This is a genomic window from Nostoc sp. UIC 10890 (genome assembly GCF_054786515.1).
Genome location: NZ_JBSGKF010000001.1, coordinates 2,895,758 through 3,011,100, shown reverse-complemented (window position 1 = coordinate 3,011,100; position 115,343 = coordinate 2,895,758). Strand labels below are relative to the sequence as shown.

Annotated in this window: 87 protein-coding genes, 1 tRNA gene and 3 pseudogenes (2 of these 91 running past the window's edge); 41 read left to right on the top strand and 50 right to left on the bottom strand. The window is 41.2% G+C overall.

The window, feature by feature from the left end; all coding sequences use genetic code 11:
• A protein-coding gene (locus tag ACWATR_RS11975) for a sensor histidine kinase (RefSeq protein WP_460332488.1) crosses the window boundary here: on the bottom strand, positions 1-991 show its 5' portion. It extends 734 nt beyond the left edge of the window; the window shows 991 of its 1,725 coding nt (coding positions 1-991); the start codon lies at positions 989-991; its stop codon lies beyond the left edge, outside the window.
• Positions 992-2,036: 1,045 nt separating this feature from the next.
• On the opposite strand from ACWATR_RS11975, the gene ACWATR_RS11970 reads away from it, so the two are divergent.
• Positions 2,037-2,474, top strand: a complete 438-nt coding sequence (locus ACWATR_RS11970) for a CAAD domain-containing protein (protein WP_460332486.1) — start codon at positions 2,037-2,039, stop codon at positions 2,472-2,474.
• A gap of 265 nt (positions 2,475-2,739) precedes the next feature.
• Here ACWATR_RS11970 and ACWATR_RS11965 read toward each other — a convergent pair whose 3' ends face one another.
• Together ACWATR_RS11965 and ACWATR_RS11960 are read right to left on the bottom strand one after the other, a co-directional pair.
• Positions 2,740-3,906, bottom strand: a complete 1,167-nt coding sequence (locus ACWATR_RS11965; RefSeq protein WP_460332484.1) for an S-layer homology domain-containing protein — start codon at positions 3,904-3,906, stop codon at positions 2,740-2,742.
• A 115-nt stretch (positions 3,907-4,021) separates the two neighbouring features.
• Positions 4,022-4,204 (bottom strand): annotated as a pseudogene (locus tag ACWATR_RS11960) (Uma2 family endonuclease); the annotation flags it as partial.
• A gap of 134 nt (positions 4,205-4,338) precedes the next feature.
• Here ACWATR_RS11960 and ACWATR_RS11955 point away from each other — a divergent pair.
• Positions 4,339-5,697, top strand: coding sequence for a sensor histidine kinase (locus ACWATR_RS11955; protein WP_460332483.1), 1,359 nt, complete (start codon positions 4,339-4,341; stop codon positions 5,695-5,697).
• A 123-nt stretch (positions 5,698-5,820) separates the two neighbouring features.
• Here ACWATR_RS11955 and ACWATR_RS11950 read toward each other — a convergent pair whose 3' ends face one another.
• On the bottom strand, positions 5,821-6,405 hold the full coding sequence (locus ACWATR_RS11950; RefSeq protein ID WP_460332481.1) for a hypothetical protein: 585 nt from the start codon (positions 6,403-6,405) through the stop codon (positions 5,821-5,823).
• A gap of 367 nt (positions 6,406-6,772) precedes the next feature.
• Positions 6,773-8,269: a glycosyl hydrolase family 57 gene (locus ACWATR_RS11945; protein WP_460332479.1), complete on the bottom strand. Its 1,497-nt coding sequence runs from the start codon at positions 8,267-8,269 to the stop codon at positions 6,773-6,775.
• Positions 8,270-8,705: 436 nt separating this feature from the next.
• On the opposite strand from ACWATR_RS11945, the gene ACWATR_RS11940 reads away from it, so the two are divergent.
• The gene (locus tag ACWATR_RS11940) at positions 8,706-9,944 is read left to right on the top strand and encodes a ScyD/ScyE family protein (RefSeq protein ID WP_460332477.1); all 1,239 of its coding nucleotides are present in this window, start codon (positions 8,706-8,708) and stop codon (positions 9,942-9,944) included.
• Between the two features lie 38 nt (positions 9,945-9,982).
• On the opposite strand, the gene ACWATR_RS11935 is transcribed toward ACWATR_RS11940, so the two are convergent.
• Positions 9,983-10,804: an SDR family NAD(P)-dependent oxidoreductase gene (locus ACWATR_RS11935; protein WP_460332475.1), complete on the bottom strand. Its 822-nt coding sequence runs from the start codon at positions 10,802-10,804 to the stop codon at positions 9,983-9,985.
• Positions 10,805-11,746: 942 nt separating this feature from the next.
• The gene (locus tag ACWATR_RS11930) at positions 11,747-13,450 is read right to left on the bottom strand and encodes an alpha/beta hydrolase (RefSeq protein WP_460332473.1); all 1,704 of its coding nucleotides are present in this window, start codon (positions 13,448-13,450) and stop codon (positions 11,747-11,749) included.
• A gap of 260 nt (positions 13,451-13,710) precedes the next feature.
• On the opposite strand from ACWATR_RS11930, the gene ACWATR_RS11925 reads away from it, so the two are divergent.
• Positions 13,711-13,905 (top strand): hypothetical protein, encoded by a 195-nt coding sequence (locus tag ACWATR_RS11925; RefSeq protein WP_084227351.1) that lies wholly within the window; start codon positions 13,711-13,713, stop codon positions 13,903-13,905.
• A gap of 12 nt (positions 13,906-13,917) precedes the next feature.
• Here the strand turns inward: ACWATR_RS11925 and ACWATR_RS11920 are convergent, their stop codons facing one another.
• The 4 genes from ACWATR_RS11920 to ACWATR_RS11905 all read right to left on the bottom strand — a co-directional run bounded on the left by ACWATR_RS11920 (position 13,918) and on the right by ACWATR_RS11905 (position 18,358).
• Positions 13,918-14,841: an ion channel gene (locus ACWATR_RS11920; protein WP_460332471.1), complete on the bottom strand. Its 924-nt coding sequence runs from the start codon at positions 14,839-14,841 to the stop codon at positions 13,918-13,920.
• A gap of 163 nt (positions 14,842-15,004) precedes the next feature.
• Complete coding sequence (locus ACWATR_RS11915; protein ID WP_460332469.1) at positions 15,005-15,907, bottom strand: YsnF/AvaK domain-containing protein; 903 nt, start codon at positions 15,905-15,907, stop codon at positions 15,005-15,007.
• 243 nt (positions 15,908-16,150) lie between these two features.
• Positions 16,151-17,008, bottom strand: a complete 858-nt coding sequence (locus ACWATR_RS11910) for a DUF2382 domain-containing protein (protein ID WP_460332467.1) — start codon at positions 17,006-17,008, stop codon at positions 16,151-16,153.
• Between the two features lie 507 nt (positions 17,009-17,515).
• Positions 17,516-18,358: a DUF2382 domain-containing protein gene (locus ACWATR_RS11905; protein ID WP_460332465.1), complete on the bottom strand. Its 843-nt coding sequence runs from the start codon at positions 18,356-18,358 to the stop codon at positions 17,516-17,518.
• Between the two features lie 376 nt (positions 18,359-18,734).
• On the opposite strand from ACWATR_RS11905, the gene ACWATR_RS11900 reads away from it, so the two are divergent.
• On the top strand, positions 18,735-19,469 hold the full coding sequence (locus ACWATR_RS11900) for a DUF1995 family protein (RefSeq protein WP_435026022.1): 735 nt from the start codon (positions 18,735-18,737) through the stop codon (positions 19,467-19,469).
• A 201-nt stretch (positions 19,470-19,670) separates the two neighbouring features.
• Here ACWATR_RS11900 and ACWATR_RS11895 read toward each other — a convergent pair whose 3' ends face one another.
• Positions 19,671-22,673 carry a zinc-dependent metalloprotease gene (locus ACWATR_RS11895; RefSeq protein ID WP_460332462.1) on the bottom strand — a complete coding sequence of 1,001 codons (3,003 nt, stop codon included), beginning with the start codon at positions 22,671-22,673 and terminating at the stop codon, positions 19,671-19,673.
• 545 nt (positions 22,674-23,218) lie between these two features.
• Between ACWATR_RS11895 and ACWATR_RS11890 the strand changes: the two genes are divergently transcribed.
• The 4 genes from ACWATR_RS11890 (at position 23,219) to ACWATR_RS11875 (ending at position 29,819) form a co-directional block, all read left to right on the top strand.
• Positions 23,219-24,988, top strand: a complete 1,770-nt coding sequence (locus tag ACWATR_RS11890) for a pentapeptide repeat-containing protein (protein WP_460332460.1) — start codon at positions 23,219-23,221, stop codon at positions 24,986-24,988.
• A gap of 464 nt (positions 24,989-25,452) precedes the next feature.
• A complete protein-coding gene (locus ACWATR_RS11885; RefSeq protein ID WP_460332458.1) occupies positions 25,453-26,523 on the top strand; it encodes an LOG family protein in 1,071 nt (356 codons plus the stop codon).
• Positions 26,524-26,993: 470 nt separating this feature from the next.
• Positions 26,994-28,316 carry a D-alanyl-D-alanine carboxypeptidase gene (locus tag ACWATR_RS11880; protein ID WP_460332456.1) on the top strand — a complete coding sequence of 441 codons (1,323 nt, stop codon included), beginning with the start codon at positions 26,994-26,996 and terminating at the stop codon, positions 28,314-28,316.
• A 288-nt stretch (positions 28,317-28,604) separates the two neighbouring features.
• Positions 28,605-29,819: an HhoA/HhoB/HtrA family serine endopeptidase gene (locus ACWATR_RS11875; protein ID WP_460332454.1), complete on the top strand. Its 1,215-nt coding sequence runs from the start codon at positions 28,605-28,607 to the stop codon at positions 29,817-29,819.
• Between the two features lie 163 nt (positions 29,820-29,982).
• Here ACWATR_RS11875 and ACWATR_RS11870 read toward each other — a convergent pair whose 3' ends face one another.
• The 8 genes and pseudogenes from ACWATR_RS11870 to ACWATR_RS11835 form a co-directional block, all read right to left on the bottom strand.
• Positions 29,983-30,204, bottom strand: coding sequence for a hypothetical protein (locus ACWATR_RS11870; RefSeq protein WP_460332452.1), 222 nt, complete (start codon positions 30,202-30,204; stop codon positions 29,983-29,985).
• Positions 30,205-30,233: 29 nt separating this feature from the next.
• Complete coding sequence (locus ACWATR_RS11865) at positions 30,234-31,136, bottom strand: MBL fold metallo-hydrolase (protein WP_460332450.1); 903 nt, start codon at positions 31,134-31,136, stop codon at positions 30,234-30,236.
• Between the two features lie 11 nt (positions 31,137-31,147).
• Complete coding sequence (panD, locus tag ACWATR_RS11860; protein ID WP_181932051.1) at positions 31,148-31,531, bottom strand: aspartate 1-decarboxylase; 384 nt, start codon at positions 31,529-31,531, stop codon at positions 31,148-31,150.
• Positions 31,532-31,644: 113 nt separating this feature from the next.
• Entirely contained in the window at positions 31,645-32,157 is a 513-nt protein-coding gene (locus ACWATR_RS11855; protein ID WP_460332448.1) for an inorganic diphosphatase, read from the bottom strand.
• Between the two features lie 384 nt (positions 32,158-32,541).
• The gene (locus ACWATR_RS11850; protein ID WP_460332446.1) at positions 32,542-32,727 is read right to left on the bottom strand and encodes a TLTLP motif-containing protein; all 186 of its coding nucleotides are present in this window, start codon (positions 32,725-32,727) and stop codon (positions 32,542-32,544) included.
• Between the two features lie 711 nt (positions 32,728-33,438).
• Complete coding sequence (locus tag ACWATR_RS11845; protein ID WP_460332444.1) at positions 33,439-33,675, bottom strand: hypothetical protein; 237 nt, start codon at positions 33,673-33,675, stop codon at positions 33,439-33,441.
• Between the two features lie 280 nt (positions 33,676-33,955).
• Positions 33,956-34,669 carry a hypothetical protein gene (locus tag ACWATR_RS11840; protein WP_460332442.1) on the bottom strand — a complete coding sequence of 238 codons (714 nt, stop codon included), beginning with the start codon at positions 34,667-34,669 and terminating at the stop codon, positions 33,956-33,958.
• Between the two features lie 720 nt (positions 34,670-35,389).
• Positions 35,390-36,358, bottom strand: a pseudogene (locus tag ACWATR_RS11835) (aldo/keto reductase).
• Positions 36,359-36,515: 157 nt separating this feature from the next.
• Between ACWATR_RS11835 and ACWATR_RS11830 the strand changes: the two are divergent.
• Positions 36,516-37,115, top strand: coding sequence for a DUF1802 family protein (locus ACWATR_RS11830; protein WP_460332440.1), 600 nt, complete (start codon positions 36,516-36,518; stop codon positions 37,113-37,115).
• 106 nt (positions 37,116-37,221) lie between these two features.
• Here ACWATR_RS11830 and ACWATR_RS11825 read toward each other — a convergent pair whose 3' ends face one another.
• A complete protein-coding gene (locus tag ACWATR_RS11825) occupies positions 37,222-37,950 on the bottom strand; it encodes a Bax inhibitor-1/YccA family protein (RefSeq protein ID WP_460332438.1) in 729 nt (242 codons plus the stop codon).
• An 804-nt stretch (positions 37,951-38,754) separates the two neighbouring features.
• Here ACWATR_RS11825 and ACWATR_RS11820 point away from each other — a divergent pair.
• A complete protein-coding gene (locus ACWATR_RS11820) occupies positions 38,755-39,540 on the top strand; it encodes an RNA polymerase sigma factor SigF (RefSeq protein WP_460332436.1) in 786 nt (261 codons plus the stop codon).
• A 67-nt stretch (positions 39,541-39,607) separates the two neighbouring features.
• On the opposite strand, the gene bchD is transcribed toward ACWATR_RS11820, so the two are convergent.
• Positions 39,608-41,641: a magnesium chelatase ATPase subunit D gene (bchD, locus tag ACWATR_RS11815; RefSeq protein ID WP_460332434.1), complete on the bottom strand. Its 2,034-nt coding sequence runs from the start codon at positions 41,639-41,641 to the stop codon at positions 39,608-39,610.
• Between the two features lie 91 nt (positions 41,642-41,732).
• Between bchD and ACWATR_RS11810 the strand changes: the two genes are divergently transcribed.
• The 3 genes and pseudogenes from ACWATR_RS11810 (at position 41,733) to rnc (ending at position 44,299) form a co-directional block, all read left to right on the top strand.
• Positions 41,733-42,320, top strand: coding sequence for a Uma2 family endonuclease (locus tag ACWATR_RS11810; RefSeq protein ID WP_460332432.1), 588 nt, complete (start codon positions 41,733-41,735; stop codon positions 42,318-42,320).
• 43 nt (positions 42,321-42,363) lie between these two features.
• Positions 42,364-42,972 (top strand): annotated as a pseudogene (locus ACWATR_RS11805) (hypothetical protein).
• Between the two features lie 139 nt (positions 42,973-43,111).
• Positions 43,112-44,299: a ribonuclease III gene (gene rnc / locus ACWATR_RS11800; protein WP_460332430.1), complete on the top strand. Its 1,188-nt coding sequence runs from the start codon at positions 43,112-43,114 to the stop codon at positions 44,297-44,299.
• 167 nt (positions 44,300-44,466) lie between these two features.
• On the opposite strand, the gene ftsH2 is transcribed toward rnc, so the two are convergent.
• The 8 genes from ftsH2 to ACWATR_RS11760 form a co-directional block, all read right to left on the bottom strand.
• Complete coding sequence (ftsH2, locus tag ACWATR_RS11795) at positions 44,467-46,353, bottom strand: ATP-dependent zinc metalloprotease FtsH2 (RefSeq protein WP_460332428.1); 1,887 nt, start codon at positions 46,351-46,353, stop codon at positions 44,467-44,469.
• A 404-nt stretch (positions 46,354-46,757) separates the two neighbouring features.
• On the bottom strand, positions 46,758-47,258 hold the full coding sequence (locus ACWATR_RS11790; protein ID WP_460332426.1) for a hypothetical protein: 501 nt from the start codon (positions 47,256-47,258) through the stop codon (positions 46,758-46,760).
• A gap of 223 nt (positions 47,259-47,481) precedes the next feature.
• Positions 47,482-48,927: a glutamate--tRNA ligase gene (gene gltX / locus ACWATR_RS11785; RefSeq protein WP_460332424.1), complete on the bottom strand. Its 1,446-nt coding sequence runs from the start codon at positions 48,925-48,927 to the stop codon at positions 47,482-47,484.
• 138 nt (positions 48,928-49,065) lie between these two features.
• A tRNA-Asp gene (locus tag ACWATR_RS11780) sits at positions 49,066-49,139 on the bottom strand.
• Between the two features lie 110 nt (positions 49,140-49,249).
• Complete coding sequence (locus ACWATR_RS11775) at positions 49,250-50,773, bottom strand: serine/threonine protein kinase (protein ID WP_460332422.1); 1,524 nt, start codon at positions 50,771-50,773, stop codon at positions 49,250-49,252.
• Positions 50,774-50,874: 101 nt separating this feature from the next.
• Positions 50,875-52,497 carry a serine/threonine protein kinase gene (locus tag ACWATR_RS11770; RefSeq protein ID WP_460332420.1) on the bottom strand — a complete coding sequence of 541 codons (1,623 nt, stop codon included), beginning with the start codon at positions 52,495-52,497 and terminating at the stop codon, positions 50,875-50,877.
• A 315-nt stretch (positions 52,498-52,812) separates the two neighbouring features.
• Positions 52,813-53,997 carry an esterase-like activity of phytase family protein gene (locus ACWATR_RS11765; RefSeq protein ID WP_460332418.1) on the bottom strand — a complete coding sequence of 395 codons (1,185 nt, stop codon included), beginning with the start codon at positions 53,995-53,997 and terminating at the stop codon, positions 52,813-52,815.
• A gap of 196 nt (positions 53,998-54,193) precedes the next feature.
• On the bottom strand, positions 54,194-55,654 hold the full coding sequence (locus tag ACWATR_RS11760; RefSeq protein WP_460332416.1) for a TM0106 family RecB-like putative nuclease: 1,461 nt from the start codon (positions 55,652-55,654) through the stop codon (positions 54,194-54,196).
• 232 nt (positions 55,655-55,886) lie between these two features.
• Between ACWATR_RS11760 and ACWATR_RS11755 the strand changes: the two genes are divergently transcribed.
• The 11 genes from ACWATR_RS11755 (at position 55,887) to ACWATR_RS11705 (ending at position 63,585) form a co-directional block, all read left to right on the top strand.
• Positions 55,887-56,345, top strand: a complete 459-nt coding sequence (locus ACWATR_RS11755) for an HIT family protein (RefSeq protein WP_460332414.1) — start codon at positions 55,887-55,889, stop codon at positions 56,343-56,345.
• A gap of 103 nt (positions 56,346-56,448) precedes the next feature.
• The gene (locus tag ACWATR_RS11750) at positions 56,449-57,642 is read left to right on the top strand and encodes an aminotransferase class V-fold PLP-dependent enzyme (RefSeq protein WP_460332412.1); all 1,194 of its coding nucleotides are present in this window, start codon (positions 56,449-56,451) and stop codon (positions 57,640-57,642) included.
• A 121-nt stretch (positions 57,643-57,763) separates the two neighbouring features.
• Positions 57,764-58,846, top strand: coding sequence for a glycosyl transferase (locus ACWATR_RS11745; RefSeq protein ID WP_460332410.1), 1,083 nt, complete (start codon positions 57,764-57,766; stop codon positions 58,844-58,846).
• Between the two features lie 27 nt (positions 58,847-58,873).
• Entirely contained in the window at positions 58,874-59,371 is a 498-nt protein-coding gene (locus tag ACWATR_RS11740; protein WP_460332408.1) for a hypothetical protein, read from the top strand.
• A complete protein-coding gene (locus tag ACWATR_RS11735) occupies positions 59,368-59,592 on the top strand; it encodes a hypothetical protein (protein ID WP_460332406.1) in 225 nt (74 codons plus the stop codon). The genes ACWATR_RS11740 and ACWATR_RS11735 overlap by 4 nt, the downstream gene beginning before the upstream one ends.
• A 43-nt stretch (positions 59,593-59,635) precedes the next feature.
• Positions 59,636-60,049 carry a secondary thiamine-phosphate synthase enzyme YjbQ gene (locus ACWATR_RS11730; protein WP_460332404.1) on the top strand — a complete coding sequence of 138 codons (414 nt, stop codon included), beginning with the start codon at positions 59,636-59,638 and terminating at the stop codon, positions 60,047-60,049.
• 285 nt (positions 60,050-60,334) lie between these two features.
• Complete coding sequence (locus ACWATR_RS11725; RefSeq protein WP_460332402.1) at positions 60,335-61,084, top strand: hypothetical protein; 750 nt, start codon at positions 60,335-60,337, stop codon at positions 61,082-61,084.
• A 33-nt stretch (positions 61,085-61,117) separates the two neighbouring features.
• Positions 61,118-61,906: a Nif3-like dinuclear metal center hexameric protein gene (locus tag ACWATR_RS11720; RefSeq protein ID WP_460332400.1), complete on the top strand. Its 789-nt coding sequence runs from the start codon at positions 61,118-61,120 to the stop codon at positions 61,904-61,906.
• Between the two features lie 294 nt (positions 61,907-62,200).
• Positions 62,201-62,437, top strand: coding sequence for a hypothetical protein (locus tag ACWATR_RS11715; protein ID WP_069069670.1), 237 nt, complete (start codon positions 62,201-62,203; stop codon positions 62,435-62,437).
• 457 nt (positions 62,438-62,894) lie between these two features.
• Positions 62,895-63,047, top strand: coding sequence for a hypothetical protein (locus tag ACWATR_RS11710; RefSeq protein WP_460332398.1), 153 nt, complete (start codon positions 62,895-62,897; stop codon positions 63,045-63,047).
• A gap of 226 nt (positions 63,048-63,273) precedes the next feature.
• Positions 63,274-63,585, top strand: coding sequence for a DUF6679 family protein (locus tag ACWATR_RS11705; protein ID WP_012408115.1), 312 nt, complete (start codon positions 63,274-63,276; stop codon positions 63,583-63,585).
• Positions 63,586-63,649: 64 nt separating this feature from the next.
• On the opposite strand, the gene ACWATR_RS11700 is transcribed toward ACWATR_RS11705, so the two are convergent.
• Entirely contained in the window at positions 63,650-65,320 is a 1,671-nt protein-coding gene (locus ACWATR_RS11700) for an MBL fold metallo-hydrolase (protein WP_460332395.1), read from the bottom strand.
• Positions 65,321-66,384: 1,064 nt separating this feature from the next.
• Between ACWATR_RS11700 and ACWATR_RS11695 the strand changes: the two genes are divergently transcribed.
• From ACWATR_RS11695 to ACWATR_RS11685, 3 genes are all read left to right on the top strand, one after another.
• Positions 66,385-67,896 carry a calcium-binding protein gene (locus tag ACWATR_RS11695; protein ID WP_460332393.1) on the top strand — a complete coding sequence of 504 codons (1,512 nt, stop codon included), beginning with the start codon at positions 66,385-66,387 and terminating at the stop codon, positions 67,894-67,896.
• An 842-nt stretch (positions 67,897-68,738) separates the two neighbouring features.
• On the top strand, positions 68,739-69,620 hold the full coding sequence (locus ACWATR_RS11690) for an Npun_R2479 family HD domain-containing metalloprotein (protein ID WP_181932025.1): 882 nt from the start codon (positions 68,739-68,741) through the stop codon (positions 69,618-69,620).
• Positions 69,621-69,769: 149 nt separating this feature from the next.
• On the top strand, positions 69,770-70,885 hold the full coding sequence (locus ACWATR_RS11685; RefSeq protein WP_435025396.1) for an ABC transporter permease: 1,116 nt from the start codon (positions 69,770-69,772) through the stop codon (positions 70,883-70,885).
• A gap of 200 nt (positions 70,886-71,085) precedes the next feature.
• Here ACWATR_RS11685 and ACWATR_RS11680 read toward each other — a convergent pair whose 3' ends face one another.
• The 3 genes from ACWATR_RS11680 to ACWATR_RS11670 form a co-directional block, all read right to left on the bottom strand.
• On the bottom strand, positions 71,086-71,823 hold the full coding sequence (locus ACWATR_RS11680) for a hypothetical protein (RefSeq protein ID WP_460332391.1): 738 nt from the start codon (positions 71,821-71,823) through the stop codon (positions 71,086-71,088).
• A 341-nt stretch (positions 71,824-72,164) separates the two neighbouring features.
• Complete coding sequence (locus ACWATR_RS11675) at positions 72,165-73,190, bottom strand: ABC transporter permease (RefSeq protein ID WP_460332389.1); 1,026 nt, start codon at positions 73,188-73,190, stop codon at positions 72,165-72,167.
• Positions 73,191-73,354: 164 nt separating this feature from the next.
• A complete protein-coding gene (locus tag ACWATR_RS11670; RefSeq protein ID WP_460332387.1) occupies positions 73,355-75,007 on the bottom strand; it encodes an ABC transporter substrate-binding protein in 1,653 nt (550 codons plus the stop codon).
• Positions 75,008-75,407: 400 nt separating this feature from the next.
• On the opposite strand from ACWATR_RS11670, the gene ACWATR_RS11665 reads away from it, so the two are divergent.
• The 6 genes from ACWATR_RS11665 (at position 75,408) to ACWATR_RS11640 (ending at position 80,508) form a co-directional block, all read left to right on the top strand.
• Positions 75,408-75,551 carry a hypothetical protein gene (locus ACWATR_RS11665; RefSeq protein ID WP_176727207.1) on the top strand — a complete coding sequence of 48 codons (144 nt, stop codon included), beginning with the start codon at positions 75,408-75,410 and terminating at the stop codon, positions 75,549-75,551.
• Positions 75,552-75,575: 24 nt separating this feature from the next.
• Complete coding sequence (locus ACWATR_RS11660) at positions 75,576-75,902, top strand: hypothetical protein (RefSeq protein WP_460332385.1); 327 nt, start codon at positions 75,576-75,578, stop codon at positions 75,900-75,902.
• Between the two features lie 491 nt (positions 75,903-76,393).
• On the top strand, positions 76,394-77,923 hold the full coding sequence (gene psbB, locus ACWATR_RS11655; RefSeq protein WP_460332383.1) for a photosystem II chlorophyll-binding protein CP47: 1,530 nt from the start codon (positions 76,394-76,396) through the stop codon (positions 77,921-77,923).
• 110 nt (positions 77,924-78,033) lie between these two features.
• Positions 78,034-78,141 carry a photosystem II reaction center protein T gene (locus tag ACWATR_RS11650; RefSeq protein ID WP_084227385.1) on the top strand — a complete coding sequence of 36 codons (108 nt, stop codon included), beginning with the start codon at positions 78,034-78,036 and terminating at the stop codon, positions 78,139-78,141.
• Between the two features lie 294 nt (positions 78,142-78,435).
• Entirely contained in the window at positions 78,436-79,563 is a 1,128-nt protein-coding gene (locus ACWATR_RS11645) for a 30S ribosomal protein S1 (protein WP_392479136.1), read from the top strand.
• 210 nt (positions 79,564-79,773) lie between these two features.
• The gene (locus ACWATR_RS11640) at positions 79,774-80,508 is read left to right on the top strand and encodes an HAD family hydrolase (protein WP_460332380.1); all 735 of its coding nucleotides are present in this window, start codon (positions 79,774-79,776) and stop codon (positions 80,506-80,508) included.
• Between the two features lie 883 nt (positions 80,509-81,391).
• Here the strand turns inward: ACWATR_RS11640 and ACWATR_RS11635 are convergent.
• The 5 genes from ACWATR_RS11635 to ACWATR_RS11615 all read right to left on the bottom strand — a co-directional run bounded on the left by ACWATR_RS11635 (position 81,392) and on the right by ACWATR_RS11615 (position 85,326).
• On the bottom strand, positions 81,392-81,994 hold the full coding sequence (locus ACWATR_RS11635; RefSeq protein WP_460332378.1) for a DUF4231 domain-containing protein: 603 nt from the start codon (positions 81,992-81,994) through the stop codon (positions 81,392-81,394).
• Positions 81,995-81,997: 3 nt separating this feature from the next.
• Positions 81,998-82,750, bottom strand: a complete 753-nt coding sequence (locus ACWATR_RS11630) for a hypothetical protein (RefSeq protein ID WP_460332376.1) — start codon at positions 82,748-82,750, stop codon at positions 81,998-82,000.
• A gap of 420 nt (positions 82,751-83,170) precedes the next feature.
• The gene (locus ACWATR_RS11625) at positions 83,171-84,274 is read right to left on the bottom strand and encodes an AI-2E family transporter (protein WP_460332374.1); all 1,104 of its coding nucleotides are present in this window, start codon (positions 84,272-84,274) and stop codon (positions 83,171-83,173) included.
• 178 nt (positions 84,275-84,452) lie between these two features.
• On the bottom strand, positions 84,453-84,887 hold the full coding sequence (locus ACWATR_RS11620) for an NUDIX hydrolase (protein WP_460332372.1): 435 nt from the start codon (positions 84,885-84,887) through the stop codon (positions 84,453-84,455).
• A 22-nt stretch (positions 84,888-84,909) separates the two neighbouring features.
• The gene (locus ACWATR_RS11615; protein ID WP_460332370.1) at positions 84,910-85,326 is read right to left on the bottom strand and encodes an OB-fold nucleic acid binding domain-containing protein; all 417 of its coding nucleotides are present in this window, start codon (positions 85,324-85,326) and stop codon (positions 84,910-84,912) included.
• 318 nt (positions 85,327-85,644) lie between these two features.
• Between ACWATR_RS11615 and folD the strand changes: the two genes are divergently transcribed.
• From folD to ACWATR_RS11600, 3 genes are all read left to right on the top strand, one after another.
• Positions 85,645-86,532: a bifunctional methylenetetrahydrofolate dehydrogenase/methenyltetrahydrofolate cyclohydrolase FolD gene (gene folD, locus ACWATR_RS11610; RefSeq protein WP_460332368.1), complete on the top strand. Its 888-nt coding sequence runs from the start codon at positions 85,645-85,647 to the stop codon at positions 86,530-86,532.
• 132 nt (positions 86,533-86,664) lie between these two features.
• A complete protein-coding gene (gene crtE / locus ACWATR_RS11605) occupies positions 86,665-87,597 on the top strand; it encodes a geranylgeranyl diphosphate synthase CrtE (RefSeq protein WP_460332366.1) in 933 nt (310 codons plus the stop codon).
• A gap of 299 nt (positions 87,598-87,896) precedes the next feature.
• Complete coding sequence (locus tag ACWATR_RS11600; protein ID WP_181932004.1) at positions 87,897-88,352, top strand: divergent PAP2 family protein; 456 nt, start codon at positions 87,897-87,899, stop codon at positions 88,350-88,352.
• Positions 88,353-88,431: 79 nt separating this feature from the next.
• Here ACWATR_RS11600 and ACWATR_RS11595 read toward each other — a convergent pair whose 3' ends face one another.
• From ACWATR_RS11595 to ACWATR_RS11575, 5 genes are all read right to left on the bottom strand, one after another.
• On the bottom strand, positions 88,432-89,133 hold the full coding sequence (locus ACWATR_RS11595; RefSeq protein WP_460332364.1) for a hypothetical protein: 702 nt from the start codon (positions 89,131-89,133) through the stop codon (positions 88,432-88,434).
• Between the two features lie 236 nt (positions 89,134-89,369).
• Positions 89,370-89,699, bottom strand: a complete 330-nt coding sequence (locus ACWATR_RS11590; RefSeq protein WP_069067862.1) for an MgPME-cyclase complex family protein — start codon at positions 89,697-89,699, stop codon at positions 89,370-89,372.
• Between the two features lie 63 nt (positions 89,700-89,762).
• Positions 89,763-90,482: a SnoaL-like polyketide cyclase gene (locus tag ACWATR_RS11585; RefSeq protein WP_460332362.1), complete on the bottom strand. Its 720-nt coding sequence runs from the start codon at positions 90,480-90,482 to the stop codon at positions 89,763-89,765.
• A 147-nt stretch (positions 90,483-90,629) separates the two neighbouring features.
• Positions 90,630-91,355 (bottom strand): pyridoxine 5'-phosphate synthase, encoded by a 726-nt coding sequence (locus tag ACWATR_RS11580; protein WP_460332360.1) that lies wholly within the window; start codon positions 91,353-91,355, stop codon positions 90,630-90,632.
• Positions 91,356-91,505: 150 nt separating this feature from the next.
• Entirely contained in the window at positions 91,506-91,748 is a 243-nt protein-coding gene (locus ACWATR_RS11575) for a hypothetical protein (RefSeq protein ID WP_460332358.1), read from the bottom strand.
• A gap of 181 nt (positions 91,749-91,929) precedes the next feature.
• Between ACWATR_RS11575 and ACWATR_RS11570 the strand changes: the two genes are divergently transcribed.
• The 3 genes from ACWATR_RS11570 (at position 91,930) to ACWATR_RS11560 (ending at position 100,304) form a co-directional block, all read left to right on the top strand.
• Positions 91,930-97,818 (top strand): trifunctional serine/threonine-protein kinase/ATP-binding protein/sensor histidine kinase, encoded by a 5,889-nt coding sequence (locus tag ACWATR_RS11570; protein WP_460332356.1) that lies wholly within the window; start codon positions 91,930-91,932, stop codon positions 97,816-97,818.
• A gap of 172 nt (positions 97,819-97,990) precedes the next feature.
• On the top strand, positions 97,991-99,913 hold the full coding sequence (locus ACWATR_RS11565) for a sensor histidine kinase (RefSeq protein ID WP_460332354.1): 1,923 nt from the start codon (positions 97,991-97,993) through the stop codon (positions 99,911-99,913).
• A gap of 220 nt (positions 99,914-100,133) precedes the next feature.
• Positions 100,134-100,304, top strand: coding sequence for a hypothetical protein (locus ACWATR_RS11560; RefSeq protein WP_460332352.1), 171 nt, complete (start codon positions 100,134-100,136; stop codon positions 100,302-100,304).
• 205 nt (positions 100,305-100,509) lie between these two features.
• Here ACWATR_RS11560 and ACWATR_RS11555 read toward each other — a convergent pair whose 3' ends face one another.
• From ACWATR_RS11555 to ACWATR_RS11530, 6 genes are all read right to left on the bottom strand, one after another.
• On the bottom strand, positions 100,510-102,993 hold the full coding sequence (locus ACWATR_RS11555) for a caspase, EACC1-associated type (RefSeq protein ID WP_460332350.1): 2,484 nt from the start codon (positions 102,991-102,993) through the stop codon (positions 100,510-100,512).
• 29 nt (positions 102,994-103,022) lie between these two features.
• Positions 103,023-103,400: a hypothetical protein gene (locus ACWATR_RS11550; RefSeq protein ID WP_069067845.1), complete on the bottom strand. Its 378-nt coding sequence runs from the start codon at positions 103,398-103,400 to the stop codon at positions 103,023-103,025.
• A 323-nt stretch (positions 103,401-103,723) separates the two neighbouring features.
• Complete coding sequence (ilvD, locus tag ACWATR_RS11545; RefSeq protein ID WP_460332348.1) at positions 103,724-105,409, bottom strand: dihydroxy-acid dehydratase; 1,686 nt, start codon at positions 105,407-105,409, stop codon at positions 103,724-103,726.
• Positions 105,410-105,682: 273 nt separating this feature from the next.
• Positions 105,683-107,392, bottom strand: coding sequence for a beta strand repeat-containing protein (locus ACWATR_RS11540; RefSeq protein ID WP_460332346.1), 1,710 nt, complete (start codon positions 107,390-107,392; stop codon positions 105,683-105,685).
• A gap of 472 nt (positions 107,393-107,864) precedes the next feature.
• Positions 107,865-110,501: a GAF domain-containing protein gene (locus ACWATR_RS11535; RefSeq protein ID WP_460332344.1), complete on the bottom strand. Its 2,637-nt coding sequence runs from the start codon at positions 110,499-110,501 to the stop codon at positions 107,865-107,867.
• Between the two features lie 851 nt (positions 110,502-111,352).
• The gene (locus ACWATR_RS11530; protein ID WP_460332342.1) at positions 111,353-114,475 is read right to left on the bottom strand and encodes an MFS transporter; all 3,123 of its coding nucleotides are present in this window, start codon (positions 114,473-114,475) and stop codon (positions 111,353-111,355) included.
• Positions 114,476-115,112: 637 nt separating this feature from the next.
• Between ACWATR_RS11530 and ACWATR_RS11525 the strand changes: the two genes are divergently transcribed.
• A protein-coding gene (locus ACWATR_RS11525) for a histidine kinase (RefSeq protein WP_460332340.1) crosses the window boundary here: on the top strand, positions 115,113-115,343 show its 5' portion. It continues 1,050 nt past the right edge of the window; the window shows 231 of its 1,281 coding nt (coding positions 1-231); the start codon lies at positions 115,113-115,115; its stop codon lies beyond the right edge, outside the window.

The following is a 115,343-nucleotide window of genomic DNA, read 5'->3' as shown; positions in this document are numbered from 1 at the left end:
CTAATTCTTTAGCTTGTTGTAGTTCTTTTGTTCGCTCAGATACCCGCTCAATCAGACGATTTAGAGATTTGGCGAGTAAGCCGATTTCATCTTCAGTGGTAACGGGCGCTCGCAAATCAAAATTATGTTTCCTTGCAACTTGTTCAGCTACTTGGGTGACAGTGATAACTGGTTCAGCGATCGCCCGACTGGTACGCCAAGCTACAATAGCTGCGATCGCTACCGAAACCAACATACTCGCGATCACGATGAATCGCTCAACGATTTTCGCCTGTTCAACAGCTTTTTGCCTTTCTTGCTCTTGATCTTCAGCAGTTTGCAGGATGTTAGTCAAGTTTTGCGAAAGTTGGTCTAGCCGCATGGCTGTTCCACCACGCATTATTGTTAATAACTGCGATCGGGCAGAGGAAATCTCCTCAGGCTGCACTTGCTGGGAGTCAATTTCCTGTAAGACAACCTCTATTTGGTCAACGTAAGCTTTTAAATTAGTCTGGTAATCCAGCAATAAGGTCTGTAAAGTCGAACTTGTTGCTGCTAGTCTTTTCGGTTTACTGTCAATAAATCCACCAATTTTTGACTCTAATTGCTTGGCTTTTTCAACATTCTTCAGAAAATCAGCTTTTTTACTTTGCAGTTGTTGTGAATTTTCTAATACAGCAACTAGGTTAGAGCTATGTAATTGCGCCCCGATGACTGCATCTTTATAATTACTCAGTAGTTGTCCTTGTTCATAGGCTTGATTGAATTGTCTGACTTCCCTTCCCCGGTAGTAGTTGGCGATCACCAACCCAGTCAGTGAGCCAAAAAAGCCAATTCCGATCGCTACAAAGTAACCATAGCCAATTTTTTGATGGATGCGCCAAGAACTAGCTTTGAGTTTCCCTCGTGAGGGAAATTCTATAGTTGGGAGTTCGTCTGTCGATGGTTCTTCGGCTGGCACTTTTTTGCTTTCTGAACTGCTGTCGATAGGGGTTGGCTTTTGAGTTGGCATTTCTCAAACCTCCTTGCCTTCCCACAAAAATCACCAAATTAGTCTAGCTTGTACAAACACTTCAATTTAATCATTAACATCTACATTATCTTCTTTTATCGCAAGAGCAAATCATTGCTTATTAGATAATTAGCATAACCTTATATTATATGAGTGCTTTTGATAGCAATGCTCCTAAGTAAACTTACGAAGGCGTACAGAATTCACTTTTGTCATCAGCAATGAATAGTTTTCTGCACTAATGACCCGCCAGAGAGCATCTTCTCTTTACCACAACACTTTCCTCAATATGCGGTTGATAGCAATTAGTTTTTGCCATCAGGTACGCCACTACTCTACCTTACTGCTTCCTTATAAAATTAATACAATCAGGAAAAAAACAAAAGGTTTGACATTTGTTGGGCATGGGTCATTGGGCATGGGGGATTATAAAAAAGGGTAAAGGGTAAAGGGTAAAGGGGAAGGGGTTTGTTTCTTTATCCTTTTCTCTTTAACCTTGTCCCTTTGTCCTCTTATCTCCTTCATCCCCCAGTATCGAGTCACGTCTATCATAAAATAAGTTAAAAGTCTAGTCTGTATGAACACACAAAAATTTTTATTACGTATTAATATCAATACGAATGGGTTAATTGACGAACGCGGTCTAAGATAGCTTTAATATCAGATAAAATCCGCTTCTAGGCTTATATAAATAAGAGGTGGACTGATTTTTGCATGATTTGTACTTAGATTTAGTACGATTATGAGCAAATGACACGGAATGGGATAATCACAACCTGAGGATTCCAGTTGATTTTAAAAAATAGACTCAGAAGGTTGATTATAATACATCTTGCTGCCTTCTGAATTCTATCCTCCTACTGACTGTCTACCTTGTAGTTGATGCAGTAGATATTACGGGGCAATTATGGTTATAGGACACTAAAACCCTTTTGTGACCTTCACCCAATTGTAATAATGCACTTGTGCATTACCTAATCAACAGCCTTTTGGTTGTAATTATCCAGATTAGAAAAACTCAACTGTCAAATTTATGGGAGTGAAAATGCCAGAACAAGAATTTACGGAAACCGCATCTAAAGAGACTACAGTGGCAGAGATCAACAACCAAACGGGAACCATCACCAAAATCCAGCCTCCCGCACAGTCTCAAGACGAATGGCTAAAATACGGTGAGCAAATTTCTAGCTTTTTAGCAACATTGCCAGAATATCTGGGAAGCTTCTTTAATCAATATAAGCAACCGCTGGTAACAGTTGGTTTAATTGTGGGATCAATTGTTGGGGTTAAAGTACTCTTGGCAATATTAGATGCTTTGAATGATATACCCTTGGTAGCACCTACTTTTGAGTTGATTGGTATTGGTTACTCTGCCTGGTTTGTTTACCGCTATTTACTCAAAGCCTCAACCAGGAAAGAGTTAACTACTGAAATCACCACTCTTAAATCACAAGTTGTCGGTAAAGAAATTCCAGAAGCTTAATATCTGATTATCGCTTCTCTACGAACGCGAGAGCATGTCGTAGATAGACGCTACCCATAGCTTGCTTCTGTATAGGAGTACGCTCTAATTTCAAATCACAGAAGTCTGATCGCCGGAAGTCGGCAATCAGACTTCTCGCAAAATTCCCTACAAGTTCATTAACAATTCGTAATTACGTTATAGATAAATTCTAAATCCCGATCAATAACGCTACGATCTTTATAAGTCAGGGACTCTAACCCTTAGTTTAATTACGAATTACGCATTATTGTTGAGACGAACCTCCGGCAGACAATTTACCATTTAGGTTCTGTTTTGGAGTCTGCAAAACTCCTGGAGATATTTTGGGCGATGCCTGCTGTGGGCTACGCCTACGCACAATATTTTGAGATGGAATTGCCTCCAACTTACCCTGTTTTACTAAGGCTTGATGAATCATCGCCGCCACTTCAGCTCGACTAGCCACTTTGTTGGGATCAAGGACTTGTGAATTTGGATAGTTAACTACTAGACCATTGGTTGTAGCAGCGGCTATTTTGCTATTAGCATAAGTTGGAATATCTTTAGCGTCTTTATAGACACTTAAAATCTTATTTGGGGAAGTGGGTGCTTGCAGATTTAATCCACTGGCAAGGGCAACTAAAACTTGCACTCGTGAAATATTTTGTTGTGGCTTGAAGGATTGTTTTGGGTAGCCTTTGAGAAATCCGGCACTGATGGCTTGGTCAATTGCTGGAGTTGCCCAAAATTTCGCTGGTACATCTTGAAATGCGATCGCAGTCTTAGACTGTTTTTGCTCAAAAGCTTTTTGCAATATAGCAGCAAATTCGGCGCGGTTTACAGGCTGATTTGGTCTAAAAGAATAATCAGGAAACCCCTTGAGAATACCACGGGAAGAAAGAACGTCTATAAAACGCCGACCCCAAAAGTCAGTCGGCACATCGTTAAATGCAATTGGCGGCGGAATGATTGATTTTTGTTTTGCCGGAGTTACTAAAGGCAATGCTGATGATACGATTGTCGATTCAACTTCTCTTGAAGAGGATGCAGGTGCTTGTGGGGATTGAGTTGGGATTACCTGAGTAGATGGCAACACTGCGCCAGAAGGAGTTGCGCTATTAGTTGGGAATGAAGGTGTCGTGGGTTCAACAACAGGCTCAGTTGGAGAATAGGGTAGAACGTTTTTCGGCACTGCATTTGGTTCTACCTTGGGAGTAGGAGAAGGCAATACTTGATTTGGTTGAACACTAGAAGACGGAGTGGAGGAAGGCGACAGCAGCCCGTTTAAGTCCAAGCTAGAATCCCTGCGGGACAATGACCAAAAAAGAATTGCTCCGATAGTGGTGAACGCAACCAGAATGGCTATAAACTCATCAAAGCCAAGGGCAGTTCTTTGGGATGACTCTGGTTCGGAAGGAGGTTTATTTGTCATCGTGATTACCCTGGTAGCAGTAAAATTTGTGTCTAAACAAATTAAGCCACAGATGACTGTTTTACACCAGCCTTTTTTAATTCGTAATTCGTAATTCGTAATTTCTAGTAAGATATCAGGCTTCTGGTTCAACGCCGAGCGATCGCAATTGGGCAGCTAGGCGATCGGCTCTTTCACGTTCTTGTTCTGCTCTTTCATCCCCACTCAACAGCAAATTACCTTGTAAATCCCACCAACGCAGCCAGGGTAATTCCACATTCTGATAAACTCCCTGCCATAAACCTAATTCAACACTCAATCACCTGAGAGAGATTTTCGCCTTCAAGACCACTAGTCTTACTAAATACCCAAACCAAAACCGGATTTTGAGGGTGGCAGAATGTAAAATATTAACTTATTGTTTACCTGTCTTTGAAAAAATCAGGGTGTCTAGTGCCAGAAGAATTCAGTTACCAAATCTCACCGCCATTTTTGTCTGAGGGTAGCGATCGCGATCTTGGTTTGGATTCAACCCTCCAAGAGCTACCAATGTATAACTTCACGGTGGAAATCAACCACACCGGTATGGAAGTGGCTAGTTTTTTGGAAAAATATCCCCTGTTACCAGGAGTAATTTTGGTAGAACAGGGACAATTCATTGGAATGATTTCCCGACGGCGACTGCTGGAATTTTTGATTCGCCCATTCGGACAAGAGTTATTTGTTCAGCAACCATTAGCCGTTCTCTACAGCTATGCGCGAACGCCGATGTTGCTGGTTGCAGATACAACATCGATTTTAACTACGATGCAACTTAGCTTAAAGCGATCGCCAGAATTATTAGCAGAACCAATTGTAGTACAAACCGAATCTGGTGCTTATAGATTGTTAGATGTCCAAGAACTGAATATTATTTCTTGGCAAATTAGAGGAATCGACAATCTAGTGCGATATGAACGTAGCCAAGCCCAATTGATTCAAAATGATAAAATGGCAAATCTGGGGCGTTTGGTTGACGGTGTAGCGCACGAAATTTTAGACCCAGTAGGTTTTATTTGGGGTAACATAACTTATGTTTCAACCTACAGCCAAGATTTACTCAAACTGATAGCAGCTTATGATCAAGAGTTACCATCAGTTTCTCCGGCAATTAATCAGATCAAAGAAGAAATTGAATTTGATTTTTTAGAACAAGATTTGTCGCGATCGCTTGCGAGTATCCGCACGGGAGCAGAAAGATTAAAGAAACTCGTAACCAGTCTACAAAACTTCTGTCATATCGATGAACTTTATCCTAAGCCAGTAGATTTACACGCCTGTATAGATAGTATTATTCTATTAATTAATAGCCGGATTCAAGGAGAAATTGAAATCGTCAAATACTACGGGCAATTACCGCCCGTGTATTGCTTTATGGGGCAGCTAAACCAGGTTTTGTTGAATATTTTAAGTGAAGTTGTTGATACTTTAATCAATGAAGCAGTACGACAGCAGTTGCATTTAGATGAGACAAAGACTGTTCAAAAACCCCGAATTGAGATTACCACAGAAGTTATTTCACAAGAAACAAGTGACCCAAATGCACCAGATTCTCGTTGGGTTTTAATTCGCATTGCTGACAATGGCTCTGGAATGTCTCAAGAATTACAACAGCAAATTATGGATTCTTTTTCTCTTGAAACAAAGAATGGCAAAAATACTAGTTTAGCAGTAAGTTATCGAATTATTACTGTGAGACATGGCGGTAAATTGAATTTTCATTCACAGACTGGTATCGGTACAAAATTTGAAATATTGTTACCTCTGGTGTAAGAAGTTATATTGAGAAAAATGACTCACATATAACAATTTTTTGAAAAAAACAATTGCTCAAATACTGATTATGAAATCAGCATGACAGCGTGTTGAAGTTATTCTTTTATAAGTTTAAAATACTTAGATAGTATTTAAGGTTTCCCACTCATCTAAAGAAACTTCAAACTCTCTCTTAACTTCTTCCATCACTAAATTTTCTGTCTCAAAATAGCCAATTTCTGTAATTTCTCCGGCTTGGGATACATCGAAACGGTAAAAGCCAGAATCTGTTGTATATTGCACAATTCTAATTTCTTTAGGTGGATCTAAGTCTTTTTCTATCCCATTTATACATATACGTCGATATATAGCTCCAGTAGATTTATGGTTTGGATTTAAGAAAACACGATACTTAAGTACAGGAAACCGTTGCTTGAATAATTCAAGGAGTTCAAAGAATACATCACATGCTTTTGCTTCGTCTCCAACTTCTCGGAGAATAATATTTTTCCATCCTGCTGTTGATTCGTTCCATTTATAATATCGGGCTACCCAGTCGTGGAACTGACTAAAGGGAGGGTTCTCTTCTTCAATTAATATCCCATTTTGCCCTATAGCAAAAAAATAGCCATCAATAAAGCTTCTTAATGCAGTTAAGGAACGCTGTCCTAAATACATTCCTGGTCTTGTTCTAATCATTGCTAAAATGTCATAAATATTTTTCATTGATATTGCCTATTTATAAACTACAGCAGATTACGAGTTGGTGAGGTACAAAAATACCCCACCCTAACCCTCCCCTTAGAAAGGCTACGGTGTATACACAAGTCTGAAATCGCTGATTAACCAAAGTTTTACCCCACCCTAACCCTCCCCTTGCAAAGGGGAGGGAACTAGATTTCTTTTTTCCCCCCTTTGCAAGGGGGGATTAAGGGGGGTAATTCACCGTAGCCCATTAACAAGCGAAGGTGTACTTCATTTACTGTAATATGCAATGTATTAATGACACAACCCCCTTAAAAAAGGAGGTTTAATTCTCTAATTTTTAAGGAGGATCAAGTCTTAATAATCGATATGCGTTCCAGCCTCCAATTCAATTCATCTGCAATAAATTTTCGCCACGCTGGTAAATTTCCCGTGCGTGATCAGTCCAAGCACCTTGTCCCCAATAACGAAAACAACTGGTTTGCAACAACAGATTATGTAAAAGAACATTACGATAATGAGATTGTCTGGTGACTGGTTCTGCTGAGTCAGTTTGCAGCAATGGATCAAACTTCTGATGAAATAAACTGCTTAATTGATACATGGGAGACAACACATTTTCATATCCTTTTACCCAACTGATATGATTTGTCCACGAGGCTCCATCTAGATGAAAATTAGAGTTTGTTTGCTTTAATTCTTGAATGGCATTCTCTACAGCTTGCGGTTGATTATTATCTGGTGAAACTCGCTCCCAAATTTGATGTTGTCCCACTGGCTGACAAGTTGGATAATCTTCAGGTTTGCATCCAACAGCTTCGATTAATTCTAAATATTCTGTACCACACATTCCAACTACACCTGATTTTCCTCCACCGTTATTTACCATATCTCCCCAAGCTTGTTTAAAAGCGCTAGGAAATTCATTCATCATCACGCCGCCATTTTCACCATCACCAATTTGGCTAACTATTGGTGGGATAAATACACCGCTAATTGGTTGTTTTGATAATGTTTTCGCTTCGTAATAAGGCTGCATTTGAGCAACTAATTTAGTATCCGAACCTTGGGTTTTAATTAAGGCTGTGATGCTAATTATTTCACCTTGAGAATTACGGGCAATTAGACGATGTGGTAAATGTTTATAAGTGAGAGATTGTCCAGTAAGAGTTTCTACAGAATGTTCTTGAACAAGTAGCCAGCGATATCCACATTCTTTCAGTGCTTTCACAAATTCATAGAGAGCATCAGGGTGATTTGGTAGATGCATTTCTGGGGGTGAAAATCCTTTGACTCGCGCTAGTGCTTCCCAACCAAAAATTGCGGCAAAGTGATGTTGCCATGCAACGATATGTAATTTTATATCTGCTATGGGTGTGGAAGGAATAACTGCATGACCCCACATTGTACCCAGCCATTCTACATAAGGTTGGTAGGTGCGATCGCAAGTAATCCGTTTAAGGTTATCCAGAACATCACCGCGTCCCATTTGCCGCAGTCCCCACAGCAGATTACCAGAGTAATCCAACATCACACGGGGATTGCAACCTTGATTTACAAGTTCGGGGATCAAGTCTGCCATGCGGCTGTAACAATGGGCAAAAGGATCTGCATTGTGGTTATCCCCTTCATGGGGATGTTCAAACATATATTGCAGATTGCTGATCAGTGTACCGCCATTTCCAGCAGGTATAGTTGGCTGGTGCATGTGTAAGGCGATCGCAAACACAGCATTTACGTCTTCTAAGCGGATATTCGTTGTGGGTAAAAATACTGGTTGATCTTGGTTAATTACAGAGAGAACCTCTGTTTCCCAACCAGAAATATTCGGTAAGCCATCAATGATTTCGGGCAAAGGAGTCAGAGTTGTAGGGAAGGAAAGCATTTCTGTTTGCTCCGAAACAAGGTATGTCTAATTATGCGATCGCACAGCAATTTCTGCTCTGTAACTTTATGTATTGATGCAAACTGCGATCGCCTTGTAGTCCCGCAAAATATGTGTAGTTCAACAGTTGGAATATCACACTTGTATAAAAAGCGTTAGAGAATATACAGCAATTCTATTTAATTTTGTTGCTAGAGATGTACATTTGTACGCCTCTATAGCCGATTCATTATGTTGCAAAGATTTTTGGAAATGGTATGATACAACTCAAAATTCAAAAATTCAGATAAAATCTGAATTTCTGGGCTTGGATCTGTTTCCTTCTTTTAAATAAGCTGTAAAATCCCCAAAAACTATAAATATTAAATATTATTATTTTTCAAGATAAAATTTTCTATTCTATGCTTTAGGCAAATTTAATTTTAGGAAGAGTCTCATGAAACTAAAACAATTTGGAATTACATTTTTGAGTGTTTGTATTGCTACTTTTTCGGGAATGAAAGCAGCAGAGGCGGCATCATTTTCGGTAATTGCTGATGGTCTTAATAATCCACGAGGTCTAACTTTTGGTACTGATGGGAATCTCTATGTCACCGAAGCAGGAACAGGCGGCAGTGGAGCTTGTGTTCCTTCACCGAGCGTTGCCAACCAATCTTTATGTTATGGCACAACTGGTGCAGTTACCAAAATTGCAAATGGTACGCAAGAACGTATACTTACAGGACTTCCTTCTTTAGCATTACCAGATGGTACTGATACTTCTGGGCCTCAAGATATCAAATTTGATGCTACTGGCAAGCCTTATATTGCAATTGGATATGGTTCAAATCCCACATTTCGGGCGGCATTAGGTAACACCGACTTAGGAAAAATCATTACTGCTAATTTCAATACAAATTCGTGGACTAGTGTTGCTGATTTAGCTAATTATGAACTTGCAAACAATCCAGATCAAGGCGATCTAATTAGCAATCCCTTCTCTCTTCTTTTAGATGGGAATAACATTTTTGCAGTTGATGCCGGTGCTAATGAGTTACTCAGTGTAGGAACTGATGGAAGTAATTTAAAGGCGATCGCCACAATTCCCCGGCAGATATTAACTAATCCAATTTTTCCCTCTGGCGCATCATCATCGCCATTTGAAATCCAAGCAGTACCGACAAATATCGCTAAAGGTCCAGATGGCGCTTATTATATTAGCCAATTAACTGGTTTTCCTTTTCCAGAAGGTGAAGCAAAAATCTATCGAGTTGGTGCTGATGGTCAATCAACAGTTTATACCGATGGCTTTACCCAACTTACTGACTTAGATTTTGATGCTGAGGGTAATTTATATGCTTTGCAGTACGCTAATGAGTCACTCTGGAAAGGTAATCTAGATGGTGCTGTGATTAAAATAGCGAGTGATGGAACTCGCACAACTATTCTTAGTGGCAATGGATTAGAGTCTCCTACTGCTTTGACTATTGGTGCTGATGGTGCTATCTACGTGACAAACCGAGGCGATCGCCCTGGACTTGGACAAGTTCTCAAAATTGAGAATCCTAAGTCTGTTCCTGAATCTAGTTCTACTTTCAGCTTATTAGCATTTCTTGGCACTGTGAGCCTTACTTTGTTGCACAAGAATAAAGCCAAACGACTGAAGATTTCGGACAAGTTCGTTCAGGAATGCTGAGTGTTGAGTTAGCGATCGCCCTCGGTGTCTCCCCTTCTCTACGAGACGCTACGCGAAGGGATAAGTTTTTCCAGAGGTCGTTGTCTTCTTGGTGCTGGCGGAGCTGCTATTCGTAAAATTAGCTCTAGCAACCAAGGCGCAATGCGTTGACACAACACCGCTAAATGACTTTGCCATCCGACTAAAATTTCTGGTGAATCATTTTGCATTCCGGTAACGAGTGCTTTCGCCACTTGTTGGGGAGTCATGGGGATCACCCAGCGAAATAATTTTAAGTCGCGCACCATGTCTGTGTCTGTCAGGGTAGGCAATAATGCAATGACGCGAATATTGTGTTCAGCTAGTTCTTGGCGCAAGGCTTGGGTAAATCCTAAGATGGCAAACTTGGTTGCTGAGTATGTCGCCATCGTTGGTGCCGCAACTTTCCCCATCAGGCTCGATACATTGACAATTGTTCCTTGTCTTTGGCTGGCCATGCGTCGAGCAATCAAACTAGTGAGGTTGTACATTCCTAACAAGTTCACAGAGAGTTCTTCTTGAACTTGGGGCATTTTAGATTGTAAAAACGAGGTTTGGTATGCGACTCCCGCACAGTTAACCAGCAGGTGAATCTGTCCGAAATTGCGCCACAGTTGGGCAACAGCGATATTTACATCAATTGTCTGCGTCAAATCTAAGGCTACGATCGCAGTTTTTGTTCCCATCGCCTCAATTTCGTCGGCTACCTCAACTAACTTTTGGCGATCGCGTGCCACCAATATCAGTCGCTTGATGCCTTGTTGCGCTAGTTCGAGAGCGATCGCTCGTCCAATACCACGAGAAGCCCCTGTAATTAGAGCAACTTTACCTTGAATCTCCATTAGTTTTATCCTCCAAAATCTAAGTCCTACCAAACTCTTCGTTATTGCCGATATACACAATCAAGAGCTACTTGCTTGTCGGCACAAGGTAAGACAAATAATCAATCGCAATTGAAATCAAACTGAAACTAAGCCTTTGGCAACGAGATATTTCTTGGTTAATCTGCAATCCCTCATAATTGTCTATACGAGGCAGAAATTTCTCGTTTTTAACCCGTCAAACCCTAACACAATTGGCTGAATGCATGTAGCTCATAGATTTTATGTCTCCTAGATCCGAGCGCTCATCAGCATCGTTGTCATACACACGTTAGCAATTAAATCAAGGTATTGCAATATTCTTTAATAAGGATTTCTTAATACTTCTTAACGACAAGCATATATATATATAAGATTTTATTAAATAAGTTTTTATGAATCCCTCAGTATAAATATCTTAATTCCCTGACAAAGAGCCACTTTTTTGGGAAATTGCTATATCTAATTCATAGCTTAGAAACAAAAAAGACATATAGCGTTTTGCCTTATAGTTGCAATAGTTAGCTCTAAATAAACTCACAGAATTGCATCAGTAAATTTACTGTTTTATTGAAAATAAAGGTTGATGATTTTTATTTGTTGAAAAGGTAGAAGTGGGCTAAATGATTGTCTTGAATGATCTACCAAACTTTAAGACAAATGGTCATTTCTTTAGGTTTAACTTTGAGTTAATCAAAGTAATGCTTGAGACTTGCCTTGTTTGTAGCAAACTTCAATCATCCATCAACAATAAGATCCCCAACTTCTCTAAGAAGTTGGGGATCTGAACTGTAAGTCAATATGATTCCTAATTGATGATTATGCCTAAAGCTACACTCCGTATATTTACGTAATTAGTAATTATCCCCACAGTTCAATCGGCTTACTCTTATCCTCCTGCCTTCTGCCTCCTGCCTCCTAAAACTAACGAGGGGTAGAAGTAGGTTGAGGATTTGATGCTTTGCTTGACTGGGGAGTTGAGCCATTCCAAATTTGATTGAATTGATCTACTGGCAATGACTGTAAAAGACTGAGATTAAGCGGCTCTTTACTGATGAATGTGCCGTAGGAGGGCTGCAAATAAGAACGGTATTCAGGGCGGTTGAGGATATGGGTTTCTACAAAAGCTAGGCTAAGGGCGTTGAGATAGGAATAAACAGCATCACGATCGGGGCCCAGCAAAGCAGGTGGTACAGGTAAGACATCGTTTTCAGCAGTAGGTTCAGCGATCGCTGAAAAGTGGGTAGCGTTTTCGATCAAAGCCAGGTACTTATTGGAATCCGAAAGCCAGGTAAAGGGGCGAATTTGCTCAAATACGGGTGGGGCAAAAATATCTTGACTACCTGCTACCAGCATTACCGGAATTTTAATTTGACTGACTCCCTCCTGACCCAAAATTGAACTATCAATAGGATTAATCGCAATGATGGCCTTGATGCGATCGTCTTTGAGTTCATAATTTCCCGGAGGTAACTCAGTTGCTTGACACTGCAAAATCAGCGACAAATTAAACGATGAATTATTGGGATTACAATCTTGGCGTAGTTGCTCAAAGTTAATCTTTGCCCCTGCTAGAGCCAAAACCGTATAACCGCCAAAGGAATGACCGATCGCCCCAATTTGCTGAAAATTGAGTTTTCCTTGGAGGGTAGGATCAGATTTGTCTAGACGTTCGAGTTCATTGAGTAGATATTTGATATCCAAAGGTCGGTTGATAAATTCTGCTGCTTCTGGCGGCCCCGCCAAACCTGCAAAATATTGTTGAATGCGTTCGGCATTACTACCAGGGTGTTCCAGAACAGCAACGGCAAAACCATAAGATGCTAAATGTTCTGCCAGGTAGACGAAGGGAGAACGGTCTGAGGCAACACCATGAGAAATGACAATCAGGGGAAAGGGAGGTGATGGAGAGTTTTGAGTTTTGAGTTGTAAGTTTTGAGTTGTAGGTAAATAGATATCCACCGGTAGACGGCGATTGCGAGAAAAGTCATTTAGCTCGAAGGTTTTTTTCTGCGAACGGAATTGTCCTGGCGATCGCAAATCTAGTTTTTTCGAGAAGTCAACAGTTGAATTGGCTGCTTGTGCGATCGCTTCTTTTTGAAGAGAGGCAACAACTTCATCCTTTCTTTTGAGCAATTGCGACAAGTCATCGACTATCCTTAACCCCTCTGTGAAATTCACCCGCATAGTATTGCTGGGAAATTTACGCAGCAAATTCACAACCGTTAAACCCTCTTGATCAGCAGCAGACAAAATCAAAGAGGCACGTATAGCATAGAAGCCATTGTTCCGAGACTCAGTGAGGAGTAATTCTCCTAGACGTTGCATCAGCTGCTCGCCTATAGGTGAGTAGGTAACTTGAGATACTAGTGTAGGAGTAACATTGAATCTTTGCTGGAGTAGATCCCGTAATTGATCGAGTTGTTCAGGAGTAGCACGATTAGCGTAAAAGGAAAGTTCCTCATCGATTTTGCCAACTTTCGCAAAAGTTTCTAGCGAGTCCACAGATAAAGAGAATTCGCCAAAGGGAGGGTAAAAAAAGCTAATGCGTTCAGCTCCCCATCCAGGAGTAGCAGTCAAGAACGTAGATAGTAAACCTAAACCCACATATCTCAAAAATTTTTTCATTATAAAAACCCACTGTCTAACCCTGCCAAACAAGTTTGGGCAGAGAGGAAAGCGGGGCGGGATCTATAACCGCTTTCCTGTTTACACAGGCTAAAAGCACAAGAAAGCAAGTACTTACATCCATAGTTTCGCATATACGTAATAATCGGCACTAAATTAAATTTCAGGATGGTAGGCTAGCACATCATGGGTAGCAAATTTTTCAGCCAAACAGCATCAGTAGCGCGATAATTATTAATATAGAGATCAAAATACGTTATATGTCCTTCGCCTCCTGCCCCTCTTGTGTCGTCGTCCTCAACCAACAACAGGAGCAAAACATCTCCCACCAGAACCAGTGCCAGGATGTGCCAGTTAACCACAGTAAGAGCATAGTTAAAAGTTGCACTGTAGTTGAAAATGGTCGTGTGGTCGTTAAACCCTTACAACCACAACTCAATCAGACTTCCGAATAACTTTCAGAAATTTCAACTATTTTCATCTAAAGGTAAAACATCGTGGAAGCGGTTGTAATCAATGTAGCGATGTCCATCGGGTGTGTGGTGGAAGATATCGGCAAATTGATTATTCCACAAAATCTCATTAGCACCATAACTATGACGGGCATGAACAACCTGTGCAACCGTTTCATCAATACCACTCAAAGAGATGATCACCATAGTATTTGTCTGGGTTAACGATTCTGGTGTCATCCCATATAGAGGACTAAACTCATCAATCACATGCATCACTGACCAGCTTAATGTGAAGCTAGGTGTTTGGCTCCTCAGCAGTTTGAGATCGTAGAACCGACGCATGAATTGCCCTTCTAGGGTTACTTCGTCGCGCATCAAGTAGACTCGCATCTGCGCCTCCAGAATCATATTGCGACGCCGATTAGCGGTACGAAATATGAGAGTTGGCATTGCATCATGAGATGTAATTACTGCTACACGACTAAAGAGCACACGGGCTGTAGGCCTAGAGAATCGAGCAAACGCTAGTCCTGTCATCACAGCAATTCCCACCAAACCAATCATTGCTTCAATGGTGACAATAATGTTGGCGTAAGTTGTTTTAGGATACATTGCCCCATAGCCGATGGATGCTAGGGTTTGCACGCTAAAGAAAAAGACATCTAAAAAAGAGCCAGGTCGGGCGTTGGCAATACAATCTCCTCCTATTAAGTAAGCTAGGGCAAATAGAGCATTAATAGTTATATAAAAAGTACAAATCAGGATCAGAAAGCCAGTCCAGGGAATCGTTAGCAGCAGATGATAGGGATCGCGCCAGTAGGAATGCCATACACCCATACCCATAATCTCGAATTTTCCATCTCGAACTTGAATCTGAATCGGTGGGATTAGATGCTGTTGTTTCTTCCGTGAAAGTCTCTTCAGTCGAAATTTCATTGCAAGTAGCCAAAAGAACGGCAACTGCTTAGTATTGTAAATTAAGTTGCTTTAGAGACATTCCACCTATCCACAAAAGAACGGAAATTTCAACTTTTTGTCCTCAAATCAGCAAAAAAATAGGGTGGACAATGCCCACCCTAGTAATTTATCTGCTAGAAACTTATTTTTCTGGTTTTAGTGATTGACCTTTAGAACAGCGATCAAACCACTCCTGATATTTTTTCTGGTGTGACTCATCTTCAACAGCAATGGTCACTCGCACTCGCTTGCAGCCGTGATTTTGCTCTAGTGCGATCGCATTCAATAATAAACTAGCAATTTTAGGTGAGCTAAATTCGCTGCTTACCGTTAAACCACTATCAAAACCTGTAGTAAATTCAACTCTTTCTACGTCGGTTAAGTCAACGCCAGCAATTTCCCCCTCTCCTAAATCAATTTCTGCGAGTTGTTTGTGTTCTGGGCTAACTTGTTCCACAATCAGTTTTTCACGCCGGATAGGAACTTGTATCATCCGGGTTTCAATTACTTTGCGAACAATCACCTCACCAACTTTACGCTTACTGCTTTCAACAACTAGTCGTTCTTCTAGTAGACGAATAATCTGTTCTTCAGTAGCCTGCTCTAAATTTACGGTATCAACTAGGCTACTTGTAGTTTGATTATTCGCTAGTTGCTCAGTTGAGTTGCTATCGCCTGGTTTTTCTGTTTCTAAATATTCAGGCATATACTCTATTTCTGATTTGTTTAAGTCTATGAAAACAGATTTGTTCGGCTTGTCAATTTGTTTTATTCTCTGGCTCTGCAAGCGAAATAAAGAAGGATGTTTATCGGCTAACTGCTGACCATATTCTACAGTTTGTTGATTAATCTGCCTAGATATAACTAAGTTTAGGCGACGATTAGCATCCACAATTAAATCATGAACTCTTCCCACTAACTCACCTTGCTTATCAAAGACAGCAAAATTGTTCACCTTCTTTCTTAACTCTGCCAGTGAGGTGCTAGTAGTGCCAGGGTTACCATTTGACTGTCTAATGTTTTTTGCCATCAGTTGGCTATTCATATACAAAATTTATGAACTGCTTTCTATTTAGCTAAATTAAATTAGTCACTTTGATACCATTTAGAAAATGTTTGCGATAGATGTATTTATTCAAGCTATATGCAAGAGTAAAATTCGTAATCCAAAATCTAAACTAGCATCAGTTATTGTATGCAAGCACAGGTAAAGCTAATTCAACAGCCTCACCTGTACTGTGTCGAATTAATTATTAGTCATTAGTTACTAGCTAATGACTATGTTCAGTTAGCGTTCTTGAATCGGAAGATTACCAGAATTCACATCTAACTCTTCACGACGCACAGTTTCTTGAGTTTCAACTGTGTCTTGATCTACCACTTTTCTCACTCTAACTTCTTCGCGCAAAAATGCTTCTTTGCGAACATCAGGAGTTTCTTCGTGGATTTCTATGCGAGCAACTTCGCCTTCACGGAAATCTGCTTCGCGCCCAGAGACAGACGTACCCGCATCTGTTGGAGTTACACGTTCAATCACAACTCGTTCTCTTTCTATGGGCACTGCAACCCGTGCAGTATCAGTCTCAACATGCTTGCCAATGGTGACTTCTCCAGTTTTTTGGCGTCGTTTACTGGCAATCAGCCTTTCTTCATACAATCTTAGAGTTTGATGATCTTGCTCATTTAACCCGTATAAAGAAGGCTCACGTTCGTAATTGTAGTTATCACGGTCGTAAGTGGGTGTTGTATCTAATGGTGCTGAAGCTTCTACAGGAGGGGTATAGTCTGTGGGTTGGCGATATACACCACGCACCCGTTCTTCATAGTCATAATCAAGGGTTTGGCGTTCATTGAACTCAGGTAAATCTTCTGCTTGCTCTCTAGTCAAGCCAATTGTGTATACGCGGTCAACGTTATAGTCGATACGGGCACGACCTAGTGGTAGCAATACTTTCTTTCCAAAAATCCAGAAACCTAAGTCAACAACTAGATAGCGAAAATGACCTTCCTCATCCACTAAAACGTCGCTAACAGTGCCAATTTTTTCATCAGTTCCTTGTGTATATACTCCAAGCCCCTTGATATCGTGACCTTCAAAGGTTTCCCGGTAGTTAGGCTCAAAATCTTCTAATTTGTAAAGAACCATTATATTTAACCTCAAAAATTTTTTCTTCATCTCTTAATAACTAAACTAGACATTTTTTGATTTGTATACCTCCTTCTGGCGAATGAATTGTTGCCAATACTAAATAATCAAAAGTTATAGAAATTGTTTATAAGATAGCTAAATAAAGACATACAAATTGTGATCTGTTCACTTTTTTTGTAAAAACATATCTAGCCTTAGTGCATGTATTGCTAGAGATATTGAAATTCTCGCAACAAAGATTTACATCTTGATGCTGTTTATCAAGATGTAAATTTTCTGAAGGTTAAAATTCCCAAGCTATCTAATAAATTGGAACCTTTTTGGTTTAAGCAACACAGGTATAGATAAAAATTAATACCAATTTGAAAAAATAATTTTATAGATGGAGGATTCACTGAATACACACAGCAATTTCCAATTCAAAATCTAAAATCCAAAATGGTATAACTTTACCTACATGATTATTTTAGATAAATCTACCAAACCAACTTATTAATTAGCTAATTAAATAGCTTCATGGGTAGTCATCCCATTTTCTTGCACATTTAAATTCCCCGCAGTATCAACATCTAACTCTTCTCGACGAATGGTGTCTTGTGCTTCTACAGTGTCTCGTTCTACTACTTTCTTGACCCGGACTTCTTCACGGACAAAGGCTTCTTTATGTATCTCAGGCGTTTCTTCATACACTTCTATGCGTGCTACTTCCCCTTCTTGAAACTTAATTTCATTGGGATCTAGAACCTTTCCTGGTTCTGTTGGCATAACTCGCTCAATCAGAACTCGTTCTTTTTGAATAGGTATTGTAACGCGTGCAGTTTCTGTTTCAATGTGCTTACCAACGGTTACTTCTCCAGTTTTTATGCGGTGTTTGTTGGCAATTAATCGTTCTTCATAGAGTCTAAAAGTTTGATCAGATTGCTCATTTAACCCGTATAAATCTGGATCTTTCTGATAATTGTATGTATCGCGATTGTAAGTCACACCGCTGGTTGAAGAACGAAATACACCACGGACATTTTCTTCATAATCCTTATCTAGGATCGCATCTTCTTTGTGATCGGGTAAATTTTCTACTTGCTGTCTGCTTAAACCGTCAACATACACGCGTCTTTCTGGATAATTGATCCGGGAAAGACCAATTGGTAGCAATATTTTCTTGCTAGCAAAATCTAAGCTTATATCAATAATTAAATACCGAAAATGACCATCGTCATCAACTAAAACATCAGCCACGGAGCCTACTCTTTCTCCTCCCTTAGTATAAACATCCAGCGCTTTAATGTCGTCTCCACCAAAAGTTTCTCGATAGTTTTGGTCAAAGTGTTCAAGTTTATGAAGAGGCATATACTGTTACCTAATTTGTTTATAACGTTTATTTGATAGTATAAAAAATATTGTGCTAGGTCTCCTCCTGCTGGCGACTGAGTTCAGTTGAGATATTTGATGATTTATAATTCATACTTGATGAGAAAATACTCAAGTTGAACACTATTGAGAATCAATAGAGATATAACTAAAGTTATAAGAAGAAGACATCAGACTGGTATAAAATATTTTTTAACTGGTCGAGCGATCGCTCCGTAGTCGATTACCAAATTTCTACCCGATCGCATAAAACACCTCTGCTTTTTAAAGCAGTTGAGTGATCTCCTCTGCGTCAGTCCTAATTAAGAGCCAATACTGAAACAATGGGAGTAGACACTAGAGCACCATGTAGATTATGAGTGAACTTCCAAATAGTCTTGAAGATGCGATCGCCCAATCTCGTATAGCCGTTCAAGCTGCCCTTGCAGATGGCTGCACTCGCATACAAGTTGAGTTCCTGTTCCCAGAACTCAAGTTTATGCCGGTGGCGGAACAATTTCTACCTGCGTTTACAGAATATGATTCCCGTTTGAAGATTTTCTTTGCCGACGCTGGGGCTGCGGCCCTCGCCCGCCGCGATTGGGCTGATGCACCATTTCAAATTTTGGATATCGGTACGGGAAGGGCTGCTTCCTTGCAGACAAAAATTCAGCCAGAGGATGAAATTTTCTTATTCATCGCCCCCACATCTGTAGAAGTACCGCAGTTAGAAAAGTTATGTGAAGTAATAGGCGATCGCCCTTTAGTCTTGTTAAATCCTCGCTTAGAAGATTCTGGAACCGTGGGCATTGGTTATACAGCGAGAAAAATCCGCGATCGCTTTATCAGTACCATTGAATCTGCCTATTACGTGCGCCCCATAGACGATGAAAGTGCCCTATATCGCTGCTACCCAGGACAGTGGGAAGTTTGGCTGGACACCGCTGGCGAATATCAAAGAATTGCCGAATTACCCACAAAACCATCTGGTGATGATTTGGATCTCATTGTTTTAAAAGGACAACCGCAAACAACAACAGACGCGACACCGACAAGAAAGCCCAATGTGTTTAAGAGTTTGCAACGGTTCTTAAAGGCATTGAGTAGTTAATACCAATTTTTTATGAAGCTGCATAGAATTCGATCCCCCCTAGCCCCCCTTATTAAGGGGGGAACCGGAAAAACTATCAAATTCCCCCTTTTTAAGGGGGATTTAGGGGGATCAAGATATATGCAACTTCACATTAAATTGGTATAAGAGTTAGGAGTTAGGAATTTTATTATTAACTCCTCACTGTTCACTCCTAACTTTTTAATTCCCTTGCAACGGGGCGTTTAAAACTTTCTCGATGCGATCGCGCGTTTCTAGTAAGTGGGCTTTGGTATATTCATCCTCTGAATTAACCCCCTTGAGTTTCTCATCTAGTTGCTTGAGTTTATACCAAGCTAGAGTACGAGCATCTTCAGGAACATATTCTTTTCGTAATACCATACCAGTCAAAATGTCCAGATATTGACGCTGCAAGCCTCGCCGTAAACTGGTAATCTTCATTGGTTTACCTTTTGGTTTGATGACTTCCGTCCAAATACCTGATTGCAAAGTTTCAAATAGTTCAGGTAGAGTCAGTGCATTTTCGGGCTTTGTTTTGAGTTCAATATCCTTGAGGCGAGAGAGGCGATCGCCTGAGAATAAATCCCGCAATACTGAACCCTGCATGAGTAGCACTAAGTCATGAATTGGATAATCCAAACGACCAACTTGAGGATAACTACCCCAATGTCGCCAACGAGAAGGTGCTAATTTATTTAGTAGTTCGGGTGAAAAGCTCAGGGCATCTTCTGCAAATACGTATTTTTGTAGCGTTTCTAAGGCCTGCCGTTGTTGTTCAACTGGTACTGGTTCAAATGGTAATCGGTGTTGGCCAACTTCAGAGACTTTCTCGGAGGCTATCTCGCCAGGGCGGATGCGATAGAAAGATTGTCCCCCAATATATTTTGTGGTGTAATATATCTGCTGGAAATAGTTACCCAATACTGTACTAAAACGTTCGCTCACATCGCTGTAACTATCACCAGCCAATGGGTAACGTTTATCGAGACGTTCCCACATCACCCGCGAATTATTCAACTGCCACTGAGAATAAAGCAGCACATTACTGCTGTTATCCCAAGCAGCAGCTGTGGGATCAAGGTCATAGACATCTTCATCTGTGGAATAACTCAACTCTGGCTTGTAAGATTCTGCTGCAATTTCCTCCAAAATTGGCTTTTCTGCTAGAGGAGTTGATGTTTGAATTGCTATGTAACCATACTTAATCGCCCATTCATCATAAACCCCCACCATACTGGGAAAATAATCTCCCTGTTTTGTCCCTTGAGGGGCAATATTTGGGGGAATATAGTCCATCACAGAAGTTGTCAAACCTTTAGTTTTGGTAATTTCCGTATTATTCATTTCCTCCGGTGCTAGCAGTGTACTACCACGGAAGTTATGACGTAAACCAAGAGTATGTCCAACTTCGTGAGCAATGATTAAACGTAAGTATTGATTGATATATTCTTTCACCTGATCTGGAGTGGCCATAGTATCTGGCAGCAGTGACATCGCCAATGAACCAACGGCAAACTGGTTAGCAGCTTCCATCCCATAGCATAAATCGTACTCGCCTGCCATTTTTGATAAACGACTCAACAACCCCTGTTCCCCTTGCATTTGCTGGGGCATACCATTGTTTTTCGCATCTAAACCATTAGCGCAAAGTAGACGATTTTGCATCAAAGCTGATAGAGTAGTGCGATTTTGTGTTTGGCTAGATTGTTGGCTAGGTTGGACGATTTTGCGATACTCACTCTTTAGTAGCCTGACAAAGCTGGCATCTACGAGAATATCTGCATCCAAAATTTCTCCAGTCAAGGGGTTAACGCGGGATGGCCCCATTGCAAAGTATCCATCGACTGTGTTAATCCAGCGAATCGTGTTGTAACGAATATCTGCTGGGTCCCATGTGGCGTCATCTGGCATTTGGCGGACTTCAATTGCATCCTTGAATCCAGCTTTGAGAAAGGCTTTGTTCCACATCAGGACACCTTCTTTCATCGCATCGCGGTACTCTAAAGGCACAGCGTTATCAATCCAGAAAACAATCGGTTTTTTGGGTGGAGAAATTTTTGCTTTTGGGTCTTGTTTTTCCAAATGCCAGCGATTGATGTAGCGGACAAAAGAATCGCCGCGATCGTCTTTGGATAAGTCTTGGTAAGCGGTGATGAAATAGCCGATGCGATCGTCAGCAATTCGCGGTCGATAATCTTTATCAGGTAGTTGCGAGAGACTATAGTGGACACGCAGGGTAAAGCCACGGTTGTCAGCTAGCGACGCAAAGCTTGCTATTTCACTTTCACGGCCAGTACCACCAGAGAAATTCAAAACTGATTCGATTTCTAAATTTTGGGGAAAAGCTTTAGCAGTACCAAAATAAGACTGGTCTGTGCTTCCTGGGACTCCTAGACTTACAGATAATCCAGCTAAATCTGTCAGTAGCAGATCGCCCAAGTCGATGAGAAAAGTTTTGCGTTGTGGATGAATACTTTTAATGGAAATGCTGTAGAGAACAGAGTCACTAAAAGACCGGGCTAGCGATCGCGCCTGGGGATCTCCCTCACGAGTGCGAAAATTCACATTACGGATGACAAAGTTTAGTTTATCATCCACCCTTTGGAAATAAAACAAAAAATCTTGTAGAGGCATACCGCTGTAAATACCCCGTTCGCCAATACCTGATTCCAGGGTTGCCGTAGCTAGGTAATTTTTATTAAGTTGCTCTGGCTTAATTTCTAGATAAATTTTATTCTTTTCTTTATTGCGATAAAGGGTGAATAATCCCCCTGACTTTTGGGTGTCTTTGATTACTTCGTCAAACGCCTCTAAATCATCCTTTGCTACTGGTTTAGTAGGATTAGGCTTGGCATTCGGTTTTGCAACTTGTAAAAATGGTTGCTGTCCTGCTTTTTTAGGATCTTTTACTACCCAAATGAACGGTTGAGGCTGTGCATGTTTATTTTGATTAACTACCCAAACTTGTCCCGAAGCTAGCTTCTTTTCCTGAGAAATATTAATATTTTTTAGCGATAAAGCTGGTGTCATTAACTGATTATGAGATTTCTCTGCAATTCTGTCTGTAACTACCCCTTTTACAATCTTATGTTTGACTGACAACTCGGTATCAACTTTGTTAAAAGATGGTGACTTGGCACTAGCCGTTGTTATCCCTAAAAATAAACCCTGTAACAAAATCATATAAAAGCTTAATCTGTTCATCGCATCTATTCCCCGATAACTATCACGCAATTAATTTTGAACTTTTGTAAAGCTATATAGCCTAATCTTTACCCATTCTCTTAGCTGCTTTATATTAAGCAATAAACTTTTGACTTCAATTTTAGTTGCCATCCTTCAGTTTTTCTATGCTGTTTTAGTGTAGGATTTCTCCTAACAATTGCCTCTCCAAGAAACAGTAAGCATTATTTTTACATCAAACTAGTAAACTTCTTGGGGAAAAGCATAACAAAATAGCAAAAGCATGGAAATTACTTGATTTTGGAAAGAATCTTAAGCTAACACTTTATTTACCTCACCAGAAGAAGCTGAAGGCTACTAAAGGTGAGCGAAAAGCCGCCCTCCAGTAAGACTGTTGGCAAATGCACAAGAAGTAGCTTGTCATAGACATAGCCAACTGATGATTTTTTTAATATAGTATTTGTTTATACTCTTGATTGTTGGCAATGAATAGCAAACTAGCATAGAAAAAGTTTTAATTCAGGATTATCAAAAACAGTAATTTAAATGTAACAACGGACACAGAAATGTCAACATATTTATCTCAAGTCTGGCAGCTGCTGAGAAATTATGTGAGGGGTACAAGGTTGGAAGAGATGCCAAAGACCACATCGCCAGAAACCGAAGCAGTTTTACCTCTAGAAAAAAGTATTAAAGAACCAGATAAAAGCGTTAAATTTGCTCAAGATGATTTGCAGGAATATTTATACTCTCCGAGACTGCAAAAAAGCTTAGAAAAATGGGCAATACCAAAGAGCGGTTTGACTTCTAAGATAGACGATCAGACATTGGGCGCTCTACCCTCTGGGTCATCCTTTAGAGTGTGCGATCGCCAGATGCATGAAGAAATTTATGATTTACTAGGCAATGGGGCGATGAAACCAGAAATAGTCAGCCAAGTAATGGAATTGGTTGTGACTGATAAAAAAATTCGCCCAGAACTACTTTTCTGGCGGCTAGAAGATTTTTATCATCGCTGGTGTCAGGGAGAATTTATCGATGGGACACCAGATGATAACCTACCTCAGAAAAAAAGATTAAAGCTGGCGGCACAAAATATTGCGATCGGATTGAGACAGGTAGACATATATACAGGTCTCAACGTACTGATTTTACTGTTAGAGTTACACCGCTACGCTCAAGAGCAAGATGAACTCAAACAAAAAATCACCTTCTATCCATCTGCACAACCAGACACAGACAATTTTTTCACATCTCAATTGCTGCGGATTATCAACTATAGCGATGCCCTGGAAATTGGCAACTTTAGCAGTTTAGTCGGGCAATTCCTCAAAGGCGGTAACTTTCAGAGTGCTTACTTAGGCGATGCCAACCTCACCGGGGCAGACTTTAGTGGCGCTGACCTAAGCCTTGCTTATCTCGGCGATGCCAACTTAACTGGCGTAAACTTCAGCGGTGCTAACCTCAGTGGTGCTAACCTAGGCGATGCCAACCTCAGCGGTGCCAACCTTAGCGGTGCTAACCTCAGTGGGGCCGACCTCAGTAGCACCAATCTCAGTGGTGCTAATCTTAGCTGTGCCAACCTCAGCCGTGCCGACCTCAACCGCGCCGACCTCAGCAGTACGAATCTCAGTCGCGCCGACCTCAACCATGCCGACCTCAACCGCGCTGACCTCAGTAGCACCAACCTTAGCCATGCTGATCTAAGTAATGCCATCCTTTTCGGTGCAAATTTGAGTGAAGCCAACCTTAGCAGCGTCAGCTTTAGCTATGCCGATCTTTGCCGCGCCGACCTCAGTGGTGCTGATTTGAGTCACGCCATTCTCAACGGTACTAACCTCAGTGACACAATTCTTTTCAGTACCAACCTGAGTGATGCCATCCTTGTTGCCGCAGACCTCAGCTACGCCAAACTTAACGGTGCCAAACTTAACAATGCCAGACTTAACGGTGCAATGTTCTTAGGTGCCGATCTCAGTGGCGTAGACCTGAGTCGGGTGATTCTCAACGAAGCCGACCTCAGTGGGGTGATTCTGAACGACGCCGACCTCAGTGGTGCCGATCTCACCGACGCCATCCTGTTCGGCACAGACCTCAGCTATGCCAACCTTAACAGTGCTAACCTCAGTGGCAGTAACCTCAGTGGTGCTATTCTCAATGGTGCGGATCTTAGCCATAGCAACCTTAGTTATGCCATTTTGGGTGGTGCAGACCTCAGCGACGCCAATCTCCAAGAAATGACCTGGGGGAAAAAGCAGCAGTGGGAAGGTGTGCGGGGATTAGAGACAGCAGTTAATGTGCCAGAGGCGTTGAGGGAAGAACTGGGATTGAATTGAAATGTCTAAATTATTAGCACGATGCGATCGCCTTTTCTTTTCCACCGTGTTCTCTACCTCTATGCGGTTCGTCATTCTTCCTACACCCATCAACCTCAAATTTTACATTAAACTTTAAATAATTAGTAATTAGAAGAGTCTCAGCAGAAGTGTCTCAGCGCATGAACAAGCATTTGTCGCAAACCTGGCAGAAGTTTCGGCAATCCTTCCAATAGGAGACAGTCTGAACACCACAGACGCCCACCCCATAAGAAATTAGAGCCAAAAGCCTTAAAATTGGTAGGATTGAACACCAACTTCCGAGTTCCAATCTCAAAAGATGGGGATCTCAGCTTGAGTAATGACCAATAGTACCTCAAAGCTAACTCTAAGAGAATGCTAGCTGCACATCAGAGGGGTATATCCCGCTTGCTAGAGTGTAAGTCATTCACGTAAAATATAGTGCCATTGTTGCGGCAGTTCTCATGACCTCATCTGCGTCGTTTGACACATTAGAGTCTTTACAGGCGGATATCGCTGAATTGATCGCTCGTTTACCGACATTAAAAAATCGGCAATTTATCCAGCAAGCACTTGCTACTATTGCTCGTCTAGCTGATAGCGAAATTGAGCGTCTCGATTGGAAAATCTTGTCGGCTGCGTTAGCAGATATGGAGCGCGGTTTCGAGCTTTTTTATGATTACCGACACGTTCGCAAAGTTACAATCTTCGGTTCTGCTCGTCTCGCGGCAGATACACCAGAGTACCAAATGGCCCTTGAGTTTGCTCACGCTGTTTCTCAATTAGGATTCATGGTGATGACCGGCGGCGGCGGTGGGATCATGCAGGCGGGACACGAAGGTGCTGGGCGAGAAAATTCCTTTGGATTAAATATTCAGTTACCCTTTGAACAGGAAGCAAACCCTTTTATAGAAGGTGATCCTAAGCTAATTCACTTCAAATATTTCTTTACCCGCAAGCTATTTCTCCTGAAAGAAAGTGATGCTGTAGCCTTATTTCCGGGAGGCTTTGGCACTCAAGATGAAGCTTTTGAATGCATGACATTAAGCCAGACTGGTAAATTTGGCCCAGTACCTCTAGTTTTAATTGATCGCCCTGGTGGTGATTACTGGCGCTCTTGGAGCGAATATATTGATAAGCAATTAGTGCAAAATGGTCTTGTCAGTCCTGAAGACCCCAGCCTTTACACGGTGACAGATAACCTGGATGTGGCTTGCGAGGCTATCACCCGTTTTTACCAGGTTTATCATTCTAGCCGCTATGTAGGGGATCAATTAGTCATCCGCCTGAAAACAGATATATCAGATGCTCTTGTTGAGCAACTCAATGCTGATTTCAGCGACATTATTGTTAAAGGACGAATTGAAAAAAGTCAGGCATTACCTCAAGAAGCACAAGATGAAACTGTTGGGCTACCCCGCCTCATTTTGTACTTCAATCAACGCGACTTGGGGCGCTTGTATCAGATGATTGCCACAATTAATCAGATGGGTACTCCTTCAGCAGAGGATGCAGCACATCCAGAAAGAAAGTAGATATTAACTAATTCGTAATTCGTAATTCGTAATTCGTAATTCGTAATGACTTTCGCGGACTACTTCTCTCCGAGACGCTAAGAGCGAACGCGCTGCGCTAAGGTAATTTTAGGGTTTGAGTCCCGTATTAAAATCTAAAATTGCTGCTTTATAATTAGTCGGGGTAGGAATCCTTAACTAATTCAATTACGAATTACGAATTATTTTGATAAGATGCGATCGCTTCATACCTTGATATACATTTTCCTCATATAATTCATATCATTGTCTCAGCTAAAGATTTTTTATTCTCATTAGGCTATCTTCTTGAGCAATGGGCATTTTGGCATTGTCAAAGGAGCCACGAAAACAATATTATTCATCCTACTTACAGATGATAAAAACACCAGCTATTATGACTCAATACTGATTAGCGTAAAAAAACTTGTATATTAGCACAGGAAACTTAAATCCTAATAGAGGAATAAAAGATGCTGGAATTATTGGGTTCAGGTTTGGTGTCACTTTGGCTGGAAATGGCCGGGGTACAAATCAAGCCTCTAGATGCCTTAGATGCTTTGACTTGGCAAAGTAGTCCTGGTTTGGTTCTTGCCCCTGATCCCAATCCAACTGGGGCGACTACGGTGCAGGAATATCTGAAAAAGCTCATAACATCAAAACTAGTCGCCCAAAATCTAGCTGAGAGTCAGGGAATTTGGATGCAGTCGGGACCGATGCTGATGGCAAATCACCAAGGTACAACACCTCTGCCAGCTGCCTCTTTAACTAAAATTGCCACTTCACTAGTTGCGTTGAAAGCTTGGGGACCAGATCACCAATTTGATACTTTAGTAAGTGTCACTGGGCCAGTGGTGAAAGGGGTTGTCCAGGGTGATTTGGTGATTAGTGGTGGTGGCGATCCTTTGTTTGTTTGGGAAGAAGCGATCGCTCTTGGTAATACTCTCAATAAAATGGGGATCAAGCAGGTAAAGGGAAATTTGATTATTACTGGCAATTTTGCCATGAATTTCCAACGTCAGCCGATGCTAGCCGGTCTAATACTTAAGCAAACACTAAATCGTGCGACTTGGGGACGCCCTGCTGTTTACATACACTCAATCATGCCCAAGGGAACACCCAAGCCTGAAGTCGTGATTGCTGGTGCGGTGAAAGTTGCGGTGCAACCCAATGCTCAACAAACTTTGTTACTACGTCATCGCTCATTACCCTTGAAGCAACTAATCAAGGAAATGAACGTTTACAGTAACAACGATATGGCAGAGATGCTGGCAGAGTCAGTGGGAGGAGCAAGTGTAGTACAATCAACCGCTGCTAGCCTTGCTAGGGTGCCACAAGTGGAAATTCAGTTAATCAATGGTTCCGGCCTAGGCCAGGAAAATCGCATTTCCCCCAGGGCGGCTTGTGCAATGTTAATGGCTATTCAAAGGGAAGCAACCACCCATCAACTGAATTTGGCTGACTTGTTCCCTATGTCTGGGTTTGATCGCCGGGGAACACTGCACGCCAGACACATTCCCCCAGCAACCGTGATCAAAACTGGTACCCTCCGCGATGTGAGCGCTTTAGCGGGAGTGATGCCCACACGCGATCGCGGTTTGGTTTGGTTTGCTATTATCAATCGTGGTACAAATCTCTGGGGTTTGCGGACTGGGCAAGACCAATTACTGCAAAGTGTTGTCCAACAATTACAAATCCCTCCAACTGTTCCCGCGACTCTCACTCCTCACTCAGCCATCAACTCTTTACCCCAGCTAGGTGCAGCCAGTCGGAATGAAATCTTGAACAAAAGTTAGTTCATCCATAATCCACCGTTCAAACAAAGAGTGAGACAGTCTGATTCGCAATCCAAAAGTTTTATTGATGGGTGAAAACCGAACTTGTAAAGGGTGAATGTCCATAATAGCTTTTGGGTTAGATTTTCCATTAAGTTGATTACAGATAGTTCGTAAAATGCCCTAACCCAGTAGTGGAAAGAGTAAAAGAAACTTGAACTAAAAAGCCAGCGTCAATTTTGTAAAAATAACTGTAAATAGATTTGTCACGACTAAGCAACAATTAGGCTTATAAATTAGGTTGTGATTATGCGATTTCCCAAATTATCTCGGTCTTTACGTCAACTCAGTAGTCATGTTTTAGCGATCGCGCTAGGAGTTTTGCTCACGGTTAGCACATTGCAGGTGTTACCATCCCAAGCTGAACCAGCACCTATAGTCACTGCTGGAGATACTTCAGAAATCATTGCCCAACGCCAATCACCAGCCACAGCTGCGATCGGTAGCACCAGCTTTGTCACAGCAGCAGTGAATCGTGTGGGCACAGCAGTTGTCCGGATTGATACTGAGCGGACAATTACTCGTCGCGTTGATCCATTTTTTGAAGACCCCTTTTTCCGCCGGTTTTTTGGTGACGGTTTCCCTCAACAGATGCCTTCTGAGCAGTTACGCGGTTTAGGCTCAGGTTTCATTATTGACAAGAGCGGCTTAGTTTTGACCAATGCTCATGTGGTCGATAAGGCTGATAAAGTAACAGTCCGACTCAAAGATGGTCGCACCTTTGAAGGGAAAGTTCAAGGTATTGATGAAGTCACAGATTTGGCAGTAGTCAAGATTAACGCTGGTAATGATTTACCAGTCGCACCCTTGGGTTCATCCACTAATGTACAGGTAGGAGACTGGGCGATCGCAGTTGGTAATCCTTTAGGATTTGATAACACCGTTACCTTGGGAATTGTCAGTACCCTCAAACGTTCCAGCGCCCAAGTCGGCATTAGTGATAAACGCTTGGACTTCATTCAGACAGACGCCGCCATTAACCCTGGTAACTCTGGCGGGCCACTATTAAATGGTCAAGGTGAAGTGATTGGCATTAACACAGCCATTCGTCCTGACGCGATGGGTATTGGGTTTGCAATTCCTATTGATAAAGCCAAAGCGATCGCAGCGCAACTCCAACGTGATGGTAAAGTTGCTCACCCCTATTTAGGTGTGCAAATGCTAACTTTAACACCCGAACTTGCCAAGCAAAATAATACCGATCCCAACTCTCCGATTCAAATACCAGAAATTAATGGTGTTTTTGTCATGCGAGTTGTTCCCAATTCTCCAGCTGCATCTGCGGGTATCCGGCGCGGGGATGTAATTCTGCAAGTTGATGGTAAAGCAATTACCAGTGCTGAACAATTGCAGAATGTTGTGGAAGATAGTCGCCTTGGACAAATACTACAGGTGAAAGTGCAACGGGGTAATCAAATACAGCAGCTTTCAATCCGCACAGCTGAGTTGCAAAATGCTTCGTAGGGGCAATATAGCCAATTTTAATTGTATGCAATAGCAAAACGAGCGGTTAGAAACCGCGTCTACACAAACAAAACCCACCTCCGTGGGTTTCAAAACCTTGATTTGACCTTAGTCCGCGCAGGCGGACTTTGCCTGTATAGCAGCGAATTACATTCGCCAAAGCTTAAGTTGACACCAATGACTGGCGTAATTCTGCAATAACATCTTGCGCTGACTGATGCAAAAATTTACCTGCATGGAAATCAGTTAGGGTTTGTTGAGCATCTATAGCTATTTCTGCACGACGGTTTTCGTGGTGACGGTTTTGTAAAATCTTGATCAGCATTTCTTGCTGTTCGGAGGAAAGTTGCAAAGCGTCTTCTAGCACTTGATCGAGAGTACTCATAACCATTTCAAAATGTTAAGAAGTTTAAATTACTTACCAACACTTAATACTAGACCTTCATGGGCTATTATTGCCTGAGGAAAAGCAGATTTAATATCGACCTGAACCTGATCAAGAAAATCATCATGGTCATCTGGGTGATGGTGAGAAATAGCTAGCCGTTGTACGCCAGCACCAAGAGCTGTATTCACCGCAGCTTGCCAAAGTAAATCAGCAGAGTCATGGTTGTGAGACGTAGGGGGAGTGTAAGTGGCATTGGCAATCAGCAAATCAACGCCTTTAATAAACTCTAAAATCCGCTCTTGCTCCACTTGATCAGCATTCTGGTGCAAATCCGTGATGTAAGCAACACTATACTCTTGCCAAGTAACTCGGTAGCCAACTGACCGCTGAGTTTGATTAATTAATGCAGTTGTAATGATGACATCATCTAACTTCACATCACTTTCTGGAGTCAAATTGTAAAACTGCAATTCTGATTGCATTACCTGTAAAGGGTAAGGAAAGTGCGGCTGGAGCATCTGATCGTACAGACATTGTTTGATTGAAGCTCCATTTGAGGCAGCTGTGCCATAAATGTGAAAACAATTTTCCACAATAAATGCGGGAGCAAAAAAGGGAAAACCTTGAATTCGGTTTGATTGGCAGTTGGTAAAAAATAAATGGGCTTCTAGTGGCTGTTGTAGTTCTTGCCAAGTTTTACCTAGTATACGTAAGCCAGTACCGCCATCAAAAATCAAGCGTTTCCCAGCGACCTGCATTTCTAGACAAGCGGTATTACCGCCATAACGATTGGTGTTGCTACTTGGAGTGGGAATCAAACCTCTTACACCCCAGAATTGCACGAGAAATTCACCTGATGGACTGCTTGGCAGGGTAGCTGACTTTTCAGGTATGTAGCTTTGGGAACCCGACGACTCAAAATTTGACATTTTTCTTGAAATTAGACCTTACTGAGCAGGTCATCGTAGCGCCGTACTTCCAACAGCCTGTTTTTTTCGTCCACAATGACTACCGTAGGAGAGTAACTTTTTAACTCTTCTGGAGTGAACTGCCCGTAAGTCATTATAATCAAGCGATCGCCAATAATGCCTAGACGTGCTGCCCCCCCATTTAGCTCAATTATTCCTGAATGGGCTGGAGCCGGGATCGCATAGGTAATAAAGCGCTGACCGTTGGCATTATTAACTACTTGCACCTGCTCATAGGGTAAGATACCAGCTTTTTCCAAAAGCATTTCATCGATGCTGATACTACCCACGTAGTTGATATTCGCCCCCGTGAGGGTGCAGTTATGAATTTTTGCCAAAAGGAGAGTACGCTGCATTTTGGTTTGGGGTTGGTGGCAGTTTTTGCGATCCGTAACAAGCGAAAGTTATCAAAGTGAGGAGTTAGGAATAAAAATTCATAAATTTTAACTCCTAACTCCTAACTCCTCTATTATCCTCTATAAGCTTTGACGGATTTTTCTACTAAAGCTGCAACCTTATCCACATCTTGCCAACCAAGAATTTCAGTCACCTTTTTTTCCAAATTTTTATAACTACGGAAAAATTCAGCAATTTCATCTAAGCGGTGTGGCGCTACGTCTTTCAAGGATTTTACCTGAGTGTAGCGTGGATCTTTGTCAGGAACACAAAGGATTTTCTCATCGCGATCGCCACCGTCAATCATCTCCAAAAAGCCAATCGGTCGTGCAGCAATAACACAACCTGGAAAGGTTGGCTCGTCAATTATGACCATACCATCTAGGGGATCGCCATCATCAGCCAAAGTATTGGGTACAAAGCCGTAATCATAAGGATACTTTACCGAGGAATAAAGTACTCGGTCTAAAGCAAAAGCTTCTAGTTCCTTGTCGTATTCGTATTTATTTTTACTTCCGCCAGCAATTTCGATCAAAACGTTGATTAGACCCGATTTCGGTTGGGCAGGAATACGAGATAAATCCACAAAAAACTCCTCTGATAACAGTGAATCATGGGGGCACTCAGTCAGCTTCGCTCCCCGTGTAGAATTTTAAGGCAATATGGATCTCTTCCCAAGGTATTCATTCCACGGCACGCATTGCCTTTCCCCTCCAAAAAATGGAAAAAGCGTTACGAATAAACTTCGTAACGCTTTTTCCAAGAGGGTATTATGGATATCCTCCACCCTTGATTGCTGCTGAAGGGATTTCGGCCCCTATTCTGTCAAGACAACTGAAATCTGGAGTCACACAATACAGATTCAGCTTATTCCTGATGAACAACATTTACATCTACAGAGGTTGTCTCAAAATCAGTTTTCTTCTTTTTGTAGCTCTCCTACCAGTTGGAATACTAGTGGGAAGCTTTATCAATCTTTACTGCCTTGTAGGTTTTGGATCAGGGGTTGCTGATTATTTTGGACATCAGTTGAAGAATAGTGGGCGATGACAAATACGGGTAGGATAAGAGTCAACAGAGCGATCGCAGTTCCCATAATGTCTGCCAAACGTTGGGAATATGTCTCGGCATTGGCAGACTGGCTATTTGAATTCATACAAAATTGAAGTTCTTCGTAACACTGTGTAGGTCTACTCTCCGATTGAGAGTCTCGATTCCATTTTAGCTATTTTTAAACTGTAAAATGTGTAGCATTCTACAACTTAAACCAGTTTTAAAACTGTCATAATAGCATTTTTATACATGGACTTCTTAATACAAACTTACAACTAAACAAATCATGTTTTATTTTGTAATTAATATTTTCAGATGTTTCCCTGTATGGTGTAAAGGTTTGCATACGCAAAACCAACTTTGACAGCATCATAAATTACATTTTTTCGCTGTTTAAAGATTAATTAGCAAAACATATTTGTCCGATACTTCATCAGTATAACATCCTACAATGCCTTTGATAAGGTCATTTTACTGGAATTGCTAATTTGTGATACAGGACACAAAACCGCGAAAGCACTGATAGACAAGCAGTACTTTTGATTGTTATACGGTAGTTATACACAAAAATATCTGACACCACAGAAGAAATGGGTAGGAATGATTTTTGTAACCAATGATAGCTACCGAATAAATACAGATACATCAACTGTATTAGGCAGCATATATTCAGTGATATCACTAAACAAATATTTAAGAATTTAAAGTTTCAAATCTATTTAATATCACAGTATTTTTGTCAATCTATATATAGGTAGAGTAAAAAATGTTTTGAGAAAGTAGGGTAGATGGTTATGTCAAACTTTGCTCATATCTAAAAAAAATACTTAATCCCAATTTCCAGATCCTCAATTTGTCTGGATAATTTTTGTAAGTGTTCAGGGGGGTAGAATAAGATTACCATGAGGCGATTAGGTAGCGATCGCACCTGGGGAGACTCAAAAGATTCCCAATTCTCAGTTTCTACTGGAGGATTAACATCACTTTCAGACAATGAAAGCTGTTCGCTGATTTGAATTGGCGGCTCGTAGTCATTTCCCCACGGCTCCAAACGAAAGTTTTGCGATCGCCAAAAGCTACTTACATAGTTTTCCTCAGACCTTACCTTGTATTTGGCTTAGTGAGTTCTATGTTGTTAACATTACACGTAATTTCCGAATAATTCTCTATGTTAGGAATCATTAGGTCTTGGAAACTTTTTTTGATGGCCATCTAGATATGAACAAATCCACCGCATTGCAGAAAGGATATATCTAAAGACCAAAAAGATTTTAGCTGATACTGCACTATCAGCTAAACTTTGCCTTGTAAAGTTTAAAACACTTATTTAATTATTTAAAAACGTAGGATTTAATTTCTTGCTCTATTTGCTCACTAATAATCTCAGTTCCCATACTGGATTTATCGAGGTTGACCCTAACAAAGTTTGTTTTGTCTTCGGCTGTAAATTTTTTATTATTATCAGAGTCTTTGATAATTTTTAGGAAAATTGCATTTTGACTTGGAACAACAACCCAACTGATTATTCGAGTATTATTTGGGGTAACTTGCTGGAGGTTATTACCTGATAAATCAGAAAGATAGCCTATAGTAGCATCTTCGCTGCTGAGTTTTTTATCCGTATTGGTGTCTTGGTCAACAATTCTATACAACCAAAATCTTGTAGTTGGCTTGTTTGCTGCTTTTACCTCCAATAAATCAAAGGAGGTAATAATGGCTTTCTTATTTAATAAAAGATGAGCTTCACCATCTTGTTTGTGATAAAAGATGATGTTATACAATTGGTTATTCCTTTCATAAGAACGTGAAAGTTTTAAATCAATTCCTTTTTCTTCATTCTGTTCTGCAAGAGTAACAGGAATCATTAGATAATCTGATTGTTCTTTAATGATTAAATCGCCATAGACAAGATTTGGTTGTGGCTTCGGTTCCTCAGTTGCTTTTGCCTGTTCTGCATTTCTGCTAACAGAAGACTTACAAGAAAAAGAAAGGGTCGCAATAATAATCGTTGTAGTGATTTTATTTAAAAAGCTATAATCTCTCATCAAATTCTCCTCGCAGGATACGTTGCTGTCTTATTTTATTCCCTGCTGGAAAATTAGCCCGTGTATTAATTTGAGTTTATATTTTACAAAACAAACCTACACAAGTGGGATTGTTTTTTTTACAAAAATAATTGAAGTACTCTAACCAAAAGGTTGTAGGTTTCTTGGGCGCATATTAACTGTCTTTTGTTAATATTATCCTAGTCTCATAACTAGCTCCTCAAATGTTAATTCCGGCACTCCCTGCCGTACTGAGAAAAGTATATCATAACAAAATACCAAAAACCTGGTCAAGGTTGACCAGGTTTTATTGAGTTCACAGTTTTCAAATTGTTAAACTAATTAAGTAATTGAAAGTTCATAACTAAGGTGGACTGAAAAAGTAACAAACTCAGCATTCTTGCGTTTTTCCGCTTTAGGATTTGGCTTTGCCTTCTACATTAGGCTTTTTGCCACTTTTCTAACATTTGATATGCTGAAATCTGTTTGGGTTTATGACACGGGGACACTAAGTCATTTACCCTTTTGTTTGGTTTTATTTTGTTTTGGTGTCCTACTATTTAAATTAGCACTTAGCTTGTGAGTTGCAACCCTTGGTTTACTAAAGTTGACCTTTTGTTATGTTTTGCAATCTAGAGCTATAAATTTGATCCCTAAGCTTCTCTTTATGAAAGTTAAAGGTATCTTGGATATATAAGCATGGCTAACGCAACTCCATTGTCACCAATTCCACATAATTTTATTATCATCCAGATGGTCGGTAAGAATACGTCTAATGGCGTCAATTTCTGCCAATTGGGTGGCTAATGTGTTGTCTCATACTTGTTCGGGAGAACGCGCTCCGGCCATGTCTAACGATAAGCCGCTCGGCGTCTACGCATTTGTTTGGGGTTGGGCAATTAACCACGCCAAAGATAACTGAGCAAGAGTACAATTATGAAGAAGGGCTATCGGACGCAGTTTTCCTAGCGATTGTTGGGCACGTTCAAAATTTTCGCCTTGAAATAGTTTATTTTTAGTACGGTTATCTGTTGGGTCAAATTTATGACCGAGAGCAAATTTGCCTGTCAATAATCTCTGTGCTAAAGGCGAATAAGCAAGGATAGAAATATTGTTCTCGATACAATAGGGCAATGCATCTTGTTCTACCTGTCTCCAGAATAAAGAATAAGGTGGTTGTAAACTATTAATACGTCCATAACTTGCTGCTTCTACTAACTGGGCGTGAGAAAAATTGGAAATACCAATGGCTCGAATTTTACCTTACTCTTTGAGGAGGTTAAGAGCACTCATAGTTTCTTCGATAGGTATTATTTCACTATTGAAAGCACCGGAGGGCCAATGTATTTGGTAAAAGTCGATGTAATCAGTTTTCAGGTTGGTTAGAGAGCGATGTCTAACGACAAGCCGCTACGCGTCACCGCAAGCTTCAGTGACTTATTCATACTTTAGATGATTGGCGAAAACTTTCCTGGCATACTGCACGCGATGTCTGGCGACAAGCCGCTACGCGTCTATGCGTACATCAGATAAAGCTTCAGCGATAATTTGCTCAGAATGTCCTCCACCATAAGCTTCAGGTGTATCAATTGTCGTGATACCAGCTTCATAAGCGGCTCTGATGGTTTTAATCGAGTCTGCATCCTCAATTCCCACCCACATTCTTTTACCAGCTTGCTAAGTTCCCATCAAGATAGGTGTAATTTGCACATCAGAAGTACCTAACGTAGGCGTTGGCGTAGCCTCTCTTAGACATCACTTTGCCATAACTGCTTCCTAATTCATTCCCTTGGACAGTTCATACTTTATCGGTTTTAGCTTGAAATTAAATCAGAATTACATGTAGATGCTGATGGAATTGACTACAACTTTTCATGCCCTCAAAGAATGGGCAGTGGCCGTAAATGCCTTAGAAGATGGTAAAACAATTATGTTGCTCCGCAAAGGCGGTATCCATGAACGAAATGGACACTTCCAAGTTGCCCACAAGCAAGTTTTGCTTTATCCTACTTATGAACATCAACAAGCTTTCATGCTGAAAGCTGAGTATGCCAATGGTATTTATCCAGTAACATCGGGATGGCATCCAGAGACAGTTCGCATCGGAAGTTGGGCTGAAATTACGGATATTTTGCCAGTTAGTGACGAGTCTATTGTCAACACCTTGCTTCCCTTCCATATTTGGAACGAGTATTTTATTAGCGATCGCCTCAAATGGAAACCACGTCAGCCACTTTATATTCTTCTCCTGCGGACGTATAAACTACCCCAAGAGCAAGAAATTTCCTATTACGCCAAATACGCTGGCTGTAAGTCATGGATTGATTTAGATGAACCAATTCAGTTGCAAGCAGCAAAACCAGTTTTATCTAACTTTGCATACATCCAACTAGTAGAGACAATTCGCGAGATTGTTGGCGATAAGTTGTATGCTCCATCCTTCTAATAGCCAACATATTCGACAATTAAAACGATAAAAAACCGTGGTTGCTGAAAATTTAACCACGGTTTTTATTTTATAAAACTTTACTTTTGTTAGTGTCTACAGACAATTAATCGCGGCCATTTATGGCAATTAGCAACCGCAAGATAAAGACGAACAAGTTGATGTAAGTTAAGTACATCGATAAAGCAGCAGGCAGATATTGGTCATCGCTGTAAGTGCGGGGCAAGATATAAAAATCGACAACAGAAACCCCAACAAACAGAAACACCCCCAAACCGGAGATGGCAATTTCTAACCAATTGGGCGTATAAACACCAAACATGGCAAATCCAAATTGGGCTAGACACACAACCACCAAAGCAATGACACCAAGATTGATGGTTTTCGTCAAAGCCATACCGTCTTGTTCAGAGAGATTTGAACCAATTTGACGGGCAAGAATAAAGGTAACACCGCAACCAAGAGCAGCTAACCCAATGCCTTGAATGCCAACACCTTGGGATCTCAAGGCGACAAATACCAAGCCACTGAGAGTATATCCAGATAAGAGGCTGTAGGTTGCCAACAGGGGTAGTGCAAGTCCCTTATTACCTTTTTGGGCAACATTTTGGGCAACAAAGAACAAAATTAATTCCAAAATCACCGCACCAATGAAGGTGGGAAAGAATATTTCGGGATTAGTACGGATAACTCCCAAACCGCCGTAGGTTCCTAATGCCGTTAGCACCAATCCACCACCAACGTAGGGGAGGGCGTTGGCAATCACATTTGGGCCAACGAGGGTGTGAGATTTAGCCTCACGGATAGCTTCACGAAAATTGCTGGTATTGCTCATATTGAAAAACTGTTGTTTAGGAAAACGTTCTGCTTATTACTATTCTTACCAATATTTGAAGAAGAAGTCAGAATCACTCTTATCGGGGATACCCTGGGGGATCTTACTACAGACCTGCCACTCTCTTGTTGACCACTCCATCTCTGATTGAGTGTAGTGTTTCACTGTTTATTCAGACGCTCTCTACAAGACGCTCTTGCTAGCTGGCTTTTTTGCAGGAGAGGAGTACACGGACTCGTTATTCGCTAGTCACACAGAATTCAATTTATTTTTCTGGCTTCTGACTCCTGAATTATTTCTTGTTAATGGAAATGTCCCTTAATACCCAACTAAGTACAAATTCCCATAAAAATGAGTCGGAATTATGTTTGTTGTAGCTTGGGTTTTGTTGCTCAAGCCAACTGCCAATTTGGATTTTCGACCTTTATTAATGACGGTACGTACTAATAAATAAAATTGCCCAATCTATTTTGCAATTAATTCAGTACCGATCCACTTGCACTCAGTATGACAGATGGGTATTAAGTCAGCTATGCATTTTTCAGCATAAATAGCTAGTTTTTGTTGCAAAAGCTAAAGATTATATGCCATGCAAGATTTATGTAAAAAACAAAAATAACCTGCAACAGAGAGGTTAGCAAAATCATGCGTACAAATACTGAATTGCGGAGTTAGACCCCTGACAAGTTCAGTGAAACGACGATGGCTTATTCTGGCTTGACTAAGGAAAATAATGACAGCTTAGAAGAAAATATACGCAGCTCCATTTTCTCAGGAATAGGAGTTACAACAAAGGTAATGTATATGGCAGCAAGTGAGTCCTCTTTACGAACTGATGGTATAGAATTATTACACTTGTACCACCAGAATCCTTCTATTAAACTTCGTAATAAACTTGTACAGTTACATACTGGCTTAGTACGAAAGATGGCTCATAAATTCAGCCATCAATGTAATGAACCTTATGAAGATTTAGAACAAATCGGTTATTTTGGTTTGATTAGGGCAATTGAGCGTTTCGACCCTAGCCAAGGATATGCTTTTAGTTCCTTTGCAGTGCCATACATTCGCGGTGAGATGCTACACTTTTTGCGCGATCGCAGTACTCTATTAAAAATTCCCCGTCGTTGGCAAGAATTGTACAATGAAGGGCAAAAGATTCGCAAGGACTTGGCAATGTCTTTAGGTCGTCAGCCCAAGGATGCTGAAATTGCCAGCCAACTTCGGGTATCTGTGCAAGAGTGGCAAGAAACCAAATTAGCGGCTCAAAACCGGATGCCTTTGAGTTTAGATGCAACCGCAGTTAACTATGTTGATTGCCAAATAACCTTGGGTGAAGCACTTCCTTGTCCTCGTTCTCATGTACTTCTGCAACAAGAAGAAGAACGCCAACAACTCCAAGGCGCAATCAATATGTTAGAAGAAAAGCCCCGTATGGCGGTTGAAATGGTATTTTTGAAGGAACTTTCTCGCAAGGATGCTGCTAAAAATATTGGCACTAGTCCAATGACTGTAACTCGCTATCTGCAAAAGGGAATTCAAGATTTGATTTACTATTTGCAACCGCAGGTAATGCCCACTGGGTCTTGATGTCATTAGTCAATAGTCAGTGGTTAGTAGAAAAGCAACTGACAAATGACAAATGACTAATAACTAATTATCTAGATTTTAAATCAGCGATCGCACCTTTGGTCATAGCAGCAATAGCTTGATCTGTCGCTTTTGGCAAATGATAATATTTCCCGCCTGCTGTTTGCGATAATTCTTTAGCAAAGCCAGTAGACACAAATTTACTTTCTGTATCAATTACTAATAGTTGCATCCCCAAAGCCCGAATTCTCGCAGCAATTTCTAATAATTCTCCTTTGATATCTGGCTTTTCTCCTGGTTCAAGCTGTTCACCCAAAGAACGCGCTAAGGGAATATTACCCCGCCCATCGGTAATTGCTACAAGGACAACTTGCCCAATATCTCCACTCATCTGGGCATTTAAGCCGACACGCACAGCTTGAGTTAAACCATGCGCTAAGGGCGAACCCCCACCACAGGGCAACCTTTCCAAACGGTTACGCGCCAAAGCAATAGAACGTGTTGGAGGCAATAATACCTCTGCCTGTTCTCCCCGGAAAGGAATTAATGCTATTTGATCACGGTTTTGATAAGCTTCAGTCAACAGTTGCATCACCGCACCTTTAGCCGACTGCATTCGATTCAGGGCCATTGAGCCAGAAGCATCTACCACAAATACTACCAACGCCCCGGCTTTGCGTACCAGGCGTTTCGAGCGAATATCAGGCTGTTCGACAATAACTTTTCTATTTGGTTGTCTTTCTCTTCGTGCTTTTTGATATGGAGCCGCAGCCCTCAAGGTGGCATCTACTGCAATGCGTCGCGCTTTCCCCTTGGGCAACATTGGCTTAATATAACGTCCCCTGTCATCAGAGAAGATGACACTGCGACTACCAGATTTACCTTGCCGCTTCGCCATTTGAGTAAAGTACAGCACGTTGTCATCAAGAATTACCCCTTCTGGATCAAAGATAAACTCTTCTGGGATGCTGGGGGGTTCTTGCTCTTGATTTTCTTCGCGTTCTTCCTGTTCTTCTTGTTCCTCTTCTGATTCATCCTGGGGTTCTTCTTGATTCTGTTGTGGTGGGGGTGGAGGCGGTGGTGGTGCTTGGTCTGGTGGCGGTGTCTGCACAATTGTGGCCCGTGGCACAATTACCAGTTCCACAGCACGGCGTAAATCTTCGGCATTAACTGTTGTTCGTCCCTCCAAAGCCGCCGCTGCTTTGGCAACCCGCGCAGCGAATAACTCGGCGCGATGTCCCTGAACTCCTCCGCGAATGGACTCATTCACTAGATAGGCAATTTGTTCATGGGTGATGATTACTTCTTTCAACCATTCCCGTGCCAAGATGATTTGGGTTTTGAGGGAGTCTAAATCTTCGTTGTACTGTTTGAGGAAATCTTGGGGAGATTTAGAATAAGCGATCGCTTGTTCAACTGCTGCTACTCTTTGATCTAAGCCGAGTACACCGTCAGCAGAGAGTGCGATCGCAATTCTATCTAATAAATGCTCCCGTAATCCACCTTCTTCTGGATTGTAGGTGGCAATAAATAGGGATTTGCACGGATGCTGAAAACTAATCCCTTCCCGTTCTATCTGGTTGCGTCCTTCAGATAATACTGTTAGAAGCTGATTTGATATTTGGTCATCTAATAAATTAATTTCATCTACGTACAGTACACCCCGGTTTGCTGTAGCGAGTAATCCAGGCTGAAAAATAGTATCACCTTGCTTTACCGACTTTTCAACATCCACTGAACCGAGGAGTCTGTCTTCTGTGATACCTAGAGGAATTTGCAAAAAAGGCGCAGGGATGATTTCGACGGGAACATCTTGAATATCTTTATCTGCGTACTCCGCCAATAATTGATCGTCCCATTCTTCTGGATGGTTGGGGTCACAATTGCTGATTGAACCTTTGACAACTTCAATGGGCGGTAGTAGAGCGTGGATAGCACGAGCCATTACAGATTTTGCCGTACCGCGACGACCTGCGATCGCCACTCCTCCCAAACCAGGATCAACTGCGGCTAAAAGCAAAGCTAATTTAATTGCTTCTTGACCGACTACGGCTGTCAAGGGAAAAGCAGTGATGGTGGGATTGATAGTAGGCGCAGGCATTGTTTGCTTTTATAGCGAGTCTCGGCCTTTAGCATACCAATTTCTGACACATTTAGAATAGGGATTATGGCAATGAGACAAAGGTAAGGTTATGAGTATTGCTCAAGCTAAACGCTTCACACTGGATGAATACCACAGGCTTGGAGAATTGGGCTTTTTCCATGAAGATGACCACATTGAATTAATCAATGGGGAAATTATTGAAATGGCATCTAAAGGTACAGATCATGAAACTTGTTTAAGAAAACTGTGGAAGGAACTCCCCAAAATACTGGGAGACAAGGCTACTTTGCAATCACAAGCGCCGATTGCTTTGCCACCTAATAGCGAACCTGAGCCTGATTTTGCGATTGTTCAAAACCGTGCTGATGATTATCTGTCGGGTCATCCTAAAGCGGCTGATGTGTTTTTAGTAATGGAGGTTTTAGATTCTTCTTTGGACTATGACCAAGATGTTAAAATACCTCTCTATGCTAAAGGAGGTATTACTGATTATTGGATATTCAATTTATTCGATAATTATTTGGAAGCTTACAGTGAACCATATCAGGATAATCAAGGCAGATATGGTTATTCAAATAAGCGAATTTTCCTATCAGATGAGATAATAACTTTTCCCTACTTCCCTGATTTATCTCTTGATTTAGCTAAGGTTTTTCCGCCAAAACGGAATTATTAAACTTTGTTATAGGATTCAGTCATAAGGCAAATGATTAATTTTTATGGCTTATAGTGATTTTAAACTTATTGAAGTTATTGATTCTTTTGGGTTAGTTATCCACGAATCATCTGGACTATTCGCAAATGTGCAGGAGCAAGAATGTAGCGATTTATTATCTACTCTTCTTAGGGAAAATGTTGATTTAGCAGTAGCGATAAGTTCGGAAAAAGCTCGAAGTGAAATGATAATAAGTCCAATTTTATTAGAGATTAGACGCAAATTTAATTATTAAATCAGCTTTTTTTCTGGAGTTGATTTTACTGTTGATAGCCAGCGAGGATTAAACGGCTTTTGTGATTTTATTTTGAGTCTTTCTTCGGAGCAGTTGCTTGTACGTAGTCCAGTAATTGTCTTAGTAGAAAGTAAAAATGAGAATTTGAGGTCTGGTTTAGCCCAATGTATTGCGGAAATGGTAGCTGCTCAGTTATTTAACGAGAGAGGTGGAAATCAAATCAAAGCTATATATGGTGCTGTTACTATCGGTACTATCTGGCAATTTCTGAAGCTTGAAGGTAATATAGTTTCGATTGATTTGAGTGAATATTATATTAAAGATATTAAGAAAATTTTAGGTATTTTGTATGGTGCGATCGCACAAAGTAAACCATAATTTATTATTAGATCGAATATTATTTACACGCCTGTTTCATTCCTCTGAAAACTCCAAAACCTGAATAATACAGGTACACGAAGTAAGTCCGCCTTTGCGGAACAAATACAAAAAATCATTTTTAATATCAAATACCTCAATGGCTATTAGTAATCGCAACCGAATCGAGAATGCTCTAATTTCTTTAAATCAGGGTCTATATCTATATTTTGAACAGGAAATGCGAAAAGTTCATGGTGAACGCTGGCTGAAAATAGCGACATCTAGCCTATCCGATAACCAAAGTTTAAAGCGCAATCCAGAAGACATTCTACGTGATGATATTTCTGAGTTACTAAAAGTAATAATTGGACAGTGGAATCAGGTTTTTAAAAGAAAACTGGGTCATGGTGAACGTGCCTTAATTAGCGAACTCATTGAAGTTCGTAATAAATGGGCGCATGAAATGAATGGAAAGCGTTTCTCTACTGATGATACCTATCGCGCACTTGATAGTATTGTTCGATTGCTCAAAGCTATTTCAGCATCAGAAGCAGATATTGTAGAAAAGCACAAGCAAGAAGTTCTGCGAATGCTTTCTCCAAAGCAAGCTGAAGAAGCACGCATAAGAGAAAACTTGGATGAACTACTAAAACAATTGCCCTTTCAAGATGCATCTCTCTTGCTCCGCGCACTCACTCACACATCCTATATGCATGAAAACCCTAACTCAGGTGAAGATAATGAACGACTGGAGTTTTTGGGTGATGCGTTACTCAATTTTCTGAGTGGCGAGTATCTCTATCGTCGCTATCCAGACAAAAAAGAAGGCGAACTAACACCTTTACGTTCTCGGTTGGTAGATAAACCGCAGTTAGCAAAGTTTGCTGTTAATTTAGACTTGGGTAGGTGGATGCGGTTAGGTAAGGGTGCAGAAAAAGATGGAGGACGAACACAATCTAGGTTACTCAGTAACACTTTTGAAGCAATTATAGGTGCTTATTTTCTAGATTCTGGAGTTGAGTCAGTCCGCGATTTTGTGGAACCATTGTTTGATTCAGCAATAGTTCAAAACTTACCTGTTCTTTATGAATCTGATAGTAAGTCTAACAATTTTGTAGATTCAAAAAACCGCTTTCAAGAATGGGTGCAACGCACTGTTACTCCAACTCCTCCCAAATATTTTACAGAACAAATAGGAGGTTCTTCTCACGCACCAGAATTCATAGCAAAAGTATTGGTAGATGGGGAAATTTACGGCGAAGGTAAGGGACGCAATAAAAGAGATGCAGAAAAAGCTGCTGCTGAAGATGCACTAGCTAATTTGAAAAAACAAAGTTTGTTGTAGAGTTTATTTGGTTCATAAATTTTGAGAATTTTAAAAAGGGACATTTTATGAATTGTTTCTACATATTATAATTTTTATCAAAAAAAATGGGGGTGGCGTATACCATCCCCATTTTATTTTTTGTTACTTTACTCATTTCCAGATAGTAACCAGAAAAGAGTCAACTATTACAGTTGCGGTACATACTGTTGCTTCTCTGGTACTTCAGCATACTCAGCTACAATCTGGCGGAATTCTTCGCCGTCAATGGTTTCTTTTTCGATGAGCAAATCTACTAAGCGATCGGTTACAGTGCGATGATCACGGATGATCTTCTTAGCATTGTCGTAGCACTGCTCAACAATTTCTCTGACTTGAGCATCAATGCGAGAAGCAATGGATTCGGAATACTCAGATCGGGTTGTCCAATCACGACCCAAGAATACCTCTCCCTGCTGGCTTTCTAACGACAGTGGCCCTAAGTCGGACATCCCGAACCGAGTCACCATCTGCCGTGCCATTCCCGATAGTTGCTGCAAGTCTCCACCAGCGCCAGTTGTGACTTCCGCAGCCCCAAAAATCACCTCTTCAGCGGCGCGACCACCCAAAGCACCAGTAATTCTGGCTTTCAACTGAGAACGAGAAATTAATCCCTGTTCTTCGTTGGGTGTAAACCAAGTTAAACCCTGTGCTTGTCCTCGTGGGATGAGTGTAACTTTTTGCACTGGGTCATGCTCTTTTAACAAAGTCCCCACTAAGGCGTGTCCAATTTCATGGTAGGCAATTAAGCGCTTGCTCTTACTATCTACCAAGGGAGTACCTTCCATCCCTGCAACTACGCGATCCACTGCATCATCAATTTCGCGGAGAGTGATCGCTTCTTTGCGTCTTCTCGCAGTGAGAATTGCTGCTTCGTTGAGTAAGTTGGCTAAGTCAGCACCAGTGAATCCAGGAGTACGACGAGCGATCGCATCTAAAGATACACTAGTGTCTAATTTCTTGTTCCGCGCATGGACTTGCAAGATTTCCAAACGCCCTTTGATATCAGGTGCATCAACTGTTACTTGGCGGTCAAAGCGACCGGGACGCAATAAGGCTGAGTCTAGTACATCGGGACGGTTGGTGGCAGCAATAATAATGATGCCTGTGTTACCTTCAAACCCGTCCATTTCGGTGAGCAATTGGTTGAGGGTTTGCTCTCTCTCGTCGTTACCGCCACCGATACCAGCACCCCGTTGGCGTCCAACGGCGTCGATTTCATCGATGAAGATGATACAGGGGGCGTTATCTTTAGCTTTCTTGAACAAATCGCGGACGCGGGATGCACCCACACCAACGAACATTTCCACAAATTCTGAACCGGAAATACTGAAGAAAGGTACACCTGCTTCACCAGCGATCGCTTTTGCTAGTAAAGTTTTACCAGTTCCAGGAGGCCCAACTAACAGCACTCCCTTGGGAATCCGTGCGCCTACAGCGGTAAATCTTTCTGGCTGCTTCAGGAAGGTGACAACTTCTTGCAATTCTTCCTTAGCTTCTTCAATGCCAGCTACGTCATCAAATTTGACGCCGGTTTTTGCCTCCATTTGGAAACGCGCTTTGGATTTGCCGAAGTTCATTGCTTGACCTGGGCCGCCAGGGAGGTTGCTAGAACGCCGGAACAAAAAGAACAATCCAGTAATCAATAAAACTGGAAAGATGAGATTGCCCAACAATCCCCAAATTGCGCCATCATTCCGCATGGGGTGAGCATCAAAACTAATGGCTTTCTCTTTGAGCTTGCTAATTAACTCAGGAGCATTAACAGGCAAATCCACACGCCACCTTTGGACACGATTTTCCAGGTCTGGATCGCGGGCTTCTATAATTGCCGTCCTACCGCCTTCATACAGATCCACACTGTTGACGCGATCGCCGTCCAAGTATTCTAGAAAGCGACCATAGGTCATGCGGGTATTGGCTGCATTTTTACTCATGTCAGTAGGAGCGCCTGCAAACGCCCCTTGCCAGAAGAAAAAGCCAATTACCAAAGCTGGCAATGTCCAGAGTACTACGACTTTCCAAGAGAATTTCATCTTAATTTGCCTCTAGATGCCTATACAACTCATCAGCCTTAGCAACGGAATGTTCATCACTCTGTCACTTTAAGCTGTTAAACGGATGTCTATAAATCCATTTTGTTTAATTTGATCTCTTATATGCACTGCTATAAAGCGATTAGAGCATTATGGCGATGCCAACAAGAATCTTAATCAAAGTTAACTTAATTTTAATACAATATCGCACGAGAAAAAGGAGCGCAACGGGATGCAAAGGCATGGAGAATTTCTCTAGAATGCTTTTCGTGTTGTTTAAGCCCTTCTCAATCATCATTCTGGGGAACTGGGAACTGGGGACTGGGAACTGGGGACTGGAAAAAATTAGTTGAACCCTAATTTTTAATCTAATCCTCAATACCCAATCCCCAATCCCCAATCCCCTACTTAGCTTCTGTAATTTGTAGAGTGTAAGGAAGATATTTGCCTTTTTCGTAAGAACCAACCCAAATTTGGTAGCTTCCAGGTAGCCATTCACCAACAATGCCGGCATTTTTGCCATCAAAATCGTCATTGCACCAAGTACCACCAGGCCCCTTGATAGTTATGGTGGTGTCTTCAGGACTTTGCACTTGTAGCTTTAGGTAGTCAAATTTACTTGTTAGCGCTAATGTGTGGTCTGGGGTTTCATCAACAAATCCGTTACAAGGACCAGTGGCTGTTTCACTTCTCCCAGCTACTTGACTCCCAGATATTGAACCACCACTCATCCCGCGAACTGTCAAGGGGTCTGGCGAAAACTGAGGGCCAATCGTGACATCTCCAAATATCGTTGGCGCTTCCTGAGCATCAGCATCAGTAACAGGCGTAACCGTCGATATGATGAAGAGCGTAACTATCATGAACGATAATTTCATCCCTCTATTGAGCGCTTGTGTTGGCATTGTAATTACGTTCGCTTCTAAGTGTTTTTGAAGACATTAATTTTACACACCAAGTTCCCAATGTGAGGAGAATTGACTACCTATTTTAGATTTGAAATTGGGGATAATTCATGAGTAATTAGTTAATGATTTTTTGTTCTTATAGTTGCTCTACCTTATGGATAGGGGCGCACAAACGTGCGCCCCTAAAATCTAAAATATTTCTAAAATATTGAGGTAATCGCTAATTAGCTTCCGTTATAGCCCGACTCAAGCGCGGTTTATCTAAACCAATCTGATTTAGTAGTAACCAAGATTGGATGAGGTCGGGGCCATGAACATCTCCAGTTAAGGCTGCTCTGAGCGATCGCATTACCAAGCCTTTTTTGACTTTTTGCTCTTTCACCACTTGTTTGATAATATCCTGGGCGGCGGCTTCCGATAGTTGCGGCTGGTTTTCCAAAGCTTTGACAATCGCCTCAAGGACAGCAGCAGAACCTTCTTGTTTCAGTTGTGTGCTACCTTCATCGCTAAATTCAACTTTGTCGCTAAAAAATAGTTGGCTTTGAGCTACTGCATCTACTAAGCGAGTCAAACTCTGGCTAATTAAAGTTACTAGCTGTTCTAACCAGGGGCGTTCTCTTCCACCATCAAATTTATACCCAGCCGCTTGCCAATAGGGTATGAGTAAATCTGTAAGTTTATCTACTGGTGTCTTGTGGATATACTGGCTGTTCAACCAATCCAGCTTGTCCCAGTCAAACTTGGCGCCTGCTTTATTGACGCGCTCAAAGCCAAATTCTTTAGCAGCTGTTTCCAAGGTAAATATTTCTTGCGTTGAGTCTGGTGGCGACCAACCCAGCAATGTCATGTAATTTACCAAACCTTCAGCAGTAAAGCCCATTTTCTGAAAGTCAGAAATGGAAGTGACGCCATCCCGCTTAGAAAGCTTGCGTCCTTCCATGTTCAAAATCAACGGTGTGTGGGAAAATTCTGGGATTTTTGCACCCATTGCTTCATATAGCAGAATTTGCTTGGCGGTGTTGGCGATGTGGTCTTCTCCCCGGATGACATGGGTGATTTGCATATCGATGTCATCCACTACAACTACAAAGTTATATAAAGGTTGACCACTACCTTCTTCTGAAGCGCGGGCGATGACCATATCACCACCTAAATCGCTACCTCGCCAAGACATCTTTCCCCGTACTAGGTCATTCCAGACGATTTCGCGCCCATCTTCGATTTTGAAACGAATTACAGAAGAACGACCTTCTGCTTCAAAAGCGGCGCGTTGTTCTGGGGTGAGGTTACGGTGACGATTGTCATAGCGAGGAGCTTCGCCTCTAGCTTTTTGGGCTTCTCGGAGAGTTTCTAATTCTTCTGAGGTGGTGTAGCAGCGATAGGCTAATCCTTGATCTAGCAGTTTTTGTACTTCTCCTTTATAAAGATCCAGGCGTTGGGATTGGAAAAATGGCCCTTCATCCCAGTTAAGTCCTAGCCAGCGCAGTCCTTCAAGAATATTGTCGGTGTATTCGGGACGCGATCGCTCTAAATCTGTGTCTTCTATTCGTAGTATAAACTTCCCTCCGTGGTGGCGGGCAAATAACCAGTTAAATACAGCCGTTCTAGCTGTACCAATATGTAAATTTCCGGTTGGACTCGGCGCAATACGGACTCTAACAGTCACAGTTAATTCTCTCTTTCGCAAAGCATGATAAATGTAGCTTATATTCAAACCCCTAATTCTGAGTCAATCCTTTTGGGGAATTCAAAGTTTAAAACCACCGAAGTTTATTTCGATGATTAGCTACTGATAAATTTAGAACGGGACTGACGGGGCTCGAACCCGCAACTTCCGCCGTGACAGGGCGGTGCTCTAACCAATTGAACTACAGTCCCTTGTTTGGCAACTTTGCTATTATCACTATTTTTTTTCTACTTGTCAAGTGTTTTGGAATAGGAAATTAGAAATTATTTTTGTCTTGTCTCTCCAAGGTGGGAATTTTTCGTTAAAACCTTGATAATACAACCTGTGGTTCTGATTCGAGATGCTGCAATATCCGGGATTGCATTTGTTTATACTGCTGCTTTAATAGCTGTTTGCTCAAATGAGATTGAGAAGTGGGTGGTAAACTATGACTCTGTTGCACCCAGGTTTTCAACATTTGCCGCTGAGTTGGCTCAATGCGACTGCTGAGAACTTTGATGCAAGAATTTGGTGCTTCGAGAGTAAAGAAAATCAAAGGATACTGCTCATTTTGAGCCAGTAAACTTACCAGCCTTAGATTTTGGGGATTTTGCATATCTAAGTAGCATGGTAGCCACTTAGGAGCCAATTGCCGATTGTAGAGCACAGTCACCCACAATAGCATTGGGTGAGGGGATGTCATAAAGATAAACTGATTGTAACGGGTAGAAACCGCATAGGTTTTGATTTCTTGTTTAGGCAACATCAACCATAATGCTGTTAGTGATCCTTGTGGGGTATCTAGAAGCTGAGGAAAAACGATTTCTTGAATTGGTTTATTTTGAGGCCACAAAAGTTGCCGATAACTTTGTTCTACTGTGATTGGTAATCCAGAATCTAAGGGACGGCTAAGGATAGAGTTAGAGCCTAAAGTTGTAGATAAGCTGGGACAATTAGACTGTTCTAAGCTGTTTAAGACTTGCAAAATTTGAGCGATATTTTGTGGGCGATCGCCTGCTTTTTTAGCAAGACAAGCCATAATTAAATTATTTAGCTTCTGAGGTATTTTCAGAGTCGGTTTAACCTCTGCGATCGCTTTTGGTTGTTCAAAGTGATGTGCTTTATACCAAGCCCCAAAATAGTCAGTTTCTGGTTGCCAAGGTTTTTTGCCTGTGAGCATCTCAAACATCATCACACCTAGGCTATATATATCAGAGCGACTATCTAATTTTTCCCCATCTAGTTGTTCTGGAGAACAGTAGGGTAAAGTGCCATTAAATCCCCTACTTGTACTAGCTGTTGATGCATAATTTAAAAATCTAGCAATCCCAAAATCAAGAATTTTAACTAACTGACCCAATATCGGATCGGGAATAACTAATATATTGGCAGGTTTGATATCTCTATGAACTAATGGACAAATTTTGCCATCAATGTTAATACCTTGATGAGCACATTGTAAGCCTAAACAAATTTGGCGGGAGATAGTTAAAAAGATGGGCAGAGGTAACGGAATCAAATCCTTTAAACTCTTGCCACATAAATATTCCATGACGTAGTATGGTTTGCCTTTCTCATTCACACCATAATCATACGCCCGCACTATGTGTATGCTCTTTTGACTCAAAGCTGCACTCATTAAAGCTTCACGAGCAAAGTCTTGTTGCATCTTGGTATCGACAACAGTTTGAGTCAAAAACTTGATAGCAACTGGTATTCCTCCTAACAAAATATCATTTGCTAAAAAAACTTCACCCATACCACCGCTACCAATTAATTGCTTCAGTTGATAACGATTGGCAAGCAAGCCCGTACTATTTGGAGATGTAAATAAGCTCTGATTCACTTTATTAACCTCCATTGCTGAGGACATTTAAAGTTAGCAATACACACATAATTAAGAGAAGGCTTTTAGGAAATAGAGGTAAATATTTTGATTGCAAGCTTTCAATAACGTAATACAAACTTAAAAAAAATCTCCAAAAATTTATTCATCCAATTTCTTAAGCTTTCTTTCTCATTTTTTTGATGTATAGCTAAATTTTGTAAGATGTCTAACTTCAGCTTTTCATACTCTGTTTTGAGAATATTTTTGGCTTGATTAGGTGAAATTAATTCTTTTGGCTGTTGACTAATATCTAACCAATCTACAAGTTGCTGGCGCTGGCTGGCGGTAAGGTTTAAAGTTGTTACATGAGAGCAACGGGTTGGATCTTCTAAGGTAAAAAACAGTAAATGATAGTAGCCTACTTCCGCTAAACTACGCGCTATATTCTGCCCTTTATTATCTTTTAAATCTAGAAAATAAGGTAGCCATTTAGTCATAGAAGGTTCGGCATCGTATAGTACTGTTATCCACAATAGCATCGGATAGACATTCATTTTACTAATAAATTCAGTACCATGTATTTTATCCAAAAATCTTGTAATCTCTTGTTTAGGCAACATTGCCCAAAAAGTTGGTATAGGTCTTTGGGTAGTATGGAGTAAATGAGGAAACCCAATTGGCGCAATTGGTTTATTTTTAGGCCAATTTTTCTGCAAACACTCTTGTTCTGATAATAAAGTTGCGGGTACTAATTGAACCGGAAATGAGAGGTTAACAATGTCATTACCATTGCTAGGAATAACATCTTTGAGCTGAATATTAACCTTTTCTAAATCTTCTAATATTTTGTTGATATTCTGAGGGCGATCGCTTACTTCTTTAGCTAAACAACTCATCAATAGTTTTTCTAATATCTGCGGAACTTTGACTTGCGGATTAATTTCTTCAACTGTAGGTGGCATTTGAAAGCGATGCGCTTGATACCAAGTACCAAAAGAGTTACTTTTTGTCTGAAATGGATGCTTTCCTGTCAGCATCTCAAACATTAATACTCCCAAACTGTAAATGTCAGAGCGGACATCTAGCAGTTTACGCCCTTCCATGTGTTCTGGAGAACAGTAAGGCAAACTACCAATAAAAGAATCTGTCAGGGTCATCCCACTTCGCTCTGTTAGGAATTTTGCAATGCCAAAGTCGAGTATTTTGACAATTTCTCCTTGTTTACTATCTTCACTAATGAATATATTTTCTGGTTTAATATCCCTGTGAACAATAGGATAAATCTCTCCTTTAAGGCTGATACCTTGGTGGGCACATTCTAAACCTAAACAAATTTGATTACAAATTTGCAAAAACTTGGATATTGTTAAAGGCTGGATTTTAAGAATTTGTTTGAGATTTTTTCCTTCGAGGTATTCCATTACATAAAACGGAATCTTATCCTCAGTAAATCCATAATTTAATATACGAACAATATGTTTACTTTTGCGACCTAATTGAGCGCCAATAAAAATCTCTCTGGCAAAGCGTTGGGACATGTGTTGATTTGCCAGACTGAATGATAAGATTTTGACTGCGATCGGCATACCACCTTTAGCAGTATCTTCAGCTAGATAAACTCTACTCATCCCCCCTTTGCCAATTAAATTTCTGATTAAATAGCGGTTGTTTAAACATTGTCCAATGTAATCGTCTAATTCTGCTTTTTGCCCTACCATATTCTCAACTTTATTTTGTTTCATAAAAATCATTTTTGAAAAATATTGTTGGCAAAATACTTTATAAGTCTAGCTAATTATTAAATTTAAATATTACAAAATATCATTATTTTGAGATAACTAACTACAAGCTTTAATTATGGTTAATTTCTCTGCAAAAGCTCCTAAATATTGTGTAACATATTTATTAAGGATTACGGTTGAGAAATTACACGGAAACTCTAAATAGGCTAGATAAAGTTACCTAGTAGATTCCGTGAATACACAGTAATAAGTAAATAGTAGTAAAGCCGAGATGTCTACGACGGGCTACGCCTACGCACCTTTATCTCTGTACAGCTAATTGTTAAAAATTGGTATTAAACGGCGTAAAAATCTAATTAGCGGAGTTTCAATTTTCATTTGAAAGGCTAGTATCTGGGTGCGTTGTAGGGAGTTGAAATTGTTATCACTGATGAGAATTAATGATTGTTGTCCATTGGGTAGCTTAGGGCCAAGAGTTAAGCCTTCGATGTTGTCTAACAGTACATCTAGTTTTCTCAAATCTAATAGCAGTTGTTTCTGAACTGGTTTAATATTTTTGGTATCAACTGCTAAAAGGCTATCAATAGTATGAATATCATCGGCTCCTTCTAAAGAAACCTGAAACAGGGAAACAGCAAATCCTAAACCAGTGAATGACCGTTCTAAACTTAGGAAGTGTCCTTGATTGTCGAGAGCAAGTAAATCGGGCAATCCACTGGCGAATTTGCCAATTAAATTCAAAAATGGTGCAACTGGTTCTGTTTGGTAAAGAAATTCCTTGTCTGGCTGGTTGTTGAGCAAGTTGTATTGCAGAATTCGGCAAGGACTACCGATGTTAGGTTTAGCTGCGACACCATCTTGAATTAGAGCATTTTCGGTAGCTGTGAATAGATGCTTTTTATCGGGTGTGATGGTGAGGCTTTCAAAAGCCAAGTTGTTGCGGATACCTTGTTGACTAGTTTTATCTGGCAAAAATTTGTTTGGGATGGGAAGTGTTGTAATTTCTCTACCAGAAGATAGTGAGAACTCTTTAATAAAAGGATCAATTAATTTTGCAACATCGCCTTCAGAAGAAATAAACACAGTTGCTTTATTAGTTAATGCAATACCTTCTGTATCAGTTTCACTGGGGCGGAATGTTTGACTATTTTGATTTAATAATGTAGTGACACTAACTGGAATAATTCCATCTTTTTGTAGGGAACCTTTACTCAAGTCGATTTTCAGGGTGTATAAACGCGCATTAGCTTTTTGCCCACGGTCATCGGAAATAGCATAGTAAAGGTTGTTTTTTACATTATATGTAATTCCAGATAAGCCTCCAACTTCAGTTTTCTGAAATATTAAACCTTTCGGTAAAGTGGCTTCCCCAATAAATTCTATGCTACTGATTTCAATAGCATTTGTATGTAAAACTATAAATAAGAAGATGATAATTATAATCGGGATAAAAAAGTAAATAATTTGCGGAAATACAAAGATTTTTTTAATGAACTGCATGGAAAGCTATTGCTAAATTTTGAAAATCATAAACAAGATAGCACTGAAACAGTACTGATACTAGTTCTGCATCAAGATGCACTAAATCATGTTAAGACTTAAGTACAAAGAAGAGAAATGTGGACGCAAAGAGGCTTGCCGCAGGCTATCGTAAAGAAAAGAACTATCCTGAAATATGCGAAGTACTCGACGCTAACTAAGCAAGTCGCAAATCATATTCATCCTGAAAAAATTTGACAAGCCAATCTTTGACTCTGCGGGTAGCACGGCAATCATCTTCGTTGTAGCTTTGGATAATTTCTAGTAAGGTGCGATCGCCTGTTTCTAGCCACTGATCATACCAGTAAATACATTTGGCACCACTAGCTTCCTTTTCCCGCCACTCAAATCCTAGCCAACGAGCGATCGCTTTGAGGGCATAACTTTCTACGGGCAATGCTACACTTTCGGTTAACTGTTCATACACATCCACAAATCGATTCAGGACAGGACGCACTAAGGAGTACGGAGTGTGGTACAGCTTTGCCATCCGTTTGACTGTATCAAACTCGTAGACACAAAAATGATAAATTGGCGCTTCGGGATATTGCCAAACCAAATCCAAAAATTGCTGCCAAACTAATTCTTCGTCTTCTGGTTTGTCTGCTAAAAACGAATAAAACTGTTCTGTATTGGCAACTCTATCAACAACTAAAACCCCCAAGAGATAATTTAAATCCAAATCTGGCTGTGCTTCAATATCAAAGTAAATCTCTATGGGTGCTGTAAATGTAATATCTTCTATTGGTAACGGGTAGGGTAAAATTAGAGGTCGTTTTTCGAGTGCAGATTGAGCTTGCACTACCAACTTGGGCGCTATTTCTCTGTCAAAACCAAGTAAGTTTTCTAAAATGCTGGGACTGGTGTTAGCGAGAGATTCCAGTGTGGTGATATCTAAGGCTTGGAGTTGAGTGTAGCGAATGGGTGTTACGCCTGGTAACAATGAGAGATGTTTTTCAGATTGAGCGATCGCATAACATTCACTATACCAATGGCAAAGATTGCACTTTTGCCGAGCAATAAACACTTCTGGCGGATTCGGTAACTCTAAAACTTGAATAAACTCCTCCAGAATTTCCTGCATTCGTGGCATCCATTTAAACAAATCTACTGCATAGTTTGTATTTTTGCTTCGCAATATGAGCGAAGCCGTTTCAGCTGGAACTCTTTGTACTGTCGCCAATACTTGAGCATGAAATGCAGCGACAACTTGATATTCTTGCTTAGGGCGCTTACCGAGTTCAATATTAGCTGGAACATAGATCCAATCCCCAAAATGGGATTGTCCTGGCTGTTTCACAAGTAAATCTGGACGACTTAGGAGGGTGTATGCTTCAGAATAATTTGCTAACAGTACTCCCTTATATATGTAGTCAACCCCACGCTGCATCAATTCTAAAGTTTCTTTCTCTCCCCTTTCCCAGTTTCCATAAGAATAATCTGGTTGGTGATAAGTCTTCTGTGCCAAAGCACTCAGCTGATGAGCGATTTTGTCCTGTTGCAGTTTCCGTAGCAACTCATTGGGAGCATCGCGCTGACTTTTGTCACCGTGAGTATCTAGAAAAGGCCGGCGTTTACAGCGTTGATATTGCAGTAGGAGTTCAGCATTAATTAGCATCTTTATAAGTTAACAAGAATTAGCACACTCTGGGAGTAAATTAGACAACTAAAATCTGGAAGTAGCGATACCTTTGGTGGGCTACGCCAACGCATCCACACTTAATTTGTCGTTTATTTTATACTGTCAACAGCTAGCTATTGGTTTAAACAGCATAAGCGTTTGCTTTTTTGCCAAATTACAACTGCGGGAGAGTAACATAATCACGGTTTATCCATTATTACAAGGGTACATGACAGAAAAACATGAGCCGTGTCTCATCTGTGAGCGTGTCACACTCTGGAGAAACGGTCAGAATCCCTACTTTATCCACGAATTCGAGCATTCAATCTTTGTGATTGGCGATCATCAGTTTCATCACGGATACTCCCTCATCCTTCTAAAAAAACATATTAGAGAGTTGCATGAACTTCCCCCACCTATCCAGTCCGCCTTATTTCAAGAGGTGATGTTGGCAGGACAAGCTATTGTTAACGCTTTTAGTCCGTGGAAAATGAATTATGCCTGTTATGGAAATGGTGAGCCACATATTCATTGGCATCTCTTCCCCCGTTACGAGTCTGATCCAGATCGCAAGGCTAATCCGTGGCGTAATGTATCAGAGTTCAAACATCATCTGATTAGTTCTCAAACAGCCCAGAATCTAAGAGAAAAAGTCACAGAGCATTTATCGTTACTGATTACGAGATGAAATTTGGCAGCGAGGGCTTAAATTAATTTCATTGCTCCTACCACAAAGTACAAATTCCTCTAAATCTCAATAACCTGCAAACAGCAGATATCCCTTGTAAATTATGACTAGTATTTCTGCATCACCAATCAAGCTGCATCGCCATCGAGAGCAATTTCCGGCTTTAGCAAATAAGACTTATTTCAATTATGGCGGACAAGGGCCGATGCCCCAAAAAGCAATGGATGCGATCGCCCAAACTCAAGCTTATGTTCAAGAAATAGGCCCCTTTGGGAATGAGGCGTATAGCTGGATAGCACCCCAAACTCAAGCAGCAAGAGAAGCGATCGCTTTGGAGTTAAATGCACCAAGCCAAACAATTACTCTCACTCAGAATGTCACTGTTGGCTGTAATATCGCTATGTGGGGCATTGAGTGGCAAGCTGGCGACCACATGCTGCTTTCGGATTGCGAACATCCAGGTGTGATTGCGACAGCGCAGGAAATTGCGCGGAGATTCGCTGTGGAAGTTACTACCTGTCCCCTAAAAGCAACTTTAAATGAGGGCGACCCCGTAACAGTCATTGCCCAACACTTACGCCCCAATACCCGCCTAGTGATATTGAGTCATGTTTTCTGGAATACTGGTCAAGTTTTACCTCTTGATAAAATTGCCGAAGTATGCAGGAATAATCATTCTGCACTATTAATAGATGCTGCCCAATCTGCTGGTTTGTTGCCTTTAAACTTGACGGAATTGGGAGTAGATTTTTATGCTTTCACTGGTCACAAATGGTTATGTGGCCCTGCGGGTGCTGGTGGTTTGTATGTTCGACCAGAAGCACGAGAAAGCTTGAAACCTACATTTATTGGCTTGAATGGCATTGTTGTGGATAGTCAATCTCAGCCTGTGGATTGGCTTCCAGATGGGCGACGATACGAAGTGTCTACATTAGCTTATCCTTTGTATCTTGGGTTAAAAGAAGCGATCGCAATTCATCAGCAATGGGGAACCTCACAGGAACGTTACGAACAAATCTGCCACAACAGTGAGTACCTCTGGCGACAATTGACGGCGTTACCCGATGTTAAATGTTTGCGAACTTCCCCACCTGAAAGTGGTATAGTCTCCTTCAAAATTGCAAATAATCAGCCCCAAGCTAATTTGAAGTTGGTGCAATTTTTAGACTCACAAAGGATATTAACTCGGACAATCGCCGATCCTAGCTGTATACGCGTTACCGTCCATTACTTTACTTTAGAATCGGAAATCGATCTATTGGTTGAGGCAATTCAAAGTTTTTGCAAGATTAATTAAAAGTTAGGAGTTATAAGTTATCAGTGTAGTAATTATGATTTTAATTCCTAACTCCTAACTCCTAACTCCTAACTCCTAACTCCTAACTCCTAACTCCTAACTCCTAACTCCTAACTTGAAAATGGAACGCCCAATTTTATACTTAGCCATAACTAACCACGGCTTTGGACATGCTACTCGCACCGCATCTATAGCCGCGACAATTCAAAAATTATGCCCAGAAGTTCTACTAATTCTGGTGAGTACTGCCCCACGCTGGTTGCTAGAGTGCTACATACAAGGCGATTTTATCTATCGTCCCCGTGCATTTGATTTGGGTGTGGTGCAAACGGATAGTTTGACAATGGATAAAGTAGCGACTTTAGAAAAGTTGCTTGATATTAAGAAACATCAGAATTCGCTGATTGCTTCAGAAGTGAATTTTATCCGCCAAAATCGCGTTAATCTCATTTTGGCAGATATTCCATTCCTTGCTCCTGAGTTTGCCAAAGCTGCAAATATTCCCTGCTGGATGATGAGTAACTTTGGCTGGGACTTTATCTACCGAGATTGGGGAGGCGAATTTACAGCAATTGCAGATTGGATTAGTGATGGGTACTCAAAGTGCGATCGCTTGTTTCGTCTTCCCTTCCATGAACCAATGCCAGCTTTTAACAATATCACAGATGTGGGCTTAACAGGCGGTTCCCCTCGTTACTCTGCTGATGATTTACGTTCTCTTTGGGGAATAACTACACCAGTCGAAAAAACTATTTTGTTGACCTTTGGTGGTTTGGGTTTACAGCAAATCCCCTACGATAACCTACGGCGATTCCCCGATTGGCAATTTATCGTCTTTGATCAATTTGCCCCTGATTTACCTAATTTAGTGAAAATTGATGACCGCAAATACCGCCCTGTAGATTTTATGCCTATTTGTGCGCGAGTCGTCTCTAAACCTGGTTACAGTACTTTTTCTGAAGCCACATTATTAGGAGTACCGATTGTTACTATACCGCGTGAGGATTTTGCCGAAGCAGCTTTTCTAGTAGAAGGCATAACTAATTATAATCAGCATCAAATCATTACCCCATCTGACTTTTTTCAAGGGAATTGGGATTTTCTCCATGAGTTACCTCAACCACCAAAGCAATCTCAAGCAATTGCTAAGGATGGGAATGAAGCGATCGCTAAAGCTGTTATTAATTATTTGCAGACGAAATAAAGTTATTCAAAATAAAATCAATTAAGAATGGAATCTCCAACAATAGATAAAGAAACTTTAGAATTGGCCGCCCAAGATGTCCGACGAGTGATTGAAAGGCAAAAGGAAGAACGGCAGATTCTAATCACTCAGATGAACATCTTATTTGTCACGAACACCGCATTATTAATTTTTTTAACAATATCCAGGCTGATTACAATATTTAGTCTTTTTAGTGTATTAGAAATATTGTTACTGCTTTTCAACTTTATGTTACTAATACGGGCTTTATTGTCACGCAAATTTTTTGTCAGTCCCAACCTAGAAACTGACGATTTTCAGAATAAATATTTGAAGTTTTCACCTCAAGAATACCAGTCACAGATGTTAGTTAACTTGAGAGAGACTTATAATGAAAATCAGAAGCAAGTAGAGGATATTTCTCAATCCCTGACGTATGCGACTTTTGTAACTGCCGGAATTGCTCTTGTTGCCTTGTTACATCAAGTAACAGTTTATTTTATTCCAGAACTACAAAAAATATGAATACCAACCAAGATGATACAGTATCTTCTAAAAATAGTTTACAACTGCCAGAGCCAGATCCGGCTAACATTACAGCTTTATCTCACAATCTACCTAATACGCCTATCATTCCCGATGTCATAAAAGAGTCTGTAAATACGGTGTTAGGCCTCTTTAGAAGAAGAAATACTAAGTCAAGCGATCAACCAACGAGAGAACAACAACCAAATCAAGCAGATTGAACTGCTAATTAGCTTTTACTGCAATCAATAATTACTATTTTAAATGACCCACTACCAAAAGTTACTGAGAATTTCTACGACTGGTAAATCTTTTTACAATATCACTGCAAAAATTGAATCCATAGTTGCAGAATCAGGTGTTGATATTGGTCTTTGTACTTTATTTTTACGCCACACTTCAGCCAGTTTAGTCATCCAAGAAAATGCCGATCCTGATGTTCTTGTGGATCTAGCTGATTTTATGGCAAAACTCGTTCCAGAATCAGGCAAATATATTCATGATGCAGAAGGCCCCGATGATATGCCGGCACACATCCGTACTGCACTCACTCACACTTCTGAACATATCCCCATTAATCGAGGTCATCTTGTACTGGGAACTTGGCAGGGAATTTATATTTGGGAACACCGCCAACGCAGTCATTCAAGAGAATTGATTGTTCACATTTCTGGATAGATATTTCTCAATTCTCGCTTATTTAAAGTGTCGTTTTGTAGAGTTTAAATACTCTGTTTATACTGCGAATCATTATGGTATAATATTATAGCCTATGCGGTAATATCTATTACATAATTATTGCCGTAATAGCTTTATTCATAAAAATGAAACCAGATACATACCAAGTAATATACGTCAATTTGTAAATTCAAAAATTAAGTTTATTTATGATTATTTAATAATATATTTATTCTAATATACACTAATATTTTAGTGTCAGATGTCTGGGCAACTTCAATTAATATGAAAAAAGAACTAAAACCAACTCCTAATTTTCAATTTCTTGATGAAATTCTTGCCCAGCACTCTGTTAACTTATTGTCACTTAATCCCCACAAGACATTAATTACCAATTTTGCAGAATTGGGAAATTTGATTACTGAACAAAACACCGACATTCAGATTATTGCAACCCTTCAAGAAACTCTCGAAAGCATAGTCTGTACTCAGTTGGAAAACTTCCCAGAAAACATCTTCTGGGATTTTGATTTTCTGGTAAGTAGTATGCTTAGACAGGCTTTAACCGCAGAGGAGGGCGCTGTTCCATTCTTAAAAGTTTTTGGTGAAAAGATGGTTTGTTTGACGGAAATGTTCGGGAATAAAACGGAAATGCGGTTTCGTTATGTTCATGATTTTATCTATGGATTTGATTGGGCAAGATGGGTAAAAAAAGAGCCACAAAAACGCTCACACATAGAACCTTTTAGTCTGGTTTTTTTTGATTATTTACTCGCTAAAGGTAAGGAACTTTTACAACGTATTAATCATGATCAAGTCATATCTTATAAACTGTGTGAAACAGGCTACCGTAACCCCTTTACCTTTTCTCGTGAACCAGAAGATGAATACCGTCTGCTAACTTATTTAGCCAAAGAACAACTTATTCCAGTAGCAGCATGGAATTGGAATGCTAGCCCTGTATGGAACAAACCTTTCCAAGAAATGCGCCAGCAAGTAGCATTAAAATTAAATATTCAACCACAGAGACATTGATTAGCAATTCAAAATTGCTGAAGAACGATGATTATGAAAATAGCTGATTTAATTACTTGGTTTGAAGCATGGGCGAATCCAGCTTGGTGTGAAAGTTGGGATAATTGTGGCTGGCAAATTGAACCAGGAGTTTTGCAGGAAAAAACACGGGTTTTAGTGTGTTTGACACCGACTTTGGCGGTAATGCAGGAAGCGATCGCTCTTAATGCTAATCTGATATTTGCCCATCACCCCTTGATTTTCAACCCTCTCAAATCTTTACGCACTGGTGAAGCGATCGCAGAAATGGTACGGTTAGCCTTTACCCACAATATTGGTGTTTACACTGCTCACACTAATTTCGACCAAGTGCAGGATGGTACGGCTGACGTTTTGGCTCAGATTTTAGAACTCAAAGAAGTTACTCCCATAGTACCTACACAAGGAGGATTAGGATATGGTCGTGTTGGTTTGCTAGAGCCATTTCTGACATTACAGGAGCTACTTGTAGCCATTCAAACCCGACTTGCTCCCCCTAATTTGATTTTTTCTCCAAGTGCCGATTTACAACAAACAATTTCACGAGTTGCCGTTTTGGGTGGTTCGGGAGCTAGTTACATTTCAGCCGTCGTCAAAACTGGCGCTCAAGCTTATCTGACTTCTGACTGTAAATTCCATCAGTTTCAAGAAAGCCGCGATCGCAATCTCATTTTAATCGATGCTGGGCATTACGCTACCGAACGTCCGGCTTGCGATCGCTTAGTGCAAAAATTCCAAGCCTTAAATTTAGATTGGGTGCAATTAAGTAAAAACGATGAAGACTTCCGGCAGTTTTTCGCTTGATTGCTTGTGATATGCAAACTGTATTTTTTGGATGCTTGCCTAAAATTTTTTTTATATTTTAATATTGTTAACTCATGTGGTTTGGCTGTATTAATACTGAGATACTTCATAAATTTTATATCAATAAACTCATAGATAGACGTACATAAAGTTCTATTTTTAACCATAACTGTGATAAAAATCACTAGTTACGTGTAATGATAATCACATGATATTCATGTTCCATATCAATTAATAGCAGAGAAAAATGTTCCACACTTGACGTAACAAATTGTTTACTCTGCCCTAATCAAGATGATTCGCACACTCATTGAATCTGCTTTTGAAACTGGATATCTTAGTGTTGAATCTGAGGGTTTACTCCAGCAAGTACTGTCTACTAAATGCTATCAGTCAGAGGATTTGCCTTTTCTTGCAGCCCTATATAATGCAGTTCGCGCAGGTCAAATTAAACGAGAAGCGTCTTCGTCGAGTGTGCTGATGGAATTTCCTCTATCGGTTGAAAGAGGCAGGAGGCAGGAGACAGAATAGCGCAGCAGTAGCGAGTCCGCGAGCGTCGGCAGAAGGCAGGACGCAATACGGTTTAAGGCAAGAGACGCGATAAATCGCCATCAAGACGAAAGATTAATCTTTGTAGAGACGGCGATTTATCGCGTCTTTGGATCTAGAATTTTCATTAAAAAACCTTAACCGAACCGTATTGCAGCAAGAACTGCCTTTCTTGATAAATCTTGCTGATACTCCCACAAAAGAAACAGAGGGGAATCTTCTCAGGGTATTGACCCTCTGCCCCTTATCTCCTTTGTCTATCTGCCTTTCCCTCGACTCCGTTGCCTTTTTCTTAGTTATAATCGGGCAAAAATCTTAAAAACTCAAAACTCTTTGAGTGTTGTTGTTGAAAAGCATCAAGGTCAGCAAGAGAATGAGTTAAGATCAGATACAAGTGGGTAAAAGTAAAACCAAGTCCCCGGACTTCCCAGTAATGCCAATGACTAAAAGTAGGCAAATTAAACAACCGCAATCAACGATTGTTTTGGAGTATTCTTTATTACATAATGGTAGGAATGACTCACCAACAAATATGAACCTGGTTAGGACAGGTGCTGAATTGTTTGACTTCTATGAAGCAGACATTCCCTAAAATCAATCAGCCGGAGGGAGATTAAGTTCATTGCGAGAATAACCATTGATTGATGACCAAACATTTCCCGATATTTTGACAACTACAGGCAAGTTTTGGGATTGGGTCATAAACTCTACTTGTTGTTCCAAACAGTGAAATTAACCTCTTAAAGGTGTAATGTAATGGGGTAGAACCCAGATTTTGACAGGTTTAACTACGTTGTTTAAAAAGGCAGAAACAATACATGCTACACCGCAAGATTTATCAACTGTGTTGCGATGGGCGCGAGGTATGTGTTTTCTTGCGGGACCAGCAACGCTGGATTGAACGCGCCCGCATCATAGACATAGAGGGAGATTTAGTGACCCTACGCTATGAAACAGAAGAAGAAGACGAAGTTTGTTCTTGGGAAGAAATGGTTCGCCTCGAGAGCATTGGTGCTGTAACGCAAAAATTGGCTTCAGTACCACGCGGGAATGTGGAACCTTTGATGACTGAAGATTGTCCCGAAGCTGAACGCATTCATAACCGCTACACTGACTCGAATCCAGAATAAATAATCAGTGCTGAGTGCTGAGGGTCGAGTGCTGAGTAATAAATCCTAACTCAGAACTCAGAACTCAGGACTCAGGACTAGATAAACGTTCAAAGGCAGGACAGTAACCTTCGAGAGTTACCTTGAAGTTAAACAGCGGGGAAGCTGGGTTCCAACACCGCTGCCCTCTTTGGTGTCGGCAAGTACCACAACAGTCTACATCTGTCCATGTATAGCGATCGCTATTTTGGCTGAGTAATTCTCGTTGAGACAATCCCCTTAATACTAGTTCTTCCCCTTGCCAACGAGCTTCGATTAACCCAGTATCAGCAAATTGCCGCCAACGCGGATCAGCAGTAATCACATCAGGTAGGGTGATTGTGATTACTGTTCCCAACTCCGTCAGTTCGCCTTCGTAGTTAGTTTCTGGCGCTGCCGGTTGCAAAAATGTATCGCCAATAAGCAATTCTACTAAAGTGTTAGCTGCTGGTGAATGTACATGGTAACGGTTTTGCAACTCTTCTAAGCTAGTCAGGTCTGCTAAATAAGCAGGAGAACCGTGGACAAAAATCACGTGCTGGGGTCGCAAGTTATGAATTAGCTGCGTAGTACCAGGGCCATCACTATGTTGAGCTAAAAGATAGGTTTCGACAGTGGTGGGTGCTAAATATTCTTTGTTAACTTTTATATCAATTTTTTCTGGTAATAGGATCAGCCAAGGCCCGGTGTCTAGTTGACAATGTTCACCTAAATCAGATGTAGAGTCAGTGAGGACTATACAAGGTGACTTGCCCACAGTGGGACGATGTTCCGGTTGTAAACGACGCACGCGGGGACGTACCCGTTCATCCCAAAACAAAGGTTGATGGCGGGCGAAGTTCTGCACCGATGGGGGAAGGTGAGGTAGCAGTTCTAGGTAGGCATCACACCCAGTCGCAACAGCACCATCTACCCAGATATCTAAATCTCGTCCGGTGAAATGGTGATGCGATCGCAAAAGCATTAATAATTCTTGACCCAATCCTAAAGCAGGGGTGGGAAGGATTACAGAACAATGATCAGCGATCGCGCGATTAATTCGCTCTGCTAGTTGATTTTCTTGGTTACGGCGGTGAGGATGACGGGATGTGCCATAACTACCTTCAATGATTAGCACATCCAAGTCTAAGCCCCGCAGTTCCTCTAAACGCAAACCTTCTACCAGGCGGGAGTTGGATAGGAAAAAGTCCCCTGTATAGAGTAGCTTGTAAATACGCTGCTGAGTGGTGTAGGTAAGTAGAATTGCCACTGCCCCTGGTAGATGCCCTGCGGGAAATAATTCTGCCACCAGACCTTCTTGGAATTCTACAGGCGATCGCAACGGCAAGGCATGACAAAATTGGGAAATTTCTTGAGGGTCTTGGTCTAGCCAATTCAACGGCAGTAACTTGCTAGTCACCTCACTACCATAAATAGGTAACTTGGGAAAAGCCTTATGCAGTGCCAGTAAGCCTCTAGAGTGATCTGGGTGGGCATGACTAATCAAAACTAAATCCGCTGGTAGGGGCGAATTAGCTCCACGAACCGACTTATTAAGCCCCTTAGCCAGCGATGAAATATCTTCCAAACCACAATCCAACAGAATGCGGTGTGGGCCCATTTTCACCAATAAACACACGCCCTCATCGTCATGCTGGACACTATAGGGCAAACATTCTAATTCACTACCCGCTTCCGCAGCATCTACGCGAGAGGATGCCGACAGATTATCCCTCATGCTCTCCTCCCCTCAAACCTCATCATCATGGACATATCCCAAAAGCCAAAAGTTACATACACAAATTTTGGTTTTGTGACTTAGGGGTAAGTTTTATCGTGCGCCCCTACACCCTGAGAATACAGATTTTTGATTGGGGAGGACGCCTCCACCGAACCCGCACTGGTTCGGAAAGGTGGGCTAACGAGAAGCCATCAAACTAGGAGCCATCAAACTAGGAGCTACAGGAGTTTGCCTCTTGTGTATTTTCCCTTTGCAAGTTTTGAGCGCTTTTAGCCAACTCACCCTCCGGGAAGTCGCCCAAGCGCCTACAGATTTATTTCAATGTGCGGAGCCATTGCCATGATAGTTATCTGAATCATAAAATCCATTTTTCGTACCAAAAAATAAGCACGAAAGCGTGAAGATAACTGTTAATCCAGCTAGAATCAGCTTTACATCCATTTGTTTGCCGCCCCTTACTCAAGACTTTCCTATATTAATTTAGTGCTTCCGCAATCAAACGGAATCACTAGAAAATCTTTACTATGCTTATGTGGATTGGACAATAGGTAAATTTACCGCAATCAGTCAGATTGTAGAACCTTTCGGTTCACCTGTCTATCCATCTAGATGTGAAGCAATATGACAGTACGAGCAATCCTCTACAGCCCGTAAAAATCCTCATCTAGAATAGGCATCACCAGAAATTAATGATGCGTTACCTGAAACTCTTGTAGAAACTTTACATTTAAGTTTTCTACAAGGGTTTCCACTCCTATGTCTAGGTCTGCTCAATCGAAACAAGGAAAAACCGTGAGATACTCACTCTCCTCCGATATCGGAACCCCAAACTTATTCAATTAGATGTCAAAAAATGAGTGAACGGACAATTTAATAAATAATTTTATAATTCTTAACCCAATACAAACTTATTCAATAACTTATTTCTGCTAATTAAACTAGATGTTAAAAAATGAGGGAATAGACATTTAAGTAAACAATTTTATAACTCTTAACCCGCTCTAAACTTATTCAATAACCTACTTCTGCTAAAGTCATAAAATCTTCAGCATCATTAATATATGTTAATTGTTGGTACTCGCTTTGATGATGTCCTAACCGGTACTTCTTTGGATGATATTGTGCTTGGTCTTGCGGGAAATGATCGCATTATCGGTAGCATTGGCAATGACACACTTGTAGGAGGATCTGAAACAGATACAGCTGACTACAGCGAATTGGGTCAGGCTGTGACTCTAGAAGCTACTGGTGTTGTCAACAAAGGTAAATCTGGTAAAGATCAGCTATTAGAGATAGAGACTATCATTGGGGCAAAAGGACAAGCCAATGCTATTGATGGTTCTATAGGCACAGCAACAACATCATTGAATGTCAACCTGTCAACCAATAGTCTGATTGTCAATGGTGTTCCAGGATTGGGTACTTTGACTTTTAAAGTTCAGAACTTTGTCAACGTCACTGGCACTTCACAAAATGACGCCATTATCGGTGATTCAGCCAATAATTTGCTCGAAGGTGGAAAAGGCAATGATGAAATCTTGGGAGGTAATGGCAACGATACTGTACGGGGTGGTGATGGTAATGATGTGATTGGTGGAGGCAGCAAAGGTGTAATCTTTGCCTCTCGCCTTGGAGATGGGAACGATATTTTAGAAGGTGGTAGCGGTGATGACATATTAATTGGAGGAACTGGTAATGACCTCATAGATGGAGGTATCGGAATTGATACGGCTGACTATAGCGGATTGGGTAATGCTATTAGCCTCGAAGCCGTTGGTATCGTGAATAAGGAGGGTATATCTGGTAAAGATCAACTCGTCAAGATTGAAACTATCATTGGGGCAAAAGGACAAGCCAATGCTATTGATGGTTCTATAGGCACAGCAACAACATCATTGAATGTCAACCTGTCAACCAATAGTCTGATTGTCAATGGTGTTCCAGGATTGGGTACTTTGACTTTTAAAGTTCAGAACTTTGTCAACGTCACTGGCACTTCACAAAATGACACCATTATCGGTAATTTAGCCAATAACTTGCTCAGAGGTGGAAAGGGTAATGACCAACTCTCAGGTCTTGATGGTAAAGATACTTTAGTTGGTGTTGATACTGCAAGTGTTCAACCAGGAATAAAGGAGATAGATATCCTAACCGGTGGTGCAGATCCAGACACATTTGTGATTGGAGATGAAAAAAATCCTTACTATGTGGGAGGTGGAGGATTTTTCGGTCTTAATGACTTTGCTTTTATCGGAGATTTTCAGACAGGACAAGATAAAATCCAACTGAAAAAACTTGAAAACTATATTTTTGGTAGCAACTACATTGCTATTGGCTCTCCATTTGGGTCAATCACGAACGATACATTGAGCAGTGAAGACATAAACGACCCTCAGCTAGAGTCAACTGTTAACGAGATTATTAAAAACAATGGCTCTAAAAATTCTTTGAGTCTTGGTGTTTCGTTAGATACAACAGAAAACAGCACTGACTCTTCTGTGATTTTACCTCGTTTTGATGTGATTACAATCCTCGCCAATAACTATAGCCTGAGCGATATTCAATTTGTCTAAAACACTTAAATTTGGAAGTTTACTGTAATAGACATCTGGTAAAAAAGAATGTAGAGACGTAGCACTGCTAAGTCTCTACAAGGATTTCAGGTAACGCATAATTAATTCCACCAGATATTTATTATGGGTGCAGTGGTTCCTTACCAAAGCTATAGCGCAGTCATACATACATAATCTAAGTTTGAAAGTTGTCGATGTAGCTAAATTTTACTGGTGCTATCACCAGTCTCAGCAGGGTGGTAGTTGTGAAACCGCCAATCATGGGCGGTTTTCACATGAAACATTTTCATCACTCACAGTTCCACCTCCACTCTGTCTATGCATATCAATCTTGGTTTTTTCTTAAGAAAACTTGAAGTTTATTTACTTCTATCAACTATGAGGCATTTAATAGTAAACGTCTTTCAGATGTAACTGTATAGAATACTACGATTATACTAAGAGTAATTACTAAGAAAAATGCATCAAAATTTTATGTAGATTAAGCTACTCTAGGTCACACACTAGATGTATTTAGATCACCGCCAACCAAGGCTTAGATATGAAAAACTAATAAAGCGAATCTGGATTTATCTAATTAAAATCTAAAATATTTATGTAGTTTTCTACACGAGAAGATTCTTTTTATACGCAACCCATAATTCTTTTAAAGCCTTTGTGTTGCCAGGAAGTCATCTATTACCATGTAATCCAGGTATAGGTTAAGCTAGCGTCCACAGCTACACGTGAGTTACAAAGGAGCAAACTCCATTGCTCTAAATTCCACTAAGGGTGGCCCTGATTATGGAATTTTTAAATCAATCAAATCAATAAATAATTGGTATTTACCAGAGTAACCAGATATGTTCAATGCCACTGAAATTTTAATTGATGCCTTTGTAAATGAAATTAGAGATGGCTACCGTCGTACTTATGGCTGCTTCAAAAATGATTATCAAGACATTATCGCCTGGGCTGGTAACATGGCTTTGGAAAATATTGCCAATAGCGACGCCCTTTACCACAATGTTGAACACACTGTCCTTGTCACCCTAGTAGGGCAAGAAATCTTACGTGGCAAACACATTAGGGAAGGCGGCGTTTCCAGTGAAGATTGGTTGCATTGTATCATTTCTTTAGTGAGTCATGATATTGGCTACGTTAAGGGAGTTTGCCGACAAGACCGAGAAGCAGCAGGCTTATATGCCACAGGTAAAAATGGCAAAATGATTTCTGTAGCTCCTGGCGCTTCTGATGCCAGTCTGACACCCTATCATGTTGATAGAGCCAAGCTCTTTATTGATGAGCGTTTTGGAGGTCACAAATTAATAGATGCTGAGGCAATTAAGAGCAATATTGAATTAACTCGATTTCCCGTACCTGCGGCAGAAGATCATCAAGATACAAAGTGCTTTGCAGGATTAGTACGTGCGGCTGATTTGATTGGTCAACTAAGTGACCCACGTTACCTAAAGAAAATTACGTCTTTATTTTACGAATTTGAAGAAACTGGTGTAAATAAAGTTTTGGGCTATAAAACCCCTGCCGATTTACGTAATAACTACGCTAAGTTTTACTGGAATGGTGTCTATCCCTATATCCAAGAGGGACTGCATTACCTATCACTGACACAACAAGGAAAACAAATTCTTGCTAATCTCTACTCAAACGTGTTTGTTGTGGAACATGAAAAACAACAGGAAGAACAGCAGCGGTATTTGGAGAAGTTAGGAGTTGCAAATTAGGAGCTATTCAATTTGGGATTTTAGATTTTTTATTCAATCCAAAATCCAAAATTGGTAGAGTTGGGAGTTTAAGAATTATTAATGATGAATTATGAATTAAGATAAAAGCTTAATAACTCATAACTCATAACTTATAACTCCTAACTACTATGGATTGGTGGCGACGACTTAAGAAAAATCCTTTGGCACGATTTGGGGCAATTTTGCTGTTAATTTTTTACATAGCAGTAATTGCAGCTGATTTCGTAGCTCCTTATGACCCCTATGCTTCACAGCCTAATGGTTCACTGCTGCCACCAACTAAGATCCACTGGGTTTCTCAGTCAGGGCAGTTTATTGGCCCCCATGTTTATCCGACGACTCAGGGAGATACTAATTTAGAAACAGGCGATCGCAAACTCATTGTAGACTTCAAAAATCCATCACCTCTGCGTCTATTTGTCTCCGGGCCAGAATACCGATTGTTGCAGATGAGTTTGCCACTACCCCCCAAATGGGATGAAGTCACGATCTTTCCTGGTATTCCCTTAAATTGGCATTTATTTGGGACAACAAGTGGCACAAAAGTCAACATATTGGGTACTGATGACCAAGGGCGCGACCAATTCAGTCGCCTCCTGCATGGCGGTCGCATCAGTATGTTTATCGGGATTTTTGGCATTATCATTACCTATCCCCTCGGTTTGCTTATCGGGGGAATTTCTGGTTATTTCGGCGGTGTAACTGACAGCCTGATTATGCGCTTGGCAGAAGTGCTAATGACTTTCCCTAGTATTTATCTTTTGGTGACATTGGGCGCAGTTTTACCAGCGGGTTTAAGTAGTACCCAGCGCTTTTTGTTGATTGTGGTGATTACTTCCGTTATTAGCTGGGCTGGTTTAGCACGAGTTATTCGGGGACAGGTATTATCACTTAAAGAGCGAGAATTTGTCCAAGCAGCGCGGGCAATGGGTGCGAACCCACTTTATATTATTCTCCGCCACGTTTTGCCGCAAACAGCTAGTTATGTAGTTATCTCTGCGACTCTTGCAATTCCCAGCTTTATTGGTGCAGAGGCGATATTGAGTCTCATCGGCTTGGGCATTCAACAACCAGACCCTTCTTGGGGCAATATGCTTTCTCTGGCTAGCAATGCTTCAATTTTGGTGTTGCAACCTTGGTTAATTTGGCCGCCGGCTGTGCTGATTATCCTCACAGTGCTGGCATTCAACTTACTCGGTGATGGGCTGAGAGATGCACTTGATCCACGCAGTTTGAGGAGATAAGCGTTTAGAATAGCAAATGCGATCGCCGAAATAACAAATGCGATCGCCAAAATAACAAATGCGAACGCCAAAATAACAAATGCGAACGCCGAAATAGCAAATGCGAACCGCGAAATAGCAAATGCGAACCGCGAAATAGCAAATGCGATCGCTGAAATAACAAGTGCGAACCCCAAAATAACAAATGCGATCGCTTTACTCTACTGCTGCAAAACCCAACGGCGAAAAAGTTCTACCATAATCCGCCAGTTTCCCTGAGTTTCTTCAACGACATCATGACGCTTCAGAGTATTCAGCGCTTCCTGTAAATCAGCGTCGTTCATACCTGTAGACTGAGCTAAGGCATCCAGACTTAGCCCCTCTGGGTAAGGTGCAAGCACTTGTACAATTGCTTGTTGACCCTCAGCACCCCGCGCCGCCTGACCCCAAACCCCATCAAAATAGTAGCGTCCCCGCTTGAAAAATTCAGGGTCATTGATAACTGCTTCCACATCTTCTACTGTGAAAACTGGGTCACGCGATCGCCCTTGTTCAAAAACAAAGTCATTGTAACCGCGCACTAGCTGAAAACCCAGTAGTTGCACTAAATATGGTTGACCATGCGTCAGAGCATAAATTTCATCTAAAGCTTCCGGGATGTAGTCGAGGGGGAAGTCTTCATTACCTGGGTTAGCGAGAATTTGGCGAGTAGCTACACGTTTTTGAAAGCCTACATGAATAGGAATGACGCTGGCAAAGAAGGGTTGAAAATAATCTGCTGTCATTTCTTCTAAAGTATGCAAACCAGCAAAAGCAAAGGCGACTTTAGAACTCATTTGCACCAAACACCGCAGAAAACCCATAAAGTCGATAGGAATTTTGCTCGCTTCTATTAAATCTTCAATTTTCTCAAATTCGTCTAAGGCAATGATTAACCCACCATCTAGCTGTGCTTCCACCTGCCTTAAATAGCGTCCAAAAGTCCGGTAGGGAAGATTTTATTTGTGAGCTATCAAATACTAAAAAGGGTGGGCTTTTCGTCCACTGGTGTCAACTTCAGCCAAAAATAGCGTACTGATTGGGTGTTGTTCACCCGCCAGGGATTGTAAATCCCTGACTAATTGCTCAAGTCTACTGAAGTAGACTGAAAATTTTTGCGCTATGAAGTCCTCTGAAGAGGACTTTAGCTATGAGACAGGGATTTACAATCCCTGGCGGACGTGCGGTTTCGCGTTAAGTTGACACCAGTGGCTTTTCGTCCCACCCCACAAGAAAATTATAAACAGTGAATAAATCTTGGCTAATATCGAATTCGCGGATCTACATAAGCATTTAAAATATCAATTAAAATGCTGGCACTCACAACGATCGCACCAAAAAAGACTAGCACTCCCTGGACTGTGGGATAATCACGATCTGCGATCGCTTGATACAGTCGATTAGCTAACCCAGGCCAAGAAAATGTTACTTCTGTCAAAATCGCCCCACCCAACAGAGATGCAAAGGTTAATCCCAAGACTGTAATTACTGGAATTAGCGCATTTTTTAAAGCATGGGAGGCTAAAATCTTATTTTCACCAATCCCTCTGGCTCTAGCAGCTTCTACATAATCGGCTTGCAAAGTTTGTTTTAAATTCACTCGCACAATTCGCTCAAAAATCCCACTGAGCAAAATTCCTAGTGTGAGACTTGGTAGAGCCAGATGGTGCAAGGATGTGAAAAACTGGGTGAAATTTCCACCGAGTAAGCTATCAATTGTATACAACCCAGTGATAGGAGTCGGCGCTGGAAGATTGGGCGGAAAGCGGTTGGAATTGGGAAACCAACCCAATTGGACTGAGAAAATCAACTGCAAAAGCATTCCCGCCCAAAACATCGGGAGTGCGTAGGTGATGATCCCAAATAAGCGCCCACCGACATCAAAATATGTCCCAGGACGAGAAGCCGAAAGAGTCCCAACCGCAATTCCGACGATGAGTGCAACCGCCATACTAGATACTGCTAACTCCACCGTCGCCGGGAAATATTGTCCAATTATGTCCCAAACATTCTGTCCGCGACTCATTAAAGAAGTTCCCAAATCAAAACGCAGTATGCTTCCCAAATAATTGAGGTACTGTAGCCACAGGGGAAGGTTTAAACCAAGTTGTTTCCGCAATTCTTCTTTAGCTGCTTCTGGCGCACGTCCGCCAAGAATTGCATCTGCTGGATCTCCTGGTGTTGCTCTTAGTAAAAGAAATACAATCGTGATGATTGTTAATAGCTGAAGTGGCGCAAGAAGCAAGCGAGAAACAATGTAATATTGTAAAGCTTTAGAACGAGACATAAGCAATTAAAAGTTTAAAATTATAAATGCAGTTTTTGGAAATATCTTAGCTATTAACTAGAAAAATATTGAACATGAAAGACTTTATTGAAGAGTCAAAAGTCAAAAGTCAATAGCTATGACTAATGACCAATGACTAATGACAAATGACTAATGACCAATGACTACTTTTTAATTGTGTGATAAACCAGAATTTGCGTAGGGTTAAGTTGGACGCTGCTTACACCATTTCGGGCAAATACATAGTCTTTGTTTTGCCATAAGGGAACGTAAGGTACATCAGTAGTGACTTGGGTTTGAATTTCGGTAAAAATTTTCTGACGCGCTTCAGGTTTTTGTTCTTTGCGTTGCTGATCAATCAGTTTATTTATAGCTTCGCTATAGTAGAACGAACCTTGAGTTTGACTGCCTCCATCTTCGCATCCTTTAGCAACTGAACCTTTGTCACAAGACAAAAACGGCTGGACGTAATTATCTGGATCTAAAAAGTCTGGATACCAATCAAGTAAAGCTGCTGGATACAAACCCCTGGAAATGTCTTTAAAAAAGGCAGGCCCTTCAGCTTGGGTAACTTCAAATTGCAGTATTCCATCCATTTTGGTATCCACAAGAGATTTGAGTGTCTGTGCTGCCAAACTGCGAGTAGGCGAACTAGAAGGATACCAAATTTGTACTTTTGCGGGATTTTCTTTGGAGAAACCAGCGGTAGTTAATAATTTTTTAGCTTGCTCAAAGTTAGCATCGCCATATTTATCTTTGAATAATGGCACAGAAACATTGAACGTTGTAGGAATCATGCTATAAAGCGGATCTGCTTGACCAAGTAACGCCCGCTGATTTAAAAGTGGACGGTCAATTATTGATGCGATCGCTTGTCTTACCTCTAATTTATCTAAAGGCTGCTGATTCCGGTTTAATACCAGATAACTTACTACGCTACCTTGAGCTGCGATCGCTTGCCAATCCCCTTTTTTTGCTCCTTCTTCCAAACTGCGATTTTGATCTGGCTGTAGCGACAGATAAGCTATATCGACTGCGCCTGTACGAAAAGCATTAAACAAATTAACCGGACTAGTTTGAATTTGGACGTTAACACCCTTGTTAGCTGGTTTTTCTCCCCAATACTTATCAAAGACATCAAATCGGATTGAATCAGTACCATACTGCGCTAACTTGTAAGGGCCAGTCCCCACAAAGGTATTCGGCTTGAATTTACCTGCACCGAGTTCGTAAGCTTTTGGTGAAAGCGCACATACCCCAGGAAAAGCCAGCAGTGAAGGAAACGCTGCAAAAGGCTTTTTCAGCTTAATGCTTAACTCATACTCGCCTGTAGTATTTACCGAATCTACTATATCACCTAGTAAGAATGAGGGTTTTCCTTTATTTTGAATAAAGCGGTTGAGCGTAAATGCCATTGCTTGGGCGTTGAAGGGAGTCCCATCGTGAAAAACTACTCCCTGACGTAAGGGAATGGTATAAGTCAAGCCATCTTGAGTAACTTTAGGTAATGCTGTGGCGAGTTGTGGCTCAATTTCCGTGCTTCCTGGTTGGTAAGTGTAGAGGCGATCGCTCATATTAAACACTAAACCCAAGGATGCTAACTCATAGGTATCAGCCGGATCAAGGGTTCTTGGCTTTGCTGTTGTACCTATAGTAATACGACCATCACCTGTAGGGCTATTTACAGAACCCGCTGGTGGCGTAGAAGGATTAGGACGAGGAGCGCAACTAACAACCAAAAATAAACATAGACAGAACAAAGATAGGAATTGTGTAATCCGACCCCACCGTTTCACGGACAAGGAAAACCAGGTCATAGCAATAATATATTTGATATCAGCGGTCAGTAATTTTACTACATTTATGACTATTTTGTGGGATTTTTACAATTAATTACAGCAATATTTACAGCTAAGTATATACTTAGGAATAAAAATAACTTGCAATCAGCAATGAAAGAATTTGCTCAATGAAAATGACTCCGTGAGCATCTAAATTAAAATTTTATAAGTTTATTACTACTTTGCCATGTCTACGACGGGCTACGCCTACGCACTATTTTGTTACAAAAAATCATTGACAAAAATACAGAGTTTGACATTTGTTAAATACTGAAAAGTTTTTATTTAATTAAGATTTTAAACATCGGCTAAATTTGTCGCAAATTCTATAATTACTAGGGAATAGCTTTGCTACACTTTGACCTGAGTCCAAGTAGTGTACATTAAGACTTTGCCTGTTGCTGCTTGGGCACAGACACCTGTTGAGTGGTTTATCGCAAAGATCGGCTGTATTGGCAAAAATCTCATGTTTGTACATCAGCGAAATCAAGCGATCGCGATATCGTTAACAGCAGATTGAAAGTTTAATAGTGAGACTAAAACCGTGAAATATTTCTTTCTATCTGAAGGATGGGCAGTTGCTAGAGTCTGGGCATCTGATGGACTCTGGCAAATAACCGCATGGCGACGCCAACCAGATATTCAGCGAATGAATATTTGTTTAGTCGAACAAAACGAATTGCTATGGCTTTACCGAGTTGAAGAAGCCATTTTAACCGTGGAAGTGAAACCAACAACACCAGTAATTGCCAGTAAGACCATAGGTCAAGTAGTACTCAAGCGTCTAATGAGCGCCGAACAGGTAATCGAACGCCTGGGTACAGCTGAGACAAAGTGTCAACTGCAAAATATCCAGTTGGTGGTTCAGTAGATAGTGGAGAGTAGGGAGTAGGGAGTAGGGAATAGGCCAAGTAACATAACAACATAATTATTCTTGTCCCCCCATTCCCCATTCCCCATTTCCCATTCCCCATTTCCCATTTCCCATTCCCCACTCCCCACTTAAAAGAAAAGATAAGAAAATTTAATCCCCGACGCGTATTGGTAGCGAAAAAACTTGGAGATGCTACGCGATCGCATCAATTTACACGCTTGCAAACAATTCCATCAATAGTTACACTTTTTAAAACATTCTCATTTTTGCTTGGCGATGGCTACCCTACATAGGTAAACCTCCCGAAGCGAGTAAGCATTGCCAAAGCACCCACGGTGTATGACTTATTAAGACTAAGCTGTGGTAATACTCTGGCTCTGGCAATAACAAAAAACAAGAGAGAGTTTTATGAGTGGCGTTTTTCGTCTCTCATAACCTCAGTAAGAAAATTGCTTTGTAAACTAACTCATCGAGGAGGAGCGTAGTCGATGGGACTACCCTGGTACCGAGTACATACAGTCGTTCTGAATGATCCAGGGCGGCTGATTTCTGTACACCTAATGCACACAGCCTTAGTAGCAGGCTGGGCTGGTTCGATGGCACTCTACGAACTAGCTGTTTTTGATCCTAGTGATCCAGTTCTTAATCCAATGTGGCGTCAAGGGATGTTCGTTCTGCCCTTCATGTCACGTTTGGGCGTTACCCAATCTTGGGGTGGTTGGAACGTTACTGGTGGCCCATCCACTGATCCTGGCTTCTGGTCATTTGAAGGCGTTGCTGCGGCTCACATTGTCCTTTCCGGTCTGCTGTTCCTAGCCGCCGTATGGCACTGGGTTTACTGGGATTTGGAACTCTTTAGAGATCCCCGCACTGGTGAACCTGCTCTCGACTTGCCAAAAATGTTTGGCATTCACCTGTTCTTATCTGGTCTACTTTGTTTTGGCTTTGGTGCTTTTCACGTCACCGGACTATTTGGGCCGGGGATATGGGTTTCTGACGCTTATGGTATAACTGGCGCCGCGCAAGCAGTAGCACCAGAATGGGGGCCAGATGGTTTTAACCCCTATAACCCTGGTGGCATTGCGGCTCACCACATTGCCGCTGGTGTTGTTGGTATTATTGCAGGCTTATTCCACCTCACAGTTAGACCCCCCGAACGGCTCTACAAAGCCCTACGGATGGGGAACATTGAAACAGTACTTTCTAGCAGTATTGCAGCAGTCTTCTTTGCTGCTTTCGTTGTTGCTGGTACTATGTGGTACGGTAACGCCGCCACACCCATCGAATTGTTTGGCCCTACCCGCTATCAATGGGATCAAGGCTACTTCCGTCAAGAAATTCAGCGCCGCGTCCAAACAGGCGTTGCTCAAGGTGAAACTCTTGATCAAGCTTGGTCGCAAATTCCCGAAAAACTGGCTTTCTATGATTATGTCGGTAATAGCCCCGCTAAAGGCGGTCTATTCCGTACAGGGCCAATGGTGAAGGGTGATGGCATTGCCCAATCTTGGCAAGGTCACGCCGTTTTCAAAGATTCTGAAGGAAGGGAATTGACCGTGCGTCGTCTCCCCAACTTCTTTGAAACCTTCCCAGTGATTTTGACTGATGCTGATGGAGTTGTCCGCGCTGACATTCCCTTCCGTCGGGCAGAATCTAAGTATAGCTTCGAGCAATCTGGTGTCACCGTTAGTTTCTACGGTGGCAATCTGGATGGTAAGACCTTTACAGAACCAGCTGATGTGAAGAAGTATGCCCGTAAAGCTCAAGGCGGTGAAATCTTTGAATTTGACCGGGAAACCTTGAACTCTGATGGTGTATTCCGCACCAGTCCTAGAGGTTGGTTTACCTTTGGACACGCCGTATTTGCTCTGCTGTTCTTCTTTGGTCATCTCTGGCACGGCGCTCGGACAATCTACCGAGACGTATTTGCTGGTGTTGATGCGGATCTAGAAGAGCAAGTTGAGTGGGGTCTGTTCCAGAAAGTGGGTGACAAGTCAACCCGCCGGAAGGAAGCCCTTTAATTTCAGTGCTGAGTTATGAGTGCTGAGTTTCGAGTTAAGGCTCTGATTCAGCACTCAGCACCCAGCATTCACAATTTAAATTACTGGCTCAATAGGCAGGGAATCATAATATGGAAAGCGTTGCGTACATCTTGATTTTTACTCTGTGTATAGGTACTCTCTTTTTTGCGATCGCATTTCGCGAACCCCCTCGCTTTGAGAAACCAAAAGATAAGTAGAGCCTATTTCCAGAGCTTTAAGCTGATTTAACGTTAATATCCGTTGCTACTAAGTATGGTAGCAACGGATATTATTGTATTTGTGCTTTGTTAGTTTTAAATACTAAGTAAATCAGCAATCATTTTTATATTGTGATATAATTTCCAATCTTGGGAGTAGATATGTGTTAATGCTAGCTTTTCTGCGCTAGGATAAAAAAGGATGTTTTGTGTAAGCTGCCATAAAACTGCTTGCACAACACATTACGCTTGTCGCACAACCTTTACGGAGACTAGAACCAGGAACAAATCAGCATGGTCAATCAGAATTTAACCGCTACAGAAATTGGATTCACTCACGAAGATTTCGCTGCTCTACTTGACAAATACGATTATCATTTTAGCCCTGGTGATGTTGTCCCAGGAACAGTTTTCAGTATAGAGCCGCGCGGCGCTCTGATTGACATTGGTGCTAAAACCGCAGCATATATACCTATACAAGAAATGTCTATTAACCGGGTGGATAGCCCGGAAGAAGTATTACAGTCAAACGAAACGCGCGAATTTTTTATCCTTACCGATGAAAATGAAGATGGTCAATTAACCCTTTCCATTCGCCGTATTGAATACATGCGGGCTTGGGAGCGCGTGCGACAGCTGCAAGCAGAAGATGCTACTGTCCGTTCTGGCGTGTTTGCAACCAATCGCGGTGGTGCATTGGTGCGGATTGAGGGATTACGTGGCTTTATCCCAGGTTCTCACATTAGTACCCGCAAACCCAAAGAAGAATTGGTAGGCGAAGAACTACCATTGAAATTCTTAGAGGTGGATGAAGAACGTAACCGCTTAGTTCTATCTCATCGTCGGGCACTGGTTGAACGCAAGATGAACCGCCTAGAAGTCGGCGAAGTAGTGATTGGTACTGTTCGTGGTATCAAGCCCTATGGTGCTTTCATCGACATTGGTGGTGTCAGTGGTCTACTGCACATTTCTGAGATTTCTCACGAACATATTGATACACCCCATAGCGTGTTCAATGTCAATGATGAAGTGAAAGTTATGATCATTGACTTGGATGCAGAAAGGGGTCGGATTTCCCTATCTACCAAGCAGCTAGAACCCGAACCCGGTGACATGATTAAAAACCGGGATTTGGTCTACGATAAGGCGGAAGAAATGGCTGCTAAGTATCGTGAACAGCTGTTAGCCAAGCAACAAGGTGCTACTGCTGCGCCTGCTGCACCTGCTGATGTTTTAGCAGAAGAAGATATTCCACCAGCGACGGAAATCGAAGACGAGATTCCACCAGCAGCAGAACTAGAAGAAGAAATTCCACCAGCAGCAGAAATTGAGGAAGTAACCCCAGTAGTTGCAGAAATTCAAGAAGAGATTCCAGCAGCAACGGAAACTGAAGAAGAAATTCCAGCAGCTATTGAAGAATAATACATTTATAGTTTTACTTCTTTTTAAGTAAGAGTATTAAATTATTGTATAAAGAGGGTTTTTCCCTCTTTTTTTATGTGGAAAATTGCTAGGAGTTAGGAGAATACGGTTCGGTTAAGGCAAGAGACGCGATAAATCGCCGTCTCTACAAAGGACTGATTATTGTAAAAACGGCGATTTATCGCGACTAAATAACTGGGGTGGAATATTGTGGCAAGCATTAAATGTAGAAATATCACTTTTGATAATATCCAGGCAATTTTATTTGACAAAAACGGTACTCTAGAAGATTCAGAAACGTATTTGCGATCGCTTGCACAAAAGGCAACAAGATTAATAGATGCTCAAATCCCTGGAACAGGGGAACCCTTATTAATGGCATTTGGCATCAATGGCAATTTTCTAGATCCCGCAGGTTTAATATCAGTAGCGAGTCGCCGCGAAACCGAAGTTGCGGCTGCGGCATATATTGCCGAAACTGGAAGGGGATGGTTTGAGTGCTTAAAAATAGCTCGTCAAGCTTTAGATGAAGCCGAGAAATACATTGGACAAACTCCTTCACCATTGTTTGTCGGTAGCTTAGAAATTTTGAAATACTTACAACAAGGTGGACTAAAACTTGGTATTCTTTCAGCTGCGACAACTGAAGAAGTACATAAGTTTGTCGCTAATCACCAGTTAAGTGATTATATCCAGTTGGAAATGGGAGTAGATGAGGGGCCGAGTAAACCAGACCCAGTGCTATTTTTGCAAGCTTGCCAAGCTTTGGGAGTCGAACCAGGCGCTACATTGATGGTGGGTGATTCAGTTGGTGATATGCAAATGGCACGTAATGCTAAAGCCGCAGGTTGTATTGGTATCACTTGGGTAGGTAAGTCAGATAATGTCCGAGGTGCAGATGTGGTAATTAATCAACTTGATGAAATCCAGATTTTAGAGGATTAAGTTATGGCAGTTTTCAATTGCGTATAAGGTTGAAATCACCAATCTTCGTTCCAAATTTCATCACCTTGAAAGGGCTAGTCCTAAAAACCTAGCTTGATAAGCATTTCCTCGTTCCCAGTCTCCAACTGGGAATGCATTCATTGAGTCTCTGACTCAATATCTGACTAGAGGCAGAGCCTCTAATCAGGCATTCCTATGCAGAGCATAGGAACGAGATAAACGAGAGAATAACGCGAAATTGATCTTTTTTTGACTTGTGTGTACACCGTAGCCTCTTTCTGGATTTTTCTTCAAATTTAGCTTACAGTGCTAATAAACACATACCTGAACATATTCATGAAATATTTCTCTACCTAACGGAGGAATTGAGAAAGATAGTATCAAGACAAAATAAACAGATATTCCGATCACCTGACGAACTTTAACTCATATTTCCCCATTTCTATCTAGCAATGGGGATTTTTTTTCAAAAGCTACCAACATAGAATTCAAATGAAATGTTTATCTGTCTTAAGGAGGAATAATATAAAGTCGATAAATAATAAAAACTTAAGTAGCCCGATTACCCTACCGGACTTTAGTTCTAACTCTCCTCATGTTTTTATCTAACGGGGGAGAGTTTACTTAATCGATTTTATTAAGAAGAATTCAGAATTCAGTAGTCAGAATTCAGTATGAATTGGAGTCCAATTGGATGATAGCGAAGCCTCAACTCTCATCTTGCACCACTACTCTAAAGCAAGCTACGCCCAGCGTCTCATAGAGAGAGTCTGAATATTCAGTTTAAAATTTCAATCCTGGTGGGCAAAACTAGTATTAATATTTTCCTTATTAAAACTCTATTCCTTTACCAGTAAAGTATTCACCAATTCTGAATTATATTTTATTCTTCCTCTTTCTTCTCTTCCAAATTGATTATCTTTGGATTTTGCAGAGTGATATGGCCTTCCTGACTCTGTTTTTTTTCTTTATTTTCTTGTACAACTTGAGTGGCATATATTTCCACATCTCGCTGAATAATATCTTCTACATGACCTGCGAACAGATTAAAAGCTTGTTCGTGGCTTGTATAATTAGAATAAGGGCCTGTCATCTGCGAGAATTGCCACCCTTGGGTTTTCAAAGATTCGACTGTACGGCGATAATGTCGCCAGCGTTCTCCATAGTGAAAAAACTCTTCAATGGCAGCACTAATAGCAACTATTTGGCTCAAACCAAAAGTTGACCAGATAATGATATCCCTTTTAGGAGTAGTGTTAATGTTTAGACTGACCAATGCTGGGAGAACTACACCACCAATAATAGTTGTGATCCGCAAATAATAATGGCGATCGCGCGATGAATTTGCCTTAGCTTCCATCCAGAGTACTTGGTCTAACCAGCGCGATCGCAAAAAATGTTTTTGCACATCGCCTAAGTTCATCCCTGCAAATAACTTGTTAAAATCTTCCCTTAAAAATTCCTGATAACTTTCTTTTTTTGCCATTATTTACTCCTCATTAGAAAGTAACCCCTTAATTACTTTGCCTAAATTGTCAACTCCCTTCTCTATGTCGCTTAAGTCGATGTATTGTAATGTACCAGATTTAGCCAGCTTTTTAGCTCGTTCATCGGTAGCCTTTCCACGCAAGGCATCTGCAAGTATATCTGCGGTTCTACCACTACCAGCAATCACAATAACTAACCTGCCAGTATTAACGCTAGACAACGCATCCTTAAAGGTAATTTCACCACCGTTCAGCAGTACTGTTACCGAAGGTGCGCCATTGGCTAGCACAGTCGCAACGTGAGATATCCAAGGAGACTCGTCGCCCCAATTCTTCCCAGGAACTAGCACAAAATGAGTGTGGTTTGGCTCTAAGGGTGTCAAATCAGCAGCCGTTTCTGAATTATTAGGTAAAGCCACTTTGCTTTCGGGTGTCACACCAACCAGGGCAAACTTAGCACCCATCTGAATACGAGCCTTACCCATCATTCGCATGATTCCTGCATCCGTACCCCCATCCACAACATAAACCCCTAAAGTTTCGGCGATGGGGGCTAAAACTTCCACAAACAACCGTTGAATTCGGAGAAAGTCAGCTTCACTGATGTTACTTGCACCCCCCACTACTACTAAAACAGGATGCGAACCGACAAGCCCTATTTCCTCAAGAGCATAAGGCAATTCTGCTTGCTGCTCAACTTGAGTAGCTAATGCTGTTTGCCCATTGTCAAAGGTAAGCTTTAAACAACTTTTCATTTTTTAAAAATACTGACTGCTTAGGTTTTCCAGCGTAGTGCTTCGCAGTCATTTTCTGCAAGTGTTGTATTCCGTTCTCACCTGAAGGATAAGGAATTTTATAATGCTTTTGTAGGGGTTGATCGTTGATTAATGTGCTACTAGATTTGCTCTTATATGTAAATGTTATATGTAAATGTCGATACCTGTTGTGGTGACAGAGCTTTGTCGTACCCCTCCGGGGAAGCAAGCTATGCGTAGTATCTCGTAGAGAAGTGCAGACTACACTTACACTCAAGTTTTTTACGATTATTTTGCTTGCTAAACAATTTTTTATGCACAAATTAAGAGCTTCTTGTTTGTTAGCATCATAAATTACGATTTTGCACTTTATTGATGGACAAAATCGCCAAATTTTAAGTTAATCTGAATGATTTGATTTTAACTATAAGTTCCTGCTCTATCACTTATTACCGCCACGGGTTCTGACTCTATATCATCTATTTTATTAAACTCTCCAGCCCGCCAGCTATCTGTTGTATCCTTGATAAAACTGGCAATAGGGATTGCAATTAACAAACCCAGTACTCCTCCTAACTTTGCCCCCAGCAATAAAGAAATCACCACCCATACAGGATTTAAGCCAGTCAAATTGCTGAGAATTCGAGGTGCAATAATATTAGAATTAACTTGGTCAATGGCAACAGCTACACCTAAGACTTCCACCCCTAACCAAAAATTTTGTAGCGCTACCAATAAACTTACTATGGCGATACCGACTCCCGTACCGAAGGGAAAGAGTGAAAATAAGCCAATGCCAATACCAAACAATAGAGCTAAGGGAACTTGCAGTGCTAAAAATACCAGTGTAATTGTCACCCCTAACACAGCTCCCAATGTTGCTTGACCGATGAAGTAATTGTGGAAATCCTCTCGCAGTAATTCCCGCACTCTTAACCCAATGTTATGGGGAAACCACTGAAAAACTCCGTCCCAAAGACGTTCACCATTCAATGTTAGGTAGATAGTTAGCACTACCGCCAGCAGCACGTTGAGAACAATACCAATGGTATCGACGGCAAAACCAAGAATTCTACCAGTGAAGGACTGAAGTTGGTTAGATAATCGTTCCAGAACTTGGGTAAATAAACCACTTAAATTAATAGGAAGTTGTTGTTGACTTAACGCCCAATCTTGAAAAGTTTGCAGCTGTTGAGTACCAGAATCAATCCAACTGGGCAAAATATTAGCTAGTTCAACGAGTTGTTGAATAATCAAGGGAACCAAGGTGATGCCTAGAGCTACTAAAATCACCAGAGTCAAAAGCAACACTCCCCCGATCGCCAAGTTGCGTTTCACTCCTTGTTCCTGAAGAAACTGGATTGGATAGTTCAATACAAAAGCCAGTAGGATGGCGGCGGCAATAATGCTAACCAAGGGTTGAAAATACTGTACAACCTGGATCAATAGCCAGCCGTTAAGAATGGCAATAGGAAATGCCAATCCTATAGTTAACCATCGCGGCAGTTTGTTTGCTGATTGCATTAGTGATGATCCTATAAGAGTTCTAACTTTATTTTGGCTTCTTGGGAGTGGGGAGTGGGGGAAGCAGAGGAGCAGGGGGCAAGGGAAAGGGGGGAGAATAAGATAAATTACCTCTTTCTTATCCCCTCTGCGCCCCGCACCCCGCCCCTCTGCCTCTTCTCCATGCCCAATTCCCAAATTATGTTGGATTTTTCTCAATAAAATCCAACATAATTTTCTGATGCATGTCCCCTAAAGGTCGGACTTCGCCTGCATTTTGTGAATAACAGTTACCTTGGCGAATATCTTCTGGCGTAAATAACCCCATATCCCAGCCCTCATTCAGAACTAGTTGATTTAATTCCACTAAGAGTGGTGCATGAAAGACATGACGGACAACTCTTTCGTTGGAATAACAGCCAAATTCAACGAATGGTGGTAATATGTAGCCGATTTCTTCTAAAATTTCTCGCTTTACTGCTATATCTGGCGTTTCACCAGGTTCGATGTGACCACCAAACAGCGCCCAATAACCAGGGTAGAGAATACCGGGGATGTTGTCGCGCAGTTGCATGAGAAACTTGTTTTTTTGGTAGAGAATTGCGATCGCTACATGCACCTGTTGATTGTTCATAAGTTCATTTTTAATTACTGAGTTACTCTTCTTCTAAATAAACTTCCCCCAATTCTTTGCCAGCTAAGGGAATACTTCGGTAGCGAACTGTACCCTTAATCACCACTTGTGCGCCCTCACTCAGGTTCTTTTGATTGGTGACAACCCAAATTTTGCCAGTTGAGTCATTAATTTTATAAGCCCACTGTTTCATCATGGGAGCTTGCTTTTCTACCTGACCTTGGATGTAAACTATAGCCTGATTGTCTTGTTTTGGTTTAATTTCTCCAATTGGGGTGACATTTGTCCCAATTTTTAAGCCATTCCCACTCAAGCCAGGCGATGTCAAGTTACCACAGCTACAAAGTCCCGCTACTAGAAAAAAAGTCAACCCCAGCCTATAAGGAACAATACTGTGCCGAGACAAGAACGAAAGGGACAAATTTCTTGTTTGTTGCATGAAAGCTACCGATTTATTTATTTTGGGTATTAGACATAGAAAAAAGACAAGGCAGAGGGCAAAGACAAAGAAGAAAAGAGACTTATTAAATAATTCCTCCTTGTCCCCCATGTCCCCCTGATCTCCCCATTCTCTGCTTCCCAATTCTTTATTCTTCAGATGATGCCGTTGATCTGAGAAAATAAATATTATGAATTTACTGTGAGAGAAACTCTACGACATCAAACAGCAACACAATAATAGTCGAAAGTCAAGATTCAATAATCAATATTTTCACTTTGGACTTTGGACAAAAAGCGAACATAGCTGGGAATTTTCATGGAAATAAAAACTGCCAAACTCCTTGATGGTAAAGCTTTAGCTGCAAAAATTCAGCAAGAACTTTCTGTTGCCATTACACAATTACAACCAAAAATTGGACGACCCCCTGGTTTAGCAGTGTTGATGGTTGGTGATAACCCAGCATCAGCCGCCTATGTACGCAATAAAGAAAAAGCCTGCGCTAAAGTTGGTATCGCTTCTTTTGGCAAACATTTTCCTGCCCAAACTACCTTGAAGGAGTTAGAAGAGGTAATTGCCGCACTCAACCACGATGAACGGGTGGATGGCATTCTTGTACAGTTGCCTTTACCTGACCACTTGGATGCTGTGGCTCTACTGCATCAAATCGATCCCGATAAAGATGCCGACGGACTGCACCCAGTGAACTTGGGGCGACTAGTACGGGGAGAAACTGGTTTACGCAGCTGCACCCCGGCTGGTGTGATGCGCCTTTTAGAAGAATATGAAATTCCTTTGCAGGGAAAAAATGCAGTAGTTGTAGGACGCAGTATTTTGGTGGGTAAACCTATGGCGTTGATGCTACTAGAAGCTGATGCTACAGTTACCATCGCTCACTCGCGATCGCATGACCTCAAAACCATTACCCAAAATGCTGATATTCTAATTGCAGCAGTAGGTCGTCCCGGATTGATCAATGCTGATATGGTGAAACCAGGCGCTGTTGTGGTAGATGTGGGAATGAACCGCGTCACCGACGCTAGTGGCAAAAGTCGCCTCATTGGCGATGTCGAATTTGAATCAACCGCTGGTGTAGCAGGATTTATCACCCCCGTTCCTGGTGGTGTTGGCCCTATGACTGTCGCCATATTGTTGCAAAATACATTGGACAGCTATTCCAGAGCGGCAAAAAAAGAAAAAGAGTGATGAGTAAAAAGTTAAGAGTTATTAATTCCTAACTCCTAACTCCTAACTCCTAACTCTTCATTTTTTTCAGCGCCACAGCACCTTAAAATTGTGACGTATAAGACAAAATCCCAAAGTGTCAGGAATGAAAGAATGGTAGCAACTGATAACGTTCAAAAGACACCACCAGAGGAAGCCACATTTAACTTAGCAGCTTATCTAAAAGAGCGACAAAAGCTTTGTGATAATGCTTTGGATCAGGCTATCCCCATCATTTATCCAGAAAAGATTTATGAGGCGATGCGCTACTCGTTATTAGCTGGAGGCAAGCGTGTACGTCCCATTCTTTGCCTTGCTACCTGTGAAATGATGGGTGGAAGTATTGAGATGGCTATGCCAACGGCTTGTGCTGTGGAGATGATCCACACAATGTCGTTGATTCATGACGACCTACCAGCGATGGATAATGACGATTACCGTCGTGGGAAGCTGACGAATCATAAAGTCTATGGCGAAGATGTGGCGATTTTGGCTGGAGACGGGTTGTTGGCTCTCGCTTTTGAGTTTGTTGCCCTTCAAACCCCCCAAAGTGTTCCCAGAGAGCTAGTCTTACAGGTAGTTGTCCGTCTTGGTCGGGCGCTGGGGGCAGCTGGTTTGGTCGGCGGTCAAGTTGTCGATTTAGAGTCAGAGGGGAAATCAGATATTTCCTTAGAAACGCTAAATTTCATTCATCAACACAAAACGGCCGCCCTTTTGGAAGCTTCTGTAGTTTGTGGCGGGATAATTGCCGGGGCATCACCTGAAGATGTGCAGCGATTGACCCGTTATGCTCAAAATATTGGGCTAGCATTCCAAATCATAGATGATATTCTGGATATCACTTCTACCCAAGAGGAATTAGGTAAAACTGCTGGCAAAGACCAAAAAGCCAAGAAAGTGACCTATCCCAGCCTTTGGGGACTTGAGGAATCGCGATCAATTGCCCAAGAGCTAGTTAAAGCAGCTTGTGCGGAATTAGAACCATTTGGGGAGAGAGCCAAATCACTCCAAGCGATCGCTCATTTTATTATCAGCCGCAATAACTAGTAACGCTTTTGGTAATTCGTAATTCGTAATTCGTAATTCGTAATTTCCATACTGCAAGCGTTTCATTGATTTGCAATGGGTGGTTATATTGAGTCCATGCTTTACTACACCGCCCTGCGGAATTCAAACTTTACTCATTCAAAATTCAAAAAGCTTATCATCTAAGCTTTTTGGTGATTTTGAATAATTGGTCTGTTTCCGTCGTAATGTACTTAGGTTAATTTTGGATTTTGGGTTGAATCTAAATGTTTCCTCAACCGACAACTGCTGCTAATATTTACTAACCTAACCAAAATACCATGCAGGACATAGGCAACATTTTAGACAACCGGGTGCTGCTGGTTGCTCTGGTAGCTTGTTTAATTGCTCAAGCATTAAAGCTCGTAGTCGAGATCATCAAACATCGCAAACTTAATATACGTGTTTTGGTAACAACAGGAGGTATGCCCAGTGCCCATTCAGCTTTAGTTACAGCTTTAGCCGCTGGCGTAGGGCAAACACTAGGTTGGGCATCCCCTGATTTTGCCGTTGCGATCGTTTTTGCCATTATCGTCATGTATGATGCAGCCGGAGTACGCCAAGCAGCCGGTAAGCAAGCTCGTATTCTCAATCAAATGATTGATGAATTATTTCATGAAAAACCAGACTTTAGCCAAGACCGTCTCAAGGAACTACTCGGACACACACCAGTTCAGGTAATCGCTGGGTCGGCTTTGGGTATAACCATCTATTGGTTAGCTAGGTCTGCTTATTAGTCAATAGTCTACAGTCTATTAACCAATGACTAATGACTAATGACTAATGACTAATGACTAATGACTAATGACTAATAGACTACAATCGCACAGTTGAGCGCAGCAGAATCACCTTACGACTATCTACGATGCTGGCAACGAAACCGCCATTGTTCAGCTTTTGTAATGTGTTGTATGCTTCGCTTTGGTTAGTGGTATAAACTGCTAGCAAGTAAGGGCGTTGTCCATAAGAAACAAAACCTACGTTACCTCCTACCGCTTGCTGCACACTATTTACTAGTTCTGGACGGTTGTAATAATCTACCAGCACTGCATAACCCTCTCCTAATGCTTGAGGATTATAGGTGACTGTCTGCTGTGGTGACTGTGGTTGTCTCTGTGGCTGTGGCTGTTGCTGTGGCTGTGATTGTGGCTGGACATCTGCTGCTGTTGGTCGAGTGGTAATTATGGCAGACAAGCCAACAATATTGCTGACATATCTCGCCCAACGATTAGCATCATCAATTTTGTTAAAGCCCCCTACTCGCGTCACAGTTTCGTTGAGATATTGACAGGTGATTGTCTTAAGTTCAGGTGGTAAGGCACTACGCAACTGCTTTTGATTATTTGCTGTCGGACTTACTACTAATAAAAGATATTCACCCGCATTTGGTGGTTGACAGAGGGGAATTGCTTGTTGGGCAAAGACAGAACTCATCCCACCAATCAGCCCTGCGTAAGCGAAGCTCGCCGTAGATATCGCTAGTCCTAAAACACTTGGTAAAGTCTGAAATCTATGCACAAAAGTTAGATTATGTAAATCAAGGTGTCTTAGAAGATTTTATAAGAAAAAAGCTGAAAACCCAGCTACTTCAGTATGTAGATAAAAAGAGTGTCAAAAAATATATTTTGTTACTCACAAATAAAATTGGGACTGGGGACTGGGGATTGGGGACATGAGGGAGAATATTGAATAAGTCTCTTCCTTGTCTACCATGCCCAATGCCCCATGCCCAATGAATTCCCAATGCCCAATTTCTAAGATACAGTAGCAAGCGATGCCAATGCATCGGGTATTGCTTCAGAAGGAGCCTGGAATTCTCCAGTGATGACGTACTCTAAACGCAGTTTTAACCAAGTAATAAATTGGGGATTTGTAGAAATAATTGCTACTGCTGGTTGGGGACACTTCGCCTTTAGCTCTGCAAACTGCGGTGTTTCCAAGAAAGCTGGTTGCTCAACTAACCAAAAATCTATTTGTTTTTCTTGTTCGTGGTAGTGACGAGTGCGTTCTTTGATAACTTCGTGTATCGGTTCTTCTTCGAGAAGAAAACGTTGACTGGCCAAAACGTAATGGTATGTTTGCATTTTCATCCTTTGGTTGCTATGTGAATAATTTAAGGGTACAGTGCTGTACTGTGCCCTTACAAACTAACTTTTGTTGGATTTCTTGAACCAAGAACTGAACGGACAAGCACTTTTCTCGTTTTCAGCTTTTGTTTGTTTGCCACCAGATGTTAGCTTTTCCAAGAACAGATTATTGTCAAAGTAGTGTTCTAAGGAAACAACCTTCAAGTCATCGGTAACTTTTGCAATGCTCATGCCGATAATTTCTACTGTCTCTCCAGTAGGTGCATAGTCTTTGTATTCTCCTTTAAAATGTCCCCAATGCCGCCATTTGAATGTGACATTTGGTGGCCCTGAGTAAACTTCCAATACTTCCCAAGGAAATCCTTGGGGAAACGTTGTGTGGAAGAGTTTTGCGGATGATTCAAAGCTTTCTTCTGAGGCTTTGTAATGCTCTGAATCAGTCATAAATAGATTGTAAGTACCTTGGGCTGATAAATCTGCTGCGGTGTACTCAACTCCGCCATTGGTACTCACGCGAAACTGTTCATTAACAATAGACAACCACTCTTGTGGGTTCGCTTTGAAGGACACCTCCATCTCGAAGGTTCGCACCAAGTTTTGTACGATCGCTTCCAGTGTACCTTCAAGGTGATTGTAGATACTTTCTTTAGCGAGATTCTCTTTTGAGCGGGAATAATCAGGCGGTGTCTGATAGCGCCACTCGACATCAGTGCTTTCTGCTATCACCTTATCTCTATCTTGTACCCAAAGTGGCAGGTTGTTAGATTCTGTTGCGCTCATAGAAGTTTTTGCTGAAGATTTGATCCCAATTTCTAGATTTCGCAGTGACAACCCTCTGTGGGGATTGGGGATTGGGGATTGGGGATTGGGGACTGGGGAAGAAACAAATTTTCTATTCCCTATTTTCTATTTTCTATTTTCTATTCCCTATTCCCTATTCCCTCTTATCGCTTGTTTCATCTCGCGGACTGCCCTTTCTATACCTACTAATGCTGCCCGACTGATGATGGTATGACCAATGTTCAGTTCTTCCATGCCGGGAAGCGCAGCCACCGGATAGACGTTCCAGTAAGTGAGTCCATGCCCAGCGTTGACTCGCAATCCAGCTTGAATCGCTTGTTCACACCCTTTCGCTAATATGGCTAATTCTCGATGGCGATTTGTCTCATCCTTAGCTTCAGCGTATTGTCCGGTGTGCAATTCAATAAATTGCGCTTGCACCTTGACAGATGCTTCGATTTGTGCAGGTTCAGCATCGATAAATAAACTAACTGGAATGCTAGCGCTTTGCAATTTATCGACTATCTCACCTATTCTAGCAATCTGCCCAATAATATCTAGTCCGCCTTCTGTTGTGACTTCTTCGCGTTTTTCGGGGACTAAGGTCACGTAATCTGGTTTGATATTGAGAGCGATCGCTAGCATTTCATCTGTAGCGGCCATTTCTAAATTAAGATGCGATCGCACTGTTTGCCGCAATATCCGCACATCCCTATCTTGGATATGCCGCCGATCTTCGCGCAGATGCACTGTAATCCCATCTGCACCCGCTAATTCTGCCAGCACCGCAGCTGCCACGGGATCTGGTTCCACCGTCCGCCGTGCTTGCCGGATAGTGGCGATGTGGTCAATGTTAACACCAAGTGTAGGCACCCCTAATTTCTCCCAAATCCACAGTCCTCAGAACTTGATTTTACCGGAAATAGCGGGAGTTTTGCTTGAGGATCTACAGACACATCACACAAGTGAAATGCAATGTCTACGAATTACGTTAGCGCAGCGGTAGCGAGTCCACGAGCGTCATTACGAATTACGAATTATTGGGTTGTTAGGCTGCTGGCGTTGAGCAATTTGGATTAATAATCGCAATGCCTCATTCACGGATGCATCCGTCGGAAAAGCTTGGGCAACGTCAGGCTCTAGAAGGACTAAATTTGTCCCGGCTCGGTATCGCTCAACATACTTACCTTTTACACCTTTTGCCATCTTCGAGAAGTCGTATTCAGGACGTAGTTCGTCTTCTAGCTCGTCAATTTCCTTCTTCATAAAACCTCCTTTCTTGGCGGGTGGCTTTTCTAGCACTGATGATTCGAGTGCGATACACAGGATTAAATGCGATGTCTACGATGGGCTATGCCTACACCTAAAAGAAAACTGAGTTAGAAAAAGCTGGTTTTTGGGCAGACTACTTTAAATAAATAGCTGATTTCACAAGAGTTGATCAAGTATGAATACAGCAGTTGAACCGATGGACAAGCTTTTAAACTATCGAATTACCGAACAACTTTATGCCGGCTCTAGAACCTTAGTTTATCGTGCAATTCGAGAGGCTGATCAACTTCCGGTTGTGATCAAACTGCTTCAGCAGGAGTATCCCAGCTTCAATGAACTGTTGCTGTTCCGTAATCAATACACGATCGCTAAAAATATTGACTTACCCGGTATTGTTCATCCCTACAGTCTAGAACCTTATGGCAACAGCTATGCTTTGGTGATGGAAGATTTTGGTGGTATTTCCCTCAGAGATTGGATGAACCAAAAAATAGGGAGCAACCAATATACTCTGACAGAGTTCTTGGAAATTGCGATCGCTCTGAGCAATATTCTTGACGGACTCTATCGCCATCGGATTATCCACAAAGACATCAAACCTGCCAACATCCTGATTAACCCGGAAACTAAGCAAGTTAAGTTGATTGACTTTAGTATTGCCTCTCTTTTACCTAGAGAAACCCAGGAAATTCACAGTCCTAATGTCTTAGAAGGTACTCTCGCCTACCTTTCCCCGGAACAAACTGGGCGGATGAATCGCGGAATTGACTATCGCAGTGATTACTACTCTCTTGGTATCACTTTCTATGAACTACTTACCGGAGAGCTACCTTTCCAGTCTAATGATCCGATGGAGTTGGTTCACTGTCATATTGCCAAGCAACCGGAACGATTAGGAAGCAGGGGGGAAGAGGAGATTCCCGAAGTTCTTTGTGACATTGTAATGAAATTGATGGCGAAAAATGCTGAAGACCGCTATCAGAGTGCATTAGGGCTAAAGTATGATTTAGAACAATGTTTAGAGCAACTGGAGAATACGGGTAGAATTGAGAGTTTTCCAATTGCACAAAGGGATATTTGCGATCGCTTCATCATCCCAGAAAAACTCTACGGTCGCCAAGCCGAAGTTGAAAGCTTGCTAGATGCCTTTGAGAGAGTCAGTCAGGGAAGTACTGAAATTATGTTGGTTGCAGGTTTCTCTGGGATTGGCAAAACTGCTGTGGTGAACGAAGTCCACAAGCCAATTGTGCGACAACGGGGTTACTTTATTAAAGGTAAATTTGACCAGTTCCAGCGCAACATACCTTTCTCTGCTTTTGTCCAAGTTTTCCGAGACTTAATCGGGCAACTGCTAAGTGAAACTGACGTTCAATTCGAGCAGTGGAAGTACAAAATTCTCTCTGCTTTGGGTGAGAACGGACAAGTGATGATTGAGGTAATTCCAGAACTGGAAAGTATCATTAGTAAACAGCCTCCAGCGCCGGAACTTTCTGGGAGTGCCGCACAAAATCGCTTCAATTCGCTGTTTTTGAAGTTCACTCAAGTGTTCACGACAAAAGAACATCCATTGGTGATCTTTATTGATGATTTGCAATGGGCTGATTCTGCTTCTTTAAAGTTAATGCACTTGTTAATGAGTGAAGCTGACATTGGTTATCTACTATTAATTGGTGCTTATCGAGATAACGAAGTCAACCCAGTACATCCACTGATGTTGACTTTGGAAGAAATTCAGAAGTTAGGCGCTACAGTCAATACGATTACTTTATCGCCCCTGGATCAGATTTCTATTAATCATTTGGTTGCAGATACATTGAATTGTTCTCTAACATTAGCTGCACCATTAACAGAGTTAGTATTAAGTAAAACTAAAGGCAATCCTTTCTTCAGTGCCCAGTTTCTCAAAGCTCTATATCAAGATCAACTTATTACATTTAACTCCCATCACTCCCCACAGGGAGGAATTCAAAGGGGATGGGAATGTGATGTTGCTCAGGTGCGATCGCTCGCTTTGACCGATGATGTAGTAGAGTTTATGGCAATTCAACTGCAAAAGTTATCAATTGGAACTCAAGCAGTCTTGAAGTTAGCGGCTTGTGTAGGAAACCAATTTGATTTGGCGGCATTAGCGATCGTCTATGAAAAATCTCAGGTGGAAACATCCGCAGATTTTTGGAAAGCTATGCAAGATGGGTTGATTATTCCTACCAATGAGGTCTACAAGTTCTATCAAGAAAATTCAGAATTTCTACAACCCAATTCTCCTGACTCCTGTTCTTACAAATTTCTCCATGACCGTGTTCAGCAAGCTGCCTACTCTCTAATCCCTGAATCTCAAAGAAAAGCTACTCATTTAAAAATTGGGCAATTACTCTTAAACAACACATCACCATTAGCACTCGAAGGTAGTATTTTTGATATTGTTAATCAGTTAAATGAGGGAATTGACATAATTGATGAGCAATCCTCAAAATATGAACTAGCTCAACTAAATTTAATTGCTGGGAAGAAAGCTAAAGCTTCCACTGCTTATAGAGCAGCCGTGAAATATTTCACGTTAGGTAGAGAGTTATTAATAGAAGAAAGTTGGCTAACTAACTATCAACTAACCTTTAGATTACATCGAGAATCTGCGGAATGTGAATATTTGACTGGTAATTTTGATGAGGCAGAGAGATTATTTGATTTGGCATTATATCATTGTCAGGATAAGTTTGAACAAGCAGATATTTATCGAATTCAGATGCATCTGAAAATGACTCAGGGCGAAAATATAGAATCTGGCTTTGAAGCTGGGTTAAAAGGTTTGAGCATCATGGGGATGCATTTGCCAGTCACTTCTGAAAAACAACAAGCTGCTATCGAAACTGAACTTGAAGAATTAAAAGCTAAACTTCAAACGATTCAGATAGCAGATTTGTTCGATCTGCCTGAAATGACAGATCCAGAGAAGAAAGTTTGTATGGGTCTTTTAGCTGATCTTTGGGCAGCTGCTTATATGGGAGGAGATCAAAATCTTAGTTGTTTGATGCCTCTATTAATGATCAGTTTATCGTTGAAATATGGCAATGCAGAAAGCTCTGGTTTTGCTTACTGTCTATATGGAATGAGTCTGGCAAATAAAGGTAATTATCAAACTGCTTATGAGTTCGGTACACTAGCACTAAAAGTTGATCACCATTTTAATAGTACTCAATTTATACCTAAGAGTAATAATATCTTTGCACACACAACTAATCCCTATAATCAGCATTTAAAAACAAATTTGCCAATTTCTCAACAATCATTCCAAGTCTGTCAAGAAACTGGAAATTTGGTGTTCGGGGTTTGGGCAGTTTCTTTCTTGATTTGGGCAATGTTAATTAAAGGCGATCGCCTCTCGGATGTCTACACGGAAACTGAGAAATATTTGGGATATGTACAACAGGTAAATGATACCAATATGCTGTATGCATTTACTTTACAACGGCAGTTTTTATTGAACTTACAAGATATATCTAAAAACACCGATTTATTAGATGATTACAATGGCGAAGATATTCCCTATATAGAAGTTTGGCGACAGAAGAATAACTTTGAGCATGGAATTAATTGGTACTGCTTTCTCAAAATCCAATTATCATATCTTTATGGCCGCTATGCAGATGCAGTAAAAGCAGCAGAAGAAGCTGATAAAACCCTTGCTTCTAACTCTGGCTTTTTCCCAATTATTCAATATCATTTCTATTATCCACTCAGTTTGATAGCCCTCTATCCCAATGCAACATTAGAGAAGCAAAAGCAATATTGGGAGATTATCCGAGAGCATCAACAAATTCAAAAAACCTGGGCGAATAATTGCCCAGAAAACTTTCTGCATCGCTATCTATTATTATCTGCGGAAATAGCAAGAATTTCTGGTAAGTATATGGATGCAATCGAGTCATACGATCGCGCCATTGCGAAAGCCAAAGAAAATGAATATATCAATGAAGAAGCTCTCGCCAACGAACTCGCAGCCAAGTTTTATTTAGAATGGGGCAAAGAACGCATTGCCCAAGAGTATTTGATTAATGCTTATTATTGCTACACCCACTGGGGCGCTAAAGCTAAAGTCGATGATTTAGAACAGCATTATCCAAAATTGCTAGCTCCTATTTTACAACAGATGCGGCCACCACTCACACCCAATGAGACGATCGCAAATATTGACAGCATTGCTACCTTCCACCCAAGTATCAGTAAATCAATCACTTCTAGCAGCAGTGCATCAGTAATGCTAGATTTGGCAACAGTTATCAAAGCATCTCAGACTCTCTCTAGTGAAATCGAACTGGATAAATTACTTACTAAGCTGTTGCAAGTTGTGATTGAAAATGCTGGAGCAGATAAGTGTGTTTTACTACTACTTAAAGAAGATAGATTGGTAATTGAAGCTACTACTGAAATTGGGCAGCAATCAACCATGCTACAGTCCATTTTTGTGGAAGATAGCGCAGAGGTTCCCCATAGCCTGATTTACGCCGTCAAACGCAGCCTACAAACTAGCGTCATCTTTAATACAACATTGTCTCCGGCCCTGATAGCTGATCCTTACATCATTCGTCAGCAACCCAAAAGCTTGCTGTGTATGCCGATTTTGTATCAAGGCAAACTGTTGGGGATTTTGTATTTAGAAAACAATCTTACTACTGGAGCGTTTACTAGCGATCGCGTCGAAGTTCTCAATCTGTTATGCACTCAAGCTGCAATCTCCCTAGAAAACGCCCGACTTTATCAACAAGCACAAGATACTTCAGAAAACCTAAGACAGACTGAACAATTCTTGCGATTAATTATGGACAATATTCCCCAGTCTGTTTTCTGGAAAGACCGCAATAGTGTTTATTTAGGTTGTAACCAGAAATTTGCTGAAATTTCGGGTGTAGGAGTGCCAGAAAATGTTGTTGGGAAAACAGACTACAATCTCTCTTGGACTCCTGAGGAATCAGATTGGTATGTAGAGTACGATCGCCAAGTCATAGAGTCTGGACAAGCTCAACTCAACATTATCGAAACAGTGCTGCAAGCAGACGGAAAACAAATCTGGTCAAATACAAATAAAATTCCTCTAAAAGATCGAGAAGGAAAGGTTTTTGGCATCCTTGGCACATGTGAAGACATCACTGCACCTCAACAAGCACAACAATTATTGCAACAGCAAAAGCAACAATTAGAACAAGCGTTGCAAGAACTCCAAACAATGCAATTGCAATTGGTACAGGGTGAAAAAATGTCTGCCCTTGGTAATTTGGTAGCAGGTGTTGCTCATGAAATTAACAATCCTGTTGGCTTCATAGCTGGCAATTTAGAACCAGCGAAAGATTATATCAAAGATTTGTTTACACTAATTAAGCTTTATCAACAAAAGTTTCCCAATCCCGGCTCAGAGATTGAAGACGAAATTGATGCTATTGACCTAAATTATTTACTTGAAGATTTACCTAAATTGCTGGATTCGATGAAATTAGGTGTTAGCCGTATCCGCAGTATTAGTACCAGTTTGCGAACCTTCTCCAGAGCAGATAAGGATTATAAAGTTCCCTTTGATATTCACGAAGGCATTGACAGCACTATTTTGATTCTTAGACATCGTTTAAAGGCTAACGAAAACCGTCCAGCAATTGATGTAGTTAAGAATTATGGCAAACTCCCCCTAGTGGAATGTTTTGCTGGACAACTTAATCAGGTGTTTATGAACTTGTTAGCAAATGCTGTTGATGCACTTGAACAATACAATACAGAGCGGAGTTTAGAAGCGATTCTAGACAACCCTAATTGCATCACCATTCAAACCTGTGTAGCAGACTCAGGTAAGGATGTTTTGATTAAGATTGCTGATAATGGCGTGGGAATGTCACCAGAAGTTAAACAAAAAGTTTTTGACCATCTATTCACCACCAAGCCTGTAGGACAAGGCACTGGATTGGGATTAGCGATCGCTCGTCAAATTGTCGTGGATGCACATGGCGGTTCCCTATCTTGCACTTCAGAACTTGGAAAGGGTACAGAATTTATCATTCAAATCTCTACTCAACAACAATGATGAGTGATGAGTAATGAGTAATGAGTAATGAGTAATGAGTAATGAGTAATGAGTGATGAGTAATTATTAATTAGTGCTGAGTAATTAGTAATTAGTAATGAGTTTTGAGTACTTTATTTAGTATTCAAGACTCTACATTTTGGCTTTTTAAATTTTAACTTGGAATAAATCGATGACAATGCTTAAATTGCGGAAAGTATGGTTGAGAATTACGTCACAATGGTATGCTCCAGCCAATAAAAATTATTACTCATTGAAATGGCGATCGCGAAATCTATTATTACTATCAATTGTAGTGATTTTGTCTATTAGTATTAGTGCTACAGCTATTACTAGTTACAAGATTATTAAGGGGTTGTTGCTTAATAGTCTCAAGGAGCAAGCACTTTTAAAAACACAGCAAGGTCAGAATGATATTGATAACTGGTTAGCCATTCGGAAGACAGAAATTAAGACTTTGGCAAATTCTCCAGTGGTGCGATCGCTAGATTGGTCTGTGATGGAACCTTACTTGCAATCTGAGGTGAAGCGGCTACAAACGTTTTTGCTGATGTCATTGAGCATACCAGATGGTGCATTAATTAACACTCAAGGGGGTCGTCTAAATGTTAAAGATCGAGAATTTTTTCAGCGGAGTATAGTGGGTGAGACGATAGCCGCCGATCCAATTATTGGCCGCACAAGCAATCAGTTACAGATTCAAATTAGTTCGCCGATTCCTGCCCAAACAGCCACAAAGCCAGCAGGTGTATTAATGGGAGGTATTCCAATTAACCGAGTCGTTGAAGTGATCAGCAATTTGCATCAAGGTAAAGGTAGCTATGCCTTTGCGCTAAATTCTCAAGGAGTTCCCATCGCCCATCCCAATACGGAACTAATTGGCACACCCGAAAAAGCTGCTGAGAGTTTCCTCAACTCGCCCAATCCCAGGCTGGCTGAAATTGTTCAACAAATGATAGCTAAAAGCACAAATATTGAATTTGTTCAACTAGATGGTAAATGGAACTATATTGCTTATACTCCCCTAAAAGAAGCAAATTGGTCAGTAGCTTTAGTTGTGCCACAAGAAAATATTGAATCACCATTGCAGGCTTTGAACCTGTTAGCTACGGTTTTGGGAGGATTGCTACTGGTTGGGTTGATTAGTGCGTGGCGACAAGTGCAACTATATGAACAGATTCGCGATCGCGCCTTGGTTTCCAGCCAGCAGGCGCACGAACTCAGCAAAACTTTGAAAGAATTGCAAAATACCCAGGCTCAACTCATCCATACCGAAAAAATGTCTAGTCTGGGACAAATGGTTGCTGGGGTGGCACACGAAATCAATAATCCTGCCAATTTTATTCATGCCAACCTCAACCATGCCAGTGAATACAGCGCAGGTATCCTCGATTTGCTCAAGCTTTATGAACAAACCTACCCAAATCCGACAGCCGAAATTAGCGATCGCGCCCAAGACCTTGATATTGAGTTTCTAGCAGAAGATTTACCCAAGTTAATGGCATCAATGCAAGTAGGAACCAAGCGCATTCGTCAAATTGTGCTGTCGCTGCGTAATTTCTCGCGCCTCGATGAAGCAGACATGAAATTTGTAGATATTCACGAAGGATTAGACAACGCTCTGATGATTCTGAACCATCGCCTAACAGCCACGCCTAATCAACCAGAAATTCAAATCATTAAGAAATACGGTGATTTACCCCTAGTAGAATGCTACGCGGGGCAACTCAATCAGGTATTTATGAATGTTCTGGTAAATGCGATCGATGCACTGGAAGAAGCCAGCCAAAAACGTAGTTTTGAGGCTCTTGAAAATAACCGTAATCAAATTAAGCTCCAAACCCAAATTGGCAAATCAAGTGATTGTGCGATCGTTCAAATTTACGATAATGGGATTGGGATGTCACAGGATGTAAAACAACGGGTATTTGACCACATGTTTACCACTAAACCTGTGGGCAAAGGAATTGGATTAGGAATGGCGATCGCTTATCAAATTGTTGTAGACAAACACGCAGGAACTATTGAAGTTGATTCTACCCCAGGATGTGGGACAGAGTTTACCATCTGTATTCCTTTAACAAGTAACAAGTAAAAATTACTGACAAAATTGGAACAGTCAGGAATTATATCAAAGATTGTTTTAGCTAATTTATATACTCATGATTAGAGGCGATATACTTTAAGAAATTTGATTTTTAAATTTAATCTGCTCTAATTTTTACACTTTAATTCAGGAAACTCTCGGCAGATTATGATATAAATCTAAGGCTTTTTGAGAAAGGCGATCGCTGCTTTAGGAAAGGCTAGTTTTTATGTTTTGCGACAACGTGGAAGCCACATTATTTTACGTCGAGATAGAGCCATTTGCTGAAGTGGTTGTTCCGAATCATCAAGAATTAGATTTGATTCGTAAAGAAAATCTTAAGGGCACTCAACTTATTACTAGGTCTGAGTTTCAGCCAATAGGTGCTGTATTGACTTAAATTACTGAAACCCTGATTAGACAAGTACTTTACTTTAGTTTACAAATTAGCTCTTAGACAAAGGAACTTTACGAGCAATTATTAGACAGGTTGGGCTGAGTGTTGATGGTTTTATCGAGTTGCTGTAAGTCAAAAAATGAGTGCGGTCGCTATTTTGAAATATCAGAATGAGTAAGTGCGATCGGTATTAGGTAAAGGCACAAACTTAAGGTTGGATCGGTACAAATTCATACTTATCAGTACCAGGTCTTTGTTGAACTTTGACTAAGAACATGGGATTGTCTTTGCGATCGCCTGATGCTAAAAACTGAATTTTTCCTGTCGCACCATCGACTGAAAACCTCTGACTGTGCAGTGCTTCTTGCAGTCCATGACGAGTTTTGCTTGGCTGCAACCCTACAATAATTGCTTTAGTCGCATCATAAGACGTTGCCGTTCGCCAATTCACAGTTCCACCCCAGAGTCTTTTAGCGTTTTCCTCAAAGGGATTTTCAGGAAATGCTTGGGAATGCCAAGGTATAGCAATTATCATGCCTTTAATAGCTTCCCCTTCTTCTAATATGTCGTTCCTGAATAGAGTAGAACTACTAAATACTTCCAATTGCCCTTGAGTAGTTCGCGCTACTGCTAAACCTTCCTTGATTCTTTCTATATAGATAGCTAATACCAAGGCATTAGCGCCATTGCGTATAGCTTGATCTGTGACTGCTTTAGGGTCAAAATTTCTGGTAGAAATATTGCAATTTGTGGAATTTATCTGACCACCAGCTGCCTTGATTGCTTTAATAAACCTATCCTTAAACAATAAATTATCTAAAGATTGGGGATCAACACACATCAGAAAATTGGTTTTGCGGGCTATGTTGACAGCATAATTAGAAACGCTATCTGCTACCGAGTTAACACTAGGAGCAGTGCGGAAGATATAGTTACCAACATTAGAGAGATTAGGGGCATAGCTAGTGGGAGACATCATTACTAACCCGTCTTTTTGATAAACTGGAGCTGCGGAGAGAGAAGCATTGCTAGAATTATGTCCGACTACAGCCAAAATGCTGGCATCTTTGACAAACCGAGTGGCAAGTAGTACGGCTGTGCTTGGGTCATTATCATCATTAGCGATCGCTACTTTTAAAAGTTTGCTGTCAATACCACCCATACGATTCACTTCATCTTGAGCTTGAGCTACACCACGTAGCATCTCTTTAGCTACATCTGAATTTGTCCCAATGGGTACACTTACAGCAATTTTCAGGGGTTCACCTCTGCGAACAGCTTTAGCATTGTTTAAGTAAATCAATGCTTCTGGGTCTGTAAGATTTAGGTTCCGATAAGACTCAAGTTTCTTAATAGCATTCTGACAATCACCATCGGCAAATGCTTCAACTCCAGCTTTTTTATCTGGATTTGTATCTTGTGTCAATAAAATCTCTTCACCTACACTAATTTTATCGCCTAAAATATACTTGTCATCAACAGGACAAGATTTAAATACAGGTTGAGGACGAAACATAGCGACTAAAATACCGCCAATAATTGTTCCAATAATTCCCACTCCTATATAATTCCAAATATTGCTACTTTTGGAAATTAAAATATGTTTAGATATTGGATTTTTATGAGTTTGTTGTTTGGCAATGATAGAAGCTTCAATTAGGGCGATTGATTCATCTGTTAGTCCTAATACTTGTTGAAAACGTTTCAAATCAGTGAGAGCTTTATCACTGAGAGGAAATTTGACTTCAATTTCTTTACATAAAACCTGCTCATATTGCTGCAATTTATGCTTATAAATTTTAATAGGCTCTAAAACTTGGGTTTCAATTTCATTAGTGTCATTCGTTGTTAGTTCTAGCCTATTTCTTAGTTCTTCTAATGCAGCACGACCTGTAAAAGAAATTTCACCATTACCACCTTCTACCCAATACTCAACTTCTCGACGATATCTTAAATAACGATTATCAATAGGTGCTTTTCCAAGGTTGATTTTATAGCCTTCTTTGATGGCATAGATTTCTGGTTTCATTGCGGGAGAAACTTCTTGTACTTTCTTGCTGGCATACTCGTGCAATTCATCAACAGAAATCCAACCATCTTCGTCCCGGTCTGCTGCACCAGTCTCCAGTCCCTCAACTATGTAGCGGGTGTAAGTTGAGGTATCTGCCCCTTGCTGTTCAAAAGAATATTGAGTGGAAGTTGAAGATGTGAGAACAGCTCGCCCTTCTCCACCCAATTGGTTTCTGATGTCAACAAAACCATGATCTTTTGCTGACATTCCTTCAGCAAATGCGCCACTAAAGCAACAATCAAGAATTACTACCTCGCGCCTAGAGCGACTATTACTCATGACCTCATGCACAAAGCTAGCTGGTACTGTTGTTGACTTAATTAATGTTTTATGAGTGTTACGAGATGCAAAGTAAAGCTTACCACTCTCATCCTTAATACCATGTCCAGAAAAAAATAGCACCAAGAGGTCATCTTTTTGACGACCATCAAACAAGGTTTCGATAGCTACTGCCATCTGATGTTGTTGAGGATTTAGCAGCAGTGTTACGTCATCAAAGCCCCCAATTTCTGGGTGCAGCAAAACTCGCTGCATTGCCTCTACATCTTTTGTTGCTGCTGGCAATGGAGTAAGACCAGGTTCATACTCACTGACTCCGATTAGCAGTGCTACTTTCGCCATTTTCTTATCTTCCTTACTGCTGGAATTTCTTAGTTACCTGCGACAAACTTTTGCGCTTGTTCAATGGCTGCGGTTAACTCTTCCCGACTGCTGGCTTTAACTTTCAGTTTTTTGCCGTTAGCCTCAACTTCCAATTCAATAGTTTTGTTGCCCAAGCGATCGCCCAAAAATCCCAGCAATTTCTTAAAATTGGCAAGGCTGACCTCTGCTTGCAATACACCCAACAAAAAACCGCCAACAGATTTGGCTCCTTCGGGTATTTCTGTAACTGCTACTAGTTCAGCACTTTCAACATCTAAGTCTTTGATTTCTCGCAACAGATTCCGTGCTTCTCGTTCTTGCTCCTCTGCATCTAAATCTGGATTAGCAAGAGCGATCGTCAGTTTGACGTTAGATTCAAAACTCATTTTGTACCCTTTTCGGTTTTTAAGCAGTTGACTGTCAACTATATTGCCGTAATTTCTCTATTGACATCATAGCTGCTATGTAAATTTCCTGAAACTTCTTCAAGATTTTTACAAAAACTCATAAAATTTCAGTAAAAATTACTAGAAATAGGAGTATTGTCCCTTCTCTAATTAGGAGCAGTAGTATAAAATTAGCGACGCAGATTGCTAAAACCAAGTAGAAACGAAAAATGGTGTTATGTCATGTTCGCTTGATTGCTTATTAAACCTGAAGAACCCCACCCTGTAGAAGGATGGGGAATTAAGGCGTTCAGTTAAATCATTTAAAACAAGTCTAAATCTGTCACAGCCCCAAGACTGCTAGAAGATACCAATTTGGCATATTTCGCCAACACGCCTTTAGTGTAACGGGGAGCCGGAGGTTGCCAGTTAGCACGACGACGAGCCAATTCTTCTTCAGATACATTCAACTGCAATAAACGAGCGGGTGCATCAATAGTAATACTATCGCCTTCTTCTACAAGCGCGATCGCACCACCAACTGCGGCTTCTGGAGCAACATGACCAACCACCATGCCATAAGTACCGCCAGAAAAGCGTCCGTCGGTAATTAATCCCACCGCATCACCCAAACCAGCACCGATAATTGCTGAGGTGGGAGCCAACATTTCTCGCATTCCAGGGCCGCCTTTAGGCCCTTCATAGCGGATGATTAGAATATCACCAGCTTGAATCTTACCCGCCAAAATTGCATCTAAAGAGGCTTCTTCGGATTCAAATACTCTTGCAGGCCCGGTAATTACTGGTTTTTTCACGCCAGTAATTTTAGCGACAGCCCCTTCTGTTGCCAGATTACCTCTGAGGATGGCTAAATGTCCTTGAGCATACATTGGATTATTCCAAGTCCGAATCACATCTTGATTGACAGATGGTTCTTCGGGGATGTCTGCTAATATCTCTGCAATGGTTTGCCCGCTAATGGTCAGGCTATCACCGTGTAATAAGTCATGCACAAGTAGCATCTTCATTACTTGGGGAATGCCACCAGCTTTGTGCAAATCTGTAGCGACATATTTACCACTTGGTTTTAAATCACACAAAACGGGAACACGGGCGCGGATTGTTTCAAAGTCGTCTATAGTTAAATCTACCTCAGCGGCACGAGCGATCGCTAAAAAGTGCAGCACTGCATTCGTCGAACCACCCACTGCCATAATCACAGAGATAGCATTCTCTATAGATTTGCGGGTGATAATTTGGCGGGGCAAGATTTGTTTACGGATAGCTTCGACTAGCACAGATGCCGATTTTTCCGTGCTGTCGGCTTTTTCGGCATCTTCGGCTGCCATTGTTGAAGAATAGGGTAAACTCATCCCCAACGCTTCAAATGCTGAAGACATGGTGTTAGCTGTGAACATTCCCCCACAGGAACCAGCACCAGGACAAGCCCGACCTTCAACTTCTAATAATTCCTTTTCGTCAATTTTTCCAGCACTGTATTGACCAACAGCTTCAAAAGAACTGACAACAGTTAAATCGCGTCCGTTGTAATGACCGGGTTTAATTGTGCCACCGTAGACAAATATTGCCGGGATATTCATCCGGGCCATTGCAATCATTGCCCCTGGCATATTTTTATCACAACCGCCAATGGCTAGTACACCATCCATACTTTGTCCGGTACAGGCGGTTTCAATGGAATCAGCGATGACTTCCCGCGACACTAGGGAATATTTCATCCCTTCTGTTCCCATCGAAATCCCGTCGCTAATGGTAATCGTGCCGAACATTTGTGGCATCGCCCCGGCGGTTTTTATCCCCACCTCTGCCCTTTGCGCCAGCTGATTTATCCCCATATTGCAGGGCGTAATGGTGCTGTAACCGTTGGCAATACCGACAATGGCTTTGTTGAAATCTTCATCTTTAAAACCAACTGCACGTAGCATAGCCCGATTTGGCGATCGCTGCACTCCTTGCGTCACTACTTGGCTTCTCAAATTCTCCGACATCTTTTTTCCTTCCCTGGCATCATCGCAACTATTGCGATTGTATTATCTGATTTTCTCATGCATACGCGGCGCGATCGAACATAAGCCAGCATTAACGTTAGTGATAAATACAACAATTATAAAAATACCCCTCCCCGATCAGGTGGGGTAGGGGTCAAACCAATTCGCAATTCGCAATTAAATCAGTGTTAGCTCTTTAGCGGGGTGGGTTTCTAGCGGGAATTAGGATGATTAATCTAACTTGATATTAGACCCCGGTTATTCACTCATTAATTAAAGGATAATGTCGCTTGCTACTAGTCCTGGCGCTCCTGCGAGTTGAACCTCAAACTCGGCGGCAAAATCGAAATTGGTGTTAGCTTGAAGAATACCTCCTGCATAACGGACTTGACCGACTGCGGAGAATGCGCCAGCTCCAATGAAAGTGAAGGCTTGGTTGTTTGCTATAAAGGGGTTGGCATCAATGGCAGATAGATCAATTTGATCACCTGCAAAGATACCGTTTCCAACGAAGTCAGTGATCACATCTCGTAACAAACCAGGTTGACTTTCTGAAGCTGAGTTGAAAACGAAAACATCATTACTCGATCCTCCAGTCAGGCGATCTGTTCCACTACCACCGATGAGGCGATCATTGCCACTACCACCAGTCAGGCTATCGTTGCCCAATCCGCCGTTAATGGTATCGTTGCCACCATTACCATTGAGAACGTTATTGCCGGAGGAGCCAATAATTGTCTCACCGCCCTGGCTACCCTCAACATTCTCGAAGTTACTGATGGTTTCAGTATTGCCACCACTAACGGAGGTTAAACCTGTTGCCAGGTTGATTGTGACCCCGGAACCGAAGGTGACACCGGAATAATCAATTGTGTCTACACCAGTTCCGCCATTATGGACATCAAAAGTTACAAAGTCGGTATCAATGATGCGATCGTTACCACTGCCGCCGTTGGTTGAGTCAACACCAGCACCACCATTAATGGTATCGTTGCCACCATTGCCGTTGAGGACGTTATTGCCAGAGGAGCCAATAATTGTTTCACCGCCTTGGCTACCCTCAACATTCTCAAAGTTAAGGATGGTTTCAGTATTGCCACCACTAACAGATGTTAAACCTGTTGCCAGGTTGATTGTGACTCCAGAAGCGAAGGAGACACCGGAATAATCAATTGTGTCTACACCAGTTCCGCCATTATGGACATCAAAAGTTACAAAGTCGGTATCAATGATGCGATCGTTACCACTGCCGCCGTTGGTTGAGTCAACACCAGCACCACCATTAATGGTATCGTTGCCATCACCACCAGATAATTGGTTATTTTGGTTGTCGCCAGTAATGCTGTCATTTGCATTTGTGCCAATGACATTATCAAAGTTGACTACAGTAAATGGCAATGCTCCCAAAAAAGGAACGTTATTGGCAGTCAAACTTTGATTTTGCAGGTTAACGGTGATAGATACTCCAGGCAAAGATTGGGATGCATCTATGGTATTGTTGGCAACATTAGCATTAGCAATAATCTTTTCGACTTGAAAGAGTTGATCTTGCCCCAATCCTCCAGCTTTTTGAATGGTTCCAATACCTGACAAGGTAATTCTTTGACCTAGTTGACTGTAGTCGGCGGTATCAAAGCCATCTCCACCATTAATGTTGTCGTTACCTTGACTGCCTTTGAAGATGTCATTGCCTACGCCCCCATTGAGGCTATCATTGCCACTACCCCCATCGAGGCTATCATTGCCAGCACCCCCATTGAGTGTATCATTGCCAGCACCACCATTCAGGGTATCGTTGGTGCCAAGAGCGTTAAGAATGTCGTTACCGTTCAGTCCGTTGATGGTATCAGCAGCATCGGGGATTAAAAGATTTGGAAAAACAAAAACTGGATCGACGATACCGTTCAGGGCAGGGCGAAAAGCAAATGGGACACCGTTGAAGGTATTGTTGTCATTGAAATTGCTACCGTTTATAGTTGCCATAATGAATTCCTCTGATAGTTTCAAAAAGTAAAAGTTAAGAAATTATCTTGTCATTTCCTCGCTAGGAAAGGAGTAGGATAAATGAATAGATATTTGAACCAGACCTAACTTCAGTAGGTCTTTACCGTCAATTCTAAAGATTTGAGAAATACTGCATATATCGATGATGTTGGCATTAAAAATTGTGCCAGCAATCATGTTTTATCCTTGTGCCTAATGTCTTCATTTTCAAGACCAGGCTGCTAGGCAAGAAGCAGATTTACTCGGATGTAACTTTAGGTGTCTTTGATGTTTTTAATTTATATCGAAATCACAAGGTCGTGATAGTACCCCTCAGGGTACTTTGTTTTATTTATCAGAAAAACTTACTCAAACAAAAGCTTTTGCGATCGCAAAAATATCAATACTTATAACAGAATACGTATATTTTACTACATTTAGTTCGGCATTTAACATGCATTTTTCCGTGAGATTATGGCTGGCTCAAGAAGTCGTTAATAGCGTGTAATAATTGATGGAAAGTGTAAGGCTTCCTTAAAAATATATTGACGCCAACGTTAGCGGCTTCAACCATCTGACTCTCAGTCACAGTGCCGCTGATACCCATAATCTTGACTTGTGGATTCATTTGTTGCATTATGTCAATGGCAGTCAACCCATCCATTGATGGCATCATCATATCCATCAACACCATACTGATTTTATTTTTATGCTGGGCGTATAATGAGATTGCCTCAATGCCGTTAATAGCTGTCAGAGTTTTGTAGTTGTGGTCTTCTAGCAAAGTTTTACTAATCTCTAGAATAGCTGCTTCATCATCTACAACTAGAATCAATTCTCCGTTGCCGTTGGTCAATTCCAATTTTTCTGGTTGCTGCTTTGTAGTTCTGTTTATGGCTGGTAAGTACACTTCAAATTGGGAACCTTTACCTACCTCACTAGACACTTTCACAAAACCATTGTGGTTTTTGACAATCCCAATCACAGTTGACAAACCTAAGCCAGTGCCTTTGCCTGGCTCTTTGGTTGTGAAAAAGGGTTCAAAAATTCGCTCCAAAATTAGTGGCGGAATCCCAAATCCTGTATCTGAAATAGTTATGACTACATAAGGCCCCACCTGAGCATTTAGATTCATTTTGGCAAAGCTTTCATCAACGAATAAATTCTCCGCAGATATAGATAAAGTGCCACCCTTGGGCATGGCATCACGAGCGTTGACGCACAAATTCATTAACACCTGATGAATTTGAGTAGGATCTGCCAAGATAGTCCAGAGTTGATGTCTAGGCAGATTATTGATAATTGCGATGGATTTGGGAAATGTGCTTTTGACAATTTGATTAATTTCTAGTAATAGATGTTCTATTTGTAAAGAAATACCATTGCCTTCAGACCTACGAGAAAAAGTCAGAATTTGTTTGACTAAATCCGCCGCACGTTTAGAGTTATGTTCGAGCAGCTTCAACAGTTGATGATTACGTGCATCTAGATTGGGAAGTTTGAGCGCTAACATTTCTACTGAGGAGAGAATGGGCGTCAAGATATTGTTGAGGTCGTGAGCAATACCACTTGCCAAAGTGCCAAGGCTCTCTAGGCGTTGGGCACGGAGAAATTGGGCAAGGAGTTGTTTTTTCTCGGTGATATCGGTGTCAACGGAGAGGATGGATTTGGGTTGTTCTGCTTCATCACGCATCAGTGTCCATCGGCTTTCCACGATAATTTCTTTGCCGCACTTTGTTACTTTATGTAACTCACCTTGCCATAAGCCACAGTCAGTAACATTTGTTAAAGCCGCTTGCAATTGCTGTGAGCTTTCTTTGCATAGCAACTCCTCCAGGTTCTTTCCAAGAGCCTCGTGAGCTTCCCAACCATACAGACGTTCTGCGCCTTGATTCCAGAATAAGATTTGGTTTTGGAAGTTTCGCACAACGATCGCATCAGAAGCAATATCTAATAAAGCTGCTTGTTCACGAATTTTCTGTTCTGCCCACTTGCGCTCAATGGTCGTAGCCAATATATTAGCGATCGCTTGCAAAAAGTGAATATCATTTTGGGTAAACTCCCGGTGTCTAGTTGTGTGTGCGCCTAAGACACCAAGAGGTTGTTTTTGTCCCTGAATGATGACGCTAATCCCACTAATTACTGAGTGGTCAATCAATAACGGTGGCCCTTGAAACCGCGTTTCTTTGGCAAGGTCGCAAACAATTACTGGCTCATGGGAAAGTAGTGTATAGGAAGCCTGAGTCTGATTCCCTGCACCTAATTCTAATTTAAAATTTCCCACTAGCCCTGACTGCCAACCGAATCCCGATCGCAACAATAAGCTGTTCTCATCCGGGAGGAGTTCTAAAACTTTGCTGTACTCTACCTCAAGGCTTTGAGTAATCAGGATAACAGCTTCGTCCATTAATGCGTAAAGGTCGATATTCGCCAGAGCTAATTGACCAAGTTTAGCCACAGCTGCCTGCTGGCGCACACGCGCTCTTAAACCCGATTCCACCCGCTTGCGTTCAACAAGTTCAGTTTGTACCTGCTCATATAGTTGAGATTGCTGGATGGCAATGCCTACCTGTGTTGCCAATTGTTTGAGTAAATCGATTTCCCATGTCTGCCACTGGCGGGGTGCTGCACACTGGTTAGCAACTAATAATCCCCACAATTTTTTTCCTTGTAAGATAGGGACTGCCAAGTTTGCCCTGACCTGAAACTGAGTGAGTAAATCACGGTGGCATTCAGTCAGACCGGATGTATAAATATCTGCAACAGCTTGGATGCGCCCCTGTCTGTACTCCTCACCGTGAGTTTCCATAAAATAAGTGTCTTTGACTTGGGTATGCAGAGTCGAAATCCAATTTTCATCAACAGATTCCACCACCACCACTCCGGTGTAGTCTGGTTCAAACTGATACATGAACACTCGATCTACTTGTAAAAACTGACGTACTTCAGTGACGGTGGTATTGAGAACATTATCCAAATTCAAACTCTGGCGAATGCGCTGGGCAATTGCCATCACTAGTCGCTGCCATTGAATTTGCTGTTGTAATGCCTCCTCTGCTTGCTTACACTCTGTGAGGTGACATAATGAATTAAACTCATCATTGTTCATCTGTAATATGCTACTTGCGTAGGGAGGGAACAGGGTACAGGAAAGAAGGGAATAGGGAATAGGGAATAGGAAAGAAGGGAATAGATGTGTATTGAGTTTTATTTAAAAATCAAATAGGAATCCTGTCCTATATAGTTAAAACTATTTGATGATGAGAGGATCTAAATTTTACGGCGGTTGTTATTTTTATAGTTCTTCCTTAAGAGGTGCGCCGATTTAAAATATGTTTCCTTTATTGCAGCATAAATTATCATTTGTAACAACTTTCGGAAACTGTATGTATATTGAGTTAATGAGTGAAATCAGGTGTTCAATCTGGCTTCGACAGAGTTTTTTAGCTGTTTTGACCACTAGGGTTTAGACTAAATCTTACTTAGAGATTGTTTGAAAAGCCGGGCGACTAGAAGCATTGGTGTCAACTTAACGCGAAACCGCACGTCCGCCAGGGATTGTAAATCCTTGTCTCATAGCGAAAGTCATCTGAAGATGACTAGATATCCCCAAAAATATTCAGTCTACTTCAGTAGACTTTAGCTATGAGCCAGAGAATTCATTCTCTGGCGGGTTATGAAGCCCGCAGCGAAGCTATTTCTAGCTTAAGTTGACATCAATGGACTAGAGCGGCTACACAGACAAAACCCACCTGCGCGGGTTAAAAACCAATACAGTTCAGATAAGACCAAAACACTTGTCTTGACGGCGATTTATCACGTCTCAAAAACCCACGATTTTGTACAAGTAGCGCTTAACCCAAGCGTATTGAGTTTAAAAACCATAAAAAAAGTGGTATTCATTTGTAAAAACTGAATACCACTCTGTATTTCTTATAAATTCCCGATAACGGAGATATTTCAGCCAGGTAGAGTTATCCCAGTCACAGCGATCGCACCTGCGATCACACTGGCTGCAAGGGAAGTGATCGCTGTCCCAAATATCCACCAAGCAGCGTTTGCAACGGTTTTCTTGGTTTCTTCGGCTTGCTTTTTAGCTTGCTCTTGGATTGCTTTCAAGCGTTTTTGGGTTTCTTGCTGGATGCGTTCGGCTCGTTGCAGTACGCCATCCCGCGCCGCTTCTATTTGGTTGATGATCCGGTTAGCATCGGCTTCCGAAATATCTTCACGAGAACTGATCACAGCAACTAAGGTGTCACGATCAAATTGACTGAGGCGATCGCGCAATGCTTCAAATCCAGCTTGGGGATCGTCGAATACTTTGGCAAAGTCTTGCTGAATCCCTTCATAGTTGAGTTCCGAACGATTCAGGGAGTTGAGATAGTTACGAACTTTGGTAAAAACTCCATCCAGCAATGATTGCACTCTCTGCTGAATCTGCTGGAATTGTTCGACTATGGAACTACGAACAGAATCAATTTGATCCACAATTCGGTTAGCTTCTTCTTCTGAGATATCCTCCCGTTGGGATAATAGCGCCACAATTGTCGAACGGTCAAATTTCGAGGCGCGATCGCTTAAATTCCCAATTCCAGCGCGGGGAGAAGACAGCAGCAATTGCAAATCGCGTTTGATTCCTTCGGGATTTAGCTCGTCTTTGTTAGTATTACGCAGATATTCTTCGAGATTGGCTTCAAAATCTAAAGCTACTTGAGTGGTACGTTTAGCTAAACGTCGTGGCGCTCTTACAATGTCGCCAATCGCATCTTGAGCGCGATCAATTATCTGATTAACTTGCTCTTGGCTCAAGTCTCCCCGCTGACTGACGAGTTTAACTAAGGTTTCTCGATCAACGTGAGATAAGCGATCGCGCAGTGCTAAGGCTCCAGCTTTGGGATCATCGAGTAATTTTTCCAAATCGGCTCTAATACCTTCTGGATCAAGTTCTTCCAAATTGGTATTGCGGAGATATTCTGCGATCGCTTTTGTCGTTTTTTCGTACTGTTCTTTCGCTTGCTGCGGTACTTGCAAAATACTATCTCGGACTGCTTCGAGCTGATCGAGAACTTGGTTTACCTGTTCTTCGCTCAAATCTTGACGCTGACTGAGCAATTTTACCAGTGTATCGCGGTCAAATTGCGATAGGCGCGATCGTAATAGGCTAATTCCGGCTTGCGGATCGTCTAGCAAAACTCTAAACTCACGTTTGATAGCTTCAGGATTGAGTTCGTCTTTGTTAGTATTCCGCAGATAATCTTCAACTCTTTGGCGCAGTTCATCAGCTTTCGCTTTTGCTTGTTCTTGCAATTCTCTAGCACGATTCAAGAAATTATCGCGGTTGCGTTCGAGTTGACTAACAATATTATTAGCTTCTTCTTCGCTGATATCTTGACGTTGCTGAAGCAATTGTACAAAAGTCTCGCGGTCAAATTGTCCGAAGCGGCTACTTAAATCTTCAAACCCAGCCTCCGGATCTTCCAACAACTTGCTAAAATCCCGTTCAATACCTTCAGGATTGAGTTCTTCTTTCCCCGTCGAACGGAGATAATCTTCGATACGGCTGCGGAAATTTTGTCCTTTTTCTCGCGCTTCGGCCTGTTTTACAGTTTCTAAAACTTCCAGGCGATCGCTTTCCATTTGATCGGAAATTTCTTTCACTCTGGCTTCACTGAGATCATCCCGCTGCTTCAGCAAGTTGGTGAAATATTCTTGATTGATTTCTTCCAACTCGCGTCTTACAGTGGTCGGATCTGCATTTACATCATAGATGACTTCTTTAAATTCATCTACTAGAGTAATTCGGTTAAAGTGCCAAGGAAATGAATGCAATATGTAATCTTCTACATCTGCCTTAATCGTGTTCTCAAGTGAGATTGGCAACGTTGCAGATACTTGCTCAGATGCTTGTTCTCTAAACTTTTGAAATTGTTCTGTGATTTGATCGACATCAACATCTTGAACTTTTTCTTTTAGCTTTTGCAACTGAGTTGTAATTTTGTTGACATCTATATCGGAAAGGTTTACCCGTTCCATAACTGCTGGTGCAGCGGCGCTCAAACCATATCGAATAGCTTGCTTGATTACACCATTGCCATTACCACCTCCAACTGTAACCAGTTCTTGGAGTCGTTCACCCAATCGCTCAGAATTGAGTTCTTCCGGAGTGGCAGACTTGAGCAAATTAATTACTTGCTCTGTGGGGTTGTTGCGATTCAAAGCTTGTTGCCAAGCACCTTCAAATTGGTCAGCAATGCGATTAATATCTTCTTTAGATAAATCTGCACGACTGCTGATTAAATCAACAAATGTTTGACGATTAATGTTTTGTAATAAATCACTATTAGCAACCGATTGCAAATCTGTATCTTTCAACAGCTGGTCAAATTGATTCCGAATTTCGTTGATGTCCAGCTTTGGCAATTGCAAAGAGCTTAAAGAACTTTGGAGTGTATTTTTAATCCCTTCAGAATCAAAACCTGAAGTTAATTCCCGCCGAACTGCGGCTGTAATCTCTTCAGCGGTAGAAACTAACTGTTTTTTCGCAGTATTAGCACCAACGCCAGCAGTTGCCGTACCCATCAGAGCTTGGAAACCAGAAGTGACAGTATTAGCAATAGAACCAATTAAAGAACCTACTGCCGAGGAACCCAACCAAATTACCAGTGAGAAATAGGTAGACCAGATGACTACGCCAATAATTGCTCCTAAAAATGCACTTTCGATTAAGCTAAGTTTTACCGCTAGAAAACAAGCAATAAATAATGCAATACTAGCGGTTATTAATGCCCAAGCACCAACTTTACCTTGAACTTTCCGAATTGTCCTACCCAAACTTTCTGACTCATCATCAGAATCCGAGTCAATTTCCCAAGATGAAATTCCTATAGCGACTGAAAAGTTTGTGAATAACAATTGAAAGGCAAATGCCATCGCAACTCCAGCCAGCAATGCTACCAAGAATTTAGGCCCAGAAAACATAACTGATGCTTCTTCTGGAGTTAGTACTTCTTGAGCTAAAGTTATTGGCGCTAATCCAAAAGGTAGCCAGTTCCATCCAAAAATAGTTAAAACACTTTGAAACATAGGATTTTCTCACTTGCACTTAACTAAATAGCAATTCTGCTTGAAGATGCACAGAATAAGACTCTTCTGTAGTCCCCCAAAGTATCGGAGGGTAAAAATAAATGCACCTTCACAAAGAAACGGTATGAATACCCATTTACAAAATGGCTTATTTCTCAGCTTAATTATTAGTTATATAAGTTGGCACTTTCTTAGGTAATAGGTTTCTTTGCCAGAAGTTGTATTTAAGTCAATAAATATTTTTATTGTTTTTCTCAAACTCAATAATGTATACGCATGTACATTATTGTTAAATAAATGTTTTTAGAAAAAAAGTAACTTTCATAAAAATTCATCTACTAACATGGCATCTTACAAGCGATTGAGCTACTGAGCAAAAAGTAGTAAACAATATTTCTGGTATCAGCTTTCAGTGAAAAATTGATAGATAGAATAATTAATGTCTAACTTTTATAAAAGAAATACCATTTTATACTTGATATTTTTCTACCGATTTAGATAAAACCACCTATGTCTAATGATAGAGAGAAAAATTATTCCAAGCGATTGATGAAACTGAAATAGAAACATGTATTAATAAGGGTTATTACGAGCTATGAATTAGTGAATAATTAATTTTTGCTGAGGAGAAAGAATAATGGTTGTAGGTGTACATAAACGTGCTGTAGGCGTATTTTCTAATCGTAGAGATGTAGAACATGCCTTACATGAATTAAAAAAAGTTGGCTTTGATATGAACAGAGTCTCTGTCATTACCCAGGATGGAGACAGAGAGGATATTGCTGGGGCTGAAGTGAGCGATCGCGTCGGCGATAAATCTGACGAAGGTGCTAAAGTCGGAGCAGCCACAGGCGGTGCTTTGGGCGGA

Bases quoted from the DNA above. Each gene is read 5' to 3' on its own strand.
- ACWATR_RS11565 (WP_460332354.1), top strand. From the start codon at position 97,991: ATGACAATGCTTAAATTGCGGAAAGTATGGTTGAGAATTACGTCACAA.
- ACWATR_RS11790 (WP_460332426.1), bottom strand. From the start codon at position 47,258: ATGCCAACACAAGCGCTCAATAGAGGGATGAAATTATCGTTCATGATA.
- rnc (WP_460332430.1), top strand. From the start codon at position 43,112: ATGGCTATTAGTAATCGCAACCGAATCGAGAATGCTCTAATTTCTTTA.
- ACWATR_RS11560 (WP_460332352.1), top strand. From the start codon at position 100,134: ATGTTTTGCGACAACGTGGAAGCCACATTATTTTACGTCGAGATAGAG.
- ACWATR_RS11840 (WP_460332442.1), bottom strand. From the start codon at position 34,669: ATGAGAGATTATAGCTTTTTAAATAAAATCACTACAACGATTATTATT.
- bchD (WP_460332434.1), bottom strand. From the start codon at position 41,641: ATGCCTGCGCCTACTATCAATCCCACCATCACTGCTTTTCCCTTGACA.
- ACWATR_RS11745 (WP_460332410.1), top strand. From the start codon at position 57,764: ATGGAACGCCCAATTTTATACTTAGCCATAACTAACCACGGCTTTGGA.
- ACWATR_RS11710 (WP_460332398.1), top strand. From the start codon at position 62,895: ATGACTAAAAGTAGGCAAATTAAACAACCGCAATCAACGATTGTTTTG.
- ACWATR_RS11725 (WP_460332402.1), top strand. From the start codon at position 60,335: ATGAAAAAAGAACTAAAACCAACTCCTAATTTTCAATTTCTTGATGAA.
- ACWATR_RS11880 (WP_460332456.1), top strand. From the start codon at position 26,994: ATGCTGGAATTATTGGGTTCAGGTTTGGTGTCACTTTGGCTGGAAATG.
- ACWATR_RS11635 (WP_460332378.1), bottom strand. From the start codon at position 81,994: ATGGCAAAAAAAGAAAGTTATCAGGAATTTTTAAGGGAAGATTTTAAC.
- ACWATR_RS11910 (WP_460332467.1), bottom strand. From the start codon at position 17,008: ATGGTTCTTTACAAATTAGAAGATTTTGAGCCTAACTACCGGGAAACC.
- ACWATR_RS11550 (WP_069067845.1), bottom strand. From the start codon at position 103,400: ATGAGTTTTGAATCTAACGTCAAACTGACGATCGCTCTTGCTAATCCA.
- ACWATR_RS11600 (WP_181932004.1), top strand. From the start codon at position 87,897: ATGCAGGACATAGGCAACATTTTAGACAACCGGGTGCTGCTGGTTGCT.
- ACWATR_RS11950 (WP_460332481.1), bottom strand. From the start codon at position 6,405: ATGAAAAATATTTATGACATTTTAGCAATGATTAGAACAAGACCAGGA.
- ftsH2 (WP_460332428.1), bottom strand. From the start codon at position 46,353: ATGAAATTCTCTTGGAAAGTCGTAGTACTCTGGACATTGCCAGCTTTG.
- ACWATR_RS11535 (WP_460332344.1), bottom strand. From the start codon at position 110,501: ATGAACAATGATGAGTTTAATTCATTATGTCACCTCACAGAGTGTAAG.
- ACWATR_RS11740 (WP_460332408.1), top strand. From the start codon at position 58,874: ATGGAATCTCCAACAATAGATAAAGAAACTTTAGAATTGGCCGCCCAA.
- ACWATR_RS11555 (WP_460332350.1), bottom strand. From the start codon at position 102,993: ATGGCGAAAGTAGCACTGCTAATCGGAGTCAGTGAGTATGAACCTGGT.
- ACWATR_RS11925 (WP_084227351.1), top strand. From the start codon at position 13,711: ATGTCCTTCGCCTCCTGCCCCTCTTGTGTCGTCGTCCTCAACCAACAA.
- ACWATR_RS11585 (WP_460332362.1), bottom strand. From the start codon at position 90,482: ATGAGCGCAACAGAATCTAACAACCTGCCACTTTGGGTACAAGATAGA.
- ACWATR_RS11770 (WP_460332420.1), bottom strand. From the start codon at position 52,497: ATGAAACAAAATAAAGTTGAGAATATGGTAGGGCAAAAAGCAGAATTA.
- ACWATR_RS11940 (WP_460332477.1), top strand. From the start codon at position 8,706: ATGAAACTAAAACAATTTGGAATTACATTTTTGAGTGTTTGTATTGCT.
- ACWATR_RS11735 (WP_460332406.1), top strand. From the start codon at position 59,368: ATGAATACCAACCAAGATGATACAGTATCTTCTAAAAATAGTTTACAA.
- ACWATR_RS11670 (WP_460332387.1), bottom strand. From the start codon at position 75,007: ATGACCTGGTTTTCCTTGTCCGTGAAACGGTGGGGTCGGATTACACAA.
- folD (WP_460332368.1), top strand. From the start codon at position 85,645: ATGGAAATAAAAACTGCCAAACTCCTTGATGGTAAAGCTTTAGCTGCA.
- psbB (WP_460332383.1), top strand. From the start codon at position 76,394: ATGGGACTACCCTGGTACCGAGTACATACAGTCGTTCTGAATGATCCA.
- ACWATR_RS11820 (WP_460332436.1), top strand. From the start codon at position 38,755: ATGGCAGCAAGTGAGTCCTCTTTACGAACTGATGGTATAGAATTATTA.
- ACWATR_RS11645 (WP_392479136.1), top strand. From the start codon at position 78,436: ATGGTCAATCAGAATTTAACCGCTACAGAAATTGGATTCACTCACGAA.
- ACWATR_RS11915 (WP_460332469.1), bottom strand. From the start codon at position 15,907: ATGAATAGCCAACTGATGGCAAAAAACATTAGACAGTCAAATGGTAAC.
- ACWATR_RS11630 (WP_460332376.1), bottom strand. From the start codon at position 82,750: ATGAAAAGTTGTTTAAAGCTTACCTTTGACAATGGGCAAACAGCATTA.
- crtE (WP_460332366.1), top strand. From the start codon at position 86,665: ATGGTAGCAACTGATAACGTTCAAAAGACACCACCAGAGGAAGCCACA.
- ACWATR_RS11935 (WP_460332475.1), bottom strand. From the start codon at position 10,804: ATGGAGATTCAAGGTAAAGTTGCTCTAATTACAGGGGCTTCTCGTGGT.
- ACWATR_RS11830 (WP_460332440.1), top strand. From the start codon at position 36,516: ATGCTGATGGAATTGACTACAACTTTTCATGCCCTCAAAGAATGGGCA.
- ACWATR_RS11825 (WP_460332438.1), bottom strand. From the start codon at position 37,950: ATGAGCAATACCAGCAATTTTCGTGAAGCTATCCGTGAGGCTAAATCT.
- ACWATR_RS11590 (WP_069067862.1), bottom strand. From the start codon at position 89,699: ATGCAAACATACCATTACGTTTTGGCCAGTCAACGTTTTCTTCTCGAA.
- ACWATR_RS11650 (WP_084227385.1), top strand. From the start codon at position 78,034: ATGGAAAGCGTTGCGTACATCTTGATTTTTACTCTGTGTATAGGTACT.
- ACWATR_RS11720 (WP_460332400.1), top strand. From the start codon at position 61,118: ATGAAAATAGCTGATTTAATTACTTGGTTTGAAGCATGGGCGAATCCA.
- ACWATR_RS11620 (WP_460332372.1), bottom strand. From the start codon at position 84,887: ATGAACAATCAACAGGTGCATGTAGCGATCGCAATTCTCTACCAAAAA.
- ACWATR_RS11705 (WP_012408115.1), top strand. From the start codon at position 63,274: ATGCTACACCGCAAGATTTATCAACTGTGTTGCGATGGGCGCGAGGTA.
- ACWATR_RS11930 (WP_460332473.1), bottom strand. From the start codon at position 13,450: ATGAAAAAATTTTTGAGATATGTGGGTTTAGGTTTACTATCTACGTTC.
- ACWATR_RS11730 (WP_460332404.1), top strand. From the start codon at position 59,636: ATGACCCACTACCAAAAGTTACTGAGAATTTCTACGACTGGTAAATCT.
- ACWATR_RS11920 (WP_460332471.1), bottom strand. From the start codon at position 14,841: ATGAAATTTCGACTGAAGAGACTTTCACGGAAGAAACAACAGCATCTA.
- ACWATR_RS11750 (WP_460332412.1), top strand. From the start codon at position 56,449: ATGACTAGTATTTCTGCATCACCAATCAAGCTGCATCGCCATCGAGAG.
- ACWATR_RS11700 (WP_460332395.1), bottom strand. From the start codon at position 65,320: ATGAGGGATAATCTGTCGGCATCCTCTCGCGTAGATGCTGCGGAAGCG.
- ACWATR_RS11905 (WP_460332465.1), bottom strand. From the start codon at position 18,358: ATGCCTCTTCATAAACTTGAACACTTTGACCAAAACTATCGAGAAACT.
- ACWATR_RS11530 (WP_460332342.1), bottom strand. From the start codon at position 114,475: ATGTTTCAAAGTGTTTTAACTATTTTTGGATGGAACTGGCTACCTTTT.
- ACWATR_RS11895 (WP_460332462.1), bottom strand. From the start codon at position 22,673: ATGAACAGATTAAGCTTTTATATGATTTTGTTACAGGGTTTATTTTTA.
- ilvD (WP_460332348.1), bottom strand. From the start codon at position 105,409: ATGTCGGAGAATTTGAGAAGCCAAGTAGTGACGCAAGGAGTGCAGCGA.
- ACWATR_RS11570 (WP_460332356.1), top strand. From the start codon at position 91,930: ATGAATACAGCAGTTGAACCGATGGACAAGCTTTTAAACTATCGAATT.
- ACWATR_RS11885 (WP_460332458.1), top strand. From the start codon at position 25,453: ATGACCTCATCTGCGTCGTTTGACACATTAGAGTCTTTACAGGCGGAT.
- ACWATR_RS11870 (WP_460332452.1), bottom strand. From the start codon at position 30,204: ATGAGTACTCTCGATCAAGTGCTAGAAGACGCTTTGCAACTTTCCTCC.
- panD (WP_181932051.1), bottom strand. From the start codon at position 31,531: ATGCAGCGTACTCTCCTTTTGGCAAAAATTCATAACTGCACCCTCACG.
- ACWATR_RS11615 (WP_460332370.1), bottom strand. From the start codon at position 85,326: ATGCAACAAACAAGAAATTTGTCCCTTTCGTTCTTGTCTCGGCACAGT.
- ACWATR_RS11850 (WP_460332446.1), bottom strand. From the start codon at position 32,727: ATGAATTCAAATAGCCAGTCTGCCAATGCCGAGACATATTCCCAACGT.
- ACWATR_RS11625 (WP_460332374.1), bottom strand. From the start codon at position 84,274: ATGCAATCAGCAAACAAACTGCCGCGATGGTTAACTATAGGATTGGCA.
- ACWATR_RS11695 (WP_460332393.1), top strand. From the start codon at position 66,385: ATGTTAATTGTTGGTACTCGCTTTGATGATGTCCTAACCGGTACTTCT.
- ACWATR_RS11685 (WP_435025396.1), top strand. From the start codon at position 69,770: ATGGATTGGTGGCGACGACTTAAGAAAAATCCTTTGGCACGATTTGGG.
- ACWATR_RS11810 (WP_460332432.1), top strand. From the start codon at position 41,733: ATGAGTATTGCTCAAGCTAAACGCTTCACACTGGATGAATACCACAGG.
- ACWATR_RS11675 (WP_460332389.1), bottom strand. From the start codon at position 73,190: ATGTCTCGTTCTAAAGCTTTACAATATTACATTGTTTCTCGCTTGCTT.
- ACWATR_RS11970 (WP_460332486.1), top strand. From the start codon at position 2,037: ATGCCAGAACAAGAATTTACGGAAACCGCATCTAAAGAGACTACAGTG.
- ACWATR_RS11755 (WP_460332414.1), top strand. From the start codon at position 55,887: ATGACAGAAAAACATGAGCCGTGTCTCATCTGTGAGCGTGTCACACTC.
- ACWATR_RS11690 (WP_181932025.1), top strand. From the start codon at position 68,739: ATGTTCAATGCCACTGAAATTTTAATTGATGCCTTTGTAAATGAAATT.
- ACWATR_RS11575 (WP_460332358.1), bottom strand. From the start codon at position 91,748: ATGAAGAAGGAAATTGACGAGCTAGAAGACGAACTACGTCCTGAATAC.
- ACWATR_RS11890 (WP_460332460.1), top strand. From the start codon at position 23,219: ATGTCAACATATTTATCTCAAGTCTGGCAGCTGCTGAGAAATTATGTG.
- ACWATR_RS11760 (WP_460332416.1), bottom strand. From the start codon at position 55,654: ATGCTAATTAATGCTGAACTCCTACTGCAATATCAACGCTGTAAACGC.
- ACWATR_RS11765 (WP_460332418.1), bottom strand. From the start codon at position 53,997: ATGCAGTTCATTAAAAAAATCTTTGTATTTCCGCAAATTATTTACTTT.
- ACWATR_RS11965 (WP_460332484.1), bottom strand. From the start codon at position 3,906: ATGACAAATAAACCTCCTTCCGAACCAGAGTCATCCCAAAGAACTGCC.
- ACWATR_RS11900 (WP_435026022.1), top strand. From the start codon at position 18,735: ATGAGTGAACTTCCAAATAGTCTTGAAGATGCGATCGCCCAATCTCGT.
- ACWATR_RS11945 (WP_460332479.1), bottom strand. From the start codon at position 8,269: ATGCTTTCCTTCCCTACAACTCTGACTCCTTTGCCCGAAATCATTGAT.
- ACWATR_RS11715 (WP_069069670.1), top strand. From the start codon at position 62,201: ATGATTCGCACACTCATTGAATCTGCTTTTGAAACTGGATATCTTAGT.
- ACWATR_RS11865 (WP_460332450.1), bottom strand. From the start codon at position 31,136: ATGTCAAATTTTGAGTCGTCGGGTTCCCAAAGCTACATACCTGAAAAG.
- ACWATR_RS11540 (WP_460332346.1), bottom strand. From the start codon at position 107,392: ATGGCAACTATAAACGGTAGCAATTTCAATGACAACAATACCTTCAAC.
- ACWATR_RS11875 (WP_460332454.1), top strand. From the start codon at position 28,605: ATGCGATTTCCCAAATTATCTCGGTCTTTACGTCAACTCAGTAGTCAT.